Source organism: Streptomyces sp. NPDC058812, from assembly GCF_042744565.1.
Classification (GTDB): Bacteria; Actinomycetota; Actinomycetes; order Streptomycetales; family Streptomycetaceae; genus Streptomyces; species Streptomyces thinghirensis.
The window spans coordinates 1-112,899 of the sequence record NZ_JBHYOB010000007.1 but is presented as its reverse complement, the minus strand read 5'-3'; the positions used below and the strand labels follow the sequence as shown (position 1 = coordinate 112,899).

The window sequence follows — 112,899 nt, the reverse complement described above, 5'->3', positions numbered from 1 at the left end:
GCCGTGCACCCGCACCCGGCCGGCGATGTCCGTCACCGGCAGGTATCCGGCGTCGTGCGGTGCCGCGTCGCAGAACACCACCCGGGCGGCGGGCACGTCCCGGGCCTCGGCGTAGGAGGCGATGGCACCGAGCGCCTTGCCGAGCAGGGTGCGGTCCATCGAGCCGGAGGTGTCCAGGACGACGCCGAAGGTGCAGCGGGCGATCTCCTCGGGCGGGAAGTAGCGGCCCGCGCGCGGGATGTCGGGGGTGGCCGCCTGACGCCGCGAGGGGCGCGCGTACGACCGTACGGGCTCGGGGCGGGGCACGAACTCGTCGAACCAGCGGGCGAGCCGCGCGTCCCAGGGCAGTGGCGGGTGGCTGAGGGCGCGGATCTCCTCGACCAGGCCGCCGGGCAGGAAGCCGCGCTCCTGCCGCTGGTGGAGGTCCAGGCCCTGGGCGAGGCCCCGCCGGTAGAAGCCGTCGAGGTCGACGTAGTCGCGGGGCGAGCCGAGCGGGCCGCCGAGGATGTCACCGGTGCCCTTGCCGCGCAGGGTGGCCAGGCGGCGCATGCGGCGCAGGTCGCCGGCGATGCGGTCGTAGACCTCCTCGGCAGACAGGCCCGCCACCTCCGGGTCGTGCAGCAGTCCTTCGGGCATGGTGCCGACCTGCATCTCGACGAGCCAGCCGTTGATGACGTAGTCGCAGGCGACGTTGAAGAGATAGGGGTCGCGGGTGCCGCAGCGGTCGCCGTGGCGCAGGGCGGCGTGCAGCATCTCGTGGGCCAGGATGAAGCGCCACTCCTCGTCGTCGTACCGGCGCAGCGGGTTGACGTAGATCTCGGCGGCCTCGGCGTCGACGGCGGCGACGGAGATGCCGTGGGCGCGGGCGAGTTCGGCGTCGGCGACGAGGGTGATGCCGGACGCGATGCCGCCGAGCAGCGGGTAGGAGGAGACGAACCAGCTCAGGGCCTGCTCCCAGGGGCGCAGGCGGGGCGCCTCGCCGTCCATGGAGTCGCGGCGGCCGCCCGCCATGTCGAGCGCGGTGGAGACGGTTCGGGTGAGCGCGCTCGCGAACGCCGTCTGCCAGTCGGGGGCCCGCCCGAGCCAGCCGTTCCACGGCACGAGCAGCAGGTCGGCCGTGTTGCCCGCGGTGCCGCAGTGCTCGTACACGGCCGGCACCCCGTCCCGGCGCCAGCGCGCGGCGAGCCGCTCCTCGTCGCCGTCGGGGTAGGAGGCGGGGAGGTCGTCCGGGGCGCGGCCGACGCGGAAGCCGAGCAGGAAGCGGTTGACGACGGCGCAGCGTGCGGCGAGGTCGGCGTCGTCCGGCTGGACGCGTTCGCCGGTGGCGGCGGGGACGTGGCCGAAGCCGAGGTGGAGTGCGGCGTGGGCGATGGCCCAGGCCCAGACGGCGGGCTCGGTGAGCCGGTCCGGGTGGGCGTGCACGACGCCGTCGGAGTCGACGCGCACCAGCCCGCCCCGGGGTGCGACGGCGCACTTCTCCCGGCGACAGACGGTGAATCCCACCGCGCTCAGGGACGGGTCGGCGCGGACCAGCCGCAGTCCCGCCTCGAACGCCTCCGCCGCCAGGTCCCGCTTCTTCTTGCCCTTGGTGGCCCGGGCAGGGCTCATCGCCGTGCCTCCACCAGCCGGGGCATGTCGCGGGCGGCCTCGACGAGGAACCAGGCGGGCAGCACCGGGTTGCCGTCGGCGTCGGAGGCGATGACGCTCTGGGCCACCTCGACGGAGATCTCGGCGAGTTGCACCAGCAGGGACTTGGCGCGGTACGCGGTCTGGCGGCCGTTCGCGGACATGTGCTCCTTGCTCGCGGGCAGTTCCTTGACCAGTCGGCCGCGGAAGGACTCGGCCAGGTAGTAGAGCAGGTCCCGGTCCTGGAGGCGGTGCGGCCAGCGGGCCTCGCCCTTGAGGACGGCCTCGATGCCGAACCGGCTGCGGACGATCTTGACGTAGCCGCAGAAGGCGGTGGCGTGGGCGGGGGTCAGCGTGCCGTGCGCGAGGACTTTCAGGGTCTCCTCGTCGAGGTCGCGGCCGAAGGAGTGCAGGGCGTCGGAGAGCATGTGCCAGGAGCGCGGGGTGGAGAACGGCTCCTCGGTCTTGGGCGGCTTGGACCACAGGTGGTCGGGGCGGTCGGTGAGGTGGTCCGTGATCCAGGGGTGGATGCCGTTCTCGCCGGCCCAGGCGAGCCAGTCCTTGGCGGAGGCGTCCAGGTGGACGTGGGTGAGGCGGTTGACCAGCGCGGAGGCGATGGGGCGGGCGAGGGCGTTGTCGGTGGCGCGGTTGCCGGCGCCGATGACGATGGAGCCCTTGGGCAGCTCGTAGGAGCCGATGCGCCGGTCCAGGATGAGGGAGTAGAACGCCTTCTGCACGTCCGGGCCGGCCGCGTTCAGTTCGTCCAGGAACAGGCAGTACGGCTCGTCGCGGGCGATGGACTCGGGCGGGCAGAACACCGACCGGCCGTCCCGGATCTGCGGTACGCCGATCAGGTCCTCGGGCGCCAGCTGGGTGCCGAGCAGGCTCACGCACTCCAGGCCCAGCGAGTCGGCGAAGTTCCTCACCAGGGAGGACTTGCCGATGCCGGGTGCGCCCCACAGGAAGACCGGCCGCACGGTGGCGAGGCCGAGCAGCAGCTCCGGGAGTCGGGCGGGAGTGACGGTCACGGCGGCCTGCACGCAGGGGCTCCTCGGGCTGCTGTTCGAAGCGGACCCGCACCAGTGTGGGCGGGACGGGGCCCGTGCGCAGCCGAATTACCGCCCGGTGGGCCCCTCCGCGCGCCGCCTGCGGGCCGCCATCACGGCGTAGACCAGTACACCCGCGAACAGGAACAGGACGCCCTGGTACACCGCCGCGTAGCCGGCGCCGGCGACCAGCCAGAGGGAGAAGGCGGCCGCGACCGCGGCGATCACCCCGTCCCTTACCAGCCGTGCCCGGTCGACCTTCTCGCCCTGCCCGGAGACCAGGTGGAAGATCTGCGCCGCGGTCGCCAGCAGGTACGGCACGGTCGCGGTGAAGGTGGTGACGAGCACGAGCACCTCGAAGACCTTCGCCGAGCCCGACGTGTAGTTGTAGACGGTGAGGAGGGAGGCGAGGACGACGGTGACGCCGACGCCGACCGTGGGCACGCCGCGCCGCCTGCGCGCGAACGCGGCCGGGAAGAGACCGTCCTTCGCGGCGGCGTACGGGGTCTGGGCGCTGAGCAGGGTCCAGCCGTTGAGGCAGCCGGTCATCGACACCAGGGCGGCCAGCGCGACGGCCCAGCCGCCCCAGGCGCCGCCGAACATGGCGTTCACGGCGTCGGAGAAGGGCGCGGTCGAGGTCACCAGGCGGTCGTGGGAGACGGTGCCGAAGACGGAGAGCGTGCCCAGCAGGTAGACGAGGGCGGCGCCCGCGGTGCCGATGACCGTGGCCCGGCCGACCGTGCGGCGGGGGTCCTTCACCTCGCCCGCGCTGACGGCGGCGGACTCCACGCCGAGGTAGGAGAAGAGCAGGATGGCGGCGGCGGCGGAGACCGCGCCGATGCCACTGCCGCCGCTCGCGTTGAACGGGCCGAGGTTGTCCGGGTCGAAGAAGAACAGCCCGCCGACCGCTACGAGCAGCAGCGGCGCGAACTTCAGAACCGTGGACACCAGCTGGACGGCGCCCACGTAGCGGGTGCCCGCGAAGTTGGCGAGCGCCGGCAGCCACTGGATGACGAGCGCGGCCAGGCACGCGGTCCAGCGGTGGTCGTTCACCGGGATCAGGACGTCGAGGTAGCCGACGGCGGCGACGGCGAGCGCGGCGTTGGACACCCAGGTGGTGATCCAGTACGCCCAGGCGGCGAGGAAGCCGGCGAAGTCGCCGAACGCCTCGCGGGCGTAGACGTAGGGACCGCCGGTGCGCGGGTCGCGGGCGGCGAGGCGCCCGAAGACCAGGGCGAGCGCGATGGCGCCGACGGTCAGGACGCCGAAGGCGAGCAGGCTGATGGTGCCGAAGGGGGCGACGGAGGCCGGGAGCAGGAAGATGCCGCCGCCGATGATGTTGCCCATGACCAGGGCGGTGGCGACGGGGAGCCCGAAGCGGCGGGCGTGCCTGCCGTTGCCGGGAGCGGGGGCCGCGGGGGTCTCCTGCGACGCCGGAGCCGGTGGGGGGACGGTCCCGGTGACGTGCATGGGGTGGGGCGCCTTCCTTGGAACTGGTGCCCGGGATCGCCGGGGCGGCGCCCATGGTCGGGCACGGTCCGGCACGGCTCCAAATCAGGCGCTTTTGTCCTGCACGACCCCGTCCGGGACCGGAAAAGGTGCGCCCTCGACGGCCCTGGACCGGGAATCCTCCACGGGCACCTGCGGGCCGTTCGACTCGCGCAGCCAGCGGCGCAGGACCCGGTGCACGTGCTCCGCGCCGACAATCTCCGCCCCCTCCGCGACCGGCGCGGACAGGACGACCGGCGACAGCAGGAAGGCCCGCGACTGGGCACCGCCGAGTCCGCCGTGGGAACCGATCTGCTCCTCGAAGGCCAGGACCTCGCCGTCGGCCGGGTCGTGGAAGGAGTTGACCATGATGTCGGCGGTGTGCGGGAAGGAATGCGTGCGGCGGACGGCGTCGGCGGCGCCGGGTCCGAAGGGCGCGAGCGGGCCGGGCTCCTCGTCGAGCCGGTCCAGGGGGATCTCCGCGCCGCGCGCGCCGAGCACGAGACCGCCGTGCTTCTCGCTGTCGACCAGCAGGAAGCCGACGCCGGGATGGTTGGCGAGGGTCGGCAGCAGGGCGGGGTGGCGGGCGTCGATCTCCTCCCGCGTCATCCGGTGGCGCACGTCCGGGAAGGAGACCAGGCCCAGGTTCCCGGAGGCCAGGACGATCGGCTCCGAGCGGCGGCCGGTGGGGGTGTCGGCGGGGCGCTGCTGCTCGGCGCCCTCCTCGACCGGCCGGTGCAGGGCGGCCCGTACGGTGTTGCGCGCCTCGGCGCCGCTGCGGGTGCGCTGCGCCCGGCGCGGCACGGGCAGTCCGCACCCGGCCCGCACCAGGTCGCCGAGGGTGAGGCCGTAGCGGGCGCGGAAGGTCTCGCCGGGGCTCTGGCCGTGGTCGGACAGGACGACGATCCGGTACTTGCGGGGCGCGTGCTCGGCGACCTTCTCGATCAGCGCGAGGGACCGGTCGAGCCGCTGGAGGACCTTCGCGGCGTCCCGGCTGTCCGGCCCGGAGTGGTGCGCCACCTCGTCGTACGCCACCAGGTCGGCGTAGACGGCGGTGCGGCCGGCGAGCATGTCGCCCATCACCGCGGCGACGACGACGTCCCGTTCGACGACGGTCGCGAAGGCGCGGACGAAGGGGTAGAGGCCGCCGCGGGAGACGTGCGGGCGGACCTTGTGCACGCGCGCGCGGGTGGACTGGCCGATCTCGCGGCCCACCTCGGCGACGAAGGACATCGCGGTGCGAACGGCGTTGGCCGGGTCGGAGAAGTAGGCGAAGTAGCCGGACCGGGAGCGTGTCTCCCGGCTGCGGCGGCGGGTGGCGATGGAGAGCACGAGGGCCTGCTCGTCGGCGCCGCCCCCGAAGAGGTTGCCGCGGCTGGCGCCGTCGAAGGTGAGCAGTCCGCCGTCGCCGGTGTGCTTGACGGCGCGGTGCTGGAGTTGGGCGGCGCTGGTCGGGCGGTTGCAGACCACGACCTCGCCGCTGTCCTTCTCGAACCAGCGGAAGGCGGGGACGTCGTGGTTGGAGCCGTGCAGGATGCCGAGCTGGCTGGCGCCGGTCTGGCTGGACCAGTCGGTGCGCCACAGGGCGAGCCGGTGGGTCGCGGGGGTGCCGTCGCGGCCGAGCCAGCGGGCGACGGTGGGCATGGCGCCGCTGTCGGCGGCGGCCAGCAGGACGTCGTGGCCGACGCCGTCCAGTTGCAGGAAGAGGGTGCCGGGGCCGGACGGACAGGGCGGGCCGGATCTGCGGCGGCGGTCGGCGAGCCGGTAGAGCCGGCGCCGGTAGGCGTCGTCGTCGCGCACGACCAGGGCGCCGCCGGTGGCGGAGGCGACGGCGGACATGACGGCGGCCACCACGACCGCCGTCTCGGGGGCGACGCCGCCGCGCCCCGCCGGGTTCACGTCGATCGCGAGGAGCAGCAGCCCGCCGTTGAGGAAGAAGACCAGCAGCCCCAGGACGAGCGCCGGTACCAGGAGCAGCAGCCGGACCATCAGCGGCCACACCAGGGCGGACAGCAGACCGAAGGCGCCGGCGCCGACCGCGGCGGTCATGGCGATGTCGGTCGCGCTGTCGCCGTCGGGCGACTGGAGCCGGAAGTCCGGCAGGATCCCGGCGAGCACGAGCATGGTGAGGGTGGACACGGCCCACACCGCGACACTCCGCCCCATCTGACTGGCGACCCGGCGCCAACGCCCTCCACCCACGCTCCGCACACCTCACGTCCCGGCCCGTCGTCGGCACGGGCCTGCCCCACCCTGTCACAACGGTCCGGAGCACCCGTTTGTCCCCCCGGGTCCGGTTCACACCCCGTGGCCGGGGTCAGCGGCCGTCGTACCCCGCCGTCGGCATCGACAGTCTGCGGTGGACGCACGCCTTCATTCCGGCGTCGTAGGACGGTTCGGCGTGGCCGACCGTCTCGATCCGGACGCCGCGCCGCGCGCACTCCGCGGTGAACTCCTCCACCGACGACAGCGCGCTCTCGAGGACCCGGCGGCTGGGCGCCACGAACAGGTCGTGCCCGGGGCGGACACCGTCCCACAGGGCGTCGTGGTCGGGTCGCAGGCCGCGTACCAGCAGTTCCCTGTCGACTACGTATCCGTTCTCCGCGGCCCAGCGGGCGCACATGGCGTGCTGACTGCGGGAGTCGACCAGGAAGGGATCGTCGTCCAACTGCTCCAGCGGCGTCAGACTCGCGATCGCCGTCACCCGCACCAGCCCCATGGGGTCTCCCTCACCTCCCGTTTTCGCCGCCGACCCTACTCCTGGACGTAGGCTTCGGGGAGTCGCGCGAAGGAGGCGAAGAGGTGCCGGTGGAGCTCACGTGGTGGGGTCACGCCACCTGCACGGTCGAGGATTCGGACATCCGTGTGCTCACCGACCCTCTGTTCGTCCGCAGGCTCGCCCATCTGCGGCGCAGACGGGGCGCGCTGCCCCCGTCGGACGCCTGGCGCGCGGACGTGGCGCTCGTCTCCCACCTGCACGCCGACCACCTGCATGTGCCGTCGCTCGCGCGGCTCGCGCCGGGCACGCGCCTGCTCGTGCCCCGGGGCGCACGACGGGCGGTGCCCGGACTGCGCCGGCTCGGGCACCTGGAGGTGAGCGAGGTGGCTCCCGGCGACGAAGCGACCGTCGGGGACCTGCGGATACGGGCGGTGCCGGCCCGGCACGACGGGCGGCGGCTGCCGGTCGGACGGCAGCGCTCCCCCGCGCTCGGCTATGTCGTCGAGGGCGCGGCACGGACGTACTTCGCCGGGGACACCGGTCTGTTCGACGGCATGGAGAAGGAGGTCGGGCCGGTCGACGCGGCGCTGCTGCCGGTGGGCGGCTGGGGGCCGTACCTGGGCGCGGAGCACCTGGACGCGGGGCGGGCCGCCGAGGCGCTGGCCCGGCTGGCGCCGCGCACGGCGGTGCCGGTGCACTACGGCACGTACTGGCCGATCGGGATGGACGCCGTGCGCCCCCACGAGTTCCACACGCCGGGTGACGAGTTCGTGCGCCTGTCGGCGCTGCGGGCGCCGGGGGTGGCGGTGCACCGGCTGGAGCACGGCGAGAGCGTGCGGGTGGAGGTCTCGCGGTGAACTGGCTGGGCGCCGCCGTGACGAGTGTCCCGGCCGAACCGACCCAGCAGGCGTTCGGTTATCCCTCGCTGTTCCTGCTGGTGCTGATCGGGGCACTGGTGCCGGTGGTACCGACGGGCGCGCTGGTGAGTTCGGCGGCCGTGGTCGCGATGCACCAGACCCTGCCGTTCTCGATGCTGATGGTGTTCGCGACGGCGTCGCTGGCCGCGTTCTGCGGGGACATGGCGCTGTACTGGCTGGGCCGGCGGGGCGTCGGCTCGAAGAACGGCTCGCGCTGGCTGGAGACGATCCGGTCCCGGGCGCCCGAGGACCGGCTGGAGCAGGCCCAGGACAAGCTCGCCGAACACGATGTCGCGGTGCTCGTGCTGTCCCGGCTGGTGCCGGCGGGGCGGATACCGGTGATGCTGGCCTGTCTGCTGGCCGAGTGGCCGCTGCGCCGGTTCGCCCGGGGCAACCTTCCGGCCTGCCTGGCCTGGGCGGTGACGTACCAGCTGATCGGCGTCCTGAGCGGCGCCCTGTTCAGCAAGCCGTGGGAGGGCGTGGCCGCGGCGGTCGCGCTGACGGTACTGGTCAGCGGGGCGCCGAGCGTGTGGCGGCGGTTTCGGGGGCCGGCGAAGGCGTAGGCCCTGCCGGGCGGTTCGGGGCACGTGGGAAGCGGCGGTGCGGCACGAGGGGCCGGGCCAGACCGGGCCGGCCCCGGGGCGTGCCGTCGTTCGCCGGAGGGGCGGCCGCCCGGGGAGCCCGGCAGGGGAGGCACCCGCGGGCTGAAGCCGCGTGTCCGGCCGTGAGACGAGGGAAGCCCCCGGCTCACGGCCGCGCCGGGGCCGCCACGCGCGGCATGGACCTCCTCGCATGACCTCCACGCACGGCATGGACCTCCTCGCGCACGGCCGCGGCGTGCGCGAGCGCGCGGACGGACGCGCGGTGGGCCGGCACCGCCCCCGTCCCCGCGTTCGGCCCCTGCCCGCGGGGCACCGGGCGGCCGGCCTCGGTCACTCCAGCACGCGGGAGCCGCCGACCGGGAGGTCCCACAGGTGCTCCCGGGGCAGGCCCGCCCGCTGCCAGGCGGCGCGTACGCGGGTGAGCGGTTCCAGTACCGGTTCCGCGGACAGGACGAACGTGCCCCAGTGCATCGGCGCCATCCGGCGGGCGCCCACGTCCTGGGCGGCCCGCACCGCCTCCTCCGGATCGCAGTGCACGTCGCTCAGCCACCAGCGGGGGTCGTAGGCGCCGATGGGGAGCAGGGCGAGGTCGATGCCGGGGTAGCGGCGGCCGATGCGGGTGAACCAGTGACCGTACCCGGTGTCACCGGCGAAGTACACGCGCCGGCCGTCGGGGTCGGTGAGGACCCAGCCGCCCCACAGGGTGCGGCAGGTGTCGGTGAGGGTGCGCTTGGACCAGTGGTGGGCCGGTACGAAGTCGAAGCGGACGCCGTCCAGTTGCGCGGCCTCCCACCAGTCCAGTTCGGTGACGCGTGTGAAGCGGCGGCGGTGGAACCAGCGGCCGAGCCCGGCCGGGGCGAAGACGGGGGTGTCGCGCGGGAGCCTGCGCAGGGTCGGGGCGTCCAGGTGGTCGTAGTGGTTGTGGCTGATGACGACCGCGTCCACGCGGGGCAGGGCGCTCCAGGGGACGCCGACGGGGGTGACGCGGGCCGGGGTGCCGAGGATGCGGCGGGACCAGACCGGGTCGGTGAGGACGGTGAGCCCGCCGACGCGCACCACCCAGCTGGCGTGTCCCGCCCAGGTGACGGCGACGGTGCGCGCGTCCACGCGGGGCAGCGGGCCGGGGGCGTAGGGCAGCCGGGGGATGTCGGTGAGCCCCTCGGGGCCGGGTCTCACCGCGCCCTCGCGGGCGAATCTGGCGAAGGCCTTCAGGCCGGGGAGCGGCGCGGTCAGCCGGTCGTGGAAGGTGCGCGGCCACACCCGGTGCTCGGCCATCGGCCGGGGTTCGGCGAGCGGCGGGTACGAGGGGGCCGAGGAGGACGTGGACGGTGACGCGTCGGTGTCCTCGGTGTCCTCGGTGGGCGTAGCCGTGGGCGTAGCCGTGGGCGTAGCCGTGGACGTGGGCGTGCGCGTGGTCGACCGGGGCTGCTGCGTCATCGAGGAGGCTCCCATCGCTGAGCGTCGCGGAGATCGTCGAAGACCGACTTCAGACCGATCAACGCGCGTTGCACGTGTGGCAGTTCCAACGGGTCGGGGGACGTGAGACATTCCGCGCGCTGCTCGTCGGTGCCGCCGTCGAGCAGCGGGCCGGTGGCGAGCCGCACGCGCGGAGCCGCGAGGTCGTCGCCGAAACGGTGGCCGCCCGGGGCGGGCATGCCGAGCCGGGCGGTGAGGAAGTCCTCCAGTTCCTGGGCGTCACCGACGCCCTGGGCGCCGAGCGCGTCGCGCAGCGGACCGAGGTCGGCGTACAGGTGGCGGCCGGCCTGCGGGGGCCGGGCGGTGGCGCCCGCGGCGACGACGGCGGCGTGCACGGCGGCGGCCACGCGCGCGTGCAGGCGTACGGCGGCCGACCGGCGGGCGGTGACCGGCTCGGGTTCGGCGAGCGCGTACCCGGCCGCCGCGGCGACGGGCGCGGCGACGTTGGCGCCGAGCGCGGTGAGCACGTCGAGCACGCGCGCGTGCAGGCCGTCCCCGGCGGCGGACGCGGGGAAACGGGCGACGGCGGCCGGCCAGCCCGGCGGCAGCAGCGCGCCGGCCAGGTCGGTGACGACGGTGACCCGTTCGGGCAGCATCTCGGCGGGGCTGAGCAGCACGGTGGCGTGCGGGTCGTGCAGGGTGTCCCGCCAGGTCTCGTCACTGACCAGGTGCAGTCCCTCGCCGGTGGCGGCCTCGACGGTCTCGTGCAGCAGTTCGGGCGGCGCGACGGTTCCGGTGGGGTCGTCGGCGACGGACAGCACGAGCAGGCGGGGGTCGCCGCCCTCGGCGCGGACCCGGCGGACGGTTTCCAGGAGGGCGTACGGGTCGGGGACGCCGCCGGACTCGGCCGGGGTCGGCACGTGGAAGACGGGTCTGCCCAGCAGCCGCGCGTACGGCGCCCACCAGGCGGCGCAGGGGCGGGGCACCAGGACGTCGCCGCCGAGCGCGGCGGTCAGCGCGAGCAGCAGGGCGTTGGCGCCGGGGGCGGCGGCCACGTGGCCGGGCTCGGTGGGCAGGCCGCGCCGGTCCCAGTAACCGCAGGCGGCGTTCAGGAGGGGCGGGGCGCCGCCCGCCGGTTCGTCGTGGCCGCGGCCCGCGGCGGCGGCGAGTACGGCGGACAGTTCGGGCAGCACGGGCAGTCCGTCGTCGGGGAGGTGCGGGCCGTAGCGGACGGGGCCGTGCTCCACGGGGTCGTGCCCTGCGGAGCCGTGCCCTTCGAAAGCATGCCCTACGGCGCCATGGCCTTCGGAGCCGTGCCCCTCGGAGCCGCGCCCCACGGCGCCATGGCCTTCGGAGTCCGTCCGCCGCATGCGTGCCTCCGCGCAGTCCGTGGTGCCGTGTCCCGTCGCCGCCCGGCCGGGTGCTCTTTCCTCGGTCGTTGCTCCAAGTACCCACCGTGCGGCCCTGCCATGGCTGTGCCCCCGGTCGCGGATCACATGTGGACCGGCGGCGGTGCGGGTCAGCGGTGCTCGGCGTCCCCGCGCAGGCGGAGCCGCAGCCGATGCGCCGCCGCGCCGAACGCGCCCGCGATCAGGACGCCACCGGCGACCAGGGCGGGCATCGAGTCGGTGAAGGACCCGCCCGCGCCGGCCCGCACCCCGTGCTCCACGGTCGCGCCGCCGCAGGACTTGCCCTGTGCGGCGGGCTCGGGGCAGGGCGGCTTCGTCGTGCAGGACGTGCCCCGCGCGGTGGTCTCGCCGTGCGGGGCGGCCGTTTCCGGGCACACCGGCTTCGTCCCGCCGCACCGCTCGCCGTGCTGGGTGGAGTGTGTGGGCTCGGGGCACGGTGGTGCGACGGCTCCGCCCCCCGCCTCCCCCTCCTCCGGCACGGTCATCGTCGTGCTCCAGGGATCGCCCTCGCCGGACTCCTCGGGGCAGGCGTCATCGACGGTCCACGCGTCCTCGGCGCCCTCCGCCTCCGGGTCGGACTCGAAGTCCTCGGCGGCGGCTATGCGCGCGGTGCCCTGGTAGGCGGTTCCGGACGTCGCCTCGTCGTCGCCCGTGGCCGGCGCGGACCCGCCGGTCGAGGCGCAGGAGACGGAGACGGTGCCGCCCGGGGTGACTGCGGCCGGGCTGACCTCCGCGGCGGGCTCACCGGTGCCGACGGGCGGCCGGGGAACACCGGGATCGGCCGAGACGGACCCCGCCGAAACGCCGAGGGCGGCACTGGCCAGGACGGCGGCGGACAGGGCGCGGGCGGTGCGGCGCATGGGGTGGGCTCCTTCGAGCGACGGCTGCGGGGGCACGGCACTCGCGCCCCCTCGGCCATCACAGCCCGCCCACCACGGGTCCGCGCGCCACCGTGCGCCGTTCGCGGGAACGGAACCCCCGAGCGGGTGAGAGCAAGGTTTCGGCGCACCCGCGGCCCGTTGCGGACCTCAGTGGCACGGCCCCCGCCGGGCGTGCCGTCCTTGCCCCCGCCGGAGCTTGGCCGGCCGCGGGCTCAGGCCGCCGGGTCCCGGAGTACCTGTTCCCGCACCCGGTTGCAGCACCGGCTGATCAGACGGGAGACGTGCATCTGGGAGATGCCGAGCTGTTCGGCGATGCGGCTCTGGGTCATGTCGTCGAAGAAGCGCATGTAAAGGATGGCGCGTTCCCGCTCGGGCAGGGCGGCGAGGCGGTCCTTGACGGCCTCGCGGTCGACGACGGTGTCGAGGGCCGGGTCGGTGGCCCCGAGGGCGTCACCGAGTGAGTAGCCGTCCTCGCTGCCGGGGAGCTCGGCGTCCAGGGACAGGGCCGTGAAGCTCTCCAGGGCTTCGAGCCCGACCCGGACGTCCTCCTCGCTCAGATCGGCGTGCTCGGCGATCTCGGTGACGGTGGGCCTGCGCCCCGAGATGGTCTGGGACAGGTCCTGGCCGGCGAAGCGCACGCGGTTGCGCAGGTCCTGGACCCGGCGCGGCACGTGCAGGGTCCACATGTGGTCGCGGAAGTGGCGCTTGATCTCGCCGGTGATCGTCGGCACGGCGTAGCTCTCGAAGGCGTTGCCGCGCTCGGGGTCGTACCGGTCGACGGCCTTGACCAGGCCGAGGGCCGCGACCTGGCGCAGGTCCTCGTAGCTCTCGCCGCGGCTGCGGAACCGTCCCGCGAGCCGTTCGGCCATGGGGAGCCAGGCCTCGACGATCCGGTCGCGGACCGCGTCGCGTTCCGGGCCGTCGGGAAGGGTGGTGAGTCGGCGGAAGGCGTCGGCGGTGTCGGGGGCGTCGTCGTGCGGGTGCTTCACGCTGGCGTGGATCGGCATGGTGCGTCGCAACTCCCTCGGAGCGCGGGGTCCTGTCGTCGCGCCGGGCGATGGCCCGGTCGGCGCGGCCGGGGCGAACGGCGCCAGGGGTTCGTAGAACCTCCGGAGCGCGGAGCGGCCGGCACCGGTACGACGACACGGCCCTTTGGGGTCGGGCGGTCACCGTGGGAGGGCGTCCGGCCCGGACGGACGCATCCGTGGCGGCGTCGCGCCGCTCCCACGGACGTGCCTCCTGTCCGAAGCACTGAATTTGCGCCTGCCCCCTGCCCCCCAGGGCAAACACCCGGATGTTTTCCGCGCGGACCCGGGGTCACCCGTACCGCTGCCGCCGACATCACCCCCATCGGCCCGGGAGGTCCGTTACATGAGCACCAAGGTGTCCGACCACGTCCTGCAGCGGCTGCGCGAATGGGGCGTCGAGCAGGTCTTCGGCTACCCGGGCGACGGGATCAACGGCCTGCTCGCCGCCTGGGGCCGGGCCGACAACCGGCCGCGGTTCGTGCAGTCCCGGCACGAGGAGATGTCCGCGTTCCAGGCGGTCGGGTACGCGAAGTTCAGCGGCCGTCTGGGCGTGTGCGCGGCGACCTCGGGGCCCGGCGCGATCCATCTGCTCAACGGGCTGTACGACGCCAAGCTCGACCACGTTCCGGTGCTGGCGATCGTCGGGCAGACCCACCGGACCGCGATGGGCGGCTCCTACCAGCAGGAAGTGGACCTGCACACGCTGTACAAGGACGTCGCCTCCGAGTTCGTGGAGACGGTGACGGTCCCGGAGCAGCTGCCGAACGTGCTGGACCGGGCGATCCGCACCGCGTACGCGCGTCGCTGTCCGACGGCGGTCATCATCCCCGGCGACGTGCAGGAGCTGGACTACTCGCCGCCCACGCACGAGTTCAAGATGGTGCCCTCCAGCCTGGACCGGGGCTCCTGGACGGCGGTCCCGTCCGACGAGTCCGTGCGGCGGGCGGCCGAGGTGCTCAACTCCGGTGACAAGGTGGCGATCCTGGTCGGTCAGGGCGCGGCCGGGGCCCGGCATCAGGTGGAGACGCTCGCGGAGATGCTCGGCGCGGGCGTGGCCAAGGCGCTGCTCGGCAAGGACGTGGTCAGCGACGAACTGCCGTACGTCACCGGCTCGATCGGTCTGCTCGGCACGCGCCCGTCGTACGAGCTGATGCGGGACTGCGACACCCTGCTGACCGTCGGGTCCTCGTTCCCGTACTCGCAGTTCCTGCCGGAGTTCGGCAAGGCGCGGGGCGTGCAGATCGACATCGACCCGCACATGATCGGGATGCGCTATCCGTACGAGGTGAACCTCGTCGGCGACGCGAAGGCGACCCTGGACCGGCTGATCCCGCTGATCGAGGGCGGCCGGGGGCGCGAGTGGCACGACACGGTGTGCGACAACGTGACGCGCTGGCGCGGGGTCATGGAGCGGCGGGCCGGGCTGGAGGCCGACCCGATCAACCCGGAGTACGTGGCCGCCGCCCTGGACCCGATGCTGCCCGACGACGCGATCGTCACCTCCGACTCCGGTTCGACGGCGAACTGGTACGCCCGGCACCTGACCATGCGGCCCGGCATGCGCGGCTCGCTGTCCGGCACGCTGGCCACCATGGGCTGCGGGGTGCCGTACGCGATCGGCGCGAAGTTCGCCCACCCGGACCGGCCCGTGATCGCCCTGGTCGGGGACGGCGCGATGCAGATGAACGGGCTGGCCGAGATGATCACGGCGGCGAAGTACCGCGACCTGTGGGAGGACCCGCGGCTGATCGTGGCCGTCTGGAACAACCGGGACCTCAATCAGGTCACCTGGGAGATGCGGGCCATGGAGGGCGCGCCGTCCTTCCTGCCCTCGCAGTCGCTCCCGGACGTGCGCTACGCCGACTTCGCCCGCTCGCTGGGCCTGACCGGGATCCGGGTGGAGAAGCCGGACGAGGTGGAGGCGGCCTGGCGGGCGGGCCTCGCGGCGGACGGCCCGGCGGTGCTCGAGTTCCTCACCGACCCCGCCGTGCCCCCGATCCCGCCGCACGCCACCTGGGAGCAGATGGAGGCGACGGCCGCCTCCATCCTCAAGGGCGACGCGGACCGGGGGTCCATGGTCAAGCAGGGGTTCAAGGCGAAGGTGCAGGAGTTTCTGCCGGGGCGGGAGAAGGGGTGACCGCAGTAGCGGCGGTCACGCCTTGCGCGGCTGGTTGAAGCGCAGCATGTTGCCGGAGGGGTCGCGGAAGGCGCAGTCGCGGACGCCGTAAGGCTGGTCGACCGGCTCCTGGAGGACCTCCGCACCCGCGGCCCGGACGCGTTCGAAGGTGGCGTCGACATCCTCGGTGGTGAAGATGACGCCGCGCAGCAGTCCCTTCGCCAGCAGCTCGGCCATGGCCTCCTTGTCGGCGGCGGAGGCGTTGGGGTCGGCGAGCGGGGGTTCGAGGACGATGTCCACGCCGGGCTGGGCCGGGGAGCCGACGGTCACCCAGCGCATGCCCTCGAACCCGACGTCGTTGCGGACCTCCAGTCCGAGTACGTCGCGGTAGAAGGCGAGCGCCTTGTCGTGGTCGTCGACGGCGATGAAGCACTGCGAGAGGTTGATGTCCATGCGTCTCACGCTACGGGCGGGGGCGTGGGCTTCGCTTCTCCGTTCCTGACCGGTCGCGTGTAGATCTTGGCGACGCAGGCCGGGATGTCGGCGCCGTCGGCGTGGTCGCGGGCCCGGTACGCGCTCGGGCTCTCACCGACCAGTTCGGTGAACCGCGAGCTGAACGACCCCAGCGAGGTACAGCCGACCTCGAAGCAGACTTCCGTCACGGACAGGTCGCCGCGCCGCAGCAGTGCCTTGGCCCGCTCGATCCGGCGTGTCATCAGGTAGTTGTACGGCGTCTCCCCGTAGGCGGCGCGGAAGCTGCGGGAGAAGTGGCCCGCCGACATGAGGGCGACGCGCGCCAGCGCCGGCACGTCGAGCGGCTCGGCGTACTCGCGGTCCATCAGGTCGCGGGCCCGGCGCAGCCGGACCAGGTCCTCCAAGGTCGTCACATCACCACGATCCCACGACGCCGGGGCTCCCGGTACCGGCGCCGTGGGAGCGTTCGCGGTCAGGCGCCGACGTACGCCGCGAGGTGCTCGCCGGTGAGGGTGGAGCGGTCGGCGACGAGGTCGGCCGGTGTGCCCTCGAAGACGATCCGGCCGCCGTCGTGGCCGGCTCCCGGACCGAGGTCGATGATCCAGTCGGCGTGTGCCATGACCGCCTGGTGGTGCTCGATGACGATGACCGACTTGCCGGCGTCCACGAGGCGGTCGAGCAGGCCGAGCAGTTGCTCGACGTCGGCGAGGTGCAGGCCGGTGGTGGGCTCGTCGAGTACGTAGACGCCGCCCTTGTCGCCCATGTGGGTGGCCAGCTTGAGCCGCTGCCGCTCCCCGCCGGACAGGGTGGTGAGCGGCTGGCCGAGGGTGAGGTAGCCGAGCCCGACGTCGGCGAGCCGGTCGAGGATCTTGTGCGCGGCCGGGGTGCGGGCCTCGCCGGCGCCGAAGAACTCCTCCGCCTGTGCCACCGACATCGCGAGCACCTCGCTGATGTCGCGGCCGCCGAGGCGGTACTCCAGCACCGAGGGCTGGAACCGCTTGCCCTCGCAGTCCTCGCAGGGCGTGGCGACGCCGGCCATCATCGCCAGGTCGGTGTAGATGACACCGGCGCCGTTGCAGGTGGGGCAGGCGCCCTCGGAGTTGGCGCTGAACAGGGCCGGCTTGACACCGTTGGCCTTGGCGAAGGCCTTGCGGATCGGGTCGAGCAGTCCCGTGTACGTGGCCGGGTTGCTCCGCCGGGAGCCCTTGATGGGGCTCTGGTCGACCGATACGACGTCGGCGCCCGCGCCGGCCGGGACCGAGCCGTGGATCAGGGAGCTCTTGCCGGAGCCCGCCACGCCGGTGACCACGCAGAGCACGCCGAGCGGGACGTCGACGTCGACGCCCTGGAGGTTGTGCGTCGTGGCGTCGCGGATCTCCAGCACCCCGGTGGGCTCGCGGACCGTCTCCTTGAGGGAGGCCCGGTCGTCGAGGTGGCGGCCGGTGACGGTGTCGCCGGCCCGCAGCCCCTCCACGGTGCCCTCGAAGCAGACGGTGCCGCCCGCCGTGCCGGCGCCGGGGCCGAGGTCGACGACGTGGTCGGCGATCGCTATGGTCTCCGGCTTGTGCTCCACGACGAGCACGGTGTTGCCCTTGTCCCGCAGCCGCAGCAGCAGGTCGTTCATGCGCTGGATGTCGTGCGGGTGGAGGCCGATGGTGGGCTCGTCGAAGACGTACGTGGTGTCGGTGAGGGACGAGCCGAGGTGGCGGATCATCTTGACGCGCTGCGCCTCGCCGCCCGACAGAGTGCCCGCCGGACGGTCGAGCGAGAGGTAGCCGAGGCCGATCTCCACGAACGAGTCGAGGGTGTCCCGCAGCGCGGTGAGCAGCGGCGCCACCGACGGGTCGTCGAGTCCGCGGACCCACTCGGCCAGGTCGCGGATCTCCATCGCGCAGGCGTCGGCGATGCTGATCTTCCCGATCCTCGACGACCGGGCACCCTCGCTGAGCCGGGTGCCGTCGCACTCGGGACAGGTGGTGAAGGTGACGGCCCGCTCCACGAACGCCCGGATGTGCGGCTGCATCGCCTCCTTGTCCTTGGACAGGAACGACTTCTGGATCTTCGGGATCAGTCCTTCGTAGGTGAGGTTGACGCCGCTGACCTTCACCTTGACCGGCTCGCCGTAGAGGAAGTCCCGCAGCTCCTTCTCGGTGTACTCGCGGATCGGCTTGTCCGGGTCCACGAAGCCGGACTGGGCGTAGACCTGCACGGTCCACTGGCTGTCCGACTTCCAGCCGGGGATCGTGAAGGCGCCCTCCGCGAGCGACTTGGAGTCGTCGTAGAGCTGGGAGAGGTCGATGTCGGAGACCTTGCCCCGGCCCTCGCAGTTCGTGCACATGCCGCCGGTGCGCTCGTACGTCGCCCTGACCGCCTTCTTGTTGCCGCGCTCGACGGTGATCGCGCCGCTCGCCCGGACGGAGGCGGTGTTGAAGGAGTAGGCGCTGGGCGGTCCGATGTGCGGGTCCCCGAGCCGGCTGAAGAGGATGCGCAGCATCGCGTTGACGTCGGTGGCGGTACCGACCGTGGAGCGGGGGTCGGCGCCCATCCGCTGCTGGTCCACGATGATCGCGGTGGTCAGGCCGTCGAGGACGTCGACCTCGGGTCGTGCCAGCGTCGGCATGAAGCCCTGTACGAAGGCGCTGTAGGTCTCGTTGATCAGCCGCTGCGACTCGGCGGCGATCGTGTTGAACACCAGTGAGCTCTTGCCCGAGCCGGAGACGCCGGTGAACACCGTCAGCCGGCGCTTGGGGATCTCGATGCTGACGTCCTTGAGATTGTTCTCGCGGGCCCCGTGTACCCGGATCAGGTCGTGGCTGTCCGCGACATGCGGCGCGGCCGCCTGCTGGTCCGTTCTCCTGGCGCTGCTCATCGGTGTCTCCATCTGTCGAGCGGGTCAGCAGGGTCACGCTAGACGGAGCACGGTGGGCCTCGCTTCTCGATTACTGATCCGCTCGCGCGGCCGCGTCGGCGTCGTCGGGCGGGGACGCGGTGTCGGGCAGCATCAGTTCCTCGTAGCGGCCGAGGGCCAGCACCACGCCGAGCATGAGGACCGGGATGAACACAGCGAGCAGCACCGCCATGATCCGTCCTTCCCGATGAGGGGTGGGCGTGGGGGGTGGTGGCGAGAGCCGGGTTCCCCGGGCCCGCCGGGCAAACCCGCGGTGCACGCGGAGGCACGCAGCGTGCCCGGGGAAATCGGACCGGACCCGTCCGGATGAATCCGTGTCGGCCCTCGGTGTCCGGGTACGCGGTCGGCACCCCTGAAGGACCTGGAGGGAGACATGCAGCGAGGCAGTGACCGGATGAGCGTCCACCGCGACGACGAGATGAAGCACGAACTGCAGGGTCTGCTCAGGTCCGGGCACCCCACCCGTACCGAGGAGTGGCACGACCCGGAACCTGCTGCCGAGGACGACCCGGACGTCACCTACGGACCGGTGACACCGGGCCGTGGACCGACGTATCTGGAGACCCTCCGGCTCGAACTGGCCCGGAACCTGACCCGGGGCGCCTTCCCCGCGAGCCCGCGGGAACTGACCCGGGCGCTGCGCCGCGGCCACGCCCCCGACGCCCTCGTCGAGGGACTGGAGCGGCTGCCGCACAAGGCGCGCTACGACAACGTCCAGGAACTGGCGGTGGCCCTGACCGAGAACGGCGGGTCCGGATCCACCGGGACGCAGGGCGCCTAGGGCGCCGGAAAGGGCGGGCCTTCAATGGCTCCTATGGCCGAGCACACGGCCGAGTACGTGCGGGACGTCATGACGCCGGGCGTGACCGCCGTCCGTCCGGACTCCTCCCTCGTCGAGGCGGCGCAGCTGATGCGCACGCAGAACATCGGTGACGTGGTGGTCGCGGACGGCCAGGACATCGTGGGCCTGCTCACCGACCGTGACATCGCGGTGCGGGCGGTGGCGGAGGGCCTCGACCCGATGGGGGTGGGCGTCCGTGCGGTCTGTACCCACGACCCGCTGACGGTCTCCCCGGACGACCCGGTCGCGGACGTGGTCGCGCTGATGCGCGAGCACGCCGTACGCCGGCTGCCGGTCGTGGAGGACGGGCTGCCGGTCGGGATGGTGAGCCTCGGCGATCTGGCCGAGACCCGGGACCCCTCGTCGGCGCTCGCCGACATCAGCCGCGCGGAACCGGACGCCCGGGACGGCGGCTGAGACACGCCGCGCCTCCCCCGCGGCCGAACGACTCACGCGCGCCGGGCGGTGCCCCCGGCCGACGCGCCAGGAAAGGAATCCGAATCACATGCGCATCGCGTTTCTGAGCGCGCCCGAGGGCGTGGAGCAGGTGGAGCTGACCGAGCCGTGGCAGGCGGCGAAGGACGCGGGTCACGAGCCCGTGCTCGTCTCCACTCAGCCGGGTGAGGTCCAGGGCTTCAACCACCTCGACAAGGCGGACACGTTCCCGGTGGACGAGGCGGTGGGCGACACGTCGGCCGACTCGTTCGGCGGGCTGGTCCTGCCCGGCGGCGTGGCCAACCCGGACTTCCTGCGGATGGACGAGAAGGCCGTGGCGTTCGTCAGGGACTTCTTCGAGCAGGGCCGGCCGGTGGCCGCCATCTGCCACGCCCCGTGGACACTCGTCGAGGCCGACGTCGTACGCGGCCGGGTCGTGACCTCGTGGCCCAGTCTGCAGACCGACCTGCGCAATGCCGGAGCCACCTGGGTCGACGAACAGGTGAAGGTCTGCGACCACGGCGACAACGTGCTGATCACCAGCCGCAAGCCGGACGACCTCAAGGCGTTCTGCGAGACCTTCCTCGCGGAGTTCGCCAAGGCGGGCGGCTGAGGAACGAGGCGCGGGCCTCTCGCCGGGCCCGGCTCGCCGGTGCGCCCCGATCGCGCCGGAGGGCCGGGCCCCCGCGTGTCCGGGCCCCCGCGTGTCCGGGCGGCGCGGTCAGCCGCCGGGAGTGGTGCCCTCCCCGCAGCCCCGTTCCCGGGCGCCCTCGCGGGTGCGGCCCGCGGCGACCGGGCGCCGGGGGTTGCGGCGCAGCCACTCGCCCTCCAGCTGCGCCATGCGGTCGTTGTGGGCCCGCAGCGCGTCGTTCGACCCGTACAGCAGGGTGTCGTGGCGCGTGCGGTGGATGGTCTCCAGCTCCTTCATGAGCTGTTGGTCGTCCAGGCGGCCCGGGTCCACGCCGCCGGTCGTGGTGTCGTCACGCGTGTCGTGTTCGTTCATGCGGTCCGGGTACCCGCCCCCGGAGCACTACCACCCCCGAGCGGCACCCGGGAGGGAGCCATGGATCTCGCGTTTCTGCACCCCCTCTACGAACATCAGGGGCCCTGGGCCTCCGTGTACGTCGATCTCTCCCGGCACACGGAGGACACCCCTCACGAACGTGAGCTGACGGCCGCCGCGGTGGCCCGGGAGCTGGCGGAACAGGGCGCGGACGACGCGACCTGCCGGGCCGTGAAGGAGGCGGTGGAGGGGTTGCGCCACGCCACCGACCCGCACGGGCGGGCCCTGTTCGCGTGCGCCGGGCGGGTGGTCCTCGATCCGCCGCTGGCCCGGCCCCCGTACGGCGGCACCACCGCCGACTGGGCGCCGCTGCCGCACGTGGCACCACTGCTGGACCTGGCCGGCGAGGACCCGGTGTGCGTGGTGGCGTACGTCGACCGCAAGGGCGCCGACTTCGAGCTGCGCAGCGCGCTGGGCAGCTCGGACGCGGGCGGCGTGACCGGCCGGCAGTGGCCGGTGCACCGCACGAGCAGCATCGACTGGTCGGAGCGCCACTTCCAGCTGCGGGTGGAGAACACCTGGGAGCACAACGCGGCGGAGATCGCGGACGCGCTCGCCGTGTGCCAGGAGGAGACGGGCGCGGACCTGCTGATCCTCGTGGGTGACGACCGGGAACGGCGGTCCGTGCACGAGCGGCTGCCCAAGCGGCTGCAGGACCGGGTCGCCGAGGCCTCGCGCGGCGCCGGCAGCAGGCTGCTGGACGACGAGGTGGAGGGGCTGCGCGACGACCACGTCCGCTCACGCGCGCGTGTGGACCTGGACCGTTTCCTCGCCGCCCGGACACCGGACGGCGAGGGCCGGGCCGGTGCCGCGGAGGGCGTGCCCGCGCTGGTCGAGGCGGCCCGGGAGCACCGCATCGACGAGCTGCTGGTCATCCCGGACGCCCCCGACACCCACCGCGAGGTGTGGATCGGCGAGGACGCCGACCAGCTGGCGGTGCGCCGTACGGAGCTGAAGACGCTCGGCGAGCAGAACTCCTGGTCGGCCCGCGCGGACGACGCCCTGCTGCGCTCGGCGGTGATGACCGGCGCGCCGGCGATCTCGATGGCCCCGGCCCTGCCGTCCGAGGCCGCTCAGAAGGCTCCGGTGGGCGGCCTGGGGGCGCTGCTGCGCTGGAAGTGACCTCCGCGTGGGCGTCAGCGGGCCCGCTCCACCCGCCGTTCGTCCCAGACCGGCTCCGGCGTCTCGCGGACGCGTCCGTCGCTGCCGAAGACGAGGTACCGGTCGAAGGAGCGGGCGAACCAGCGGTCGTGGGTGACCGCGAGGACCGTGCCCTCGAAGCCCTCCAGGCCCTCCTGGAGGGCTTCGGCCGATTCCAGGTCGAGGTTGTCGGTCGGCTCGTCGAGCAGCAGGGCGGTGACGCCCTGGAGTTCCAGCAGGAGGATCTGGAAGCGGGCCTGCTGGCCGCCGGAGAGGCGGTCGAAGGTCTGCTCGGCCTGCTGGGTCAGCTCGTAGCGGCGCAGCCTGGACATGGCGGCGCCCCGGTCCTGGGCGTGTTCGGTCCACAGGATGTCCAGGAGAGTGCGGCCCAGCAGTTCCGGGTGGGCGTGGGTCTGCGCGAAGTGTCCGGGCACCACGCGCGCCCCGAGCTTCCAGTTCCCGGTGTGTGCCACCTCGTCGCCGGCGAGCAGCCGCAGGAAGTGCGACTTGCCGGAGCCGTTGGAGCCGAGGACGGCGACCCGTTCGCCGTAGAAGACCTCCAGGTCGAAGGGTTTCATCAGGCCGGTGAGTTCCAGCTGCTCGCAGGTGACGGCGCGGACGCCGGTGCGGCCGCCCTTCAGGCGCATCCGGATGTCCTGCTCGCGCGGCGGCTCGGGCGGCGGGCCGGCCTCCTCGAACTTGCGCAGCCGGGTCTGGGCGGCGGCGTAACGGGAGGCCATGTCGTGGCTGACCGCGGCGGCCTGACGCAGTGTCAGGACCAGTTTCCTCAGCTGCGCGTGCTTCTCGTCCCAGCGGCGGCGCAGCTCCTCGAAGCGGGCGAAGCGCTCGCGCCGGGCCTCGTGGAAGGTGGCGAAGCCGCCGCCGTGCACCCAGGCGTCGGCGCCCGCGGGGCCGGGCTCCAGGGAGACGATCTTCTGGGCGGCGCGGGCCAGCAGTTCCCGGTCGTGGGAGACGAAGAGCACCGTCTTGCGGGTCTCCTTCAGCCGCTCCTCCAGCCAGCGCTTGCCGGGCACGTCGAGGTAGTTGTCCGGCTCGTCGAGCAGCAGCACCTCGTCGGTGCCGCGCAGCAGCGCCTCCAGCACCAGCCGCTTCTGCTCACCGCCGGACAAGGTGCTCACCCGCCGCCACTGGGCCTTGTCGTACGGCACCCCCAGCGCGGCCGTGGTGCAGATGTCCCACAGGGTCTCGGCCTCGTACCCCTGGGCCTCGGCCCAGTCGGCGAGCGCCTGCGCGTAGCGCATCTGGGCGGCCTCGTCGTCGACCGTCAGGATCCCGTGCTCGGCGGCGTCGACGGCGCGCGCGGCCTCGCGGATGCGGGGCGACGCCACGGACACGAGCAGGTCGCGTACGGTCGTCTCGTCCCGGACGGAGCCCACGAACTGGCGCATCACCCCGAGGCCGCCACCGACGGTGACGGTCCCGCCGTGCGGCTTCAGCTCCCCGGACAGCAGGCGGAGCAAGGTGGTCTTGCCCGCCCCGTTGGGTCCGACGAGGGCCACGACGGCCCCCTCCCCCACCCGGAAGGACGCGTCGCCGAGCAGCGCCCTCCCGTCGGGGAGGTAGTACTCCAGGTGCGCGGCTTCGAGATGACCCATGGGACCGGATTCTGCGGCTCCGGGCACGCCCCGGGCAAACCGTTTTCCCCACCGCGGCCGGGGCTGCGGTAGGTGGGGCGCGCCACCCGCAGGAAACGCGTTCCGCAGGGTAGGCGGGAGGCATGAGCCCCGACGTAGACCTCACCGCCCCGACGCCCGGACCGCATCCGCTCCGCAACGGTTTCCTGCGGCTGGACCAGCGTGTGTTCGAGGCCGTCGCCGCCCGTACCTGGCCCGGCGCCGCCCCCTTGCTGCCCCGCCTCAGCCGCAGCGCCAACCACGGTGTGCTGTGGTTCGCGGCGGGCGCCGCACTCGCCGCGACCCGCACGCCGAGGGCCCGCCGAGCCGCCGCCCGGGGCCTCGCCTCGCTGAGCCTGGCCTCGCTGGCGATCAACACCCTCGGCAAGCGGTCGGTCCGCCGCCCCCGTCCCGTCCTCGACCCGGTGCCGCTGGTGCGGCAGCTGAAGCGGCAGCCGGTCACGACGTCGTTCCCCTCCGGGCACGCCGCGTCGGCCGCCGCGTTCGCGACCGGCGTCGCGCTGGAGTCCCCGGCGTGGGGGGCGGCGGTGGCCCCGGTGGCCGCCGCGGTCGCCCTCTCCCGGGTCTACACCGGCGTCCACTACCCGAGTGACGTGCTGGCAGGGGCAGCCCTCGGGGCGGGGGCCGCGTTCGCCGTACGGGGCATGGTGCCGACGCGCGCGCAGCTCACCCCGCCGGCCCGGCCGCGCGCCGACGTGCCGGCGCTGCCCGGCGGCGAGGGTCTCGTCATGGTGGCCAACATCGGCTCGGGCACCTCGGACCGGGTGCGGGCGCTGTGCGACGCGCTGCCCGACGCGGAGGTGGTGGAGTGCGAGCCGGAGGACGTCCGGGCGGAGCTGGAGAAGGCGGCGGAACACGCCCGGGTGCTCGGTGTGTGCGGCGGCGACGGCACCGTGAACGCCGCAGCCGAGATCGCGGTGCGCCACGGACTGCCGCTCGCGGTGCTGCCCGGCGGCACGCTCAACCACTTCGCCTACGACCTCGGCGTGGAGGACGTACGGGATCTGTGCCGGGCGCTGGAGCGGGGCGAGGGCGTGCGCGTGGACGTGGGCCGGTTCGCCTCCGGCGGGCGGCGTGGCATCTTCCTGAACACCTTCAGCCTCGGCGTGTACCCGGAACTGGTGCGCGAGCGGGAGCGCTGGTCTCCCCGGATCGGCGGCTGGCCGGCGGGGGTGGTGGCGGCCGTGCGGGTGCTGCGCGCCGACCGGCATCCGCTGGAGGCCGAGGTACGGGGTCGCCGGCGCCCGCTGTGGATGCTGTTCGCGGGCAACGGCACGTACCACCGCAGGGGCATCGCCTCCGGCCGCCGCCTCGACCTGGCGGACGGGCAGCTGGACGTGCGGGTGGTGCACGGTGGGCGCCGGCCGGCCCTGCGGCTGCTGTCCGCGGCCCTGGCCGGTCCGCTGACCCGCTCCCCCGCCCACGCGGCGGTGCAGGTGAGCCGGCTGCGCCTGTCCGGGGTCGCGCCGGGCACGCTGATGGCCTTCGACGGCGAACTGACGGAGACGGAGGGCGATCTGACGCTCGAGAAGCTGCCCGAGGCGCTCACGGTGTACCGACCGCTGCCCGGCGAGGGACTCCTTTCCTGACGCCGCTGCCGACTGCCGCTGCCGACTGCCGCTGCCGACTGCCGCTACTGACGCACCATCAGTCCATATAGCAAAACGCGGGTCTCATCATTCGGCCGGTGCGCGTACGGTGATCACATCGTCGGGAGAGGGGACCCACCACCATGCCGAAGCCGCAGGAGACCGCCGTCTACACGCACGGACACCACGAGTCCGTACTGCGCTCGCACACCTGGCGCACCGCCGCCAACTCCGCCGCCTACCTGCTCGGCTCGCTGAAGCCCCACATGCGAGTCCTGGACATCGGCTGCGGTCCGGGCACCATCACCGCGGACCTGGCGGAACTGGTCCCGGACGGACACGTCACCGGCGTGGACCGGGCGCCGGGGATCGTCGAGCGGGCCCGGGCCACGGCAGCCGAACGCGGGCTCGCCAACACCGACTTCGCGGTGGCGGACGCGCACGCGCTGGACTATCCGGACGACACGTTCTGCGTCGTCCACGCCCACCAGGTCCTCCAGCACGTGGGCGACCCGGTGCAGGCCCTGCGCGAGATGAGGCGGGTCGCGCGGCCGAACGGGATCATCGCCGTCCGCGACTCGGACTACGGCGCCATGACCTGGTACCCCGCGTCCCCGGGCATGGACGACTGGCTGGACCTGTACCGCCGGGTGGCCCGCGCCAACGGCGGCGAGCCGGACGCCGGACGCCGTCTGAGGGCCTGGGCGCTCGAGGCGGGGTTCACGGACATCACGGCGACCTCCGCCACCTGGACCTTCGCCACACCCGAGGAGCGCCAGTGGTGGAGCGGCCTGTGGGCGGACCGCACCGTGGCGTCGGCGTACGCCGAGCTTGCCACCGAGGGTGGCCATGCGACGAGGGAGCAGCTGCGGGCCGTCTCGGCCGCCTGGCGGGAGTGGGGCGAGCGGCCGGAGAGCTGGTTCAGCGTCCTGCACGGGGAGATTCTGTGCCGAAAGGAAGCCTGACGGGCGCCTGATCCGTGAAATTCGGGAAACCAGTACGACAGGAGGTTCACATTATGGTTCCACTTCTGATCGTGCTGCTTCTCGCAATCGTTCTTTTCGGCGCCGGATTCGCCGTGAAGATTCTCTGGTGGATTGCCTTGGCAGTCCTGGTCCTGTGGCTGCTGGGCTTCCTGGCCCGCGGGACGAAGGCCGGCGGCGGCAGGAGCCGCTGGTACAGGTGGTGAACCGATGAACTACAGGTGATGAGGCTGCTGCCCCGGGAGGTTCACTCCCGGGGCAGCAGCGGTCCCAGCGGCCCGAGGTCCAGGTTCAGGTCCTCGGGCCGCAGGCCGTAGCGGTCGCGCAGTTCGGTCATACGGTCGTCGAGGAGCATCAGGGTGAGCCCGATCCGCTCCTCCTGCTCCTCGCTCAGGTCGCCCTCGTCGACGCGGCGCAGTGCCTGGCGCTCCATGAGCTGGCGCAGCAGCTCGACGACGGTCAGCACCAGTTTGATCAGATCGCGCTCGACCGTGTCGGGCTCGAGGTCGAGGCGCTTTCGGGGCTCAGGATGTTCACTCACGTCAATCCCCGAACGGCGACGGGACATTGTGGTTGACCGAGCTGATCAGCGCGTTCAGGTCGATGCGGACCAGGTCGACGTCCGCGATGCGCAGCGTGACGTCACCGGTGATGACGACTCCGCCGGCCAGCAGCCGGTCCAGGAGGTCGACCAGGGCGATCTCACGGCGTTCGACGACGGTCATGATCCCTCCCCCGCGCTCTCCCCGCCGGCGGTCCCTTCTTCACCGGCGAAGGAATAGGCCGCCCACGGTCCGGTCAGTTCCACGCGAATTCCGGGGGCGTCGTCCTTCGTCCGGTCCACCATTTCCACGAATTCCTCGGACACGTCGCGCCGTACCAAATAGGCGGCGTTGAGGACGTTCCGTCCGGCGGCACCGGAAAGGCTGGGGTTCTGCGGCGCGTGCAGCCGCGCGTCGTCGGCCCGGGAGGACAGCGTCCCGTGCAGTCGGGTCGCGAACTCCTCGGCCCTGCTCCACAGGTCGTCGTTGGCCCGTGTCTGCTTGCGCCGCTGCCGCAGGTAGTCCCGGCCCGAGGCGGGCTTCGGGGCGGGCTGTGCCGACTCGGCGGCCCGCTCGGGCTCCGCCTCGACGTACACCTTGACGCCCCATTCCACGCGCCCGTCCAGCCGGTCGAGCGTGCGCCGGAAGGCCTCCTCGCGCTCCTCCATCATCACGCGTACGCCGCTGTCGTCCCGGAAGACGGTGGCCAGCCGGAGCGGCAGCGGGGTGGTGACGGCGGTGAGCGCGTCGATGACCTGCTGGTGGGCGCGGGCGGTCCCGGCGAGCCAGTCCAGATCCTCCAGGTGGGCGCGCAGCGCTTCCTCGGAGAAGTCGCCCTCCGGCACGTGGCTGACCACGGCGACCAGGTCGCCGTGGGCCAGCAGCCTGGGCGGGTCGCCCGCGACGCCGGTCAGCTGGGACTGGAGGGCCGCGCCGAAGGGGCGGCATACGGCGTAGACGTACCGCAGTCCGGTCACGGCGCCTCCCTCGGTACGCGGCCCGGATCCAGTTCGCGCAGGCGTTCGCGCAGCTCGGCGTTCTCCCGGGTCAGTTCGTCGCGCCGGGCGCGCGAGGAGAGCGCGGGGTCGCTCTCCCACCAGTCGATGCCCATTTCCTTGGCCTTGTCGACGGACGCGACGACGAGCCGCAGCTTGATGGTGAGCAGCTCTATGTCGAGCAGGTTGATCCGGATGTCGCCCGCGATGACGACTCCCTTGTCGAGCACCCGCTCCAGGATGTCGGCGAGATTGGCGCTCTGTCCCTGGCCATAGGGATCGGGCAGCCGGCTGGGTGTGGTCATCGACGGCTCCCGCTGTCGGCGTCCTCGTACTCGTCACGGGACGCGTACTCGTCCTCGCCGGCTTCCTTGTCCTCCTCGTACTCGCCCTCGGGCTCCTCTTCGTACTGCTCCTCGGGTTCGCCCTCGGGCTCTTCCTCGTACTCGGCGTCCGCTTCGCCCTCCTCCTCGGCGTACGGCGCTTCCTCCTCGCCCTCGTACGCCTCTTCGGCCTCTTCTTCCCCCTCGGGCTCCTGCTCCTGCTCCTGCTCCGCCTCCTGTTCCTCCGCGAGGGCGTCCTCGTGGCTGCGGACGACCTCGCCGTCGCGGATCTCGCCGCGCCAGCCGTCGTCCGCCTCGCCCTTGAGGGTGATGTGGCGGACGTAGTTCTTCAGGTCGAGGCGGGCCCGGCGGCCCTGGGCGCGCCAGATGTTGCCGGTCTTCTCGAAGAGGCCCTTGGGGTAGTACTCGATGACGAGGATCACGCGGGTGAGACTGTCGGCGAGCTTGTGGAAGCTGACGACGCCCTTCGTGGTGCCCTTGGCGCCCTCCGACGTCCAGGTGATCCGGTCGTCGGGCACCTGCTCGGTGGTCTTCGCCTTCCAGCTGCGGTTGGACCAGAAGACCTTCAGCTGCCAGTCGGACGAGGTGTCGTCGGCGCGGTTCGCGCTCTTGACGCCCTTGGCGAAGGTGCTGAAGTCCTGGTACTGGGTCCACTGGTCGTAGGCCGTGCGCAGCGGTACGCCGACGTCGACGTACTCGATGATGACGGTCGGCTTCTGGCCGCCGCCGCCCTTCTTCCTGCCCTTTCCGCCGCCGAGGTCCTTGAACGCGCCGACCACGTTGTCCTTCACCTTGCCGGCCCCGACCTCGAACGCGGTCCGCATGGGGCCCTTGCCCTCGGCGAGCTTGCGTCCGCCGTCGAGCGCGAGCTTGGCGAATCCGGGGCTGTTGCCCTCGGCGATGTCGTTCAGCTTGCCGGTGGTCTCGCCGAGCTTGGTGCCGACGCCGGTCAGCAGCCGCGTGACCTGGGCGGCGAGGTACTCCTGCACCTCCGCCTTGAGGCGGTCGGCCGCCTCGCTCCGGGCCACGTCGGCGATCGGGTTCTTCTTCGCGGCCTTGCCCGCCGTGGACGCCGCGGAACCGAGCGTGTCGGTCATCGCTCACCACCATCCTTCGACTGGCGGCTGCCGGCACCGCGGGCGGCGCTCCTGGCGCCGGCCGTCTTCTTGCCGGCCGTCTTCTTGGCGGGTTGCGCCCGCTTCGCCGCGGCCTTCTTCGCGGGTGCCTTGGCTGCCTTCTGCGCGGGCGCGGGCGCCTTCCTGGCCGCCTTGCGCGGCTCGGACGGTGCCTTCCTGGCCGCCGGCTCGCGCCGCGGTTCGCGCCGCCGCTCGGGCTCTTCCTCGCGCTCCTCGTCGGGCTGCTCGTCCGCCGGCTCGTCCTCGTAGCGGTCGTCGTCGTACTCCGCGCGCTCCTCCGAGTCCTCCGAGGCCTCGGAGTCGCGGGAGTCGTCCGGTTCCTCCGAGGCCTCGGAGGAACCGGAGCCGCCGCCGGGCGCCTGGGACGCCACGCCGGAGAGCTGGTCGCGCACCTGGGCGGTGCGACCGTGCAGCCGGTCGGCGAGCGCGTCGATCTGCCGCTCGACCATGGCGCCCGAGGCCGCCTTGCCCACGCCCTGGAGGTCGGTGCGCAGCTGGTCCCCTATCTCCTTGAACTGCGGGTTGTTCTGCAGCTGGGTGGAGACGAGCTCGGCGATGCCCTTCGGCGTCAGGTTCATCTTCTTGCCGGCCACCATGGTGCCCACGGCGACGGCGAGTTTCAGTTTCTTCGTGCGTCCCAGCAGATATCCGGCCCCTACCGCGAGGCCCAGTCCCACTCGATTCATGGTGCCGTACCGTTGCCCAATCCCGCGCTCGTGCGCGAAGCGATCTCCAGCCGGTCCAGAAGCTCGTCCTCCTGTCGGTCGAACTCCTCCTCGGTGATCTCACCGGCCTCCAACTGCTCCTCCAGACGGGCTAGTTCGGCCCTGACCGTGGCCGGGTCGTAGTAGATCCGCTCGGCCTCGTTCAACACCTGTCTGATGGCCCAGGCACTGCCGCGCACCGGGGCGAACGGCAGCAGCAGAACCTCCGAGACCAGACCCACGTCGTCACCCCGCTCCGGCGTCCGCCCCGCCTGCCGCGGTGCCCGCCGGCTCGGCCGGGCCGGGCTCGACGAAGCTGTACGGCGGCAGGGGACCGTTCACGCGCACCTCCAGGTGCGGCATGTCCCCGCGCGCCCGCTCCACGGCGGCGAGGAACTCCTCGGCCGAGTCCTGCTTCACCAGGAACGAGACGTTGGCCAGCCACCCGGTGGACTCGGGACCCACGCTCACGGCGTCGGCGACCGGTTCCAGGGTCCGCTCCAGCACGACCGCGTCCTCGGCCTCCTTGCCCTGAATCGCGGCCGCGACCATCTCACCGAGCTGGATCTTGCTCTCGTAGCTGCCGCCACCCGACTGCCGGTTGGACTCGGCCAGGGCCCGGATCTCCGGGTTCTCGGCCATCACGTGGTGCAGCACGGCCTCTTCGACGTGGTTGGCCTTGACGTTGTACTCCACCCGGCCGTCCAGCGCCCCGAGGCGTTCCTTGTAGTGCTCGGCCCGCTCGGCGAGCACGCCCGTGACCGCGCTGTCGTCCGGGGCCACGCTGCCGAACCGCATGGGCAGCACACAGCCGCCCGCGCCCGCCTCGCTGAGCACGTTCTGGTGGGCGAGCAGCTCCCTGCGCTTGGGGCGCAGGCCCTCGGGCGCGTCGCTGACGACGGCCGCCAGGTCGCCCGCCCCGATGACGCGCACCTCTCGCGGTGGTTCACCGACGCCGGCCAGTCCCTCGGGGAGCGAGGGGTGGGAGCCGGCGGTGATGCCGTAGACGTACGTACTCACTCCTGCTCCTCCTTCCGGCGCGAGGGCGCGGCCTTGCGGGCGCGCGGACGCGACGCGGTCTCGCGCTCGCGCTCGGAGCCGTCATCGTCACGGGCCTGCTTGAAGGCGTCGGAGATGGTCTCGGCGGCGCCGGACAGCGCCCCCTTGGACTTGCCCTTGGCGCCGGACTCGGTCATCTGCCCGACCAGGTCGGGCAGGCCCGGGTCCTTGCGCGGCCCGGCCTCCAGGTCGAGCCGGTTGCACGCCTCGGCGAAGCGCAGATAGGTGTCGACGCTTGCGACGACGACACGTACGTCGATCTTCAGGATCTCGATGCCGACCAGGGAGACGCGGACGAATGCGTCGATGACGAGCCCCCTGTCCAGAACAAGCTCAAGCACGTCGTAAAGGCCGCTGCTGCCGCCTCCACCGCCGGTCTGTTGTGCCGGTACGACAGTCATGCCAGCTGTTCCTCCATCTTCTTCGTGGGTGTGCGGTCGGGTGTGGGTGCGGTCGGTCCGGTCGGACGGACTAGCGGCCGCCGGAACCGCGTGCGTCGGCCCGGCCGCGCTCGTAGCGCCTGACGCGCCGGTAGCCGCTGAGCTGCCCCTGGGAGTCGAGCGCCACCTGGTAGCTCCCCATCAGGCTCATGGTGTCGGGCACCCGCTCGAGTTCGAGGACCTCGACCTCCAGCGCCCAGCCCTCCTCCGTCTGCTCGAAGGACGACACGGTCTCCGCGGTCATGCCGGTGAGTTCCGCGAGCTGGGCGCGCGCCTGGCGCAGCACCTCCATCGGGCTGGGCCGACGGTCCGCCGCGATGTTGTTGTCTGTCTCTTGCGGTTCTTGTGGCTCCTGAGAGTCTCGTGACTCTTGAGAGCTTCGTGGCTTTTGGGAACGCTGTGATCTCTGTGAACTCTGTTGTGAACTAGGCGAATCGGGCGTTTTCTTCGTGTTCGACATGGCCACCTCCCCCTCCGTGTGGCCGCAAGAGTGTTCGCCAAACCTCCACGGGCGCATGCAAGTGCCACTCGCCGACGCCCCGCCGAAACCCCGGGCCGGGTCAGCCGTCGGGTCAGCCGCGCAGGGCGTTCAGCCGCCGCCGAGCAGGCCCCAGGGCCCGGGCGCGGCTCATGGCCCCGGCCCACGGCTGGGTGCGCGCCTGATCTACGGCGTCCGCGATCGTCCAGCGGCGGGCGTGCAGCGCGGGGTCGTCCAGTTGGTCCCAGGAGACGGGGGTCGCCACGGGCGCGCCGGGCCGGGCGCGGACGGTGAAGGGAGCCACCGCGGTCTGCGCGTAGGCGTTGCGCTGGATGTCGAGGTAGAGCCGCTCGCCGCGGTCCTTCTTGCGGGCGGCGGTGGTGAGCCGGTCGGGATGGGCCGCGGTCAGGACCTCCGCGACCTCTCTCGCGAACTCCCTTACCTCGTCGAAGTCCTGATGGCCGTTCAGCGGCACGACGACGTGCAGTCCCCGCGACCCGGTGGTCATCGGCGCCGAGGGCAGCTTCAACTCGTCGAGCAGCTCGCCCAGCAGCCGGGCCGCCGCCCGGACCGCCTCGAAGTCGTCGCCGGCCGGGTCGAGGTCGAAGACCATGCGGTCCGGCCGGTCGACGCGCCCGACCCGGGACAGCCAGCGGTGCAGGGTGAGGGCGGCCTGATCGGCGAGGAGGACAAGGGTGGCGGAGTCGTCGCAGACGGTGTGGCAGACGGTGCCGCCCTCCTTGCCCACCTCGACGCGGCTGATCCAGTCCGGATAGTGCTCCGGAGTGTTCTTCTGCATGAACCGCGGCCCGTCGACGCCGTCCGGGTGCCGCTCCAGCATCAGTGGGCGACCCCGCAGGTGCGGCAGCATGAACGCGGCGACGGCACGGTGGTAGTCGACGAGATCGCCCTTGGTGTACTCCTGCGCGCCGCCGTCGCCCTTGGGGAACAGCACCTTGTCCGGCCGGTGGACCTCCACCGTGCGCCGGCCGGCCCGGACGGTCCGCACGGCGTCTCCGCTCACGGGACGATCGCCTGCTCCACCAGCATCCGTACGGCCGCCTCGACGGACTCGGCGTCGATCCCCGCGGCGTGCAGCTCCTCGGCCGGGGTCGCGGAACCCGGCATCGTCCCGACGGCGAGCCGGACCAGGCGGGGCACGGGCCGTCCGTCGCTGAACGCGTCGAGGACGGCGTCGCCGATGCCGCCCTCCTGGCGGTGGTCCTCCACGGTCACCAGGCAGCCGGTGTCCTCGGCGGCCTCGCGCAGGGTGGCCCGGTCGACGGGCTTGACCGAGTACAGGTCGATCACCCGGACCGCGATGCCGTCCTCGCCGAGGGCGTCGGCAGCGGCGAGCGCCTCGTGCAGGGTGACGCCGGCCGCGACGACGGTCAGCCGGTCGCGGTCGGAGGAGCGCAGCACCTTGCTGCCGCCGACGGGGAACTCCTCGTCGGGGCTGTAGATCACCTTGCTCTCGCCGCGCGAGGTGCGCAGGTACCGGATGCCCTCCAGGCCGGCCATCTCGGCGACGAGGCGGGCGGTCTGATTGGCGTCGCACGGGTAGAGCACGGTCGAGCCGTGGATGGCCCGCATCATCGCGAGGTCCTCCAGGCCCATCTGACTGGGCCCGTCCTGGCCGATGGCGACGCCCGCGTGGGAGCCGACGAGGTTGATGCCGGAGCCGCTGATGGACGCCATGCGCACGAAGTCGTGGGCGCGGGTCAGGAAGGCGGCGAAGGTGGTGGCGTACGGCACCCAGCCGCGTGCCGCCATGCCCACCGCGGTGGCGACCATCTGCTGCTCGGCGATGTAGCACTCGAAGTAGCGCTCGGGGTGTTCCTTGGCGAAGAACTCGGCGCGCGTGGAGTCGCCGACCTCGCCGTCGAGGGCGACGACGTCGCCGCGGGCGGTGCCGAGTGCGGCGAGCGCCTCTCCGAAGGCGTTGCGGGTGGCGACCTCGTCGCCCTTGTCGTAGCGGGGCAGCTCGGTCTGTCCGGTGCCGGCCGAGTGCAGTGCCCGTGCGGACGGCGGCTCCTGGACCTGGACCGTGAGCTCGCGCGGCCCGCCGAGTTCCGCGATCGCCTCCTCGGCCTCCGGCAGCGGCTTGCCGTGCTGGCCCTCGCGGTCCTCCACGGACTCGACGCCCTTGCCCTTGAGGGTGCGCGCGATGATCGCGGTGGGCTGTCCCTTGGTGGACAGGGCCTCGCCGTAGGCGCGGTCGATGGCGTCGACGTCGTGGCCGTCGATCTCGATCGTGTGCCATTCGAAGGCCCGGAAACGGCGCGCGTACGCGTCGAGGTCGTGACCGTGCCGGGTCTGGCCTCGCTGGCCGAGCCGGTTGACGTCGACGATCACGGTGAGGTTGTCGAGGTGCTCGTACCCGGCGTGCTCGGCGGCCTCCCACACCGACCCCTCGGCCATCTCGCTGTCGCCGCACAGCACCCAGACCCGGTAGTCGGCGTGGTCCAGCCGCTTGCCGGACAACGCGATGCCGACGCCGACGGGCAGTCCCTGGCCCAGCGAACCGGTGGCCGTCTCGACCCACGGCAGCCGCTGCGGGGTCGGGTGCCCCTCCAGGCGGCTGCCCAGCTTGCGGAAGGTCAGCAGCTCCTCGTCGTCGATGGCGCCGGCCGCCTTGTAGGCGGAGTAGAGGAGGGGCGAGGCGTGTCCCTTGGAGAGGACGAAGCGGTCGTTGCCGGGGTGGGCGGGGCGCTCGAAGTCGTAGCGGAGGTGGTTGGCCAGGAGTACGGCCATCAGGTCCGCGGCGGACATCGAGGACGTCGGGTGTCCGGAGCCCGCGGCGGCGGACGTCCGTACGCTGTCGACGCGCAGCTGCTGTCCGAGGTCGACGAGTTCACCGGTGTTCATGAGTCTCCTTCTGCGGCGCGGCCGTCGGAACGCTTGACGGGGCCGGGGGCGATGTCGGGTCCGGGGGGCGGCTGGTCCGCCGGGGGTTCGGGGCCGGGATCACCGGGCGCACCGGCGGACCGGGCGGGCGCCGCACCGGCGGGCCGGGGCTTCCCGGGCGCCCCGCCCGTCCGCCGTGGCTCGGCGGGCGCGTTGGCGGAGGGCGGCTTGGCCGGCGCCGCGGTGGACGGCGGCTTGGCGGGCGCACGGGCGGGGCGGGACTTCGCAGCGGCACCGGCCGGGCCGCCCTTGGCGGGCTCGCCACCGGGCTGGTTCTTGGCGGGCTCCCCACCCGGCTGGTTCTTGGCGGGCTCACCACCCGGCTGGTTCTTCGCAGGCTCACCACCCGGCTGATTCCTCGCCGGCTCACCACCCGGCTGATTCCTCGCCGGCTCACCACCCGGCTGATTCCTCGCCGGCTCACCACCCGGCTGATTCCTCGCCGGCTCGCCGCCCGGCTGGTTCTTGGCGGGTTCGGCACCAGGGCGGCCCTTGCCGGCCTGGTGCTTGGCAGGCTTCCCCCCGCCCTGCCGGTCCGTGCGGGGCTGGTCCTCGGCCGACCGCTTCTTGCCCGGGCGACCCGCGACCGACCGGCCCTCGGCCGACCGGTCCTCGGCCGGCTCTCCGCCGGGCGTGCCCGTCACCGGCTTGCCGTCGGCCGGCTCGGCACTCGACCGGTTGCCCTCCGCGGGCCTGGGGCCGTCTCCGCGTCCCGGGCCGTCTCCGGCCGCCGCGCTCTCCTTGTTCCGTGTCCCCGTGTCGCCCGGCACCCGCGCCACCTCCGGCGACGCCGACTCCAGCGGCACGGACCAGGACCGTACGAGGCCCAACTGGACGGCCTGACGGGGCAGCACCGCGTCGAGCAGCCAGTCCGCGGCGACCCGGACCCGGTTGCCGGGCATCGCCGCGAGGTGGTAGCCCCGGGTGACCGCGCCCGCCGCCGGGCCGGACATCGGCAGGCCGAGCGGGTTGGCGGCGGCCTTCGCGCCACCGAGGTCCACGACGAACCCCATGTCACGGTGGCGGTAGACCCGCCGTTCGCCGATGCCGAGCGAAGCGGCGACGTTCTGGGCGCAGACCTTGCCGTGCCGCCAGGCGTGCTGCGCGGTCATCGGCGTGTACTGGCCGGGCTGGTGCAGGTCGGGCACCGCGGCCACGTCACCGCACGCGAACAGCTCGGGCCGCCCCGGCACCTGGAGGTGCGGGTCGACGAGCAGCCGGCCGCGTTCCATGGGCAGTCCCAGGGACTGCACCAGGGGATCGGGCCGCACGCCCACGCACCACACCAGCGTGCGCGTGTCCACACTCGTACCGTCGGTCAGCAGGACCCCGTCGTGCGTGGCCTCCTTCACGGAGGTCCCCATCCGCACGTCGACGCCCCGCTGCCGCAGTACCCGCTCGGCGGTGCGGGAGAGCCGTTCGTCCATCTCGGGCAGTACCCGGGGCGCCACGTCCAGCAGCATCCAGCGGGGCCGCATGCCGGTGCGCATCGGATGCTTGCGGACCTGCGCGTCGGTGTACATCTGACCGTGCGCGGCGACCTCGGTGCCGGTGTACCCGGCGCCGACCACGACGAAGGTGCACCGCGCGGCGCACTCCTCGCGGTCGTCGGCAGCCGCGGCCAGCTCCACCTGCCGGGTGACGTGATCGCGCAGGTACAGCGCCTCCGGAAGCCCGCGGAAGCCGTGGGCGTGCTCGGCGACGCCGGGAATGGGCAGCAGCTTGTTGACGCTGCCCGCGGCGAGCACCAGCCGGTCGAAGGGCAGGGTGCCCTCGCCGCCCTCCGGGTCGGTGTAGTGCACGGTGTGCCCGTCGAGGTCGATCCCGTCGGCCTCGCCGAGCACCAGCCGGACGCGCGGCAGGGTGCCCGAGAGGGACACGCTGACGCGGCGCGGTTCCAGGATTCCGGCGGCGACCTGGGGCAGCAGGGGCAGGTAGAGGAAGTAGTCGGTCGGGTTGAGCAGGGTGATGTCGGCCTGGTGCCGGGTGAGCCGGGACAGGGTGCGGGCCGTCCGGTACCCGGCGAAGCCGGCACCGACGATCACGATGCGGGGTCGGCTCACGGTTCGCCTCCGGGCTGTCGCGTACCTCGTGAGCCTTCCGCGTCCCCCTGGCCAGGGCACCCAAACGTCCGCGGGGCCCCTGCGACGCCCCAGCGCCGCCGGTTTCCGGCCGGGCGCCCGGGTACCCGGGCCGGGACCCACCCGCCCCATGTCCCGGAGGCAACCCCTCATGCCCGAGTACGGCTACTTCCTCTCGTGCGAGCAGTACGGTCCGGCGGAACTGATCGAACAGGCGCGGATGGCCGAGCAGGCCGGATTCCAGGCACTGTGGATCTCGGACCACTACCACCCCTGGAACGGCGAGCAGGGGCAGAGCCCGTTCGTGTGGTCGGTGATCGGCGCGCTGTCCGACGCGGTGTCCCTGCCCATCGAGACGGCGGTGACCTGCCCGACCGTGCGTATCCACCCGGCGGTGGTGGCGCAGGCCGCCGCGACCAGCGCGGTGATGACGGACGGCCGCTTCCGGCTCGGCGTCGGCACCGGCGAGGCGCTCAACGAGCACATCCTCGGTGACGCCTGGCCGGCCGCGCACGTTCGCCTCGAGATGCTGGAGGAAGCCATCCTGATCATGCGCCGGCTGTTCACCGGCGAGGAGGTCAACCACCACGGCACGCACTACACGGTGGAGAACGCCCGCCTGTACACCGTCCCGGACGAACCCGTCCCGATCGACATCTCCGGTTTCGGCCCGGCGGCGACCAAACTGGCGTCGCGGGTGGGCGACGGCTACATCACGATGATGCCGGACACCTCGATGGTGGAGCAGTACCGCAAGGGCGGGGGCGGCGGGAAGCTGGTCAGCGGGGGCACCAAGGTCTGCTACGACACCGACCGGGACGAGGCGGTACGGACCGTGCACCGGCTGTGGGCCAACGAGCAGCTGCCGGGCGAGCTGGGCCAGGTGCTGCCCTCGCCGAAGCACTTCGAGCAGGCGCAGACCCTGGTCACCGAGGACATGGTCCGGGACAGCCGGGTGTGCGGCGACGACGTGGACGAGCACGTCGCGGAACTGAAGGGGTTCGCCGACGCCGGCTTCGACCGCGTCTACGTCAACCAGATCGGCCCCGACCTGCGCGGCTTCTTCGACTTCTACCGCACGAAGGTGCTTCCGCAGCTCCAGCGGGGCGCCTGACCCGGGCTGCCCCAGCCTGACCCGGGCGGCCCGCCCCGCCCCGCAGCGTGACGCCCCCCGGACGCGTGTCCGGGGGGCGTGGCTCTGGCTGCGGCCGGTCAGCCGCGGCCGTGCGGGGCCTCGGGGTCGATGTCGTCCTGGCGCGGCGCCGCCGGTCCGGTGCCGCCCGGCGCGGGCGTGCCCGCACCCGGGGCGCCGGTCGCGCCGCCGACGCCGCCGGGCGCGACGGGCGGCATCGGCGGGTACGGCATGCCGAGCCCGCTCGGCGGCACACCCGGTGCGTCACCACCGACGGTGTGCTCGTGGCCGGCGCCCGGCCGGGACGCGTGGGGCCGGGCCGCGCCACGCAGCAGGTAGGCCACGACGCCCAGGAGGGCGGCCGTGATCAGCGCGGCGGCCCAGTCCGGCAGGCCGACTGCGAGGGCCAGGCCCACGGTGAGCGCGAGGGCGGCACCCGCGTACAGGGCGGCGGCGCCGGACGCGGCGTACAGCGTGGCCTTGCGGCGCTGCTTCCGCGTCTGTTCCCGCAGCTCGTCGCGCACGGTCTCGCGTGCCACCTGCGCCAGTTCGTCGACCAGATGCTTGTCCAGGTGTTCCAAGTGATCCATGCGGTCCATACGTTGCGGGTACCCGCGGGCGGGACTTCCATGGGCCGGACCGTGAGTGGGACCCCGCCTGTCCCAACTAGGCTCGTCCGCATGGACATTCTGGGAGCCACACTGCGCATCTACGTCGACGACCTGGACAAGGCGATCCCCTTCTACGAAGGTCTGGCCGGCGGTCGGGCCCACCGCTTCGAACGCGGCGGTGTCGAAGTCGCCGCGGTCGGCTGCTTCCTGCTGATGAGCGGACCCGAGTCCCAGCTCGAGGTGTTGCGCAAGGTCGCCGCGACGATCGCCGTGACGGACGTCGAGGAGACCCATCGTGTCCTCACCTCGCTGGGGGCGGACGTCATCGCGGGTCCGGTCCCGACGCCCGTGGGCCGCAACCTGATCGCCCGGCACCCGGACGGGGCGATCTACGAGTACGTGGACCGGCGGGGGTAGCCGGGTCGGCCGGGGCAGCGGCGGCCCGGGCGGGCTCATCCCCCGTCCGGCCGCATCCGGAAGTCGTGGCGGGCCGGGAGCGGTTCGTCACCGAGCCGGGCCCACAGCCGGCCGAGGCTCTCCGCGCCCTCCCGCAGGTCGGCGACCTCGAAGCCCTCGTCGAAGACGGCCCGCGCCGCCTCGCGCCGGCCCTCGGCGGCCAGCAGTTCCGCCTCGGTCAGCCGGAACCGGCCGCGGGCCCGCGTCTCGGGGTGCAGCCGGTCCCACACGGCACGGGCGTCCGCCGTGCGCCCGACCGTCAGCAGCGCCTCGATCGCCTCGCGGCCGAGCGCCGCGGCGACGGCCGTCCGCTCCGCGTCATCGACGCGGGCGTCCGTCTCCTCCCGCCGCTCGCGCAGTCGCTCGCACAGGTCGTCGAAGGCCTCGGCGTACCGGTCGGCGGCCCGCTCGTGGTGGCCGTCCTCCTGGTCGGCGACGGCGAGGCAGCGCAGCAGCGGCCAGCCGGCGGCGGCGGTCTTCAGGCCGCGTTCCCAACTGCGCACCGCCTGGGCCCGGTCGCCGCCGTGCCACTGGGCGACGCCGAGGTGGTACTCGGCGATCGGCGTGGCGGCCGTGGTCTCCAGCATGTCCCGCCAGGGCCGGGCGACCAGCGTGTCCCCGGGCGGTTCGTGGCGCCCCGGTTCGGGCAGGGACCCGGCGCGCAGCAGGTGCAGCCAGGGCCGCTGATCGTCGCCGAGGGTGTTCTCCTCGAAGGGCGTGCCGGGCAGCTTCCAGCCCGCGCGCAGCACTTCGAGCGCGCCCCAGCCCGATCCCGCTGCGAGGATCTCGCCGGGCTCGGCGTCGGCGTACGGCCGCCATGCCTCGTACGCCGCGTCGACGTCGGCGCGCGGCAGTACCGCCTCCAGCCGCTCCTCGGCGCCGCGCAGTGCGGTGTGCCACTCGCCCTCGGGTGCCGCGTCGAGCGGCCCGTAGGCCTCCAGCCACGACTCCTCGCTCTCCGCCTCCAGCTTGACGTGTTCCAACTGGGTGCGGGCGAGCCCGGCCTGGATCTCGCAGTAGCCGCCGGTGCCGGGCTCGGTGAGCCACTCCTGCCAGCGCCGCCCGCCGGGACCCGTGCCCCACACGAACAGCTTGCGACCGCGCAGCACGTCGGTCGACGTCTGCACCAGCCCGTGCCCGTGCTCGTCGAGCGCGGCGATCCAGCGGCGTCGGCCGTCCGGCACCTCGTAGAAGTAGTCGGCGGGGTACGTGCTGTTCAGCGGGTACGTCCGGTCGGCGCCGTCGTACGACGGGACCGGCACCCGGCGCAGTCGCCGCTGGTAGCCGAAGTACCAGGCCGCGTCGGCCGGGGCGAGGACGCGCCGCTCCTCGGGCACGGCGATGTTGGACCACCAGTACGTCGGCACCGGGCGCTCGTGCGGGTTGCGGATCCGTACGCCGACATGGAGGAAGTCCGAGCCCTCCGGCAGCCACAGATCGACCTGGAAGGGCAGGTCGCGCAGCCGTTCCCACTCCCACAGGCGCAGCATCTCGCCGCCGTCGGGGGCGGGCACCCGGGCGGCGTGCACGGGCGAGCAGGACAGGGTGGTGTGGCCGGTGGCTCCGATGTTCCATTCGACGCCGCCGGAGAACCAGGCTCCGTTGAGGGCGAAGTTGGCGGGCTGGAGCACGGGGTTGACGTAGAGCAGCTCGCGGTCGGTCGGCTTGTGGAGGAGAGAGGCGATGCGGCCGCCGAGGCCGGGCAGGACGGTGGCGCGCAGCCGGTCGTTCTCGATGACGAGGGCGTCCAGCTCCCGGGCCTCGCGCTGCCGGTCGTAGCCGTCCCGGAGCCGCACGGGCAGCAGGCTGCGCAGTGGCTCGTAGCCGACCTGGCGGGCCATGTCGCGCGGCAGGCCGGCCCGGTCGCGTTCGTCGATGCGGTGGGCCTCGTCCAGGGGGCGCAGCGGCGGCAGGGGGTTGTCCGGTCCCAGCGGCGCGGCGGGCAGGCTCAGTACCTCACGTCGGATCGTCGTCACGCTTCCCCATGGAAGCCGCTCACCGGTGCTGTGAACAGGGGCACCGGCGGTCACGTTCGCGCGACGTCGCTCACGTTTGATTCGCTGGGTGCCGTGTCCGCGGCGGCGAAGGGGCGCGCGGTCGACGCGTGCGCGACGACACGATGAAGATCAACCGGAAGTCACGGTCTCGGCGGTGATCGCCCAGCGCTGGTGGTCGCGCCAGGCCCCGTCGATGTAGAGCATCCTCGGCGAGAAGCCCTCCAGGTGGAAGCCGCAGGCGCGGGCCAGTGCGATCGAGGCGAAGTTGCCCGGCTGCACGTTGATCTCCAGCCGGTGCAGCCGCATCGGTCCGAACGCGTACCGCACGACGAGGTCCAGCCCTTCGCGCATCAGCCCGCGCCCCGCCGCGTGCGCGAAGGCGCCGTAGCCGAGCGCGCCGCTGAGGAAGCCGCCCTCGACGATGTTGTTGATGTTGACGAACCCGGCGATGGAGCCGCCGTCCGCCCCGCCCGTGTCCTTCTCGCACAGCAGGAACCCGGCCTTCGTCCGGTCCTCGATCAGCCTGGCGGCGTAGGCCTCGTACGCCTGGGCGCTGTCCGGCGGGAAGAGCCACGGGTGGTGCAGGTCCTTGCTCTCCCGGGCCCGGGCGGTGAACTCGGCGCCGTCCTCGTAGGTGAAGTGCCGTATGCCCACGCGAGGGCCTTCGGCGAGGTGGCGGGATGCGTTGTGCGGCATTTCGCCAGCCTACGACGCCTTGTCGCCGCGCGCGGGGCCGGTCGGCACCGTGGTCAGCGCAGTGCCGACCGGTCCAGCGCCAAGGTGCCCGCGTCCGCGTCCAGTTCCGCCGTTACGCCGAACGGGATGGTCAGCGCTCCCTCGCAGTGGCCGAAGCCGAAGTCCTCCACGACCGGCACGCCGAGGCCGCCGAGCCGGTCGGCCAGCATCGGCCGCAGCCGCTCGTAGGGCTCGCACTCGTGCCACGAGCCGAGCAGCACCCCGGCGACCCCGTCGAGCCGGCCGGCGCGCAGGAGCTGGGTGAGGTAGCGGTCCAGCCGGTACGTCTCCTCCCCCACGTCCTCCAGGCACAGCAGGCCGCCGCGCGCGGTGGGACGGGCGTGCGGGGTGCCCAGTTCGGCGGCGAGCAGGCACAGGCAGCCGCCGAGGGTGACGCCGCGTGCCCGGCCGGGGACCATGGGCGTGCCGCCGGAGGCGATCACGCGGACCGTCTCCGGCGCGAACAGGGTGGCCCTCAGATGCTCCTGCGCCCGCGCGTTCTTCAGGAAGTCGATCCCCGCGGCCATCGGCCCGTGCAGTGTGACCAGGCCCAGCCGGGTGGCGAACGCCTCGTGCAGCGCGGTGATGTCGCTGAAGCCGACGAACACCTTCGGCCCGGCCGCGCGCATCGCCTCCCAGTCGAGCAGGTCGGTCACGCGCTGCACGCCGTACCCGCCGCGGGCGCACAGCACCGCGTCCACGGACGGGTCGCACCAGGCGGCCTGAAGGTCGGCGGCCCGGTCGGCGTCGGTGCCCGCGAGGTAGTCGAAGGTGCCGTGCCGGTCCAGGACGTGCGGGCCCACGACCGGGTCGAGGTCCCAGCCGCGCAGCACGTCCAGGCCCGCCTGCAGCCGCTCCTCGGGGACGGGCCCGCTGGGCGCGACGACGGCCACCCGGGCGCCGGGGGCGAGCCGGGCCGGGCGGGTCAGTTCTGTCACCTTCGTCACCGGTTCAGCGCCAGGGTCGAAATGCCGCGCGGGTCCAGAGCGAACACCTGGGAGTAGAGGGAGAGTTCGGCCTCCAGGGCGCGCACCATGGTCTCCGCCCGGCGGAATCCGTGCCCCTCGCCCTCGAAGGTGAGGTACGCGTGCGGCACTCCCCGGCCCGCCATGCGGGAGAGGAACCGCTCGCACTGCACGGGCGGGCAGATCACGTCGTCCAGCCCTTGGAGCAGCAGGAACGGCGCGGTGACCCGGTCGGCGTGCTCGGCGGGCGACCGCTCGACGTACCGGTCGGGCACCTCGGCGTACGGGCCGATGAGGCTCTCCAGGTACTGCGACTCGAAGTCGTGGGTCTCCCCCGTGCCCCAGCCGGTCAGGTCGAGGATCGGGTAGATGACCGTGCCGCAGGCGTAGACGTCGGTCGTGGCCAGCGAGGCGGCGGCCGTCCAGCCACCCGCGCTGCCGCCACGCACGGCGAGCCGCTCCCGGTCGGCGGTGCCTTCGCCGGCCAGGGCGAGGGCGACGGCGGCGCAGTCCTCGACGTCGACCACGCCCCACTGCTCGCGCAGCCGGTTGCGGTACTCCCGGCCGTGCCCCGTGGAGCCGCCGTAGTTGACCTCCGCGACGCCGATGCCGCGCGAGGTGAAGTAGGCGATCTCCAGGTCCAGTACGAGGGGGGACCGGCTGGTGGGACCGCCGTGCGCCCAGACCACGTACGGCGGCAGCTCACCGTCCGGTGCGAGGCAGCCTGGGTTGTGCGGCGGATGGATGTGGGCGTGGATCTCGCGCCCGGCGGGTCCGGTGAAGGTGCGGAGCTGCGGCTCGGGGTAGTACGCCGGGTCCACCGCGTCGTCGTGCGGGGCGCCGATCACCCGGGTCCGGCCGGTACGGGGGTCCAGCTCGACCACCTCGTAGGCGCTGCGCGGGCTCGCACCGACCGCCACCACTCTCCCCCACCCTCCGGGCGGGGCGACACCCGTCTCGCTTCGCTCGCCGTGCGCGGCGAGGGTCGCCGCGAACTCGGTCCAGGGACCCGCGGCGTCGACGACCTCGCCGGTCTCGGGGTCGAGTATGCCGAGGGCGGTGGCGCCACGGCCGTGCACGACGGCGATCAGGCCGCTGTCCAGCGGGGCGAACCAGCGCTGCCCGAGCTTCCACAGCGGTCCGCCGAACTCCTCCTCGCGGGCGCAGAGCGGCCGACCGTCGCGGTAGAGGTTCCACCAGCCGGTGCGGTCGGAGGCGTGGAGCAGAGCGCCGTCGGACGCCCATTCCACCTGGGCGATGGACTCCTCGGGCCCACCGGCGACCGTCCGGGCGTCCCGGAACGTACCTTCCGGGCCGATCTCGGCGACGACCAGCTCGGTGCCGTCCCAGGGCATGCGCGGGTGGTCCCAGGCGAGCCAGGCGGCGCGCCGCCCGTCGGGCGAGACGCGGGGGCCGGTGACGAAGCGGTGCCGGGCGCCGGTGAGTTCGCGGACCGCGTCCCGCCGGCCGGCCGCCGAGCCGTCCAGCGGTACCGCCGCCAGGACCCGGCGCACGTCGCTGGGCCCGTCACCGGTGAACTCCTCCAGGACGCACCACACCTCGCCGCGCTCGCCACGCACGTCCGGCTCGGCCCAGCGCAGCCCGCCGCCCACCGGGGAGACGGGCGTCAGCGGACGCGGCTCACCACCACCCGGCTGGTAGGCGTACAGCCGCTGGTCGGCGAAGTGCACGAAGACCACCAGCGGCCCGGTGTCGGTCATGTGCGCGCCCCAGGGCCGGCCGCCGTACTCGATGACGCGGCTGCGGACGTTCCAGGGCGCGGGCAGCACCGGCTCCTCGGTACCGTCGGGATGCCGCCGCACCAGCGTGCGCCGACCGCCCTCGGTGGGCCGGGGGGCCGTCCACCACACCTCGTCGCCGACGAAGCCCACATCGTCGGGGCGCCCGTCGTGCGCGGCGGCGAGGGCCGCGTCGATGGGCGAGGGCCACGATCCGTACGGCAGAGTCTGCACCGACTCCCCCACTTTCTCCTCCAGATACTCGTCGGTCGGGCCCCTGAAGGCCTGGCTGCTACGCCGTGCGCAGGAATCGGTCGAGAACGCGGACGCCGAAGTGCAGCGCCTCGACGGGGACACGCTCGTCGACGCCGTGGAAGAGGGCCTGGTAGTCGAAGCCCTCGGGCAGCTTCAGCGGCGCGAATCCGTAGCCGGTGATGCCGAGCCGCGAGAACTGCTTGGCGTCCGTGCCGCCGGACATGCAGTACGGCACCACGTGCCCCTCGGGGGCGAACTCCTCGACGGCGGCACGCATCCTCGCGTACGTCGGTGAGTCCACCGGCGCCTGGAGGGCGACCTCGCGGTGGGCGAACTCCCAGTCCACGTCCGGCCCGGTGAGCCGGTCGAGGGTACTGCGGAACTCGTCCTCGCAGCCGTGCAGGAAGCGCCCGTCGACGTAGGCGACGGCCTCCCCGGGGATGACGTTGACCTTGTAACCGGCGTCCAGCATGGTCGGGTTGCTGCTGTTGCGGACGGTGGCCTCGACCAGCCCCGCGGCGGGACCGAGCTTGTCCAGCAGCGCGTCGACGTCGCGCAGGTCGGTCTCGATGCCGTAGACGGCGGCGAGTTCGGTCAGCGCGGCGCGCACGGTCGGGGTCAGGCGCAGCGGCCACTCGTGGTCGCCGATGCGGGTGATCGCCGCGGCGAGCAGGGTGACCGCGTTCTCCCGGTTCACCTTGGAACCGTGTCCCGCTCGCCCCCGCGCGGTGAGCTTGAGCCAGCCCGTGCCGCGCTCACCGGCGGCGATCGGGTAGAACTGGCGGCCGGCACCGTCGTGGAAGGTGAACGCCCCGGACTCGCTGACGCCCTCGGTGCAGCCCTCGAACAGCGCGGCGTGCCGGTCGGCGAGGAAGCCGGAGCCGTCCTCGGCGCTGGCCTCCTCGTCCGCGGTGAACGCGATGACGACGTCCCGCCGGGGCCGTACCCCCTGCCGGGCCCAGTCGCGCACGACGGCCAGGATCATCGCGTCCATGTTCTTCATGTCGACGGCGCCGCGACCCCAGACGACGCCGTCGCGGATCTCGCCGGAGAACGGGTGCACGCTCCAGTCGGCGGCCTCGGCGGGCACCACGTCCAGATGACCGTGCACGAGCAGCGCGCCGGCCGACGGGTCGGTGCCCTCGATCCGGGCGACGACGTTGGTACGGCCCTCGGTCCGCTCCAGCAGTGTGGGCTCGATCCCGGCCTCGGCGAGCCGCGCGGCGGCGTACTCGGCGGCCGGGCGTTCCCGGCAGTCGCCGCCGCCCCGGTTGGTCGTGTCGATGCGGATCAGCTCCGAGGTGAACCGGACGACCTCGTCCAGCGCCTGCGCGTCGGTGTGCTGGGGCTGCTCAGCCATACTGCTCCTCCACGGCGGCCGAGGCGATCGTGGTGACCGCCTTGAAGGCACGGATCGCCTCGAACATGGTGTCGTGGGTGTACGCCACCTTCCGCTCCGCGATGCGGGCCACCCCCGGCACGACGGTCGAGGCCGCCGCCAGGTGCTCGGCGTCGAACTCCACGGCGACGGTGAACGGCCCACCGCTCACCGGCTCGTGCCGCACCGCGAGCGCCGCCGCCTCCTTGGCCGCCGCCCGGATGTCGGAGGCGGTCCTCGCCGGCGTACGGCACACGGCCGCGTACCGCGACACATGGTCCTTGACCGCGACCTTCAGCGCCTCGGGCGCGTACCCGAGCGCGTCCTCGCAGGCCACGTCGTCCCCGGTGACCAGCACGACCGGCACCCCGTACTCGGCGACGACGTGTGCGTTGAGCAGACCCTCACTGGCCCGCACGTCGTTCAGCCACACGCCGGTGATCTGGTTGGCGAGGTAGGTGTGCGCGAGGACGCCCTCCATGCCGGCGCCCGCGTGGTACCCGATGAACGCGATGCCGTCCACGTCCCCGTGCTGGACGCCCTCCACCATGGACAGCGCCTTGTGCCGCCCGGTGAGCATCTGCGTACGCTCGTCGAGCCGTTCCAGGAGCAGGTTGCGCATGGTCCAGTGCGCCTCGTTGACGAGCACCTCGTCGGCACCGCCGTCGAGGAAGCCCAGCACGGCGGCGTTCACGTCCGAGGTGAACATCGACCGGCACCGCTCCCACTGCGGCGTCCCCGGCAGCACGTCGGCCGGCCAGGTGACACCGGTGGCGCCTTCCATGTCGGCGCTGATGAGGATCTTCATGCCTCGAAACCGTACGCGCTGCCCGGCCGCCCCGGCCAGAGCTGTGGACAACTACCGGTGGTAGGGACCACTGAACTCGCCCCGTACGGCCTACGACCAGCCCTTCTACGGATTCGGCCGATCATAGGACCAGGCGCACAGCCCGCCCTTCCTCCTCCCGACGGCGTACACCCGGTCGTCCCGACCGCCGGAGCGAGGAAGAGTGGCACTGTGCACGCCGTCAGCGAGAACGTCCACGCCGGTACGGCCATGAACCGCCGCGCCGCGTCCATGTACGGCGGCGCGCCATGACCCATCCGGGCACGCTCGTCCTGATCATGGCCGCGGCCGTCCTGGCGCCGCTCCTCGTGCACGCCACGGGACGTCGACTCCGCGTTCCGCTGGTCGTCTTCGAGGTCGTCCTCGGCATCCTCATCGGCCCGCAGGTCCTGGGCTGGGCGCACCCCGACAAGCTCGTCGACACGCTCGCCGATCTCGGTCTGTCGATGCTGATCTTCCTGGCGGGCTACGAGATCGAGTTCGCCGCCGTCCGCGGCGACACCCTGCGCCGTTCCCTCCGGGCCTGGCCGGTCTCGCTCGTCCTCGGGATCGGCCTGGGCTTCCTCTTCAGCGGCGGTGAGGTTTTCGAGGCGTTCGTCGTCGGCACCGCCCTGACCAGCACAGCGCTGGGCACGGTGCTGCCGATGCTGCGGGACCGCGGTGAGCTGCGGGGCCGCTTCGGGACGGTGGTGTCGGCCTTCGGCGCGGTCGGCGAGTTCGGCCCCGTCGTCGCCATGGCGCTGCTCCTCAGCGGACGCCGGCCCGCCGAGTCCGCGGCCCTGCTGGCCGCGTTCGGGGCGATCACCGCCGCGGCCGTCTTCTGGGCGCTGCGCCCGCGCCCGCCGTGGTTCGGCGAGCTGACCGAGCGGACCCTGCGCAGCAGCGGCCAGTTCGCGGTCCGGTTCGTCATGCTGCTGCTGGCCTGCATGCTGGGCCTCGCCGAGGTCTTCGGCCTCGACGTGCTGCTGGGCGCCTTCGCCGCCGGCGTGCTGACCCGCCTCGTGCTGCACCGGGCCGCGCCCGCGAGCAGCGAGGAGGTCGTCGGCAAGGTGGAGGCCCTGGGCTTCGGCTTCCTCGTGCCGTTGTTCTATGTCGTCACCGGTATCGAGTTCGACCTGGAGGCGTTGCTGGACGATCCGGTCGCGCTCCTGCTGGTGCCGGCCTTTCTGCTGCTGTTCCTGCTGGTGCGCGGCGGACCGGTGTACCTGCTCGCCCCGAAGGACCTGAGCCGTACGGACCGGTCGGCCCTCGCGTTGTTCGCCTCCACCTGTCTGCCGCTGGTCGTCGCGATCACGACCATCGGCGTCGACCAGGACCTCCTCGGCACGGACCGGGCCGCCGCGCTGGTCGGCGCCGCGATGATCTCCGTACTCGTGCTGCCTTCGCTCGCGACGCGGCTGCGCTCGGCAACCGGCGGGACGGCGAAGCCGGCGGCCGCCCAGGAGGGGGCGAAGGACACGGAGGCGTGGTGACGCCCAGGGGGCCGCACGTCGGCACCGTGCCAGCGCGTCCCCATGCCACCGCCCCGGGCGCCCGTCACTCGAGCCGCCCCGCCACCACCCACGTCGACGGCAGCTCGATCCGGGTGCCGTCCGGTGTGTACTCCGTGGTGATCAGCGGCAGTTCACCGCTTGCCAGGACGGTGAGTCCGGCCGCGCGGAGGTACTCGGGCACCGCCTCGTCGGGAACCGATCCCGGGGTCAGGCCGTGCCGGAGGACGGGCGCGAGCTTGGCAGGCGGCCCCTCGGGCCCCTGGGCCAGCGCCATCAGCACGGTCTTGGCCGCCTGGGAGGGCTCCACCAGGAAGGCGCGGCCGCGTTCCCCGACGAGGGCGGCGAGGGCGTCGGCCAGCGGTTGCCGGTCGTCGGGCTGGCACTGGTGCAGGACGCCCCGCACATAGACGTTGGCGTCTCCCAGCTCCGCGTGCAGCGTCTCCGCCTCGGCCTTGTCGGCGGCGTCCAGCTGCCGGTACGCCGCCTGTCCGGCGGGGTCGGCGTGCCGGGCGTGGTCGAGGGCGGCGGCGCTCAGGTCGGCGCCGACGACATGCGGGAAGCGGTCGGCGAAGTAGCGGGTCTGGGTGCCGTTGCCGCAGCCGAGGTCGATCATCGGCAAACCGGGATCGGTCAGGTGCGGCTCGAAGTGGGCCAGGTGGCGGCCGGCGGTCAGCATCGGCTCCGCGTCCCAGAACACCGCCCCTTGGCCCTCGGGTGCCTCGTTCCAGAAGCTCTCCCAGGCGTCCCGGTACCGACTCGTCACGCTCATGCCCGACTCCCCAGGTGCGACGACGTACAGCCCGTCGGAGGTGACGGGCCCGTACGGTGTACCGCGCCCGGCGCACGGCCACAAGCGCCCGGCGCATTCCTTCACCGGACGTGCGAACGGAGCGCGCCCCCCTGACTGCGCGCGGCGGCTCATCGGCGGGGCAGCGTCAGCTCGAACCAGACGGTCTTGCCCGCCTTCGTGCGGCTCGCGCCCCATTCGCGGGCGAGGGTGCTGACGACGCGCAGCCCGCGCCCGTTCTCGTCGTCGGGGCCGGCGCTGCGCAGCGCCGGCAGTTCGTGGTCGTCGTCGTCCACCTCGCACAGCAGCGTGTCGGCGCGGACCAGACGCAGCTCGACCGGCCGGGAGCGGGCGTGCCGTACGGCGTTGGTGACGAGTTCGCTGACCATCAGCTCGGCGGGGTCGGCCAGTTTCGGCAGACCCCAGTCGTGGACCTGCTCGCGGACCGCCGCGCGGGCGCGGCCGACCTCGGCCGGGTCGCGGGCGAGGCGCCATTCGGCCACGGCGTCGGGCTCGATGCCGCCCAGCCGTACCATCAGCAGGGCCACGTCGTCCTTGCGGCCCCCACGTGTGCCCAGCGCGCGGATGATGGTGTCGCAGGCGTCGTCCATGGACGCGGCCGGGTGGGCGGCGGACTCGCAGAGGGTGGCGAGGCCGACGCCGATGTCCTCGCCGCGCACCTCCACCAGGCCGTCGGTGCACATCACCAGCCGGTCGCCGGGCGCCACCGGCACGCGTACCGCCTCGAAGGGCACCCCGCCGACGCCGATCGGCGCTCCCGTGGGCAGGTCGATCAGCTCGCTGGCACCGTCCTCGGCCCGGACCAGTACGGGCGGGATGTGACCGGCGTTGGCGAGGCGCAGTTCACCGGCGATGGGGTCGTAGACGGCGTACAGGCAGGTCGCCAGGTGGGTGTCGCCGAGCCGCTGGGCGAGGTCGTCGAGGTTGCGCAGGAGTTGGGCGGGCGGCAGGTCGAGCCCCGCCATGGTCTGCACGGCGGTGCGCAACTGGCCCATCATGGCGGCCGAGTTGAGGCCGTGCCCCATGACGTCGCCGACCACGAGGGCGGTGCGGGCGCCGGGCAGCTTGACCGAGTCGAACCAGTCGCCGCCGACCCGGCCGAGGAGGGTGCCGGGCAGATAGCGGGTGGCGATGTCGCAGCCGGCCATGCGCGCGGGGATGTGCGGCAGCATGCTGTCCTGGAGCGTCTCGGCGACGTTCTCCTGGTACGTGTACATGCGGGCGTTGTCGAGGACGAGACCCGCGCGGGCGGCGAGTTCGGCGCCGGTGACCCGGTCCATGTCGTTGAAGACGGGCCGCTCCGGGTGCCGGAGGAGGATCATGAAGCCCAGGACGACGTTGCGCGCCTTCAGCGGCACCAGCAACATCGAGCGGCCCGTGATGAGCGGCCGGATGTCCCGCTTCTCGAACTGGGAGGCGATGGCGTGGCCCATCTCCTCGGTGATGCGGGGCACCAGGACCGGCTCGCCGCTGGTCATGCACTGGAAGAAGGGGGTGTGCGCCGGGAACGGCATGGCCTCGCCGACCGGTACGACGTCGTCCCAGCGGCCGGGTTCGTCGGTGTGCTCCAGGGCGACCCGGTGCCACATCGTCGTCGTGTCCGGCACGCCGTCGGGGAACCCCTCGCCGGCGACGACCTGTTCGCGCAGGTAGGTGCCGGCGACGTCGGTGAAGCGCGGGACGACCGCCTTGCTGACCTCGACGATGGTCCGGGAGAGGTCGAGCGAGGTGCCGATCCGTCCGCTGACCTCGTTGAGGAACTCCAGGCGTTCGCGGACGGCGGCGTACTCCAGGTCCTCGGCCTCGTCCCGCAGGTCGTCCGGCACCGGCTCGCCCGCCGCCAGCGCCCGGGCCGCCCGCTCGCGACGCGCCCTGCGCTCGGCGCGCCGGGGCACGCCCCAGTCGGGGGTGACGGGCACCCGGTCGTTCTGGCTGAACTCCAGGATCGGATAGCCCAGTTCGAGGACCTGCGCGACGATGCGGGCGCTCTCGCCGACGCTCATGCTGGGCAGGATCTCGGGGAGGCGGCGGGCGAGTTCCTCGGCACCGGGGAAGTCGGTGTGCAGCGCGAAGCCGGGCGCGATCCGCTCGACGGTCGTCTCCCGCCCGCCGCCGTCGGCGTAGTCCCGGCGCAGGCCCTCCGCGTCGGCGGCCAGCACCAGCAGCCGCTCTCGACCGGGTCCCACCAGCGGGTACGCCCACCACAGCACGTCGACGCGGTCGTTGCCCGGCACGGTCAGGCGGGCGCGGCCCGCCGCCGGGTAGGACAAGCGCCCGTCGAGGGAGGACTCCAGCCCAGGCCCGAGGCCGTCGTAGGCCGCGTACGAGCCGTACCCGGTGACGTCCCCGTCCTCGGGGAGCACGCCCGAGACGGGCAGCAGGTCGGGGGCGGGCCGGCCGATCGCCTCTTCCTTGGGCAGGGCGAACAGCCGCCGTGCGCCCCGGCTCCAGTGGGAGACCAGCCCGTCGCGGTCCACCACGACGACGGCCAGCGGGACCCGGCCCGCCACGGGGTCCGTCGGCACGGCGCCGGGTCCGGCACGGCGGCCTGGAGGTGCGTCCCGCTGGGTGCCATGGTCCATGGCGTCAGGCCCTCTCTCCCCACGGCTCCGCAAGATCTGTGTCGCCGTCACCACGGTACGGCGGTGGTCGGTGACCATGTGCGGCAACGGGGGAATTGGTGGCGCGCAAACGCACCGGCGCACACCCGCGCGCGGCGCCCGCCCTCAGTCCTCGTGCCCGAGCTGGAGGTCGCGCTCCGTGCGGCCGCCGCCGGCCACCTGGAGCACGGTGGCCACGGGCGGGTAGCCGGCGGCGATGACGGTGTACTCGCCGGACGACAGGTCGACGAACCGGAAGGTGCCGTCGGGCCCGGTGGTCAGCGTGTCCACCACGTTGCCCGCCGCGTCGAGCAGTGTCACGCGCGCGTCCTCCACGGCCCGTCCGCCACTGGCGCGCACGGTGCCGCGCAGCACGGCGCCGCCGGCCAGCTCGACGTCCTGGCGGGTCTCCCGGGCGGCCTGGACGCTGACGGGCAGCGCGGCCGGGCGGAAGGCGGGGGCGCTGCCGGCCAGGGTGTACTCGCCGGCCACCAGCTCGGTGATGACGTAGCCGCCCTCCCGGCCGCTGCGGGTGGTGGCGACGACCTCGCCGTGGACGTTGGTGAGCGTGACGGTCGCGTCGCGTACGGGGCTGCCGTCCGCGGTGAGCACACTGCCGGCGAGGCGGCCGGCACCGCCGAGGACCACGTCCAGTTCCACCGGGCGTTCGCCGACGGTCACGGAGACCGCCTGCGGCTGGTGACCGCCGGCCGCGGCGATCAGGACGTACGACCCCGAGCCGGGCGTGGCCAGCGCGTACCGTCCGTCGTCGCCGCTGGCGCCCCGGCCGATCTGCCGGCCGCTGACGTCGATGAGGGTGAGCGCCGCGCGGGGCACGACGGTGCCGTCGGGGTGCTGCACCGTGCCGCAGACGGCGATGCCGGCGGCGTACGGCGACCGGGCCTGCGGGACGGGGGCGACGGACTGCGCGGTCTGGGCGGTTTCCTGCTCGGTGACGGGGGCGTTGTGGGACACCAGGGGTTTCTCCTTGAGGAAGAAGGCGATGAGCAGCCCGAGGACGAGCACCGGCACCAGGTAGAGGAAGATCCGCGGCATGGCGTCGGCGTACGCCCCGATGTAGGCGTCGCGCAGCGCCGGGGGCAGGGAGTGGACGAGCTGTGGGGTGATGGCCTCGGCGTCGGGCAGCCCGGCGCCCGCCTCGGCGGGGATCCGGTCGGCCAGGGCGTCGGTGAGCCGGTCGGCGAAGAGGGTGCCGAAGACGGCCGCGCCGACGCTGCCGCCGATCTGCCGGAAGTAGTTGTTGGCGCTGGTGGCGGTGCCGAGGTCGGCGGGGCGCACGGAGTTCTGCACGGCGAGGACCAGCACGGGCATCACCATGCCGATGCCGGCGCCGAGGACGGCCATCCAGATGCTGTAATGCAGCCGGGGTGTGTCGGCGTCGAGCCCGGACAGCAGCCACATGCCGGCGACGGACAGGGCGCTGCCGAGGATCGGGTGGGACCGGTAGCGTCCGGTACGGCTGATCATCTGACCGGAGATGATCGAGGTGCCGACGATGCCGCCCATCATCGGCAGCATCAGGAGGCCGGACTCGGTGGCGGTGGCGCCGTCGACCATCTGCAGGAAGGTCGGCAGGTAGCTGGCGGCACCGAACAGGGCGACGCCGATGACGAGGCCGCACAGGCCGGTGACGTTGAAGACGGAGTCCCGGAACAGCCGCAGCGGGATCAGCGGTTCGGGCGCGAAGTGCTCGGCGACCAGGAAGAGGACGGTGGCCGCGACCGCTCCGGCGGCGAGGCCGAGGATGACCTCCGAGCCCCACTCGTATTCGGTGCCGCCCCAACTGGTCAGCAGCACCAGGCAGGTGGAGGCGGCGGCGAGCAGCAGTGCGCCGAGGACGTCGAGGCGGGGCTTGGCCTGCGGCTTGGGCAGTTTCAGGACGACGGCGACGACGGCCATGGTGACCAGGCCGAAGGGCACGTTGATGTAGAAGCACCAGCGCCAGGAGAGGTGGTCGGTGAAGTAGCCGCCCAGCAGGGGGCCCGCGACCGAGGCGAGCCCGAAGGCGGCGCCGATCAGGCCCATGAAGCGGCCGCGCTCGCGGGGCGGCACGATGTCCGCGATGATCGCCTGCACGCCGATCATGAGGCCGCCCGCGCCGACGCCCTGCACGGCCCGGAAGGCGATCAGCTGGTCCATGGTCTGCGCCCGGCCGGCGAGCGCCGAGCCGACGATGAACACCAGGATGGCGAACTGGAAGACGCCCTTGCGCCCGAAGAGGTCACCGAGCTTGCCGTAGATCGGCAGGCCGACGGTGGAGGTGAGCAGGTAGGCGGTGATCGCCCAGGACATCTTCTCCAGCCCGTGCAGCTCGCCGACGATCTTCGGCAGCGCCGTGGCCACGATCATCTGCTCCAGCGCGGCGAGCAGCAGCGCCAGCATCAGTCCGCCGAAGACCAGCCGCACCCGGCGCGGGCTCAGCCCGGCACCCGGCTCCGGCTCGGGTGCGGGGGGCTCGGGAGGCGTCGGGGGTGCGGTGGCCGGTTCGTCCTGCACCAGAGTGATCCCGCCCATGTACCGCTCCCCTCGTCACACCTGCTCACAATTGCCGCCTGGGGCGACAACTGCGAACAAGTGCGAAGAGTTACGGCATACGGCGGTGAGTCGCGTACATCACTCGAACCGGTGAGGCGGCCAACGGCCGCCCCGTACTTGCCCTTTGGCTACTTCTCGACCTCGGTGGCGAGCTTGGCGAGCATCGCGTCGTAGATCCGGGCGAGCCCCTTGGGCGCGAAGGTCTTCTCGAAGAATCCGCCGACGCCGCCGGCGCCCTGCCAGGTGGTGACGACGACCACGCGGGACTTGCCCTCCCCGGCCGGCGTGACCCGCCAGGTGGTGACCATGGAGGAGTTGCGGTCCTTCTCGACCAGCTCGCCGTCGGTCGGCTCGGTGACCTCCAGCAGGCAGTCACGGACGCGCTTGCTGGTGGCCTGGAGCTTCCAGTGCACGAGGGTGCCCTCGCCGTCGCCGCCCTCCCGGACCTCGTACTCACTGAAGTGCTCGGGCAGCAGCTTCTCGCGGCTGCCGCTGTAGTCGGCGAGGGTGTCGAACACCGTCTCCGCGTCCGCTGCGACGATCCGCTCCGTAGTCGCCTCGACCTGCGCCATCGGGTTCCTCCAGGGCCTGGTTCTCGGGGTCCGGGCAAGCCAACCACCCCGCCGCCCGGCCACCAAATCGGGGGGCGCGAAGCGGCCCCGCGCGACTCATCCGCACGATCACGGGAACAAGTGTTCTATTGTGTGGGCAGTGCTACCGAGGAGGCGTCAATGCGCTGGGAGAACCTCACGGACTCCGACCACGCCCGGGCGGCCGACCCCGCGCTGTTCGACGCGGACGCGGTCACCACCCGCACGTTCGACACGCCCGAGTTCCGCGGCATCACCTTCCACGAGGTGCGGGCCCGCTCGATCCTCAACCGGGTGCCGGGCGCCTCGCGCATGCCGTTCGAATGGACGGTCAATCCGTATCGGGGCTGCACACACGCGTGCGTGTACTGCTTCGCGAGGAAGACGCACAGCTACCTGGACCTCGACACGGGGCTGGGCTTCGACTCACAGATCGTCGTCAAGGTGAACGCGCCCGAGCTGCTCCGCCGCCAGCTGGCCTCGCGCCGCTGGCAGGGCGAGCACGTCGCGATGGGCACCAACGTCGACTGCTACCAGCGCGCCGAAGGCCGCTACCGGCTGATGCCGGGCATCATCGCGGCCCTCACCGAGCGGGCCAACCCCTTCTCGATCCTGACCAAGGGCACGCTGATCCTGCGCGACCTGGACCTGCTGACGCGGGCGGCCCGGGTGACGGACGTGGGGATCTCGGTCTCGGTCGGCTTCACCGACCCGGAGCTGTGGCGCACCGTGGAGCCGGGGACGCCCGCGCCGGAGCGCCGCCTGGAGGTCGTACGGATCCTGGGTGAGCACGGCATCGGCTGCGGCGTGCTGATGGCACCGGTCATCCCGTTCCTCGGCGACGAACCGGCCCAACTGCGAGCCACCGTACGGGCGGTCGCCGCCGCCGGCGCCACGTCGGTGACGCCCCTGGTGCTGCATCTGCGGCCGGGCGCCCGGGAGTGGTTCATGGCCTGGCTCGGGCGGCATCACCCCCACCTGGTGCGCCGGTACGAGCGGCTGTACGCGGAGGGCGCCTACGCCCCGAAGTGGTACCAGCGCCGGATCACGCGCCAGGTGCACGACTTGGCGGAGGAGTACGGCATCGGGCCCACGCGCGCGGGGATGGCGCGGCGGATCGCGGAGCCGGCACCACCGGAGCCGGATCGGCTCGCAGCGACCGAGCCGGTCCAGCTCTCGCTTCTCTGAGCACTGCCTTCCCGCCTCGGGATCTTTCGTCAGGCCTCCCAGTAGAGGCCGCGTACGTACGCCGCCGTGATCGTGATCGGCTCCTGGTCGGCGCTGTCGGCCGGGTAGTACATGAACTCGAACCGCAGCCGCTCGTCGGCGACGATGGACCCGCTGTTGTGGAAGTCGGCGAAGCTGCTGCCGTCGGTGCCCGTCCGTTCGGTGATCGGGCCGTTCCAGCGGGAGCCGCCTGGACGCAGGTGGTAGAAGCGGCCCTGGAGGGTGGAGCCCGGCGGGACTTCCGCCCGGATCTGGGCCATGGCCTGGTAGTGGGACGCGCGGGTGAGCAGGTCCAACCCGTCGACGTTGAGCGTGGTCCACTTGCGGGGTGTGATCTCCTGGTCGTCGCTGTCGTAGCGGCCGATCGCTCGCGGCATGTCGTCCTCCTCGGGATCGCCGGGGGTCCAGCCGGCGGGGTGGGTGAGGCGTTCTTCGATCCGGGCGCGCATCGACCCCATGGTGAAGCCGCGCGGGTCGACCTTTCCGGGCTGCCATTCGAGGTGGCCGATCACGGAGCGCTCGTTCCAGCCGTGGTGGCGGCAGACGGCTGCTGCGGCGCGTTCGATGGCGTCCAGTTGGACGGCGGGCCAAGGGTCGACGCCGTCCCCGAGGTTCTCGCACTCGAAGCCGTAGAAGTGCCGGTTTCCGTCGGTGTTCGACTCGTTGTCCGCCGGCGGTCGCGCTTCTTCGATGACGGCACGCAGGACGTCGTCGTCTCCCAGGCCCGCGTGGTTGGCCCGCCCGTAGCCGACCAGGTGGACCCTGCCGTCCTTGGTGATGACGCCGTGGCACAGCGGCCCTGGCAGTCCCGCGTAGCCCTTGCGGCAGATCTCCACCGTGCGGGCGCTGCCCCGGGTCACGGTGTGGTGGATCATCACCCCGTGCACGGGCCCCCAGGGGCCCTTGTGGTTGCGGTTGTGTCGCTCCCATTCGCCGACCTCGACGACGACCAGGCCCTCTTCCCGGAGGGCTCGCAGGAAGCTCCGCGCTCCCATCGGCGCGGCCATCACACACGCTCCGGACACGACCAGGTGGTCGCCGACATGACGATGCCGCTCGGGCTGGGTGGTTGGGGCATGTCAGCCTCCGGTCGTAGGGGCGGGGCTCGTCGGAGCACGGTGATCGTGTCGGCCTTGCGGTGGGGGTTCTCGCCGGGCCGTGTGCCAAGGTCCGCGGTCCGCGCGGGGACCTGTCTCGGGTAGATACCCGGTGTGAGCACCAGGTCCGCGCCGACGGCCGGACCGATGTGGGCCACCGCATGGATCAGGCCATCCATCAGGCCATCCGGTCGAGGGCATCTGCCGACGCAATTGGGTCAAGTACGCGCAGATCGCGTTCCTCCGGGGGCGCTCCCCGGGACGATGCGGCGAGGACCGCGACCCGCGCGGACCGCAGCCTCTCCGTCCGGGAGGACGCCATGAGACAACGCGCAGCCGTGCTGTGCGGCGCAGCCGTCATCGCCGCCGGGACCGTCACGGCCGTCCCCGCCGAGGCGAGCGCACCACACCCCGCGAGCACCCCGCGGGCCGCGAAGCCCAGCTGGGAGAAGTGCGGCACGGCCGACTACCCGACCCTCCAGTGCGCGTCCCTCTCGGTCCCGCTCGACCACGCGCGTCCGGACGGGAAGCAGATCACGCTGGCGCTGTCCCGCGTCCCGCACACCGCCGAGAAGTACCAGGGACCGTTGCTGGTCAACCCCGGCGGCCCCGGTGGCAGCGGGCTGACGCTCGCCGGGTTCGTGGCGTCCTCGCTGCCCGCGGAGGTGGCCGCCCAGTACGACGTCATCGGCTTCGACCCGCGCGGCGTGGGGAAGAGCAAGCCCGCCCTGAACTGCCGGCCGGGCCACTTCGACCCGGTACGCCCCGACTCCCTGCCCGTCGCCCCGGCCGTCGAGAAGGCCAACCTCGCGCGCGCGAAGTCGTTCGCCGAGGCCTGCGGCGAGAAGCACGCGGACGTGCTGCCGTACATCGACACGGTCAGCGCCGCACGGGACATGGACGCGATCCGCCGGGCGCTCGGCGAGAAGAGCATCAACTACTTCGGCTACTCGTACGGCACCTACCTGGGCGCCGTCTACGCCAAGCTCCACCCGGACCGGGTGCGGCGCCTGGTCCTGGACTCCGTCGTCGACCCGACCGACGTCTGGCACGAGGCCAATCTCCATCAGGACCTCGCCTTCAACGACCGTCACCGGGCCTTCCTCGCCTGGATCGCCGAGCACGACGCGACGTACGGGCTGGGCACCGACCCCGATCGGATCGAGGCCGCCTGGTACGCCATGCGGACGGCACTGGCGAAGAAGCCCGCGGGCGGGAAGGTCGGGGCCTCGGAGCTGGAGGACACCTTCGTCCCCGGCGGCTACTACAACGGCTACTGGCCCTATCTGGCGGAGTCGTTCGCCGCGTACGTGAACGACGGGAACACCGGCCCGCTCGTCGAGGCGTACGAGAACTTCGGGGCCGTGGACGCGTCCGGCGACAACGGTTACAGCGTCTACACCGCGGTGGAGTGCCGCGACGCCGGCTGGCCGCGCGACTGGGACGACTGGCGCGACGACAACTGGGACGTGTACGAGAAGGCTCCCTTCATGACCTGGAACAACGCCTGGTACAACGCACCGTGCGCGTTCTGGCCCACGGACTCGCGGCAGCCCGTGGACGTCACCAACCACGAACTGCCGCCGGCGCTGCTGTTCCAGGCGACCGGCGACGCGGCCACCCCGTACGAGGGCGGCGTCACCGCGCACCGGCGGCTGCGCGGCTCCAGCCTGGTGGTCGAGGAGGGCGGCGGGAACCACGGCATCACGCTGAGCGGGAACGGCTGCCTGGACAAGCATCTGGCCGCGTACCTGGCCGACGGCACCGTGCCGCGGGGCGCCGGCGAGGCGGACGCGGTGTGCCCGGCGCTGCCCGCGCCGAAGCCGCTGGAGTCCAAGGCGGCGTCGACGTCCTCACGCGGTTCGACACTCCACGGGCTGCTCGGCTTCCGGGGTTAGGGGGTGCCGTTTGACGGCCCGTCGAGGGCGCTGTCAGTCCCGTGGTCCACCATGGACGCATGAGTGAGCTGACCAGGATTCCCGCCCCCGACGGCGTCGCCCCCGCCGCCCAGTACACGCATGTGGTCCTCGGCACCGGGCGGTTCGTGGCCGTCTCCGGGCAGCTCGCCCTGGACGAGGACGGCAGGCTGGTCGGCGAGGGCGACCCGGCGGCCCAGGCCCGCCAGGTGTTCGAGAACCTGCGCCGGTGTCTGGCGGCGGCCGGCGCGTCCTTCGACGACGTGGTGAAACTGACCTTCTTCGTCACGGACATGGCGCACATGAACGCCATCCGGGCCGCCCGCGCCGAGCACATACCCGACGACCGGCTGCCGGCCGCGTCGGCGGTACAGGTCGCCGCGCTGGTCCGGCCGGAGTTCCTCATGGAGATCGAGGCGTTCGCGGTCGTGTCCCCGTGAGTCCCGGCCCGGTGAGCGGTCCGCGGGTACGGGTGCGGGAGATGACGCTCGCCGACTGCGACCGCGTGTCCGCGATCCGCGTCCGGGGGTGGCGGACGGCGTACCGGGGCCTCATGCCGCAGCCGTACCTGGACCGGCTCGACGTGAGCGAGGACGCCGCACGGCGCCGCGACCTCTTCACCCGCGCTCCGGACGACGTGGTGAACCTGGTCGCCGAGGACGACGGCGGCGAGGTCGTCGGCTGGGCCTGCCACGGCCCGTACCGCGACGGTGAACGGCTCACCGCCGACGCCGAGTTGTACGCCCTCTATGTGGACGCCGGGCATTTCGGCACCGGCGTCGGGCAGGCCCTGCTCCGGGAGTCGGTGCGCCGGTGCGCGGCCGCCGGGCGCACGCGCATGCTCCTGTGGGTGCTCGAGGGCAACGCCCGCGCCCGGCGCTTCTACGAACGGGCGGGGTTCCGCGCCGACGGGGCCGAGGAACCGTTCGAGGTGGACGGGGTGGCGGTGCCCGAGGTGAGGTACGCCGGACGCCTCGGCGGCTGACGGCTCACCGCTGCCCCGGGATCCGCGCCAGCGCCCGCACCGCCGCCTCCGCCAGGGCGGGGTGGGCCAGGGCGTCGTTCAGGACGGGAGCGGCACGGTCGTCGCCCAGCGTGCCCAGCCCGTCCACGCAGGCGAGCGCCACACGCCGGTACGGGTCGTGCGGGCGCAGCCGCCGCTCCAGCGTGGTGATCAGGGCGGGCACGGCCTCGGGAGCCCTCAGTTCGACCAGCAGCCGCACCGGGTGCAGGGCGTAGGCGACCCGCAGTTCGTTGGTGGCGAGGGCGGCCGCGGCGCGGGCGGTGCGGGGGTCGCCGAGCCGGGCGAGGGCGTGGGCGGCGGAGGCGCAGCGCGGCGGGTCGCGGTGGTTCAGCAGCAGCACGAGGGACTCGAAGGCCCGCCGGTCCCCCGCCACGCCGAGCCGGAACGCGGCCAGTTCCCGGGCCCAGAGCGGGTGCCCGGGCTCGGTGAGCACCGCGGCCAGCTCGTCCGGGTCCCCGGTCGCCACGAGACGGTCGTACGCCGCCGAGGCCTCCGGCGTGCCCGACGCCGCCGACTCGGACCGTAAGCGCTCCGTGAGCGTTCGCAACTCTTCGTCCATGACACCGAGGTTAGGCGCGTCACAGGACGGGTGGGACGTACATCACGAACACCGGGGGCTGGCGCGCTCGTTACCCGCGAGTTAATCTCAGACGAGCGAGTTACCCACTCGCGGTACTCCTCACGGCGGTCTGGTGACGCGGCCGTCGTGAGCGCAGAGAGCAGTCGGTTCGGTACCGGTTTCAGGTACCGCAGTACGACTCGGCCTCGGGACAGGGCCGGTCGGAGACCGCCGCCGTGCGGGCGTGTGCACGCCCCGAGCGACGGCACCGGGCGTGTGCGCCAGTCAGCCCGGCAACACCCGCACTCCATTCCTCACGCACCCGGTGCGCCGCCAGGCGCATCCGGGCGCGTTCCCGTCGTCACCCTCATTCCTGGAGTCCCGCGATGGCCACTCCCCTGTCCGACACCCCTCTGTCCCCGCTCCGGACCATCGCCGTCGTCGGCCTCGGCACCATGGGCACCGGCATCGCCGAGGTCCTGGCCAGGGCCGGCCGCGACGTCGTCGGCATCGACATCAGCGAGGCGCAGGCGGCGACGGCCGTCGCCGCACTGGAGTCCTCCACCGCCCGCGCCGTCGAGCGCGGGCGGCTCACGGAGCAGGAGCGCGCCGACGCCCTCGCCCGCATCCGCACCTCCACCGACCTGCGGACGGCGGCCGACGCCGACCTGGTGATCGAGGTGGCCCCGGAGTCGTACGAGATCAAGCAGCAGGTCTTCCGGGAGCTGGACGGGATCGTGCGCCCCGAGACGATCCTGGCGACCGGCACCAACGCCCTGTCGGTCACGCGGCTGGCCGCCGAATCGTCCCGCCCGGAGCGGGTGCTCGGCCTGCACTTCTTCAATCCGGCTCCGGCGATGAAGCTGGTGGAGGTGGTCTCCTCCGTGTTGACCGCGCCGGGCGCGGTCACGGCCGTCACCAACCTCGCGCTCGACCTCGGCAAGGAGCCCGTCGCGGTCGGCGACCGGCCCGGGTTCGTCGCCGACGGCCTGCTGTTCGGCTACCTCAACCAGGCCGCGGCGATGTACGAGGCGAACTACGCCTCCCGCGAGGACATCGACGCCGCGATGCGGCTCGGCTGCGGCCTGCCGATGGGCCCGCTGACCCTGCTGGACCTGATCGGCGTGGACACCGCGCGCACGGTCCTGGAGGCCATGTACGCCGCCTCCCACGACCGGCTGCACGCCCCGGCGCCGATTCTGAAACAGCTCAGCGAGGCGGGCCTGACGGGCCGCAAGGCCGGGCGCGGCTTCTACACCTACGAGGCGCCGGGCAGCGCGGTCGTCGTGCCGGACGCGCTGACCCCGAGCGCGGGTGACAGCGCGGTGGCCGGCCGTGCCGTCCGCGCGGTGGGCGTCGCCGGGTCGGGCACCATGGCGTCCGGCATCGCCGAGGTGTTCGCCAAGGCCGGGTACGAGGTCGTGCTCGCCGCCCGCAGCGCGGAGAAGGCGCAGACGGCCAAGGCCCGGATCGGCAAGTCCCTGGCGCGCGGCGTCGACAAGGGCAGGCTGACCGCCGAGGCCGCCGCGCAGACGCTGGAGCGGATCACGCCGACGGGTACGTACGACGACTTCTCCGACGTCGATCTGGCGGTGGAGGCGGTCGCCGAGGACCTGGAGGTCAAGCGGCAGCTGTTCGCCACGCTGGACAAGGTCTGCAAGCCGGGCGCGGTGCTGGCCACCACCACCTCCTCCCTGCCCGTCGTCGCCTGCGCCCGCGCCACCTCGCGCCCGCAGAACGTGATCGGCATGCACTTCTTCAACCCGGCGCCGGCCATGAAGCTGGTCGAGGTGGTGCGCACGGTGCTGACGGCGGACGACGTGCACGCCACCGTCCGCGAGGTCTGCGCCAAGGTCAGGAAGCACGCGGTGGACTGCGGCGACCGGGCCGGGTTCATCGTGAACGCGCTGCTGTTCCCGTACCTCAACAACGCCGTGAAGATGGTGCAGGAGCACTACGCGACGCTCGACGACATCGACGCGGCCATGAAGCTGGGCGGCGGCTACCCGATGGGGCCCTTCGAGCTGCTGGACGTGGTCGGTCTCGACGTCTCGCTCGCCATCGAGAAGGTCCTGCACCGCGAGTTCCGCGACCCGGGCCTGGCCCCGGCGCCGCTTCTGGAACACCTGGTCGCCGCGGGCTGCCTCGGCCGCAAGACGGGCCGCGGTTTCCGCGAATATGCCCGCCGCTGAGCCCGGTCCCGGCGACTGGTTCCGGTCCGAGGAGGACTGGGGCGGACTGCTCGATCCCGCCGGGTCTCCCCCGCCCTCCGCGGGCGGGGGAATCCCCGGTCACGCGCATGATTGCGCGCACATGCAGTACGTTCGGGGCATGTCCCAGCCCGCCAAGTCCTCACGTACACCAGCTACGCCCGACGCGCCGGAGAGCGCGGCCGGCGGCCGAGCCGCCGCGCAGCGGCTCAAAATGCGCCGGGAGCTGGCGGCAGCCGCGATGGAGCTGTTCGCGACCAAGGGGTACGAGGCGACCACCGTCGACGAGATCGCGGCCCGCGCCGGGGTCGCCCGCCGGACCTTCTTCCGGCACTTCCGCTCCAAGGAAGAGGCGATCTTCCCGGACCACGACGACACCCTGGTGCGCGCCGAGGCGGTGCTCAACGCGGCGCCGGCGCACGAGCATCCGCTCGACACCGTGTGCCGGGGCATCAAGGAAGTCATGAAGATGTACGCGGCCCGGCCGGAGATCTCGGTCGCCCGCTACAAGCTGACGCGCGAGGTGCCCACCCTGCGCGAGGCGGAGATCGCGTCGGTGGCCCGCTACGAGCGCCTCTTCACCCGCTACCTGCTCGGCCACTTCGACGAGCACGCGCACGCCGACGACGCCAACGACGACCCGCTGCTGGCGGAGGTCGCCGCGTCCGCCGTGGTCACCGCCCACAACCACGTGCTGCGGCGCTGGCTGCGGGCGGGCGGGCAGGGGGACGTGGAGACCCAGCTCGACCACGCCTTCGCGATCGTACGGAAGACGTTCGGCACGGGCATCGGCGCCGGGCGCGACACGGCGTCCTCCGCGCGGACCGGCGCCTCCTCGGCCTCCGTGCAGGGCGAGGTGCTGGTGACGGTCGCGCGTACCGACGCGCCGCTGCACGAGGTCATGCGCACCATCGAGCAGGCGCTCAAGGAGCGCTGACCCGCCCTGTCCCAGCTGTGACGACGGCCACCCTCCGGGTGGCCGTTTTCGCATGTCAATGCCCCTTTTCGTGGCCCTCGCGAACCCCGTTCGATCGATCATCGCTCATCTGTCGGGTAAAGATTTCATTTGAGAGCAGGTTCTGGCACTCAGTGCCTTGCGGGGTGACACGCGGTGTCATACGTTGAAGGTGTCCGGGCTGTCCCCGCAAGCGATCGCCTGCGTGCCCGGCGCCTGCGTCACAGGCACCCTCCCGCGCCACAAAGCGCTGCCGAACAGCACCACCGCCGAACCGACGGCACCCCCCTCACCCGATCCTCAGCAGCACCGACGTAACCCTCAGCGCCCCTCCCTCGCGGGCGCTCGACGCCGGAGGCAACACCGTGACCATGAAGGACATCCTGGCCGCGATCCAGGCGACCGACTCCACGCCGGCCGACATCGCCGCCCTGCCGCTCCCCGAGTCGTACCGCGCGATCACCGTGCACAAGGACGAGACCGAGATGTTCGCGGGCCTCGAAACCCGCGACAAGGACCCGCGCAAGTCGATCCACCTGGACGAGGTGCCGCTGCCCGAGCTGGGCCCCGGCGAGGCCCTGGTCGCCGTCATGGCGTCCTCGGTCAACTACAACTCCGTGTGGACCTCGATCTTCGAGCCGATGTCGACGTTCGGCTTCCTGGAGCGCTACGGCAGGGTCAGCGAACTCGCCAAGCGCCACGACCTGCCGTACCACGTCATCGGTTCCGACCTGGCCGGCGTCGTCCTGCGCACCGGCCCGGGCGTCAACGCCTGGCAGACCGGCGACGAGGTCGTCGCGCACTGCCTCTCCGTCGAGCTGGAGTCGTCGGACGGCCACAACGACACGATGCTCGACCCGGAGCAGCGCATCTGGGGCTTCGAGACCAACTTCGGCGGCCTGGCGGAGATCGCCCTCGTCAAGTCCAACCAGCTGATGCCCAAGCCGGACCACCTCAGCTGGGAGGAGGCCGCCGCCCCGGGCCTGGTCAACTCCACCGCGTACCGCCAGCTGGTCTCCCGCAACGGCGCCGGCATGAAGCAGGGTGACAACGTGCTCATCTGGGGCGCGAGCGGCGGGCTCGGCTCGTACGCCACCCAGTTCGCGCTGGCCGGCGGCGCCAACCCGATCTGTGTCGTCTCCAGCGAACAGAAGGCGGACATCTGCCGCTCGATGGGCGCCGACGCGATCATCGACCGCAACGCCGAGGGCTACAGGTTCTGGAAGGACGAGCACACCCAGGACCCGAAGGAGTGGAAGCGCTTCGGCAAGCGCATCCGCGAACTCACCGGCGGCGAGGACATCGACATCGTCTTCGAGCACCCCGGCCGCGAGACCTTCGGCGCGAGCGTCTACGTCACCCGCAAGGGCGGCACCATCACCACCTGCGCCTCGACCTCGGGCTACATGCACGAGTACGACAACCGCTACCTGTGGATGTCCCTGAAGCGCATCATCGGCTCCCACTTCGCCAACTACCGCGAGGCCTGGGAGGCCAACCGCCTCATCGCCAAGGGCAAGATCCACCCGACCCTCTCCAAGGTGTACGCCCTGGAGGACACCGGCCAGGCCGCCCACGACGTCCACCGCAACGCCCACCAGGGCAAGGTCGGCGTGCTGTGCCTGGCGCCCGAGGAGGGCCTGGGCGTGCGCGACCAGGAGAAGCGCGCCAAGCACCTCGACGCCATCAACCGCTTCCGGAACATCTGAGGGCGGCGGAGGCCACACATGACTGAGCGTCAGAAGGACCGGCCGTGGCTCATGCGCACCTACGCCGGTCACTCCACGGCCGAGGCGTCCAACGAGCTGTACCGGCGCAACCTCGCCAAGGGCCAGACGGGTCTGTCGGTCGCGTTCGACCTGCCGACGCAGACCGGCTACGACTCCGACCACATCCTCGCCCGCGGCGAGGTGGGCCGGGTCGGGGTGCCGGTCGCGCACGTCGGTGACATGCGCCGGCTGTTCCAGGACATCCCCCTGGAGCAGATGAACACCTCGATGACCATCAACGCCACGGCCATGTGGCTGCTGGCGCTCTACCAGGTCGTCGCCGAGGAGCAGGGTGCGGACATCACCCAGCTCCAGGGCACGACCCAGAACGACATCGTCAAGGAGTACCTGTCCCGGGGGACGCACGTCTTCCCGCCAGGGCCGTCGCTCCGTCTGACGACGGACATGATCGCGTACACGGTCTCCCACATCCCGAAGTGGAACCCGATCAACATCTGCAGCTACCACCTGCAGGAGGCGGGCGCCACGCCGGTGCAGGAGATCGCGTACGCGATGTCCACCGCCGTCGCCGTGCTGGACGCCGTGCGCGACTCCGGCCAGGTGCCGCAGGAGCGCATGGGCGACGTCGTCGGCCGCATCTCCTTCTTCGTCAACGCGGGCGTCCGCTTCGTCGAGGAGATGTGCAAGATGCGGGCCTTCGGCCGCATCTGGGACCGCGTCACCCGCGAGCGGTACGGCATCGAGAACCCCAAGCACCGCCGCTTCCGCTACGGCGTCCAGGTCAACTCCCTCGGCCTGACCGAGGCCCAGCCCGAGAACAACGTCCAGCGGATCGTGCTGGAGATGCTGGCGGTCACCCTCTCCAAGGACGCACGCGCGCGTGCCGTGCAGCTGCCGGCCTGGAACGAGGCGCTGGGCCTGCCCCGGCCCTGGGACCAGCAGTGGTCGCTGCGCATCCAGCAGGTGCTGGCGTACGAGAGCGACCTGCTGGAGTACGGCGACCTCTTCGAGGGCTCGAAGGTGGTCGAGGCGAAGGTCGACGAGCTGGTCGAGGAGTCGCTCGCCGAGATCGAGCGCATCCAGGAGATGGGCGGTGCGATGGCGGCCGTCGAGTCCGGCTACCTCAAGTCGCAGCTGGTCGCCTCGCACGCCGAGCGCCGGGCCCGGATCGAGTCCGGCCAGGAGAAGATCATCGGTGTCAACGCCTTCGAGGGCACCGAGCCGAACCCGCTGACCGCCGACCTGGACACCGCGATCCAGACGGTCGACCCGGCGGTGGAGGCCCGCGTCATCGCCTCGCTCCGGAACTGGCGCGACACCCGCTACCAGCCGCCCTTCAACCACCCGCGCCCCTGCAAGGCGCTGGAGAAGCTGAAGGAGGCCGCCAAGGGCACCGACAACCTCATGGAGGCCACCCTGGAGTGCGCCCGCGCCGGCGTCACGACCGGCGAGTGGGCCGGGGCGCTGCGCGAGGTGTTCGGTGAGTTCCGGGCGCCGACCGGTGTCTCGTCGGCGCCGGTCGCGATCCCCGCCGAGGAGGGCTCGGCACTGTCCCAGGTGCGCCGCAAGGTGGACCTGACCGCCAAGGACCTGGGCGTCGGCAAGCTGCGCTTCCTGGTCGGCAAGCCCGGTCTGGACGGCCACTCCAACGGCGCCGAGCAGATCGCCGTACGGGCCCGCGACGCCGGGTTCGAGGTGGTCTACCAGGGCATCCGGCTCACCCCGGAGCAGATCGTGGACGCCGCCCTGGCCGAGGACGTGCACGCCGTGGGCCTGTCCATCCTCTCCGGCTCGCACGCCCAGCTGGTGCCGGACGTGCTGGAACGGCTGCATGTGGCCGGTGCCACAGATATTCCGGTGATCGCCGGTGGCATCATCCCGAACGGAGACGCCGAACAGCTGCGAGCCGCCGGAGTGGCCGCGGTCTTCACCCCGAAGGACTTCGACATCACCGGAATCATCGGCCGCATCGTCGACGAGATCCGCACAGCGAACAAGCTCGACCCCCTGGAGGTCCCCGCATGACCAGCCCCGCTCCCCAGGTCAACCGCCTGCGCCCACGGCGTTCCTGCCTGGCGGTGCCCGGCTCGAACCCGCGCTTCCTGGAGAAGGCCCAGGGCCTCCCGGCCGACCAGGTCTTCCTCGACCTGGAGGACGCGTGCGCGCCGCTCGCCAAGCCGGAGGCGCGGCACACCATCGTCAAGTTCCTCAACGAGGGCGACTGGACCGGCAAGACCCGCGTGGTGCGCGTCAACGACTGGACGACCGAGTGGACGTACCGCGACGTCGTGACCGTCGTCGAGGGCGCCGGCCCGAACCTGGACTGCATCATGCTGCCGAAGGTCCAGGACGCCCAGCAGGTGGTGGCCCTCGACCTCCTGCTCACCCAGATCGAGAAGACGATGGGCTTCGAGGTCGGCCGCATCGGCATCGAGGCGCAGATCGAGAACGCGCAGGGCCTGAACAACGTCAACGAGATCGCGCAGGCCTCCCCGCGCGTCGAGACCATCATCTTCGGTCCGGCCGACTTCATGGCGTCCATCAACATGAAGTCGCTGGTCGTGGGCGAGCAGCCGCCCGGTTACCCGGCGGACGCCTACCACTACATCCTGATGAAGATCCTGATGGCCGCCCGCGCCAACAACCTCCAGGCGATCGACGGTCCCTACCTCCAGATCCGCAACGTGGACGGCTACCGCGAGGTCGCACAGCGCGCCGCCGCCCTCGGTTTCGACGGCAAGTGGGTGCTGCACCCAGGTCAGGTCGAGGCGTCCAACGAGATCTTCTCGCCGTCCCAGGAGGACTACGACCACGCCGAGCTGATCCTCGACGCGTACGAGTACTGCACGTCCGAGGCGGGCGGCAAGAAGGGCTCCGCGATGCTCGGCGACGAGATGATCGACGAGGCCAGCCGCAAGATGGCCCTGGTCGTGGCGGGCAAGGGACGCGCCGCCGGTATGCGGCGCACCAGCAAGTTCGAGATCCCGGAGGCGTGACGGCCATGCAGTTCGGACGCACCTACGAGGAGTTCGAGGTCGGGGCGACGTACAAGCACTGGCCGGGCAAGACGGTCACGGAGTACGACGACCACCTGTTCTGCCTCCTCACCATGAACCACCACCCGCTCCACATGGACACCAACTACGCCGAGAAGACGACGGACTTCGGCAAGAACGTGGTGGTCGGGAACTACGTCTACTCCCTCCTGCTGGGCATGTCGGTACCGGACATCTCGGGCAAGGCGATCGCCAACCTGGAGATCGAGTCGCTCAAGCACGTGGCGCCGACCTTCCACGGCGACACCGTCTACGGCCAGACGACCGTGCTCGACAAGTGGCCGTCCAAGTCGAAGAGCGACCGCGGCATCGTCCACGTCGAGACCAAGGGCTACAAGCAGGACGGCACGCTGGTCTGCGTCTTCCGCCGCAAGGTGATGGTGCCCACCGAGACGTACATCAAGGAGCGCGGCGGCGAGCAGCCGGGCCGCCCCGAGCTGAAGGAACAGGGGAAGTAGATGAGCCGCCTCGCCCAGACCCACGGCCTCACGGACGTCCAGCGGGAGATCCTCTCCACCGTCCGGGACTTCGTGGACAAGGAGATCATCCCGGTCGCGACCGAGCTGGAGCACCGTGACGAGTACCCGCAGGACATCGTCGACGGGCTGAGGGAACTGGGCCTGTTCGGCCTGATGATCCCGGAGGAGTACGGCGGCCTGGGCGAGTCGCTCCTCACCTACGCGCTCTGCGTGGAGGAGATCGCCCGCGGCTGGATGTCGGTGTCCGGCATCATCAACACGCACTTCATCGTGGCGTACATGCTCAAGCAGCACGGCACGCAGGAGCAGAAGGACCACTTCCTGCCCCGCATGGCCGCGGGGGACATCCGGGGCGCCTTCTCGATGTCGGAGCCGGCGCTGGGCTCGGACGTCTCGGCGATCACGTCGAAGGCGGTGAGGGACGGTGACGAGTACGTCCTGAACGGTCAGAAGATGTGGCTGACGAACGGCGGCACGTCGTCGCTGGTGGCCGTTCTGGTGAAGAGTGACGAGGGTCACCCGGACGGCACGGCGCCGCACAAGTCGATGACGACCTTCCTGGTGGAGAAGGAGCCCGGTTTCGGCGAGGTCCGCCCCGGCCTGACCATCCCCGGCAAGATCGACAAGATGGGGTACAAGGGCGTCGACACCACCGAGCTCATCATGGACGGCCTGCGCGTTCCCGCCGACCGGGTGCTCGGCGGGGTCACCGGCCGAGGTTTTTACCAAATGATGGACGGCGTCGAGGTCGGCCGCGTCAACGTCGCGGCCCGTGGCTGCGGTGTCGCCCAGCGTGCCTTCGAGCTGGGTGTCCAGTACGCCCAGCAGCGTCACACTTTCGGCAAGCAGATCGCCCAGCACCAGGCCATTCAGTTCAAGCTGGCGGAGATGGCTACCAAGGTGGAGGCGGCGCATGCGATGATGGTGAACGCTGCACGCAAAAAGGACTCGGGCGAACGAAACGACCTGGAAGCGGGGATGGCCAAGTACCTCGCCTCCGAGTACTGCAAAGAGGTCGTGGAGGACGCCTTCCGGATCCACGGCGGTTACGGCTTCTCCAAGGAGTACGAGATCGAGCGCCTCTACCGAGAGGCCCCGATGCTCCTGATCGGTGAAGGCACCGCTGAGATCCAGAAAATGATCATCGGCCGCCGACTGCTCGAAGAGTATCGATTCCAGGGTTAGATGTCCGGATACGGGGTGTTTTCTTGGAGAAGAAGGTCACACCCCGTAGGCAGTCTTCGGCCGCCGACTCGGCTTCCTGGCTTACCCAGTTGCGGCGGAGAGCCGCTACGATCGCCGGAAAGCCGCCGTCCCCCGTCAGTGTGCGGCATCATCCGCTACGAAGGTCATCCATGCCCCACAGCCAAACCTCTGCATCTCGCGACAGCCTGGCCGGCGTACGCCTCGCGCGCGGAGCATCGCCGTGGCTTCTGCCGACCGTCGCCACCGCAGCCGTCAGCCTCCTCCGTGCCCGCCGCTCCGGCGCCGCCAAGGCCGTCGCCGTCCCCGCCACCGCGCTCGCGGCGGGGATGCTGTGGTTCTTCCGCGACCCCGAGCGCGAGATCACCCAGGGCCGGGTCATCTCGCCCGCCGACGGTGTGGTGCAGAGCATCATGCCGTGGAAGGACGGCCGTACCCGCGTCGCGATCTTCATGAGCCCGCTCAACGTCCACGTCAACCGTGCGCCCCTGTCGGGCACGGTGACGTCCGTCGAGCACGTCCCCGGTGGCTTCGTTCCCGCCTTCAACAAGGAGAGCGAGAACAACGAGCGAGTGGTGTGGCACTTCGACACCGAGCTGGGCGACATCGAGATGATCCAGATCGCCGGCGCGGTGGCCCGCCGCATCGTCCCCTACGTGCCGCAGGGCACGAAGGTGGAGCAGGGCGACCGGGTCGGTCTGATCCGCTTCGGCTCGCGCGTCGACCTGTACCTGCCGGAGGGTGTGGAGGTCGCGGTCGAGGTGGGTCAGAAGACGGTGGCTGGGGTGACTCGAATTGACCGTGATTGATCCACAGACCCAGGCCGGATGGGTGCCCGAGGCCGACGAGGTGGACGACGAGGAGGAGATGCCCCTCTCGCTCCGCCTGTCGATAGCGGACACGCTCACGCTCGGCAACGCCACGTGCGGGTTCATGGCGGTGTACTTCACCACCACCGGCATCCTGATCCCGCACCTCATGGGCAGCGACGAGTCGGGCATGGCCCGGCACAGCGCGGCCACCGCGGTCATCCTGATGCTGTGCGCGGCGATCTTCGACCTCTGCGACGGCCTGGTGGCCCGCAAGCTCCGCTCGTCCCCCATGGGCGCCGAGCTGGACAACCTCTCCGACCTGATCAGCTTCGGGCTGGCGCCGGCCTACTTCGTCCTCGTCTACGGCATGGTCGCGCACGACGCCTACCAGCGGGTCGCGGCGGTGGGGGCGATCGTGGTGCTGCTGGCGGTGGTGCTGCGGCTCGCGCGGTTCTCGTGCGTCACCGTCAAGGACGGCACGTTCCAGGGCATGCCGTCGCCGTTCGGGGCGCTGACGGTGGTGTCGATCGTGCTGCTGGAGCTGCCCTTCGTGGCGACGCTGCTGGCGATCATCGGCACGGCATGGCTGATGGTGAGCCGGGTCGAGTACCCGAAGCCGCGAGGGCGCCTCGCGGTGGCGATGCTCGCGTGGATCGTCCTGTCGATGGGCCTGCTGGCCGGCTGGGCCTTCGACGCGCCGAGCGGACAGCTGCTGTTGCAGACGGGGTGTGCGCTTCAGCTGGTGATGGGCGCGGTGATCCCCCTGTTCGCCACCGCTCGCAGGGTGAACAACTTCAGGGACAACCGGCGGGAGGCGCGGGCGGCGCAGTTGCCGTGACGGCGTCTTCGAGGGCCCCGGACCTGGTTGGGTTCGGGGCCCTTCTGTTTGTGCCTGCCCGGCCGCCGCGCCCGCGCAGGCGCTCGCGGATCGCGCGGGAGAAGTACGCCAAGGGCATGCCCCGCCCCGATCGACAATCAGGCGATCGGAGAGCGGCTCAGCTTCCGGCGGCGATATGGGCTGCGAGCCGGTCAGCGGCGGTGCGGGGTCCACGGCCGAGGAGTTCGGCCAGCAGAGGGCCGGCTTCGGCGAAGTAGCCCGCGCGGGCTGCCTGGTACCAGGTGAGCATGGGTCGGGCCATCTGCTCCGGCACACCGATCGCGATCTGGTCGGCGATCCACTGTTCGTCGTCCAGGACGACGCGCTTGATGGTGCGACCGGTGAGGTCAGAAGCGATCCTGGTGAAATCGTCGAAGGTGACGGCGGTCGGCGCGGTGAGGGTGACGGGGCCGTCGAAGGAGCGGTCACCGGCGAGGACGACCGCGGTGGCCTCGGCTATGTCGGCACGGTCGGTATACGGGACGGGGCCGTCTTCCGGCTGGGCGATCACGCCGGTCCGCTGCCACGGGCCGAGAACCTGATCGAGCGGACCGTAGGCGCCGTTGCGCAGTGCGGTCCAGTCGACTCCGGAGTCGCCGAGGATCGCCTCGGTGGCGCTGTGGATGTCCGACGGCCGGTACGGGTTGCCGGGGACGGCGCCCTGCTGGCTCGTGTAGACGATCCGCCGGGCGCCGGCCGCGACCGCGGCTTCGATGGCATGGCGATGCAGGCTGACCATGTCGGCGGCCGGGTCGTTGCCGGACACCAGAAGGACCTGCTCGGCACCGGCGAATGAGTCACGCAGCGCGGCCGGGTCCTCGTAGGAGCCCTGCCGCACGCGCACGCCGCGGTCGGCGAAGTGCTGCGCCTTGGCGGTGTCGCGGACACTGACACCGACCTGGTCGGCGGGGACGCGCTTGAGGAGGTGCTCGACGGTGGCACCGCCGAGCCCACCGGTGGCGCCGGTGACAACGATCATGTTCTTGACCTTCCTGAGCGCCCACGGTGTCCGAGGTGGTGGTGGGCGGAAGCGTAAGTTGACCAAGCGGGTCAGGTTCGCTTGTGTCCCCGACCGTAGGTAAGCTGACCCGGCGAGTCAAGTTACGTCGGTGGGCGGCCGGCAGGAAGAGACGGTGAGGGCCATGGCCAGTGCGGTGCCTTCGGAATCCCGGCTGCGCGCCGACGCCCGGCGCAATTCCGAGCAGATCCGCTCTGCCGCGATCGGCGCCTTCCAGGGGCAGGGCCTGACGGTGCCACTGGAGGAGGTCGCCAAGGCAGCGGGGGTCAGCAAGGCCACGATCTTCAACCGGTTCGGCGGGCGGATCGGCCTCATCGAAGCCGTCATCGAAGAGGTCGTCGCGAGCGAGCTGTTCGCCGTCATCGACCACACGCGGACCATCGACGACGTCGGCGAGCGGATCGCGTACTACCTCACCGCGATCCGCGACCTCCAGTACCGCCAGCCCGCCTTCAACGACGTCCTGTTGCAGACATATCCGCACTCGCAGCAGCTCATGGAGATCTGCCGGGTCGGAAGCGAGGCCAACGAAGAGTTCATCGCGGCGGCGCGGGCCTCCGGTGCGCTGCGGCCGGAGTTCACGGCGGACGATCTCCACGCACTCGTCGTCGACAGCGCCCTCGCCCTCAAGCACGGCAAGCGGCCCCCTCGGGACGACTACGACCGCCGCACCACGTACCTCCTGGACGGAATCCGCGGGCGCTCGTCCGCTTGTGGCGGACGATGACAGCTCCTTGCCCCGGTGTCCCGCGTCGCCCTGTGGGCTCGCCTCGCTCCGGCGCGGCGCGATCAGCCACCGCCGGCGGCGAGGCCGCGACTGGGGCAGTGGCGCGGCCTGGCCACACGAACCGACAAGCTCGCCATCGCTTACCAGGCCGCACCGCTCCTCACGGGCATCCTCGTCCGCGCCCGACGCTGACCGAAGAGGCAGAACCTAGGCCAGGAAGTCCCGCGCGATGCGCTCCGCGACCCGCTCCAGGATCGGCCCCGCGTCCGCGATGCACTTCGCCACGTCCGGCTCCACATCCGTCAGCGGGTACGCCCGCCGGATCCCGGCCCGCCCCAGCGCCTCCGCCGGCAGCGCCAGCCGCCCGCACACCGCGACGACCTCCTTGCCCGCGGCCCGCGCCGCCGCGGCGACACCGGCCGGGGCCTTCCCATGCAGGGTCTGCTCGTCCAGCGAGCCCTCCCCCGTGATCACCAGGTCCGCCCGCTCCAGCGCCGGCGCGAAGCCGAGTACGTCCAGCATCACCTCGATGCCGGGCCGGAACCGCGCCCCGAGGAGCATCGCCCCGAAGCCGATCCCGCCGGCCGCGCCGGCCCCCGGCGAGGCCGCGTACTCGGCGGCCAGGGCGCCCACGGTCTCCGTCTCCTCCAGCACCTTCGCGAAGTGCGCGAGGGCCGCGTCCAGGGCCTCCACGTCCTCCGGAGAGGCCCCCTTCTGCGGGCCGTAGACCGCCGGGGCACCCTTCGGCCCGGTCAGCGGATTGTCGACGTCGCTCGCGAGCACCAGCTCGACGGCGGAGAGCCGCGGGTCCAGCCCGGACAGGTCGGCCGAGGCCAGGCCGGCGAGGCCGCCCCCGCCCGGCGCGACCGGCTCCCCGTCACCGCCCACGAACCGCGCGCCCAGCGCCGCCAGCATCCCGGCGCCGCCGTCGGTGGTCGCGCTGCCGCCGACTCCGAACACGATCGTCCGCGCCCCCGCGTCCAGCGCGGCCCGCAGCAGCTCACCCGAGCCGTGCGTGGACGCGGTCAGCGGCGCGAGGACGCCGGCCGGCAGTTGCTGGAGGCCACTGGCCTCGGCCATCTCCACCACCGCGGTGTCGCCGCGCAGCGCGAACGCGGCCGTCACCTCGTCGCCGAGGGGCCCGGCGACCCGTACCTCCCGGCGCTCGAACCCGGCCGCGACCGCCGCGGCCACGGTGCCGTCGCCGCCGTCGGCCACGGGCAGCGCCTCGACGCCGAGGTCCGGCACGACACGGCGCAGTCCGGCCGTCACCCGCTCGGCCACCTCGACGGCCGTCAGCGACCCCTTGAACTTGTCCGCGGCGACGAGCACCCGGCGGGTCCCGTCCACTGCAGCGTCAGCCACCTTGCTCTCCCCTTGCTCTTCGAGCCTTGCGCACGTCAAGGCAGTCGCGCCGCTGCGACCTTAACCGGAGGACGGCCACGCCGTCATGCCCTGCCCGCACCCTGGAACGGCCGGGGCCGGGCGGGGCCGGGTCTCGTTACGCTTTCGGGATGACCACTCCTGACTACGCCGCCTACATCGCCGGGCTCCCCCGCGTCCTCGCCGGTGCCGCCGCTCTCTTCCGCGACGCCGAGGGGCGGGTGCTGCTCGTCGAGCCCAACTACCGCGAGGGCTGGGTGCTGCCCGGCGGGACCATCGAGTCGGAGGACGGGGAGACCCCGCGGCAGGGCGCGTGGCGGGAGACCGTCGAGGAGATCGGGCTGGACGTGCGGCTCGGCCGGCTGCTCGCGGTGGACTGGGTGAGCGGGCCGGGCCGTCCGCCGATCGTGGCGTACCTGTACGACGGCGGGACCCTGACCGAGGACGATCTCAAGGCGATCCGGTTGCAGGAGGAGGAGCTGCTGTCCTGGCGGCTGGTGCCGCGCGAGGAACTGGGCGATCACCTGCTCGGCGCCCTGCGCGGCCGGGTGCTGGCCGCACTGGACGTGCTGGCGGACGGATCCGGAGCGGCCGAGCTGGAGAACGGCCTCCGGGTCGACCGATAACCGTTCGCCGGGCGCACCCCGGCGTCCTACCCTCGACCGCATGACCAGCAAGCCCCTCGTCGCCATCCTGAGCGGCGCCGGCATCTCGACGGACTCCGGCATCCCGGACTACCGCGGGCCGAACGGGCTGTGGCGGCGCGATCCGGAGGCCGAGAAACTCGTCACGTACGAGTACTACATGGGCGATCCGGAGATCCGGCGCCGCTCCTGGCAGACGCGGCGCGGGACCGGGGCGCTGCGGGCCCGGCCGAACGCGGCGCACCGGGCGGTGGCGGAGCTGGAGCGGACCGGGGTGCCGGTCCGGGTGATCACGCAGAACGTGGACGGTCTGCACCAGCTCGCCGGGCTCAGTGCCCGCAAGGTCCTCGAACTGCACGGCACCGCGCGGAGCTGCGTGTGCACCGGCTGTCACGCCCGGGGGCCGATGGAGGACGCGCTCGCCCGGGTCGAGGCCGGCGAGGACGACCCGCCGTGCCTGGAGTGCGGCGGCATCCTGAAGCCGGCGACCGTGATGTTCGGCGAGCGGCTCGACCCGGTGGTGCTCGGCGAAGCGACCGGCATCAGCAAGGCGTGCCAGGTGTTCGTCGCCGTCGGCAGCAGCCTCCAGGTGCAGCCCGCGGCCGGACTGGCCGGCGTGGCCGCCGACCACGGCGCCCGCCTGGTCATCGTCAACGCCGAACCGACCCCGTACGACGAGCTCGCCGACGAGGTCGTCCGGGAACCGATCGGGGCCGCCCTGCCCGAGCTGCTGCGCGGGCTGGGCTCCGGGAGGGACGGAGAGGGTGACTGAGCGCGTGGACGAGGAGGTCATTCCGATCCTGCGCGTGCGTGGCCGACGCCGCGGCGGCCGTGCGGTGGTACGCGCGGCTGGGGTTCGCCGAACGGTGGGAGCACCGCTTCGAGCCGGGTCTGCCGGCGTTCGTGGAGGTCGCGCGCGGGCGGGTGCGGCTGTTCCTGTCGGAGCACACCGGGGACGCCCGGCCGGGCACCCTGGTGTATCTGCGGGTCGCCGACGTCGACGCGGTCGCCGCCGAGTTCGGCGTGCGGGTCGAGGAGGCGCCCTGGGCGCGCGAGGTCGAGCTGCGCGACCCGGACGGCAACCGCCTCCGGGTGGGCACACCGAGTGAGTGACGTGGCCGGTCCGTGGCAGCACAGCTCTCGCCCCGTCTCGCCGAGATCGTGGACGCGCTGCCCCTGACGCCCGGGGCGCGGGTCCTGGAGATCGGCTGCGGGCCGGGTGCCGCCGCGCGGGCCGTGGCGGCACGGCTGGTGTCCGGGCACGTTCTCGCCGTCGACCGTTCGGCGCGGGCGATCGCGTCGGCGGAGGCCGGCTCCGCCCGGGAGATCGCCTCGGGTCGTATGAGCGTGCGGTGCGTCGCGGCGGAGGACTTCGTCCGGGAGCCCGGTGAGGGGCCCTTCGACCTGGTCTTCGCGGTACGCGTCGGCGCACTCGACGGCCGCCACCCGGAGGCGGGGCGGCGCGCGCTGGAGCGCGTCGCCGCCGCGCTGGCGCCGGGCGGCCGGCTGTTCGTGGACGGCGGCCGGCCGCTGCGGGAGATCCCCCTCCGAGCCCCCTCTCCCCCGGCGATCCGCGGTGACTAGAAGAGCGCCGAGCCCCGTTCGAAGTCCAGCAGGCGCTGCTTGCGTTCCAGGCCGCCGCCGTAGCCGGTGAGGCCGCCGCTCGCGCCGATGACGCGGTGGCAGGGGACGATGATGCCGATCGGGTTGCGGCCGTTGGCGAGGCCGACGGCGCGGGAGGCGGCCGGGTTGCCGAGGGCGTCGGCGAGTTCGCCGTAGGTGCGGGTCTCGCCGTACGGGATCTCGCGCAGCTGGTCCCAGACCGTGCGTTGGAACGGGGTTCCGTTCAGGCGCAGGTCGAGGGTGAAGTCCTTCAGTTCGCCGGCGAAGTACGCCGACAGTTGCTCCTCCGTCTCGGCGAACGGCCCGTCGTCGGCCGCTCCGAAGGTCTCTTCCGCCGGGCGGTGGCGCTGGTCGGTCATGTAGAGGCCGCACAGGACGCCGTCCTCGGCGACGAGGGTGAGAAGTCCGTACGGGCTGTCGATGACGGTGTGCTGTTTCCGGGTTCCCACGGCATTTTCCTCACACGGGCAGGAAGTTGATCGGGTGGTTGTCGGTGGCCCACAGGTACTGGACGGCGTAGGCCCGCCAGGGCCGCCAGGCCGCCGCGCGGGCGGTGAGCGCCGCCGGTGTCGAGGGCAGACCCAGCTCCCCGGCGGCCCGGCGGATGCCGAGGTCGGTGGGGAGGAAGGCGTCGGGGTCGCCGAGGGCCCGCATCGCGATGACGTCGGCGGTCCAGGGGCCGAAGCCGGGGAGGGCGAGGAGCCGGGCGCGGGTCTCGGCCCAGTCGCACTCGACGCCGAGGTTGAGCGAGCCGTCGGCCAGGTGGGACACGAGGGTGGTGAAGGTCGTGCGGCGGGTGCGGGGCATCGCCAGGGTCTCGGGGTCCACCGCCGCCAGCGCCGCAGCCGACGGGAAGAGGTGGGTGAGGCCGCCCTCGGGGTCGTCGACCGCGTCGCCGTGTGCCGTGACCAGGCGGGCGGCGTGGGTGCGGGCGGCGGCGGTGGAGACCTGCTGGCCGAGCACGGCCCGTACGGCGAACTCCGCCTCGTCGACCGTGCGCGGGACGCGCCGGCCGGGTGCCTTGTCGACCAGCGGCGCGAGCAGCGCGTCGGCGCGCAGCTGGTCGTCGATGGCCGCCGGGTCGGCGTCCAGGTCGAGCAGGCGCCGGCAGCGGCTGATGGCGACGGTCAGGTCGCGCAGGTCGCTGAGGGTGAGGCGGCAGGCGACGTGGCCGGGGCCCGGAGTGAGGGCCACGATGCCGTGCCCGTACGGAAGGCGCAGGGTGCGCCGGTACGCGCCGTCCCGCCACTCCTCCACGCCGGGTACGGCGGTGGCGGCGAGGTGCCCGAAGAGGTTGTCGGGGTTGAGCGGGGTGCGGAACGGGAGGCGGAGGGAGAGGGCGCCGGGGGTGGTGCCGGCGAGGCGGTGCTTCGGGGCTCGGGTGCGCAGCTCGCTCGGGGAGAGCGCGTAGACCTCACGGACCGTGTCGTTGAAGGTGCGGATGGAGGAGAAGCCGGCCGCGAAGGCGACCTCCGCCATCGGCAGCGGGGTCGTCTCGATGAGCAGCCGGGCGGTCTGGGCGCGCTGAGCGCGGGCGAGCGCGAGCGGACCGGCGCCCAGCTCGGCGAGGAGCTGGCGTTCGACCTGCCGGGTGCTGTAGCCGAGCCGGGCGGCGAGACCGGGCACGCCCTCGCGGTCCACGACGCCGTCGGCGATCAGCCGCATGGCGCGGGCCGTGAGGTCGGCGCGCTGGTTCCACTCCGGTGAGCCGGGGCTGGTGTCCGGGCGGCAGCGTTTGCACGCCCGGAACCCGGCCTGCTGGCACGCCGCCGCGCTCGGGAGGAAGGTCATGTTCTCGGGCTTGGGCGGCACCACCGGGCAGCTGGGCCGGCAGTAGATGCGGGTCGTCAGGACGGCCGTGAAGAACCAGCCGTCGAAGCGCGCGTCCTTCGACCGGACGGCGCGCACGCAGCGCTCGGTGTCGGTGTGCATTCCCGTCTGCATACGTCCAGGATGGTCCACCGGCCGGGCCGGGGCTGGCGGAAATCCGACATGGACGTCGCGCTTCCTGGGCTCCGCCGGATCGCTTTCGTCGCCCCGGTCGCCCTGGCCGCCCCGGTCGCCCTGGTCGCCCCGGTCGCCCCGGTCACCCGGATCGCCATGCCGACTCGCGCAGCAGCCGCAGGCCGTTGAGGCCGACCAGCACGGTCGAGCCCTCGTGCCCGGCGACGCCGAGCGGCAGCGGCAGGTGTCCGATCAGGTCCCACAGGACGAGGACCGTGATGAACGTACCGGCGATGGCCAGGTTCTGCATTACCAGCCGGCGCGCGCGCCGGGACAGCCGTACGACGGCGGGCACGGCCGCCAGCTCGTCGCGCACCACGATCGCGTCGGCCGTCTCCAGGGCCAGGTCGGAGCCGGCGCGGCCCATGGCGACACCGGCGTGGGCGGCGGCGAGGGCGGGGGCGTCGTTGACGCCGTCGCCGACGAAGAGCACCTTGCGGCCGGCCCGCTCCAGTTCCCGTACGGCCTCGACCTTGCCCTCCGGCAGCAGGTCCGCGCGGACGTCGGTGATGCCGGTCGCGGTGGCCACGCGGGCCGCGGCGGGCGCGTTGTCGCCGGTGAGCAGGGTGGCGGCGGTGCCGGTGAGGGCGGTGAGCGCGGCGGCGGCCGGGGCGGCGTCGGCGCGGAGGCGGTCGGTGAGGGCGAGAGTGCCGACAGGGTTGCCGTCGCGGGTGACCTGGACGGTGGTCTCGGCACCCTCGGGCTGCTGAGCGCGGCCGACGTGCACCTCGTGACCGTCGACGACCGCGGTGACGCCGAGCCCCGGAGCCGCGGTGAAGTCCTGTGCGGACGCGATGCGCAGGCCGCGTCCGCGGGCGGCGGCCACGATCGCGCGGGCCAGCGGGTGCTCGCTGGGATGCTCGGCCGCGGCGGCGAGCGCGAGGAGGGCGTCCTCGTCGAGCCCGGAGCCGGGCAGCGGGCGTACGGCGGTCACCTCGGGGGTGCCCTCGGTGAGGGTGCCGGTCTTGTCGAGGGCGGCGGCGTCGATCTCGCCGAGGCGTTCCATCGCGACCGCCGACTTCACGAGGACGCCGTGCCGTCCGGCGTTGGCGATGGCGGACAGCAGGGGTGGCATGGTCGCGAGGACGACCGCGCAGGGGGAGGCGACGATCATGAAGGTCATGGCGCGCAGCAGGGCGTCCGTGAGGTCGGCGCCGAAGGCGAGCGGGATACCGAAGACCGCGAGGGTGGCGGCCACCACGCCGACCGCGTAGCGCTGCTCGATCTTCTCGATGAACAGCTGCGTCGGCGCCTTGGTGCGGGACGCCTCCTCGACGAGGGTGACGATCCGGGCGATGACCGAGTCGGCGGGGTCGCGTTCGACGCGGACGCGCAGGGCGCCGGTGCCGTTGAGGGTGCCGGCGAAGACGTCGTCGCCGGGGCGCTTGAGGACGGGCAGGGACTCGCCGGTGATGGTGGCCTGGTCGACCTCGCCGGCGCCGTCGACGACCGAGCCGTCGGCACCGATCCGCTCCCCCGGCCGGACCAGGAGCAGGTCACCGACGGCGAGGTCGGCGGTCGGGACGGTCTCCTCGCGGTCCCCTCGCACGCGGGTCGCGGTGGTGGGCGCCAGGTCGAGCAGGCCGCGCACGGAGTCGGCGGTGCGGGCGGTGGCCAGGGCCTCCAGGGCGCCGGAGGTGGCGAAGATGACGATCAGCAGCGCGCCGTCGAGGACCTGCCCGATGGAGGCCGCGCCGAGTGCCGCGACGATCATCAGCAGGTCGACGTCGAGGGTCTTCTCGCGCAGCGCCCGCAGGCCCTCCAGCGCGGGCTCCCAGCCCCCGGTGGCGTAGGCGACCGCGTAGAGCGGGCCGTACGTCCAGGCGGGGGCGCCGCCGAGGTCGAGGGGGAGCGCCAGCAGGAACGCGACGAGGGACGCCAGCGCCCAGCGGGCCTCGGGCAGGGCGAGGACGCGGGTGCGGCTGCGGGGCGCCCGGTGGACGGGCGCGGGGACCGGGGTGTGGGCAAGCGTGGTGGACACGCGGCACACCATACAGGAACAGATGAAGACTCATTCATGCATTCATGTGTGGTGAGTAGGATGAACCGCATGGGTCACGGAGCCGCCACCACCGCGCAGGACGCCGCCGCACGCGTGCGTCTGGACGCGGACAACGTCGCCAAGGTCGCCACCACGCTCCAGGCCCTGTCCACACCCTCCCGGCTGCTGATCCTGGCCCGGCTGCGCGAGGGCCCGCTGCCCGCGACCGAGTTGGCGGCGGAGGTCGGGATGGAGCAGTCCGCCTGCTCCCACCAGCTGCGACTGCTGCGCAATCTGGGCCTCGTGGTGGGTGAGCGGCGCGGCCGGTCGGTGGTGTACGCGCTGCACGACGACCATGTGGCCGGGCTGCTCGACCAGGCCGTGTACCACGTGGAGCACCTGCGGCTGGGGATCAGCGACGCGGCGGAGTGAGCAGCCCGCGCATGGTCTCGGCCGCGCGTACGGCGGCGTCCGCGCAGCAGTTGTTGAACAGCACGTGCAGCTCGTTCGTCCGCCGGGCGGCGCGCCGCAACCGGGGCACCCAGGCGGCGAGTTCGGCCACGTCGTAGTCGTACCGGAAGCGGTCCTCCTTGCTGCCCCTCCCCCAGGCCGTGCTGCGGCCGTGGAACCGTACGACGGCGAGGCCGGGACGGGTCACCGGGGCGATGGGCGGCAGTGACGCGGGCACGCCCTGGGCCATGTCCGTACCGACGGCCGACGCGCCCAGGCCGGACAGCAACGCGTGGGTGCCCTCCGCCCGTTCCGGCTCCCACCACCCCGGGTGGCGGAACTCCACGGCGAGCGGCCAGCCCTCCGTGCGCAGGGCGCACGCTTCGAGCGCCGCCTCGGCCGGGGCACCCGGGGCGAACCACGGCGGGAACTGGAACAGCACGGTGCCGAGCCGCCCGGCCTCGCGCAGCGGCTCGACCGCCTCGGCGAAGCGCCCCCACACCTCGTCCAGCAGGCCCTCACTCGCCCGCCCGCGCCTCAGCGGGCCCGGGTCGGCTCCGCGCAGGTCCGCGGGCAGGGCCTCCGCGCGCGTGGGGTGGCCGGTCAGCAGGGAGAATGCCTTGACGTCGAATCGGAAGCCCTCCGGCGTACGCTCCACCCACAGCTCGCTGTTGCGCCGGCTCGGCAACGCGTAGTACCCGGCGTCCACCTCGACGACGGGCAGCCGCGAGGCGTAGTGCCGCAGCCGCCCCTCGGCGTCCCGTCGCCCGCGCGGATACCAGCCGCTCCCGAGCAGTTGGCGGTCCGTCCAGGAACATGCTCCGACCAGTACGTCACCCATGGGAGCCCGGGTTGCCCCGGACTCCCCGTTCATCCCCCGGTCCCCCCGGTCACCCGGTCGCCGTGGGCCTGCGCGAGGCCGCCATCGCCTCCTTCACGTCCGTCAAGGGGCGCAGCCGGTAGGTGTACGCGTAGTCCCGGTCGGCGAACAGCTTGAACTCGTCGTGCGTGTGCGCGCCCCAGCTGTTGTCGCCGCCGACGCCCATCTGACGGTGGTTCAGCCGCAGGACGACGGCGTCCCTCGGCGTGAGCTGGTAGTCGTGCCGCACCCCGGCCGACAGGTCCTCCGGCGTGAAGTGGGAGGCGTTGGCCTCCAGCAGGGGCTCGCCCGAGGCGAGCAGGCCCACCCCGTCGCCGTCGGTGAGGGCGATCCAGCGGACGTCGGTCCTGTTGCCGTTCTCCTGCGGCCGGATGTACGGCGTCCACTGCTCGGCGACGGTCCCGGAGTACAGGCCGACGTCGGTGCCGGTGTTGCGGTCCCAGTGGTTCTCCTCGGGGCCGCGGCCGTAGTAGTGCAGGCGGTCCAGGCGGCGCGGCAGGAACAGCATCGTGCCGACCTCGGGGATGTACGGCAGGTTGGCGGCGCCCGGGTGCAGGGTGTTGTCGACCTTGATCTCGCCGCTGCCGAACACGGTGTACGTGGTGGTGTACGCCGACTCCACGGTGGTGGGCAGGGTGCCGCTGACCTTGATCTCGACGGCCCGGTCGCCCAGCTCCCGCACGGCGACCTCCGTGACCTTCCGCCGGGCGCCCGCGTCGCGCCAGGTCTGGTTGCGGATGTGCTGGCCGTTGCCGTGGTCGTTGTCGGTGGGCGCGCGCCAGAAGTTGGGCACGGGCCCGGAGGTGATCAGCCGCCTGCCCTTCGCCTCGTACGAGGTGATGGTGCCGGCGCGCTTGTCGACGGTGACCGAGAAGCCCCGGCCGTCGACCGTGACCTCGTCGGCGCCGTCCCGGTGGCGCAGGGACGGCACCCGGTCCAGGGGCACGGGGGCCACCGCGCGGACGTCCGCGTCGAGGGCGAGCTGCGCCCGGGCGACTTCGAAGCCCGCCTTCGCCCAGGGGGTGGCCTCCTTGGTGGTGAAGGACAGCTGGAGGAAGTACTCCGTGCCCGGTGCCGGGTCGCTCGGCAGCCGTACGGGCACGGTGATGTCCTTCCTGGACAGCGGCTCCACGTCCAACTGGTGGCGGTCGAGCCGTCCGCGCCGCAGCGCCTTGCCGTCGGCGACGAGTGCCCAGTGGCCGTCGAACTCGCGGAGGTTGGTGAACAGGTACTCGTTGACGAGCGTGACCGCGCCCGCGCCGCCGGACCGCTGCTCGACGCCGACCGCCTGGTAGACCCGCTTGACCTCGGCGGCCTTGCCGGTGTGGCCGCGGTCGGCGAGGACGATGCCGTCTGCGACGAAGCAGCCGTCGTTGGGGTTGTCGCCCCAGTCGCCGCCGTACGCGAAGAAGGTCTTCTCCTTCGGCCGCTCCCTGTCGACCTCGACGGTCTCCGCGTCGAACCAGAAGCGCACGCCGTCGTCGCCGGGTCCGCGGTCGCCCCCGGCCAGTTCGGTGGCGGTGAGGGCGCGGGCGTAGACGCGGGCGCGGCGGATGGTGCCGCTGAACTCGCGGGTCTGGTTGTCGGCGTCGGTGGCCAGGGCCAGGGAGGCCGTGTTGTTGGTGGGCCGCCGGTCGGTGGTGCGGGTCGCCCGGCGCTCGCCGTCGACGTACAGGGCGAGGGTGCCGGCCTCCGCGTCGAAGACGCCCGCGATGTGGTGCTCGCGGCCGGTCCAGTCCTCCGGCACCGTCCAGGTGGCGGTGATCCACTGACCGCCGGAGTGGATGAAGAACTCCAGCGTGCGGTTGTTCTGCTTCAGCGCGTACTGGGTGTCGCCCTTGGCGAGGATCGGCTGGTGGTAGCCGGTCACGTCCGGGGTGACCCAGGCCTCCAGGGTCAGCGAGCCGGTGAGGTCGAGGCCCTCGTCGCGGGCGAAGACCGTGCCGCCGGACAGGCCCTTGCCGCGCTCGAAGGTGCCGGAGGGGGCGAGGATCTCACCGCGCAGACCGGCGGGCCCCGCCTCGGTCAGCAGCGTGCGCCGCGGCACCGGCCAGGTCAGCGACTGGTCGACGAAGTCCCAGATCCAGCCGCCCTGGAGCACGTCGTGGGCGCGCACGACGTCCCAGTACTTCTTGAGGTTGCCGTTCGAGTTCCCCATCGCGTGGGCGTACTCGATCATGACGTACGGCCGGGTGTCGGAGGTGTCCTTCGCCCGCTGCTCGACGCGCTGCGGGCTGTCGTACATCTCGGAGCGGATGTCGCTGATCCCGGGGCGGTCGTCGCCCTCGTACTGGATGACGCGGGTGGCGTCGTAGGAGCGGATCCAGTCGTGCATGGCGGTGAAGGTGCTGCCGCCGCCCGCCTCGTTGCCCAGCGACCAGATGACGACCGAGGCGTGGTTCTTGTCGCGGTGGACCATGTTCTGGGCGCGGGCCACGCAGGCCTCGGTCCAGTCGGGGTGGTCGCCGGGGTACTCCTCGCGGATGCCGTGGGTCTCCAGGTTGGTCTCGTCGACGAGGTAGAGGCCGTACTCGTCGGCGAGTTCGTACCACAGCGGGTTGTTCGGGTAGTGCGAGGTGCGGACGCTGTTCATGTTCATCCGCTTGATGATCTCGATGTCCTCGACCAGGTCGTCGCGGGTGAGGGCGGTGCCGCGGTCCGGGTGCATCTCGTGGCGGTTGGTGCCCCGGAAGGAGACGGGCTTGCCGTTGATGCGCATCAGCCCGTCCGTGAGCGCGAACTCCCGGAAGCCGACCCGGTGGGACAGGGTCTCGACGACCTTGCCCGCCGGGTCCCGCAGGCGCAGTACGGCCGTGTAGAGGTGCGGGTGCTCGGCCGACCACAGCCTGGGCTTCGGTACGGCCTTCGTGGCCCGTACGGTGACGTCCTGGCCGGCGCCGACCGTGCCGAGGTCGGCGGACTGGTTCAGCGGGCGGGACCAGACGGCGTGGCCGCGCGCGTCGTACAGCTGGGTCTCGACGGTGTACTTGCCCGCGTCGCCGCCGCCGTCGCCGTACGCCCGCACGCTCGCGGTGACCGCCAGCTCGGCGTCCGTGTACGTGTCGTTCAGCGGGGTGTCCAGCTTGAAGTCGCGCAGGTGCACGGCCGGCGTGGAGTACAGGTAGACCGAGCGGAAGATGCCGCTCAGCCGGATCATGTCCTGGTCCTCCAGCCAGTCTCCGTCGGAGTAGCGGTACACCTCCACGGCGATCTGGTTGGTGCCGGGCTTCAGGTGGTCGGTGATGTCGTACTCGGACGGGGTGAAGGAGTCCTCGTCGTAGCCGACCAGTTCGCCGTTGATCCACACGTAGTGCGCGGACTTGACGCCCTCGAAGTGCAGGAAGGTGCGGCGGCCCGTCCAGTCGCGCGGGACGGTGAAGGTGCGCCGGTACTGGCCGACCGGGTTGTAGCGGGTCGGCGCGGCGGGCGGCTGCGGGTCCTCGCCGCGGCCGTTGGGGCCCCAGTACGGATAGGTGATGTTCAGGTAGATCGGGTAGTCGTGGCCGTGCATCTGCCACACGGACGGCACCGGGATGGTCTCCCAGTCGCCGTCGTCGGTGTCGGTGCGGTGGAAGTCGGCGTCCCGGTCCTCGGGGCGGTCGGCGTAGGCGAACTTCCAGGTGCCGTCGAGACCGAGCCGGTAGGGCGAGCGGGTGCGGTCGCCGGCGAGGGCCGCTCTCACGTCCGCGTACGGCATGAGCGTGGTGTGCGGTGGCTCGGTGCCGAGCCGGAAGACACCGAAGTCGTTCCACTCCGGGGGCTCGTCGGCCGCCGCCCGCCGGCCTGCCGCGTGCGCCGCGACGGGCGACGCGGACAGGGCGAGCGCGCCGAGAACGGCGGCACTGCCCTCCAGGAGGCGGCGGCGACTGACGACCGGGCGGGACGGGCGGGCCGGGGATCCGGCGGGTGACACGGGCGAGTGCGGCATGACCGTGGCCTTCCGTGGGCTTCGGGGGCGGCTCAACGCACGGTGCTGTGAGAGCAGTTGATGTGGAGGTGATTCACAACTGCCGGTGACGCGGCGACTACTGAGTCAGCCACACCCTAGGACCCGAACACAACCGAATCAATTACCCCGTCGGACTTTGTTGGTTCCTGGTGGAGGTGTCAGGCGTCCTGGACTCCCGGCACGCCCGCCTCGATCACGAACGACTTGTCGGTGCGGACCGGAGCGCCGGGCCGGGTGACGTAGTCGACCACGCGGTAGTCGGCGGTGTACTGGTCCCTGGACACCGAGCAGCGGACGTAGCCCCGACGGCTGCTGTAGTACTTGGTGTGCGGATTCTCGTCCCAGTAGACCTGGCCGGGGTCGTGGGTGGCCGAACCGTCGCCGCCCGAGGTGATCGACGTGGTGACGAACTCGCTGCCCAGCAGCCGAGTCTCGGGGCGCTCGAAGTCGCGGCGCAGGTCGTTGGTCCAGTTGTTGTGCACATCGCCGGTGAGCACCACGAAGTTGTCGACACGGCGCTGTTCGACGTAACCGAGCACCCGGTCGCGGGAGACGCGGTAGCCGTCCCAGCCGTCGTTGTAGCCGCCGTCGTCCGGGCCGGCGACGGCGTCCCAGTTGGCGAAGTAGATCTGCTGCGGGAGTACGTTCCAGGTGGAGCGCGAGCGGGAGAGGCTGCGCTCCAGCCAGGCGTGCTGCTCGTCGCCCAGGATGGTGGCCTTCGGGTCCCACTGCTCCGGGCCGGAGACCTGCCACTTGTCGCCGTAGGGCTGGTCGGTGCGGTACTGGCGGGTGTCCAGGACGCTGAAGGTCGCGGTGGCGCCGAACTCCAGGCGCCGGTACAGCGGCAGTGCCGTGTCCACCGGCTTGCGGAGGCGGCGCAGCGGCATGTGCTCCCAGTACGCCTGGTAGGCGGCCCGGCGGCGGGCGGCGAAGCGGGCGGTGGTGTCGTTGCCCTGGCCGGCGTCGTTGTTCTCGGGGCTCAGGTCGGCGTAGTTGTTGTCGGTCTCGTGGTCGTCCCAGGTGACGACGAACGGCGCCGTGGCGTGCAGCAGCCGCAGGTCGGGGTCGGTCTTGTACTGGGCGTGCCGGGCGCGGTACTCGGCGAGGGTGTTCATCTCGTCGCCGTGGTGCGTGCGCACGTCGCCGTTGACGCCGGCGGCGTACTCGTAGAGGTAGTCGCCGAGGTGGAAGACGACGTCCGGCCGGTCGGCCGCCATGTGCCGGTACGCGGTGAAGTGGCCCTGCTCCCAGTTCGCGCAGGAGGCGAACGCGAAGTCGACGGTGGGGGCGGTGCCGGGGGCCGGGGCGGTACGGGTGCGGCCGACCGGCGAGATCGCGTCGCCGGCCCGGAAGCGGTAGTAGTACTCGTGGTGGGGCCGCAGGCCGCGTACGTCGGCGTGGACGGTGTGCGCCTCCGCGGGCACGGCGTGCTCCACGCCGCGCTTGACGACCTTCCGGAACCGCTCGTCGAGGGCGATCTCCCACCGCACGGCGACAGGACGCCGGGGCATGCCGCCGCCGTCGTCGAGCGGCTTCGGCGCCAGGCGGGTCCAGAGCACGACGCCGTCGGGAAGCGGGTCGCCGGATGCGACACCGAGCTGGAAGGGGTCGCCGGGGACGCGTCCCGGCGCGGCGGACGCGACGGGTGCGGCGCCGGTGCCGAGCAGCACCGCACCGGCGCCGGCGGCGCCCGCGATACCGAGGAAACCCCTTCTCTTCAGGGAGTTCGGGGAGCTGGTGCGCGGCGGGGTCATCGAACCTCCAGAGGACGGATGGCCGGACGACAACCAGGCAAACGGCACGCGGTGAACCCCGACTGCTGCGCTCGTGGACCGCGCTTGACCGATACATGTCGGCGAAGGGGCTCGGCGGGACCGGGGACGAGGGCGCGGTCAAGGGCGCGGTCGGAAGCGGTCAGGAGCGCGTCAGAGTGGCCCATTCGACGGTGCGGTCGCACCAGCGGTCGAGCAGGACGCGGTCATGGCCGACGGCCAGCAACCCCGCGCCGGTGGCGGCCCGGTACTCCTCCACCACGCGGACCAGGGCGGCGGTGGTCGAGGCGTCCAGCATCGCCGTCATCTCGTCGCACACCAGCCAGCGCGGGCGCAGCACGAGGGCGCGGGCGAGGCAGGCGCGCTGCAACTGGCCGTCACTGACCTCGTGCGGGCGCCTGCTCAGCAGGTCGGTGGTCAACCCCACGGTGGCGGCCAGTTCGGCGACCCGGTCGGCGATGCCCTCGCGCCGGCCGGTGGCGCGCAGTGGTTCGGCGATCAGGTCGGTGAGCGCCAGTCGGGGGTCCGCGGAGAGCCGGGCCTGCTGGAAGACGACGCCGAAGGCGGTGCGCTGCTCCCGCGGGGCACGGTGGCGCCAGCGCCGTACGGGCGTGCCGTCGACCACCAGGGTGCCGGCGTCGGGGTGGTGCAGCAGGGCCGCGACGCGCGCGAGGGTGGACTTGCCGCAGCCGCTCGGGCCGAGCAGCCCGACGGCCTCGCCCGGCGTGACCGACAGGGATACGTCCCGGATCACGGGCGCGTTCCGGGCGTATCCGGCGGTGATGTCGCTCAGTTCAAGCACGGTCGGCGGCCTCCGTGAGCGCTGCGTGCGGGTGGTGGCAGGCGACCGTGGCGGCCAGCGGCGGCAGCGTGGCGCAGGCGTCGGTCGCCCGCTCGCAGCGGGCGGCGAAGGCGCAGCCGCCAGGGAGGGCGCCGAGTTCGGGCGGCAGGCCGGGGATGGGAGTGAAGGCGCGGTCGGGCAGGGCGTCGAGCAGGCCCCGGCTGTAAGGATGGCGGGGGCCGGGAATGCCGAAGAACTCACGGGCGTCGGCGAGTTCGACGATGCGGCCGGCGTACATCACGGCGATCCGGTCGGCGATGCGCTCGGCGGCGGCCAGGTCGTGGGTGATCATCAGCAGGGCCCGGTTCTCGTCACCCGCCCTGTTGTCGACATGTCGCCTCAGCTCGTCGACGGTGCGGTCCACCAGATCCCGGTCGAGTCCGGTGGTCGGCTCGTCGGCGAGCAGCAGCGGGGCGTCACCGACCAGGGCGAGGGCGGTGGCGGCGCGCTGGGCGAGACCGCCGGAGAGCTCGTGCGCGTGGTGGTCGAGGTGGTCCACCGGGAACGCGGCGCGCTCGGCGGCGGCTTCGGCGGCCTCGCGCAGGGCCGCACGGCCGCGGACCGCGGTGTGTTCCGCGACCGTCTCCTCCAACTGGGAGCGGACGGTACGGACCGGGGTGAGGTGGGCGGCCGGGCTCTGCGGGACGAGGCCGATCAGCCTGCCGCGCACGGTGCGGGCGAAGGTCCGCTCGTCGGCGGCGAGCAGGTCCAGCTCGCCGAGCAGCGCGCTGCCCGCGGTCCGCGCGTTGCCGGGCAGCAGCCCGAGCAGGGCGGAGGCGAGGACGGACTTGCCGCAGCCGCTCTCGCCGATCAGGGCCAGGCACTCGCCGGCCGCCACGTCGAAGTGGGCGTCGGTGACGGCGGCGACGCGGCGCCCGCCCGGCATCAGGAAGCGCACCGACAGACCGCGTACCGACAGCACGGGGGCTCGCTCGGTCACAGCATCAGCTCCGATCGGCGGCGGGGGTTGATCCGCTCCCGCCAGGCACCCGCGAGACCGGCGACGGCGAGGGTGGGGACGATGAGGAACAGGCCGGGGAAGAGGGTCGGCCACCACTGCCCGGCGAGCAGCGATCCCCGCGCTTCCTGGATCAGGTTGCCGAGGCTCGCGGTGTGGGTGGGCAGCCCGAGCCCGAGGAAGGACAGCGCCGACTCGTGCCACATGGCGTGCGGCACCATCAGTACGGCGGCCAGCGCGGCCTGGGGCAGCACGCCCGGCAGCAGATGCCGTACGGCCACCCGCCACCGGGACGCGCCGCCGGAGACGGCCGCGTCGATGTAGGGGCGCGAGCGCAGCGACAGCACCTCGGCGCGGACGATGCGCGCGGTGGACAGCCAGTGGGTGAGCGCGACGGAGATCACCACCGGCCAGACGCCCGGCCGGAACATCGCGACGATGAAGATGCCCAGCAGCAGGTGGGGGACGGAGGCGATGGTGTCGACGACCCGCATGACGGCCCGGTCGACCCAGCCGCCCAGCGCTCCGGCGGTGGCGCCCACGGCGGTGCCGACCACGGTGGCCGTCAGCGCCGCCGCCACCCCGACGAGCAGGGAGACGCGCAGGCCGTACACGCAGCGCAGCAGCAGGTCCCGGCCGACGTCGTCGGTGCCGAACGGGTGCTCCCAGCTGGGCGGTCGCAGCTTGGCGGCCAGGTCGACGGCCTGCTGGTCGAGCTGGACCAGCGGCGGCACGAGCAGCACGGCGAGGACGGTCACGGTCAGCAGCACCGCGGAGGTGCGCAGGCGCAGGGTGCGGGTGGAGCGGCGGTCCATGCCGTGGGACCGCCACACGGTGGGCCGTTCCGCCTTGTCGGCTGTGATCTCAGCCATGGGACTCACATTTCACTGAGTTTCACCCTCGGGTCGAACAGTCCGTAGAGCAGGTCGGCGAGCAGGTTGCCGGCGAGTACGGCGGCGGTGGCGAGGGTGGTCAGGGCGGCCAGCAGCGGGAAGTCGACGGCGGTGGCCGCCTCGACGGTGGCCGCGGCGATGCCCGGCCAGCTGAAGACGCTCTCCACGAGCAGGGCGCCGGTGATGAGTTCGGGAACACGGGAGCCGATCAGTGTGAGCACCGGCAGCAGCCCCGAACGCAGGGCGTGCCCGAACAGGACGGTGCCCTCCCCGATGCCGCGGGCCCGCGCGCCGCGCACCGGGTCCTCGGCCAGGGCGTCGCCGACGCCCTGGCGCACGTAGAGGGTGAACCAGGGCAGCTGGGAGACGGCGAGCACGCCGGCGGGCAGCACGATGTGGCTCGCGACCTGTCCGAGGGTGACCTGTTCGCTGGCGGTGTCCGTCAGGCCGCCGGCCGGCAGGACGTCCCACTGGAGGGCGAACAGCCACACCGCGAGCAGCGCGATCCAGAAGACCGGCGCCGCCTCCAGGGTGTAGGCGAGCGAGGTGACGGCCCGGTCGAGCATCGATCCGGGGCGGCGGGCGGCCAGCACACCGAGGAGCGTGCCGACCAGCACGGCCACGGCGAAGGCGACGGCGCACAGCAGCGCGGACCACACGAGGCGTTCGCCGATGACCTGCGCCACCGGCTGGCGCATCACCCCGGACTGGCCGAGGTCGCCGGTGAGCGCCGAGGTCAGCCAGTTCCACCAGCGGACGACGAAGGACTGGTCCACGCCGAGGTTGTCCCTCAGCCGGTCCAGGGTCTCCTGGTCGGCGCCGAGCGCGGCGGTGCCGGCGTAGGCCTTGACGGGGTCGAACGGGGAGGCGGCGGCGATGGCGAACACGCCGAACGTGACGACGAGGACGACGGGGACGGCGAACAGCGCCCGCCGTCCCGCCAGGCGTGCCATCGCTCCCCAGGGCAGCCGCCCGGGAGATCGGGTCATTTCTTCGGCTGCCAGTCCTCGATGTTCCACCAGGGCCCGCTGGCGAAGCCGTGCTCGTGCGGCTCCAGCTGGGTGGTCAGCCCGTCCCAGCGGTCGGCGAGGACGTAGAGGTGGTCGATGTGGGTGAGGAAGGTGTAGCCGGGGTTCTCGACCAGGGCCCGCTGGATCTCGTCGTAGGCGGCCTCGCGCTTCTTCGGGTCCTGGCCGCGACGGCCGGCGTCGAGTGCCTCGTCGACCGCCTTGTTGTCGTAGCCGGCCATGTTGTTGAAGCCGTCGCCCGCGAGGGAGGAGTGCAGCAGGGTGTAGAGGCCGAAGTCCGGGTCGCCGACGCTGCCGAAGCCCGCCAGGACCGCGTCGTGCTTCATCCGCGGCTCGATGACCTCCCAGGTGGCGCCCTCCACCTTCACCTCGATGCCGGCCTTCTTGGCGTCGGAGGCGTAGGCGAGCGCGTGGTCCTGGCGGACCTTGTCGCCCGAGGGGTAGTACAGGGTGAACGAGGCCCGCTGTCCGTCCTTGGCACGGACGCCGCCGGACCCCGCCTTCCAGCCCGCCTCGTCCAGGATGCGCTTGGCCTTGGCGAGGTCGTGCGGGCGCTCGATGCCGCGCGCGTACCAGGGGTCGTCGGCGGGCAGCGGCCCGTACGCCGGCCGGCCCGCGCCGTCGAGGATCTTGTCGACCATGGCCTGGCGGTCCACGGCGGCGTCCAGCGCCTGCCGGACGGCGCGGTCGCCGGTGACCTTGCCCGTGGTGGGCAGGGTGACGGCCCGGAAGTCGTAGGACCGGGCCTGGTACGTGCGCCTGCCGTCGTCCTTCTTGAAGGTGGCGGCGAGGTTGGGCGGCAGGACGGCGCCGTCGAGGTCGCCGGAGCGCAGGCGGGTGGCGCGGACGTTGTCGTCGGCGATGATCGCCATGGTGAACGACTTCACCGCGGGCTCGCCGCCCCAGTAGTGCGGGTTGGCCTTGAAGGTGAGCTTCTCGCCCTTGCTCCAGTCGGCGAGGACGTACGGGCCGGTGCCGACGGGCTCGGTGTTGAACGCGCCGGTGTTGGGGTCCTGCTCGCCCGCGACGTGCTCGGGGACGATGGGCAGCACCGTGCGGGCGGCGAAGGCCGCGTACGGGTACTTGAGGGTGAAGACGACGGTGTCGTCGCCGCTCGCGCGGACGTCCTTGACGGCGTCCAGTTCACTGCGGGCGGTGTTGTTGGTCTTCGCGTCGAGGACGGTGCGGTACGTGTAGACCACGTCCTGGGCCGTCAGCGGTTCGCCGTCGCTGAACTTCACGCCGTCGCGCAGGGTGTACGTGTACGTCCGGCCGCCGTCGGCGACCTTCGGCAGCGCGGTCGCCAGCGCGGGCTTCAGCTTCAGGTCGGTGTCGCGGGCGAGCAGCCCGTCGAAGATCTTGGAGTTTCCGTCCTTGCCGTAGCCGAGCAGCGGGCTCAGGGTGTCCGGCTCGGAGGCCACGCCGATCACGACGGACTCGGCGGCCTTGGCGTCGCCGCCGTCCGTTCCGTCCCCGGGTGCGGAGCAGGCGGTGACGCCGGCGGCGAACGCCGCCGCGGCGGCGGCGCTTCGTATCGGACGGATCCGACGGGTTGTCATGTCTCCCCCACGCTTGTCATTGATGCGTGGTTATTGCACATCAGTCGCAATAGAAGCGTCAAGCCAGGTGATCGAGGCGCGCCCGCCCACCGGCTCACCACTGGCGGTCGGGGCCGACACGACCGGCCGGTGCTGGACGGAGGGTGTGATCAGCAGCACACTGCCTTATCACCTGAGTCCCAGCACGAGTGGGCACCGACCAGGAGGAAACGGCCGTGTCGACCGCAGGAGACGAAAGCGCCGGAGCCGAGCCGGAAGGGCCGTCGGCGGACACCGGACCGACGGGTACGGGCACGCTCAAACGCGCGGTCTTCTTCGGATCGGCCGCGCTGATCCTGGCGATCTCGATCTGGGCGATCGTCACGCCCTCCGGTGCCGAATCCGCCATCGGGGTGGCGGTCGACAGGATCTCGTCCTGGTTCGGCTGGTACTACTTCCTCGCCGCGACCGTCTACCTGGGGTTCGTCGTCTTCATCGGCGTGTCCAAGTACGGCACGATCAAGCTGGGCCCCAAGCACTACAAGCCCGACTACGGGCTCTTCGCGTGGGCGGCGATGCTGTTCGCGGCGGGCATCGGTATCGATCTGATGTTCTTCTCCGTCTCCGGTCCCGTCAGCCACTACCTCGCGCCGCCGGAGGGCGACCCGGAGACGGTGGAGGCGGCCCGGCAGGCCGTGGTGTGGACACTCTTCCACTACGGCATCACCGGCTGGGCCATGTACGCGCTGATGGGCATGGCACTCGGCTTCTTCGCCTTCCGGTACCGGCTGCCGCTCGCGATCCGTTCCGCGCTCTACCCGATCATCGGGCGCCGGATCCACGGGCGGATCGGTGACGCCGTCGACCTGGCGGCCATCATCGGCACCGTGTTCGGCATCTCCGTGTCGCTCGGCATCGGTGTCGTGCAGCTGAACTACGGACTGAGGGTGCTCTTCGACGTACCGGAAGGGCTCCCCGCCCAGATCGGCCTGATCGCCGTGGCGGTGGTGATGGCCACGGTGTCCGCGGTGGCCGGTGTGGACAAGGGCATCCGCCGGCTGTCCCAGCTCAACGTCCTGCTCGCCGTGCTGCTGATGCTCTTCATCCTGGTCGTGGGCGAACCGTTCCGGCTGCTCAACTCCCTCGTCCAGAACGTCGGCGACTACGTCAGCCGCTTCCCCTCGATGACTCTGAACACCTTCGCCTACGACCAGCCCACCGAGTGGCTGGACGCGTGGACGCTGTTCTTCTGGGCCTGGTGGATCGCCTGGGCGCCGTTCGTCGGGCTGTTCCTGGCCCGGATCTCCCGCGGCCGCACCCTGCGCCAGTTCGTCGCGGCGACGCTGATCATCCCGTTCATCTTCACCGGTCTCTTCCTGGCCGTCTTCGGCAACAGTGCGCTGTTCGTGGTCCGCGACGGCAACTCCGAGTTCGGCCAGACCGCGATGAACGTCCCCGAGCAGGGCTTCTACGGCCTGCTGGAGCAGTACCCGGGCGCACTGTTCAGCGCCGGACTCGCCACGTTCGTCGGGCTCCTGCTCTACGTCACCTCGGCCGACTCCGGAGCCCTGGTCATGGGCAACCTCAGCTCCCATCTGCCCACCCCGGTGACCGACGCGGCCCCGTGGATGCGCATCTTCTGGGCCCTGACGACAGGGCTGCTCACGCTCGCCATGCTCATCGTGGGCGGCGTGCAGGCACTCACCGACGCCACCATCATCATGGGCCTGCCCTTCTCCTTCGTGATGTTCCTGATCATGGTGGGGCTCTATCTGGCGCTGCGTACCGAGTACATGCGGGAGGAAGCGCTGGCCACCACGCTGCCGGCGTCGCTGTCCGGACGTACGACGCAGCAGGGCCCCACGGGAGCACGGAACTGGCGACAGCGGCTGGCGCGGGCGATGGCGTTCCCGGGCAGGCGGGCCGCCGCCAGGTTCGTCGAGGACGTGTGCCGCCCCGCCTTCCAGGAGGTCGGCCAGGCCCTGCGGGAACAGGGAACGGAGGCGGAACTCCTGGAAGGGGTCAACGAGGAGAACGGACTCGCGCACGTCGGTCTCAGGGTGCCGATCGGTCCGAGCGACACGTTCGTGTACGAGGTCTGGCCCGTCGAGAAGCCGACCCCGGGCTTCGCGACCAGGTCGGTCACCACCCACGACACCTACGTGCGCTTCGAGGTCCGGCTCGCCGAGGGCAACCAGGGCTACGACGTGATGGGGTACACCAAGGAACAGCTCATCGGCGACAGCCTCGACCAGTACGAGCGGCATCTGGAGTTCCTGCGCATGCACCGCGAGGCGGCCGACCGGTCCGCTCTGCCCGACCACCGCCCGGACGCGCCGGAGGCACACCTGCCGGAGTAGGCACCCGACGGTCAGCCGAGCTGCGCGGCGAACGCCGCGTGGGCCCGGTCGTCGAAGAGCACGAACCTGACCTCCTCGACTTCGGTGTCCGCCTCCCGTACGGCCGTCACGGCGATACGGGCCGCGTCGTCCATCGGCCAGCGGTAGACACCGGTGGAGATCGCCGGGAAGGCGACCGTGCGGGCGCCCAGCTCTTCGGCGACCCGGAGTGACTCGCGGTAGCAGGAGGCGAGGAGTTCGGAGCGGTCCTCGGTCGTGCTGTGCACCGGGCCCACCGTGTGGATCACCCAGCGCGCCTCCAGGGCGCCGGCGGTGGTGGCGACGGCCAGGCCGGTGGCCAGGCCCTTGCCGAGGTGCCCCGCGCGGAGTTCGCGGCACTCCTCCAGGATCGCGGGGCCGCCGCGCCGGTGGATGGCGCCGTCGACGCCGCCTCCCCCGAGCAGGGAGGAGTTGGCCGCGTTGACGATCGCGTCGGCGCTCTCGCGGGTGATGTCGCCCCGGACGAGGGTGATGGTGGTCATGGGAGTTCCCCGATCATCGCCGTTTCGTCGTCATGTCTGCTTCCCGGTCACGTCTGCCGCAGCCTGCGCCAGACGGCCTTCGCCGCGTTGTGTCCCGACATGCCGTGCACTCCGGGGCCCGGCGGGGTGGCCGACGAGCAGATGAAGACGGCCGGGTGCGGGGTGGCGTACGGGAACAGGGACAGCTTGGGACGCAGCATGACCTGGAGGCCGGAGACCGCGCCGGAGGCGATGTCGCCGCCGACGTAGTTGGCGTTGCCGGCGGCGAGTTCGGGCGGGCCGGCGGTGGCACGGGCGAGGACGCGGTCGCGGAAGCCGGGGGCGAAGCGCTCCAGTTGACGTTCGATGGCGTCGGTGAGGTCGCCGGTCCAGCCGTTGGGGACGTGTCCGTAAGCCCAGAAGACGTGCTTGCCCTCGGGGGCGCGGGTGGGGTCGGCGACGCTGGGCTGCGTGGTGATGAGGAACGGCGCGTCGGGTGCCCGGCCCTCGCGGGAGGCGGCGTTCAACGCGGCGCCGATCTCCGCGCTGCCGGCGCCGATCTGCACGGTGCCCGCGGTGCGGGGCTCCTCGGCGGTCCACGGGACGGGCCCGTCCAGCGCGTAGTCGATCTTGAAGACGCCGGGGCCGTACCGGTAGCCGGCGTAGTGGTTCCCGAGGCCGGCGATACGCGCCAGGGCCGTGGGCGAGGTGTCGAACACGTAGGCGCGGGCGGGCGGCAGGTCATCGAGGCGCTTCACCTCGTAGTCGGTGTGGACGGTGCCGCCGAGATCCTCGAGGTAGGCGGCGAGGGCGTCCGAGACGGCCTGCGAACCGCCGCGGGCCACGGGCCAGCCGCGGGCGTGCGCGGCGAGGGCGAAGACCAGGCCTATGGCGCCGGTGGCGAAGCCGCCGAGCGGGGCCATGACGTGCGCGACGAGCCCCGCGAAGAGGGTCTTGGCCTTGTCGTCCCGGAAGCGGCGCATCAGCCACGTCGACGGGGGCAGACCGACCAGGCCGAACCGGGCGAGGGTGACCGGGTCGCGGGGCAGCGCGGTCAGCGGCAGGGACATGAAGTCGCGGGCCAGGGTGTCCCACCGGGGCAGGAAGCGCTCGACCAGCCTGCGGTAGGCGCCCGCGTCGCGCGCTCCGAAGGAGGCGGCCGTCTCGCCGACCGACCGGGACAGCACGGCGGCCGAGCCGTCCGGGAACGGATGCGCCATGGGCAGCCCCGCGTGCAGCCACTCCAGCCCGTACCGCTCCAGCGGGAGGGCGCGGAACGCCGGCGAGTTGATTCCGAGCGGGTGCGCGGCGGAGCACGGGTCGTGCCGGAAGCCCGGCAGGGTCAGCTCCTCCGTGCGGGCCCCGCCGCCCACGGTGTCCCGCGCCTCGAACACGGCGACCGAGAAGCCGCGGCGGGCCAGTTCCACGGCAGCGGTCAGTCCGTTCGGCCCCGCACCCACTACGACCGCATCGAGCATCGACGGCACCTTCGGACCCCTTCGTCAGCCGATGGCCACTGGGGATCAGGATATGCCCGGGCACCGACAGCCCGTGGTCGCGGGTTGGGCGGATAAGATCCCGGGATGACGCACTGGGCCCGCTTCCCCGGCCCCCGGGAGGGCCTCCGGCTCTGGTACGAGCTGGCCGGGGACGGGCGGGCACTGCGGCAGGCGACGTTCGACCGGTCGCTGCCGGTCCCGCCCGCCGGTGGCTTGACCCAATCCGACGGGGCCGCCGACGGAGGCGCGTCGGTGGCGGCCTCGCGCGACGAGCTCAGCTCCGTCCGCGAACGGTTCGGACCGGACGGCGCGCGGTTCTACGAGACCGTGTACGGCGTGCTGGCGGACGGCCCGGTCCGGGTGCCGTCCGGCGCCGAGGACGTCACGGAAGAGGATTTCCGCCTGGCCTTGGACACGGCGCGGCGACACCGGCGGTTCATGCGCCACCGCACCGGACCGCTGCCGGAGGGGTCGCTGGTCACCGGAACGGTCACCGCCCTGCCGTGGGGCCCCGGCGTCACGGGGCTGGTGGTGGACATCGGCGGGCCGGGGCGGGGTTTCGTGGACTTCGGACAGTTGCCGCGCCGCGGTGAGGACTGGCCGCCCGTCGGGACCGTGACCGATTTCCAGGTCGTCCAGATCCGCTTCGACGTGCAGCCGGAGCGCCCCGACCTGGAGATCAGGCTTCGCCCGACAGCAGTGCCACCACCTGGCGGGCCGTGGCCGCGTCGCGGGCCGCGGTGAACGGCAGGTCGTTGTCGCCCGTGATGCGGAAGGGTTCGCCCGTGCGGGTCAGGTGGGTGCCGCCCGCCTCCTCCACCAGGAGGAGCCCCGCGGCGTGGTCCCAGGCGGCCTCCCAGGAGAAGGCTGTGGCGTCGGACTCGCCCTGGGCGACGGCGAGGTACTCCAGTCCGGCCGAGCCGCAGGCGCGGGGTGCCACGCCCGGGGTGCGCAGGCCGAGCAGGGCGTGCTTCTGCTCGTCGGTGGTGTAGTCCGGGTGGGAGGTGGCGACCCGCAGGTCGCGGCCGGGCTCGGGCGGACCGGCGTACAGCCGCTCACCGTCCAGGAAGGCGCCCCGGCCGCGTACGGCCGTGGCGAGCCGGTCGTCGGCGGGGGCGTAGGTCCAGGAGGCGTGCACGACTCCGTGGTGGGCGAGCGCGACCAGCGTGCAGAAGCCCGGGTCGCCGTGGACGAACTGGCGCGTCCCGTCGACGGGGTCGACGATCCAGACCGGCGCGTCGCCGCGTATCGCCTCGTACGACGCGGGGTTGGCGTGCACCGCCTCCTCGCCGACCACGACCGAGCCGGGCAGCAGGGCGGCCAGGACGTCGGTGAGGTACAGCTCGGCCTTGCGGTCGGCGTCCGTCACCAGGTCGTGCGGGCCGGCCTTCTCGTCGACCTCGTGTGCCGCGAGCCGGCGCCAGCGCGGCATGATCTCCTGGGCTGCCGCCTTGCGGACGGCCTCCTCCACCTCGTCGGCGTGCCGGGCGAGAAACTCGTCGATGGTTTCGTTGTTCTCGATCATGCCTCCATGAGAGCACGCCCCACTGACAACCCCCACCCGGGTGGTGTACTCCGGGTGGAATCGGCACGAACATGAGGTGCGGGGGCCCACGGCCGGGAGGCGCCGGGGGCACGAGCGGGAGGGGCCGGAGCCCACGACCACGCGGTGCCGGGCCCGCGAGCGGGAGGTCCGGAGGTCAGCGGCCGACCGCGTAGCCCTGCATTCCGCGCGGGTTCGCCGCCGCCGACAGCACGCCCGTCTCCGGGTTTCGCGCGACGGCGCACAGCCGCCCCTCCGACCAGGCTTCGCCGACGGTCACCTCGTGCCCGCGGCGCCGCAGCTCCTCGACGACCTCCGCCGGCATCCGGGATTCCACGGTGACGCTCCCGGCCCGCATGCCGCGCGGGAAGAACGACCCGGGGAAGCTGTCGTTGTGCCAGTTCGGCGCGTCGATCGCGCCCTGGAGGTCGAGGCCGCCGCGCACCGGGGCGCGCAGCGCGACCGCCAGCAGGAAGTGCAGCTGCCACTGGTCCTGCTGGTCGCCGCCGGGCGTCCCGAACGCCATGACGGGCACCCCGTCCCGCAGGGCGATGGAGGGCGTGAGCGTGGTGCGCGGCCGGCGGCCCGGGGTGAGCGAGTTGGGCAGGCCCTCCTCCAGCCAGGTCATCTGGAGCCGGGTGCCGAGCGGGAAGCCCAGTTCGGGCACGACGGGGTTGGACTGGAGCCAGCCGCCGCTGGGCGTGGCCGAGACCATGTTGCCCCAGCGGTCCACGATGTCGAGGTGGCAGGTGTCGCCGCGGGTGCCCCCGTCGGCGGTGACGTCCGGTTCACCCGGCACCGGTGACGTCGGGCTCTTGGCGACCGTCGGCTCGCCGACCCCCAGGGCGTCGAAGCCCTCACCCTCCACGGCCGCCACGCGCGCGTGGGCGCTGAGCCGCGGGGCACGTCCGCCCGGGCTGCCGGGCCGCAGCTCGAAGGACGCCTTGTCACCGACGAGCGCCCGCCGTGCCGCGTTGTACTCCGGCGACAGCAGGTCGTCGAGCGGTACCCGGGCCGCGCCGTCCGCGTCCCCGTACCAGGCCTCCCGGTCGGCCATGGCGAGCTTGCAGCCCTCCACCAGCAGGTGGACGTAGTCGGCGGAGCCGTAGCGGGGCAGCTCGGGCGGGAGCAGCGCGAGTTGCTGGAGCAGGACGGGGCCCTGACTCCAGGGGCCGGCCTTGCACACGGTCCAGCCGTTCCAGTCGTACGCCGCGGGAGCCTCGTAGGACGCGGACCAGCCGGCGAGGTCGGCGGCGGTGAGGGTGCCGGTGCGGCGCTCGCCGCTGGTGTCCATGGTGGGCCGCCCGGCCTGCCGTACGAGGGCCTCGGCGACGAACCCGGTGCGCCAGACCTCCCGCGCCGCGTCGATCTCCGCCTCCCGGTCCCCCGCTCCGGCGGCCTCGGCGAGCAGCCGTTTCCAGGTGGCGGCGAGGGCGGGGTTGCGGAACAACTCGCCGGGGCGCGGCGGGTGTCCGTCCGGCAGATAGACCTCGGCCGAGGACGTCCACTCGGTCTCGAACAGCTCCCGCACGGTCTCGACGGTCTCCGTGAAGCGCTCCACGGGCGCGTGTCCGTGCTCGGCGTAGCCGATGGCGTACTTCAGCACGTCGGCCAGCGGTTTGGTGCCGTGGTCGCGCAGCAGGAGCAGCCAGGCGTCGAAGGCCCCGGGCACGGCGGCGGCGAGTGGTCCGGTGCCGGGGACGAGGTCCAGACCGAGCGCCTTGTAGTGCGCGACCGTCGCCCCGGCCGGTGCCACTCCCTGTCCGCACAGCACCCGCACCTCGCCGCCCGCCGGCGCGAGCAGGATCGGCACCTCTCCGGCGGGCCCGTTGAGGTGCGGCTCGACGACGTGCAGCACGAAGGCACCGGCCACGGCGGCGTCGTAGGCGTTGCCCCCGTCCTCCAGCACCGCCATGGCCGACTGCGAGGCCAGCCAGTGGGTGGAGGACACCATGCCGAAGGTGCCCTGGAGGGTGGGGCGGGTCGTGAAGTGCATACCTGACCTCGGTGCTTCTGTACGTCGACGGACCTGTGCGGCAGCGCATCGGGTCGCGTGGAGAATCCGCACAGAACGAGCGCGAGACCTTCTCCGCACGCAGGGTAGACCCGCGCCACCGACCGGCACCATCCCCCGTCACCAGGTCGGATTCGTCCCCCCGGGCATGCGGCGGAACCCCGTGACGCACGGGGCGTCTCCAGGCTACTGAAGGGCGGAGCGGGCGCCATCCGGTCAGAAGTCGCCGCTCTTCATCCGGTCGAAGGATGCGAGGAACTCCGGTGGCCCGTAGGCCAGTTCGGTGAAGACGCCGAGGTCACCGACCGTGTCGGCGTAGGAGAACCGGGCATCTCCCGACCGGCCCGACATCGCTACGGAGTGACCGCGGGCCGCCATCCCGGCCACCGCCTCCTCGAACTGCTCGAGGCCGCTCAGCAGGAAGCAGACGTGGTGCAGCCCCGGGCCTCTGCTGTCGAGCCAGTCCTTGAATATGCTCTCGCCGGAGTCATGCCGGATCAGCTCGATCATCATGTCGCCGGAGTAACCGAATGCGCAGGAGAACTGGAAATCTGCCGACCGGCCCCGATATGTCTTCTCGGTCACCTCCGCGGCCAGGTTCTCCCACACAAAGAAGCGCTTTATCCCGAACATCGCGGAGAACTTCTCGACCGTTTCGTCGAGGTCCTCCACGACATATCCGAGCTGCTGGATCCGGCCTTCCGGAAAGGGAGGCATGAGGGAGGTCACCGCACTCCCACCAGCTGTTCTGTGACGCTCTTCAGGCGCAGCGCGTCCTCAGTGTCAAAAGCCTTCTTCCCGAGGTCGACCGGCTTCTTCTTCCAGCGCGCGACGAAAGGTTCGGCGGGCGGATTGTCGAGGAGCTCCACCATGGGCTTGATCGCCTTGTCCACGGGGGTCGCCGCGACAGCGAAGGTGGCCTTGGTCATCAGCCTGAGGGGCAGCGGCAGGGAGTCCGGCATGCCGGTGGAGACCACCCCAGGGTTGTATCCGATATACGTCACCGGGCCGCTGCCGTGCGTCGCCGCGAAGCCGACGCCCAGCAGGTCGTTGGCGCGGAAGGACTGCAGCGTCGCCTTGTTGCCGCTGTAGCCGCGCTCGAGCTGGAGGTTGTCCCAGTGGACCGCGCCGAGGCCGACGCCCGGCGTGCCCACGTTCATGATCACGGGCTGTTTCGTGCACTGGAGCGCGTCCAGCAGGCCGTAGGTGAGAACGAACCGGCTGAGATAGGCGAGCGCGAAGCTGTGCTCGAATCCTTCCGGTGTCACCGAGCGCTTTCCGAAGAGTTTGTAGCGCTGGGCACAGAGGACGAGTTTGTCCACGGACGCATAGGTGTTCTCGATTTCCTCGATCAGCCGCCGGGTGGCCGCGACAGAGGTCAGATCGACGGAGAGGAAGTGCGCCCGGTCGGCGGCGGAGATCTTGCGCGCCTCCTCGATTAACGCTTCACCCTTGGCGCGCGTGCTACCGATGGCCAGGACCCTGGCACCCGCTTTCAGGTAATGCAGGGAGATCCCCCTCCCCAGGCCATCCGTTCCACCCGTGACGACAACCGTCTGCATGGATTTTCTTCCTTCCGTGACAGGAGCCCGAACCGTAAGTCATCTGATGGTGACAAGGTCAGCGTAGAGGCTCTTGGGATACGATGTCAACGTTTGATGACCTGAAGGAGTACCGCTATGGCAGTCGCCCCACAAACACACAAACGCGATCGCGCCGCGACCCGCGCGGCCCTGCTCGACGCGGCGCGCGTGCGCTTCGCCCGGCTGGGCTACGGCGGGACGACCATGCGCGACGTCGCCCAGGACGCCCATGTGGATCCCGCGCTCGTCTTTCGCTACTTCGGCTCGAAGCGCGCCCTGTTCGAGGAGGCGTGCGTGGATCACCAGGTCCTCGGGGAGATCATGTCGGGGCCGCTGGACGCCTTGCCCGCGGGCATGCTGAAGTCCGTCGTCTTCCAGGAGTGGGAGCAGTTCGCCGGCGAGCACCCCCTGGTGATGCTGCTGCGCTCGCCCTCGCACGCCCCCGCACGGACCCGTCTGGAGCAGGAGGCGCAGGCGGCCCACATCGAGGAGCTCATCAAGCAGGTCAAGGGCGAGGACGCGGCGCTGCGCGCGGAGATGCTGGTCGCCTGCCTGCTGGGCATGGGCATCATGCGCAGCGCCCTGTGCTCCCCCGCGCTCAGCTCGGCGACCCTGGAGGACGTCCTGCCGTACTTCGAGGGCGTCACCCGCGTCCTGATCGAGAACGCCGGTGACGCCCCGGCCGAGGGCGGCCGGGGCGACGGGCCCGGGACGTCCTGACCGCGCTGCGGCCGACCGCGCCCCGAGCCGGCCGCCGGGCGGCCGGTGGGCTCAGACGATCGCCTGGGCGAAGCGGAAGAAGCCCTGATGGTCGTACGCGCGCTTGACGGCCGCGAGCCGCTCGTAGTTCTCCGCGTAGTACGACCGCTTCCAGTCCCGCAGGGCGGGGTCGATGTAGTTCTGGTAGGTCTCCCCCAGGGAGTAGGGGTTCGCCGCGGCGAACCCGCCGTCGATCCAGGCCCGCACGGCGTTGCGCTCGTCCCGGTTCGGGTCGGCCGCCTGGGTGCCCACCGTCCAGTTCAGTGTGAACTGCGCGTCCCGGTGGACGTAGGCCGTCGCGGTGCGGTCCAGCGTGTTGGCCCGGCCACCCAGGGCGAGGGCCTGCACGAACCGGAGCTGGCCCGCGCGCGGTGAGGCGGTGAAGGCGGAGAGCACCTCGCTGATCCCGGCCCTCGGCAGGCCCGTCCCGAAGAGCCTGCTGCGGTCCAGGATGTACCCGCCGCGCGGCATCACCGCCTCCGGCGAGTAGCCGACCGTGTGGCACTGGGCGACCGTCTTGTCGGTGCACCCGAACCAGTCCAGCATCCCGTTCAGGAAGGTGAACCGGTTGCTGGTACGGCTGTCGGGGGCGCGCCCCACCCCGGCGGCGAGCGCGTCCAGCAGGGGCGTGAGTTCCTCGGGCGAACCGAGGAAGGAACCGTCGACCCAGACGGCCGGCTCGGCGCCGCCGGGGGCCGTGTCGAGCTGGCTGACGATCCAGCGGGACCCCAGCTTCCAGGGTGTCGTCGGCATCCACTGCTGCCAGGCCGTGATCACCCGCTCCACGTCGCTCCAGGCCCACGACATCCGGAAGTTCACCATGTCCGTGGCGGCCGCGGCGCGACGCTCGTAGCGGGTGACGATGCCGAAGTTGCCACCGCCACCGCCACGCAACGCCCAGAACAGGTCGGGGTGTTCGGTCGTGGAGCAGGTCACCGACCGGCCGTCGGCGAGCACCACGTCGGCGGAGACCAGGGCGTCGCAGGCCACCCCGAAGGAACGGGTCTGCCAGCCGATGCCGCCACCGTGGAGGAAGCCGCCCGCCGCCACGGAGCCGTGCAGCCCGCTCGCCAGGGCCTGTCCGTAGGGGGCGAGCGCGGCGAGTGCGTCGACGGTCTGCACTCCCGGGCCGAGCGCCGTGGTGTCGGCTCCCGGCACGATGGAGCGCAGTCTCGACACGTCGATGACCAGGCCCGGGGTGGTGGAGAAGCCGCCGAAGCTGTGGCCGCCGCTGCGCGGGACCGCCGGGACGTCGTGCTGCTGGGCGAAGGCCAGACAGAGCCGGATGTCGGCGACGCTCTCGCAGTAGGCGACGGCGGCCGGGGCCGAGGCGTCGTACATGCTGAAGTACACCTGCTTGGCCTGCGCGTACCCGCTGTGGGACGGCAGGAACAGGTCGCCGTCGAGCCGGCCGCGCAGTCCGCTCCAGTCGGCGCGCGACGCGGCGGCCGCGGAGGAACCGGCCGGTCCCGGCAGGGTTGCGGATGCGGCCAGGGCGAGGCCGACGGCCCCGCCGCGCAGGACCTGCCTTCGTGTTGCCATGACTGTGACTCTCCCGTCGTCGGATACGGCGGCGGCTCTCCCGCCGACACCGTCCGAACCTCCCACCGCCCGGTAAGTCCTTTCTAAAACAGGCCGGTCGGGCATCCGGCCCCCCGGCACGGAGCGGTAGAGGCGCGCTTTAGGGCCCGCACGGAGGCTGGGGCGAGTGGAAGCGCGAGGGCGCCGCGACGCGCCCGACGACGCGGCCGGGACCGACCCCGGCGCGAGGAGGAGGGACATCGGATGGGACGAGAAGCCGGCCGGACGGCCCACGACATCGAGGAGCTCAAGCAGTTCGTCGTGGTCCACTCCCGGACCCAGCGGCTGCCTCCGGACCTCTGTGAGGAGGTACTGGCCCGCATCGGGCACGACGGCGAGGGGCCCGGCTCCTGGACCGGGGAGTGGGCCGCCGCGGCGCGCGAGCTGGCGGCGCGGGACCTGCTGCTGGAGGCCTGCCAGTGCTGGAACACCGCGCGGTTCCCCTACGTCGACGGTCCCTCGCGCGCGCAGGCGCAGGCGGCCTGCTCCGAGACCTTCACGCGGTGGAGCGGCACCCAGGAGACCTCCGTCGAGCGCATCGAGATCAGCGTGCCCGACGGTGACGGCGACGGCGGCACGCGGTCCTTCGTGGCCCTGGCGTCCGGGCTCTCCGCCGCTCTGCCGCGCCCGCTGCTCGTGGTGACGGGCGGCATCGTCAGCGTCAAGGAGCAGTGGGCGCCCGCGCTGCTCCTGGCCGACCAGCTCGGCCTGGCCATGGTCGCCACCGAGATGCCCGGTGTCGGCGAGAACCGGCTGGTGTACGGCAAGGACGGCTGGCGCATGTTCTCGGCGCTGCTCGACACGCTCGCGGACCGGGCCGACGTGGGCCGCGCCTACGCGTCGGCCATGAGTTTCAGCGGTCACATGGCGCTGCGCGGTGCCCTGCACGACCCGCGCATCCGCGGGGTGGTCACGGCGGGCGCGCCGGTCAGCGGCTTCTTCACCGACCGCGACTGGTACGACCGCAGCGTGCCGCGCATCACCAAGGACACGCTCTCCCATCTGACGGGCATCGCCCGCACGGAGCTGTTCGACGCGCTCCGGGACTGGGAGCTGCGGCCCGGTGAACTCTCGGCGCTGACCATCCCGGTGGGGTACGTGGTCAGCCTCCGCGACGAGATCATCCCCGCGTCGGATCCGCAGGCCCTGAAGCGGTACGTCCCCGACCTCACCCTCGCCGAGCACGACGACGTGCACGGTTCGCCCGCACATGTGGAGGAGACCCGGACCTGGACGGTGCAGACGGTGCTGCAGATGCTGCGGACCGCCGCGAGCCCGCGGGCCTGACGCCGGGAGAACGGCCCGGGCTCCGGCACATTTCGTGCCGGAGCCCGGGCCGTTCGTCGTTCAGGCGACCGGTTCGTCCGCCAGCCGCTGCCGGAGGTGGCCCACCAGCGCGGCGGGGGTGGGGTGGTCGTAGACCGTCGCGACCGGCAGGGGCAGCCCGGTGGCCCGGTGGAGGCCGTTGCACAGTTCCAGGGCGGTGAACGAGGAGAACCCGATCTCCAGGAAGGTGCGGGAGTCGTCGAGGTGCTCCGAGGCGTCGAGGCCGAGCGCCTGCCCCACGTGCGCCCGCACCAGTTCCGCGAGCCGCCGTTCCTGCTCCTCGCCCTCCAGCTCCGCCAGCCCGGCGCGCAGTTCCGCCTGGTCGGCGAGGGCTTCCGAGCCGTCCGCCGCCCGCGGCCCGGCCAGTCGGCCGCGAGCCTCGGGCAGGTCGCGGTACTGGACGCCCGTACCCAACCGCGTGGCGTGCGCGAGGTGGTCGTCCCAGTCGATGTCGGCGACACCGATGACCGGGCCGCGGGCGGCACCGGCAGGGCCGAGGAGGTTCGGCAGACAGGCCAGCGCGCGTGCGGGATCGAGGCCCCGCAGCCCGCCCCGCGCCGCCGTGCCCCGCGCGTCGGACTCCCGCGGCCCCCAGGCCAGGAGCGTGGCCGGCAGCCGTCGCGCGTGCCGGTGCCGGATCAGGGTCTCGGCGTACGCGGCGTCGACGGCGGCGTGCCAGGAGCGCGGGTCGCTGCCGGTGAGCGCCGCGAAGTCGGCGAGGACGAAGAACCCCGTCAGCGGCAGGTCCAGGGTGCACTCGTGGAGACGGCGCAGTGCGGCCCCTCCCCCGGTGTGCACGACGACGCTCACGGCCGGCCCGTCGCCGGTCTCCGTGAGGACCGAGGCGAGCGCGGCGCGGTCGGACGGGTCGGCCACGTCGAGCCGCACGCGCGCCCCGCGCGTCTCGAGTTCCGCGCGCAGCGCCTCCCCCGCGCCGGTCTCGGACGCGAGGAGCCGGAAGTGACGGTGGCCCGCGTCGGCGAAGGCGAGGGCGGCGGCCTGTCCCGCGGTGGTGTCGGGCTCGGTGACCAGAACCGTCCCGTCGGTTTCGGCCGTGTCCCGCTCCGCCGCCGCGGGCCAGGGCACCCGCGCCAGGCGACGGACGTGGCGCCCCGAGGGCCGTACGGCGACCTCGTCCTCACCGTCGGCCGCCGCGAGGACGCGCTTGAGCTGGGCGAGGGTGACGGGGTCCAGGACGGCCGGGAGGTCGATCGTGCCTCCCCCGCCCTCGGCCGGCCGCAGGCCGGGGAGGCGGCCGAGCCCCCACAGGTGTCCCTGCGCGGGGTCGGACGACGGGTCGCCCGGCCCGGTGGAGACGGCTCCGCGGGTGAGGGTCCACAGCGCGAGGTCCGCCCCGAGGGCCGCCAGCGCCTCCATGATCCGGCTGGTCAGGGCGACTGCCGCGGGGATCGCGGGGTGCTCGGGGTGCGGGCCCTTGGCGGCGGCCGGCGCGCACAGCACGCCCGCCACCTCGCCGTCCCGGCCGAGCCGCTCCAGCGCCTCGCCCAGCCGCTCGGTGACCGAGGCGGGCTCCTCGTCGGCGTCCGCGGCGAACGGCGCCACCCGTACTCCGGCCTCCGCCAGCGCCCGGTACAGGTCCGAGTGCTGGTCGTCGTCCTCCTGCCCGGGCTCGACCAGCAGCCAGCAGGAGTCACCGGCCGGGGCGCCCGCCTGCAGTCCGGTGCTGGTCTCCGGCAGCCGCTTCCACTGCCACGCGTACGTCCATTCCCGCTGGCGGCGCCATCCGGCCAGGGTGGTCTGGAGCCGCGCCAGCAGTTGCCGCTCCTCGTCGCGGGCGCCGAACGTACGGGCCAGGAGGGCCGGATCGCCGTGTTCCACGGCCGACCAGAACGCCTGGTCGTCCGAGGAAGTCCACCCGTCGTCGCCCGGTCCTGATGCCTGCCGGGGCTCGGCCTCCAGCCAGTACGGGCGGTGCTGGAAGGCGTACGGCGGCAGCCGCAGCCGACCGGCCGGGGCGTCCTGGCCGGTCGCCGCTCCGGGCAGCAGTGGCCCCCAGTGCACGTCCGTGCCGTGTGCCCAGGTCTCCCCGAGGGCGAGCAGCAGGGTGTCGGGTTCGGCGCGGTCGCGGCGCAGGGTGGGGACGAGCGTGAGCGGTTCGGCGTCCAGGCAGTCACGGGCCATCGCGCTCAGGACGGCGTCGGGGCCGATCTCGACGAACAGGCGCACCCCCTTCTCCTCCAGGGTCCGCACCCCGTCGTAGAAGCGGACGGCGTGCCGGACGTGTCGGGCCCAGTACTCGGGACTCATCAGCTCTTCGGCGCCCGCCACCCGGCCGGTCACATTGGAGACGACGTCGATGTCCGGCGTCGCGTACGTCAACCGGGCGGCGGCTGCGCGCAGTTCGGACGCGGCGGACTCCATGTGCGGCGAGTGGAAGGCATGGCTGACGCGCAGCCTCTTGGTGCGCCTGCCCTTGCCGCGCCAGACCTTGACCAGTTCGGCGACGGCGTCGGCGTCGCCCGAGACCACGGTGGCGGACGGCCCGTTGACCGCGGCGACGACCACCCTGCCGTCGTACGGGGCCAGTGTCTCCAGCACCTCGCTCTCCGGCGCCTCCACGGCGGCCATCGCCCCGCCCGCGTCCGCCGCCTGCATGGCCCGTCCCCGCGCGGCGACGAGCTCGCACGCGTTGTCCAGGTCGAAGACACCGGCGACATGCGCGGCGGCCAGCTCGCCGATGGAGTGGCCCATGACGAAGTCGGGCCGCAGGCCGGTGCTCTCCAGCAGCCGGTACAGCGCGACCTCCACGGCGAACAGGGCGCACTGGGTGTAGAGCGTCTGGTCGAGCAGTCCTGCCTCGGGCGAGCGGGGCGCGGCGAACACGATGTCGCGCAACGGGTGGTCGAGGTGCCGGTCGAAGCGGGCGCACAGGTCGGCGAACAGCTCGCGGAAGCCGGGCACGGCGTCGCTCAGTTCCCGCCCCATGCCCAGCCGTTGGCTGCCCTGGCCGGTGAAGAGGAAGCCGAGCCGGGCGTCCTTGTCCGCGTCGCCCGTCGCCGTGGTGGGGCCGCTCTCGCCGCGGGCCACGGCCGCGACGGCGCGCAGCAGCCCCTCCTGGTCGCGTCCGACGACGACCGCGCGGTGGTCGAAGGCGGTCCGTGCGGCGAGGGCACGGGCCACCTCGCCGGGCTGCGGCTCCGCCCCGTCGTCGGCCCGGCCGCGCAGGTGGTCGTGCAGTCGCCGCGCCTGGGCCCGCAGGGCGGTGGCGTCCCGGGCGGACAGCATCCACGGCACGGTGGTCGCGGGTCCGGCCGGCGCGGCGGTGGTGGGCGTCTCGACGCCGGTGGTGGCCGTGGCTCCCGTGGCGGCGGGCTCCGCGGTCTTCGGGGCCTTGGGGGCCTGTTCTAGGACGACGTGGGCGTTGGTGCCGCTGATGCCGAAGGAGGAGACGGCGGACCGCCGGGGCCGGTCGCGGTCGGGCCAGGGCCGCGCCTCGGTCAGCAGCCGCACCTGCCCGGCCTCCCAGTCGACGTGCGGCGTCGGCTCGTCCACGTGCAGCGTCCGCGGCAGCATGCCGTGCCGCATGGCCTGCACCATCTTGATGACTCCGGCGACACCGGCCGCGGCCTGGGTGTGCCCGATGTTCGACTTCACCGACCCCAGCCACAGGGGCTGTTCGGCCTCCCGCTCCTGGCCGTAGGTGGCGAGCAGCGCCTGCGCCTCGATCGGGTCACCGAGCGTGGTGCCGGTACCGTGCGCCTCCAGGGCGTCCACGTCGGCGGCCGTCAGACCGGCGTCGTCCAGGGCCTGCCGGATCACCCGCTCCTGCGAGGGGCCGTTGGGGGCGGTGAGGCCGTTGCTGGCGCCGTCCTGGTTGACGGCGGTGCCGCGGACGACGGCCAGGACCTCGTGTCCGTTGCGCCGCGCGTCGGACAGCCGCTCCAGCAGCAGGACACCGACGCCCTCGCCGAAGCCGGTGCCGTCCGCGGCCGCGGCGAACGCCTTGCAGCGACCGTCCGCGGCGAGCCCGCGCTGCCGGCTGAACTCGATGAACACGCCCGGCGTGGACAGCACCGTGGAACCCCCCGCGAGCGCCAGCCCGCACTCTCCCCCGCGCAGTGCCCGCACCGCGAGGTGGAGGGCGACGAGCGACGACGAGCACGCGGTGTCGACGGACACGGCGGGGCCGCGCAGCCCCAGGACGTACGACACCCGGCCCGACGCGACGCTGGCCGCGCTGCCGTTGCCGAGGAACGGCTCGTACTCCGGCGGCACCGTGTGCAGCCGGGCGCCGTAGTCGCCGTACATGATCCCGGCGAAGACGCCCGCGTCGCTGCCGCGCAGGTCCGTCGGGTCGAGTCCGGCGTCCTCCAGCGCCTCCCACGACGCCTCCAGCAGCAGCCGGTGCTGCGGGTCCATCGCGGTCGCCTCGCGCGGGCTGATGCCGAAGAACGGGGCGTCGAAATGGTGGGCGTCGTGCAGGAAGCCTCCGTGCCGGGCGTAGAACGTGCCGCTGCGGTCGGGATCCTCGTCGTACAGGTGGGCGAGGTTCCAGCCGCGGTCGACGGGGAAGTCGCCGATGCCGTCCGCACCGGAGCGGACCAGGGACCACAGGTCGTCGGGGGTGCGCACGCCGCCGGGGTAGCGGCAGCTCATTCCGATGATCGCGATCGGCTCGGTCGCGGCGGCCTCGACCTCCGCGAGGCGCTTGCGGGTCTTGTGGAGGTCCGCCGTCACCCACTTCAGGTAGTCGGTGAGCTTCTCTTCGTTCGTCGGCACGTCGTCATCTCTCCGTTCAGGTCGCTCGCCGCGCTGGAGGTCCGCGAGGTGGGGCACGGGTGGGGGCGGTCAGTGGACGTTGCGGCCCAGTTCCTTGTCGATGAAGTCGAAGATCTCGGAGGCCGTGCCCGCCTCGATGCGCTCGGCGGCGTCCGCGTCACCGGCCTCCTCGGGGCTGGTCCGCTCCTCCCACACGGAGAGCAGCCGGCGCAGTCGCGCGGCCACGACGGTACGGTCGCCGGACTCGGCCGCTCCGTCGTCTTCGGCCGCCTCGCCCAACAGGGATTCCAGGCGGTCCAGTTCCGACAGAAGCGACACGGAAGGCGTGTCGTGCGTCCGCGAGGCGATACGGGACCACAGGTGGTCGGAGAGTTCCGCCGGCGAGGGGTGGTCGAAGACGAGCGTGGCCGGCAGCCGTAGCCCGGTCGCCGCGTTGAGCCGGTTGCGCAGCTCGACGCCCGTCAGCGAGTCGAAGCCGAGATCCTTGAAGGACTGATCGTCACCGAGGCCGCCGGACGAGTCGTGCCCGAGGACCGCCGCCACCGTGTCGCGCACCAACTCCAGCACGAGATTGCGCTGTTCGTCCTCGGACCGGCCCGTGAGCCGCTCGGTGAACGACCCCGCGCCCGCCGCGGCAGCGGACTCCGCCCGCCGCTCCACCGTGCGGACCAGTCCCCGCAGCATCGGGGAGAGCACCCCGGCCCGTGCCTGCGCCCGGAGCCCCGCGGGGTCCGTACGCAGCGCCACCAGGACGGGCGGGTTCTGCGCGGCACCGGCGATGGCCTGGTCGAAGAGGGCGAGCCCCTCCTCCTCGGACATCGGGACCAGACCGCTCCGGCCGAGTCGCGCGATCGCGTCCTCGTCGAGGTGCTGGGTCATGTCGCTGGTGGTGTGCCAGAGGCCCCAGGCGAGGCTGGTGGCGGGTTGGTGGTGGGTGTGGCGGTGGGTGGCGAGGGCGTCGAGGAAGGTGTTGGCG

Annotated in this window: 96 protein-coding genes and 4 pseudogenes (1 of these 100 only partly in view); 37 read left to right on the top strand and 63 right to left on the bottom strand. The window is 72.6% G+C overall.

Features of this window, described 5'->3' with window-relative positions; all coding sequences use genetic code 11:
• From ACFW48_RS16315 to ACFW48_RS16295, 5 genes are all read right to left on the bottom strand, one after another.
• On the bottom strand, nucleotides 1-1,608 hold the 5' portion of the coding sequence (locus tag ACFW48_RS16315; RefSeq protein WP_386315142.1) for a hypothetical protein. Its footprint begins 195 nt before the window's first position; 1,608 of the gene's 1,803 nt are visible here — the first part of the coding sequence; the start codon lies at nucleotides 1,606-1,608; the stop codon falls past the left edge of the window.
• Nucleotides 1,605-2,666, bottom strand: coding sequence for an ATP-binding protein (locus tag ACFW48_RS16310; RefSeq protein WP_386315140.1), 1,062 nt, complete (start codon nucleotides 2,664-2,666; stop codon nucleotides 1,605-1,607). Before ACFW48_RS16310 ends, ACFW48_RS16315 begins: the two co-directional genes overlap by 4 nt.
• 75 nt (nucleotides 2,667-2,741) lie before the next feature.
• Complete coding sequence (locus ACFW48_RS16305; protein ID WP_386315138.1) at nucleotides 2,742-4,142, bottom strand: amino acid permease; 1,401 nt, start codon at nucleotides 4,140-4,142, stop codon at nucleotides 2,742-2,744.
• An 84-nt stretch (nucleotides 4,143-4,226) separates the two neighbouring features.
• Nucleotides 4,227-6,326, bottom strand: coding sequence for a phage holin family protein (locus ACFW48_RS16300; RefSeq protein ID WP_386315676.1), 2,100 nt, complete (start codon nucleotides 6,324-6,326; stop codon nucleotides 4,227-4,229).
• A gap of 151 nt (nucleotides 6,327-6,477) precedes the next feature.
• Nucleotides 6,478-6,879, bottom strand: coding sequence for a hypothetical protein (locus ACFW48_RS16295; protein WP_386315136.1), 402 nt, complete (start codon nucleotides 6,877-6,879; stop codon nucleotides 6,478-6,480).
• Between the two features lie 83 nt (nucleotides 6,880-6,962).
• Between ACFW48_RS16295 and ACFW48_RS16290 the strand changes: the two genes are divergently transcribed.
• Together ACFW48_RS16290 and ACFW48_RS16285 are read left to right on the top strand one after the other, a co-directional pair.
• Nucleotides 6,963-7,736 carry an MBL fold metallo-hydrolase gene (locus ACFW48_RS16290; RefSeq protein ID WP_386315134.1) on the top strand — a complete coding sequence of 258 codons (774 nt, stop codon included), beginning with the start codon at nucleotides 6,963-6,965 and terminating at the stop codon, nucleotides 7,734-7,736.
• Nucleotides 7,733-8,359, top strand: coding sequence for a DedA family protein (locus ACFW48_RS16285; RefSeq protein WP_386315132.1), 627 nt, complete (start codon nucleotides 7,733-7,735; stop codon nucleotides 8,357-8,359). The genes ACFW48_RS16290 and ACFW48_RS16285 overlap by 4 nt, the downstream gene beginning before the upstream one ends.
• Nucleotides 8,360-8,728: 369 nt before the next feature.
• Here the strand turns inward: ACFW48_RS16285 and ACFW48_RS16280 are convergent, their stop codons facing one another.
• The 4 genes from ACFW48_RS16280 to ACFW48_RS16265 form a co-directional block, all read right to left on the bottom strand.
• Nucleotides 8,729-9,835 (bottom strand): MBL fold metallo-hydrolase, encoded by a 1,107-nt coding sequence (locus ACFW48_RS16280; protein ID WP_386315130.1) that lies wholly within the window; start codon nucleotides 9,833-9,835, stop codon nucleotides 8,729-8,731.
• Entirely contained in the window at nucleotides 9,832-11,184 is a 1,353-nt protein-coding gene (locus ACFW48_RS16275) for an aminotransferase class I/II-fold pyridoxal phosphate-dependent enzyme (protein WP_386315128.1), read from the bottom strand. The genes ACFW48_RS16280 and ACFW48_RS16275 overlap by 4 nt, the downstream gene beginning before the upstream one ends.
• A gap of 149 nt (nucleotides 11,185-11,333) precedes the next feature.
• On the bottom strand, nucleotides 11,334-12,083 hold the full coding sequence (locus ACFW48_RS16270) for a hypothetical protein (protein WP_386315126.1): 750 nt from the start codon (nucleotides 12,081-12,083) through the stop codon (nucleotides 11,334-11,336).
• 233 nt (nucleotides 12,084-12,316) lie between these two features.
• Complete coding sequence (locus tag ACFW48_RS16265; protein WP_386315124.1) at nucleotides 12,317-13,111, bottom strand: RNA polymerase sigma factor SigF; 795 nt, start codon at nucleotides 13,109-13,111, stop codon at nucleotides 12,317-12,319.
• Between the two features lie 364 nt (nucleotides 13,112-13,475).
• Between ACFW48_RS16265 and ACFW48_RS16260 the strand changes: the two genes are divergently transcribed.
• Entirely contained in the window at nucleotides 13,476-15,269 is a 1,794-nt protein-coding gene (locus ACFW48_RS16260; RefSeq protein ID WP_386315122.1) for a thiamine pyrophosphate-requiring protein, read from the top strand.
• A 15-nt stretch (nucleotides 15,270-15,284) separates the two neighbouring features.
• Here the strand turns inward: ACFW48_RS16260 and ACFW48_RS16255 are convergent, their stop codons facing one another.
• The 4 genes from ACFW48_RS16255 to ACFW48_RS16240 form a co-directional block, all read right to left on the bottom strand.
• Nucleotides 15,285-15,701, bottom strand: a complete 417-nt coding sequence (locus ACFW48_RS16255; RefSeq protein ID WP_386315119.1) for a VOC family protein — start codon at nucleotides 15,699-15,701, stop codon at nucleotides 15,285-15,287.
• 5 nt (nucleotides 15,702-15,706) lie between these two features.
• The gene (locus tag ACFW48_RS16250) at nucleotides 15,707-16,135 is read right to left on the bottom strand and encodes a helix-turn-helix transcriptional regulator (RefSeq protein ID WP_310870112.1); all 429 of its coding nucleotides are present in this window, start codon (nucleotides 16,133-16,135) and stop codon (nucleotides 15,707-15,709) included.
• A 59-nt stretch (nucleotides 16,136-16,194) separates the two neighbouring features.
• Entirely contained in the window at nucleotides 16,195-18,591 is a 2,397-nt protein-coding gene (locus ACFW48_RS16245; protein ID WP_386315115.1) for an ATP-binding cassette domain-containing protein, read from the bottom strand.
• Nucleotides 18,592-18,661: 70 nt separating this feature from the next.
• A complete protein-coding gene (locus ACFW48_RS16240; protein WP_386315112.1) occupies nucleotides 18,662-18,802 on the bottom strand; it encodes a hypothetical protein in 141 nt (46 codons plus the stop codon).
• Nucleotides 18,803-19,003: 201 nt separating this feature from the next.
• Here ACFW48_RS16240 and ACFW48_RS16235 point away from each other — a divergent pair, with 201 nt between their 5' ends.
• From ACFW48_RS16235 to ACFW48_RS16225, 3 genes are all read left to right on the top strand, one after another.
• The gene (locus ACFW48_RS16235) at nucleotides 19,004-19,411 is read left to right on the top strand and encodes a DUF2795 domain-containing protein (protein ID WP_386315109.1); all 408 of its coding nucleotides are present in this window, start codon (nucleotides 19,004-19,006) and stop codon (nucleotides 19,409-19,411) included.
• Between the two features lie 33 nt (nucleotides 19,412-19,444).
• Complete coding sequence (locus ACFW48_RS16230) at nucleotides 19,445-19,888, top strand: CBS domain-containing protein (RefSeq protein ID WP_386315107.1); 444 nt, start codon at nucleotides 19,445-19,447, stop codon at nucleotides 19,886-19,888.
• A gap of 88 nt (nucleotides 19,889-19,976) precedes the next feature.
• Entirely contained in the window at nucleotides 19,977-20,519 is a 543-nt protein-coding gene (locus tag ACFW48_RS16225) for a type 1 glutamine amidotransferase domain-containing protein (protein ID WP_386315104.1), read from the top strand.
• A 108-nt stretch (nucleotides 20,520-20,627) separates the two neighbouring features.
• Here the strand turns inward: ACFW48_RS16225 and ACFW48_RS16220 are convergent, their stop codons facing one another.
• Nucleotides 20,628-20,909 (bottom strand): DUF6158 family protein, encoded by a 282-nt coding sequence (locus ACFW48_RS16220; protein ID WP_310870115.1) that lies wholly within the window; start codon nucleotides 20,907-20,909, stop codon nucleotides 20,628-20,630.
• A 60-nt stretch (nucleotides 20,910-20,969) separates the two neighbouring features.
• On the opposite strand from ACFW48_RS16220, the gene ACFW48_RS16215 reads away from it, so the two are divergent.
• A complete protein-coding gene (locus tag ACFW48_RS16215) occupies nucleotides 20,970-22,091 on the top strand; it encodes a Vms1/Ankzf1 family peptidyl-tRNA hydrolase (RefSeq protein ID WP_386315101.1) in 1,122 nt (373 codons plus the stop codon).
• 14 nt (nucleotides 22,092-22,105) lie between these two features.
• On the opposite strand, the gene ACFW48_RS16210 is transcribed toward ACFW48_RS16215, so the two are convergent.
• On the bottom strand, nucleotides 22,106-23,725 hold the full coding sequence (locus tag ACFW48_RS16210; RefSeq protein ID WP_386315098.1) for an ATP-binding cassette domain-containing protein: 1,620 nt from the start codon (nucleotides 23,723-23,725) through the stop codon (nucleotides 22,106-22,108).
• A gap of 122 nt (nucleotides 23,726-23,847) precedes the next feature.
• Here ACFW48_RS16210 and ACFW48_RS16205 point away from each other — a divergent pair, with 122 nt between their 5' ends.
• The 3 genes from ACFW48_RS16205 (at nucleotide 23,848) to ACFW48_RS16195 (ending at nucleotide 26,542) form a co-directional block, all read left to right on the top strand.
• Nucleotides 23,848-25,353, top strand: a complete 1,506-nt coding sequence (locus tag ACFW48_RS16205) for a bifunctional phosphatase PAP2/diacylglycerol kinase family protein (protein WP_386315095.1) — start codon at nucleotides 23,848-23,850, stop codon at nucleotides 25,351-25,353.
• Between the two features lie 143 nt (nucleotides 25,354-25,496).
• Nucleotides 25,497-26,318 (top strand): class I SAM-dependent methyltransferase, encoded by an 822-nt coding sequence (locus ACFW48_RS16200; protein WP_386315093.1) that lies wholly within the window; start codon nucleotides 25,497-25,499, stop codon nucleotides 26,316-26,318.
• Nucleotides 26,319-26,371: 53 nt separating this feature from the next.
• Nucleotides 26,372-26,542 (top strand): hydrophobic protein, encoded by a 171-nt coding sequence (locus tag ACFW48_RS16195; protein WP_386315090.1) that lies wholly within the window; start codon nucleotides 26,372-26,374, stop codon nucleotides 26,540-26,542.
• Nucleotides 26,543-26,583: 41 nt separating this feature from the next.
• Here ACFW48_RS16195 and ACFW48_RS16190 read toward each other — a convergent pair whose 3' ends face one another.
• The 13 genes from ACFW48_RS16190 to ACFW48_RS16130 all read right to left on the bottom strand — a co-directional run bounded on the left by ACFW48_RS16190 (nucleotide 26,584) and on the right by ACFW48_RS16130 (nucleotide 37,004).
• A complete protein-coding gene (locus ACFW48_RS16190) occupies nucleotides 26,584-26,904 on the bottom strand; it encodes a gas vesicle protein K (protein ID WP_386315088.1) in 321 nt (106 codons plus the stop codon).
• Nucleotides 26,879-27,061 (bottom strand): gas vesicle protein, encoded by a 183-nt coding sequence (locus ACFW48_RS16185; RefSeq protein ID WP_121750043.1) that lies wholly within the window; start codon nucleotides 27,059-27,061, stop codon nucleotides 26,879-26,881. Before ACFW48_RS16185 ends, ACFW48_RS16190 begins: the two co-directional genes overlap by 26 nt.
• Nucleotides 27,058-27,855, bottom strand: a complete 798-nt coding sequence (locus ACFW48_RS16180) for a GvpL/GvpF family gas vesicle protein (RefSeq protein ID WP_386315084.1) — start codon at nucleotides 27,853-27,855, stop codon at nucleotides 27,058-27,060. Before ACFW48_RS16180 ends, ACFW48_RS16185 begins: the two co-directional genes overlap by 4 nt.
• On the bottom strand, nucleotides 27,852-28,178 hold the full coding sequence (locus tag ACFW48_RS16175) for a gas vesicle protein (protein WP_055419336.1): 327 nt from the start codon (nucleotides 28,176-28,178) through the stop codon (nucleotides 27,852-27,854). Before ACFW48_RS16175 ends, ACFW48_RS16180 begins: the two co-directional genes overlap by 4 nt.
• Nucleotides 28,175-29,314 carry an SRPBCC family protein gene (locus ACFW48_RS16170; protein WP_386315081.1) on the bottom strand — a complete coding sequence of 380 codons (1,140 nt, stop codon included), beginning with the start codon at nucleotides 29,312-29,314 and terminating at the stop codon, nucleotides 28,175-28,177. Before ACFW48_RS16170 ends, ACFW48_RS16175 begins: the two co-directional genes overlap by 4 nt.
• Nucleotides 29,311-30,039 (bottom strand): DNA primase, encoded by a 729-nt coding sequence (locus ACFW48_RS16165; RefSeq protein ID WP_386315078.1) that lies wholly within the window; start codon nucleotides 30,037-30,039, stop codon nucleotides 29,311-29,313. The genes ACFW48_RS16170 and ACFW48_RS16165 overlap by 4 nt, the downstream gene beginning before the upstream one ends.
• Nucleotides 30,036-30,299: a gas vesicle protein GvpG gene (locus ACFW48_RS16160; protein ID WP_386315076.1), complete on the bottom strand. Its 264-nt coding sequence runs from the start codon at nucleotides 30,297-30,299 to the stop codon at nucleotides 30,036-30,038. Before ACFW48_RS16160 ends, ACFW48_RS16165 begins: the two co-directional genes overlap by 4 nt.
• Nucleotides 30,300-30,303: 4 nt before the next feature.
• Entirely contained in the window at nucleotides 30,304-31,077 is a 774-nt protein-coding gene (locus tag ACFW48_RS16155) for a GvpL/GvpF family gas vesicle protein (RefSeq protein WP_386315073.1), read from the bottom strand.
• On the bottom strand, nucleotides 31,074-31,517 hold the full coding sequence (locus ACFW48_RS16150; RefSeq protein WP_386315070.1) for a gas vesicle structural protein GvpA: 444 nt from the start codon (nucleotides 31,515-31,517) through the stop codon (nucleotides 31,074-31,076). The genes ACFW48_RS16155 and ACFW48_RS16150 overlap by 4 nt, the downstream gene beginning before the upstream one ends.
• A 70-nt stretch (nucleotides 31,518-31,587) precedes the next feature.
• Complete coding sequence (locus tag ACFW48_RS16145; RefSeq protein WP_386315068.1) at nucleotides 31,588-32,016, bottom strand: gas vesicle protein; 429 nt, start codon at nucleotides 32,014-32,016, stop codon at nucleotides 31,588-31,590.
• Nucleotides 32,017-32,128: 112 nt separating this feature from the next.
• Nucleotides 32,129-33,058 carry a non-homologous end-joining DNA ligase gene (gene ligD / locus ACFW48_RS16140; protein ID WP_386315065.1) on the bottom strand — a complete coding sequence of 310 codons (930 nt, stop codon included), beginning with the start codon at nucleotides 33,056-33,058 and terminating at the stop codon, nucleotides 32,129-32,131.
• Nucleotides 33,055-34,902 (bottom strand): transketolase, encoded by a 1,848-nt coding sequence (locus tag ACFW48_RS16135; RefSeq protein ID WP_386315063.1) that lies wholly within the window; start codon nucleotides 34,900-34,902, stop codon nucleotides 33,055-33,057. The genes ligD and ACFW48_RS16135 overlap by 4 nt, the downstream gene beginning before the upstream one ends.
• On the bottom strand, nucleotides 34,899-37,004 hold the full coding sequence (locus tag ACFW48_RS16130) for an FAD-dependent oxidoreductase (protein ID WP_386315060.1): 2,106 nt from the start codon (nucleotides 37,002-37,004) through the stop codon (nucleotides 34,899-34,901). Before ACFW48_RS16130 ends, ACFW48_RS16135 begins: the two co-directional genes overlap by 4 nt.
• A gap of 169 nt (nucleotides 37,005-37,173) precedes the next feature.
• Here ACFW48_RS16130 and ACFW48_RS16125 point away from each other — a divergent pair, with 169 nt between their 5' ends.
• Nucleotides 37,174-38,136 (top strand): LLM class F420-dependent oxidoreductase, encoded by a 963-nt coding sequence (locus tag ACFW48_RS16125; RefSeq protein ID WP_386315058.1) that lies wholly within the window; start codon nucleotides 37,174-37,176, stop codon nucleotides 38,134-38,136.
• 98 nt (nucleotides 38,137-38,234) lie between these two features.
• On the opposite strand, the gene ACFW48_RS16120 is transcribed toward ACFW48_RS16125, so the two are convergent.
• Nucleotides 38,235-38,753 carry a phage holin family protein gene (locus tag ACFW48_RS16120; protein ID WP_386315056.1) on the bottom strand — a complete coding sequence of 173 codons (519 nt, stop codon included), beginning with the start codon at nucleotides 38,751-38,753 and terminating at the stop codon, nucleotides 38,235-38,237.
• An 81-nt stretch (nucleotides 38,754-38,834) separates the two neighbouring features.
• Here ACFW48_RS16120 and ACFW48_RS16115 point away from each other — a divergent pair, with 81 nt between their 5' ends.
• Nucleotides 38,835-39,182: a VOC family protein gene (locus ACFW48_RS16115; RefSeq protein ID WP_121750033.1), complete on the top strand. Its 348-nt coding sequence runs from the start codon at nucleotides 38,835-38,837 to the stop codon at nucleotides 39,180-39,182.
• Nucleotides 39,183-39,217: 35 nt separating this feature from the next.
• On the opposite strand, the gene ACFW48_RS16110 is transcribed toward ACFW48_RS16115, so the two are convergent.
• The 6 genes from ACFW48_RS16110 to ACFW48_RS16085 form a co-directional block, all read right to left on the bottom strand.
• Entirely contained in the window at nucleotides 39,218-41,197 is a 1,980-nt protein-coding gene (locus ACFW48_RS16110; protein WP_386315052.1) for a DUF5107 domain-containing protein, read from the bottom strand.
• A 150-nt stretch (nucleotides 41,198-41,347) separates the two neighbouring features.
• A complete protein-coding gene (locus tag ACFW48_RS16105; RefSeq protein ID WP_386315050.1) occupies nucleotides 41,348-41,914 on the bottom strand; it encodes a GNAT family N-acetyltransferase in 567 nt (188 codons plus the stop codon).
• Between the two features lie 53 nt (nucleotides 41,915-41,967).
• Entirely contained in the window at nucleotides 41,968-42,891 is a 924-nt protein-coding gene (locus tag ACFW48_RS16100; RefSeq protein ID WP_386315674.1) for an LD-carboxypeptidase, read from the bottom strand.
• A 5-nt stretch (nucleotides 42,892-42,896) separates the two neighbouring features.
• Nucleotides 42,897-44,891 carry a prolyl oligopeptidase family serine peptidase gene (locus ACFW48_RS16095; RefSeq protein WP_386315047.1) on the bottom strand — a complete coding sequence of 665 codons (1,995 nt, stop codon included), beginning with the start codon at nucleotides 44,889-44,891 and terminating at the stop codon, nucleotides 42,897-42,899.
• Between the two features lie 58 nt (nucleotides 44,892-44,949).
• Entirely contained in the window at nucleotides 44,950-46,272 is a 1,323-nt protein-coding gene (locus ACFW48_RS16090) for a M20/M25/M40 family metallo-hydrolase (protein WP_386315044.1), read from the bottom strand.
• Nucleotides 46,265-47,098: a M55 family metallopeptidase gene (locus ACFW48_RS16085; protein ID WP_386315041.1), complete on the bottom strand. Its 834-nt coding sequence runs from the start codon at nucleotides 47,096-47,098 to the stop codon at nucleotides 46,265-46,267. The genes ACFW48_RS16090 and ACFW48_RS16085 overlap by 8 nt, the downstream gene beginning before the upstream one ends.
• A gap of 287 nt (nucleotides 47,099-47,385) precedes the next feature.
• Here ACFW48_RS16085 and ACFW48_RS16080 point away from each other — a divergent pair, with 287 nt between their 5' ends.
• Nucleotides 47,386-48,609 (top strand): cation:proton antiporter, encoded by a 1,224-nt coding sequence (locus tag ACFW48_RS16080; RefSeq protein WP_386315038.1) that lies wholly within the window; start codon nucleotides 47,386-47,388, stop codon nucleotides 48,607-48,609.
• Between the two features lie 64 nt (nucleotides 48,610-48,673).
• Here the strand turns inward: ACFW48_RS16080 and ACFW48_RS16075 are convergent, their stop codons facing one another.
• The 4 genes from ACFW48_RS16075 to ACFW48_RS16060 form a co-directional block, all read right to left on the bottom strand.
• Nucleotides 48,674-49,399 carry a class I SAM-dependent methyltransferase gene (locus ACFW48_RS16075; RefSeq protein WP_386315036.1) on the bottom strand — a complete coding sequence of 242 codons (726 nt, stop codon included), beginning with the start codon at nucleotides 49,397-49,399 and terminating at the stop codon, nucleotides 48,674-48,676.
• A gap of 149 nt (nucleotides 49,400-49,548) precedes the next feature.
• On the bottom strand, nucleotides 49,549-52,020 hold the full coding sequence (locus tag ACFW48_RS16070; protein ID WP_386315034.1) for a SpoIIE family protein phosphatase: 2,472 nt from the start codon (nucleotides 52,018-52,020) through the stop codon (nucleotides 49,549-49,551).
• A gap of 144 nt (nucleotides 52,021-52,164) precedes the next feature.
• Nucleotides 52,165-54,573 carry an MFS transporter gene (locus ACFW48_RS16065; protein WP_386315031.1) on the bottom strand — a complete coding sequence of 803 codons (2,409 nt, stop codon included), beginning with the start codon at nucleotides 54,571-54,573 and terminating at the stop codon, nucleotides 52,165-52,167.
• Nucleotides 54,574-54,722: 149 nt separating this feature from the next.
• Nucleotides 54,723-55,166: an SRPBCC family protein gene (locus ACFW48_RS16060; RefSeq protein WP_310870141.1), complete on the bottom strand. Its 444-nt coding sequence runs from the start codon at nucleotides 55,164-55,166 to the stop codon at nucleotides 54,723-54,725.
• Between the two features lie 159 nt (nucleotides 55,167-55,325).
• Between ACFW48_RS16060 and ACFW48_RS16055 the strand changes: the two genes are divergently transcribed.
• Nucleotides 55,326-56,372, top strand: a complete 1,047-nt coding sequence (locus ACFW48_RS16055) for an Rv2578c family radical SAM protein (RefSeq protein ID WP_386315028.1) — start codon at nucleotides 55,326-55,328, stop codon at nucleotides 56,370-56,372.
• Nucleotides 56,373-56,833: 461 nt separating this feature from the next.
• Here the strand turns inward: ACFW48_RS16055 and ACFW48_RS16050 are convergent.
• A pseudogene (locus ACFW48_RS16050) lies at nucleotides 56,834-57,406 on the bottom strand (N-acetylmuramoyl-L-alanine amidase); the annotation flags it as partial.
• Nucleotides 57,407-57,828: 422 nt separating this feature from the next.
• Between ACFW48_RS16050 and ACFW48_RS16045 the strand changes: the two are divergent.
• Genes ACFW48_RS16045 through ACFW48_RS16035 form a run of 3 tightly spaced genes read left to right on the top strand, consistent with a single transcriptional unit; the run spans nucleotide 57,829 to nucleotide 60,409 of the window.
• Entirely contained in the window at nucleotides 57,829-59,406 is a 1,578-nt protein-coding gene (locus ACFW48_RS16045) for an alpha/beta hydrolase (protein WP_386315025.1), read from the top strand.
• A 59-nt stretch (nucleotides 59,407-59,465) separates the two neighbouring features.
• On the top strand, nucleotides 59,466-59,864 hold the full coding sequence (locus ACFW48_RS16040) for a RidA family protein (RefSeq protein ID WP_386315023.1): 399 nt from the start codon (nucleotides 59,466-59,468) through the stop codon (nucleotides 59,862-59,864).
• 11 nt (nucleotides 59,865-59,875) lie between these two features.
• Entirely contained in the window at nucleotides 59,876-60,409 is a 534-nt protein-coding gene (locus ACFW48_RS16035; protein WP_386315022.1) for a GNAT family N-acetyltransferase, read from the top strand.
• A gap of 4 nt (nucleotides 60,410-60,413) precedes the next feature.
• On the opposite strand, the gene ACFW48_RS16030 is transcribed toward ACFW48_RS16035, so the two are convergent.
• The gene (locus ACFW48_RS16030; protein WP_386315020.1) at nucleotides 60,414-61,007 is read right to left on the bottom strand and encodes an adenylosuccinate lyase; all 594 of its coding nucleotides are present in this window, start codon (nucleotides 61,005-61,007) and stop codon (nucleotides 60,414-60,416) included.
• 386 nt (nucleotides 61,008-61,393) lie between these two features.
• On the opposite strand from ACFW48_RS16030, the gene ACFW48_RS16025 reads away from it, so the two are divergent.
• The 9 genes from ACFW48_RS16025 (at nucleotide 61,394) to pssA (ending at nucleotide 72,290) form a co-directional block, all read left to right on the top strand.
• The gene (locus tag ACFW48_RS16025; protein WP_386315017.1) at nucleotides 61,394-63,199 is read left to right on the top strand and encodes a 3-hydroxyacyl-CoA dehydrogenase family protein; all 1,806 of its coding nucleotides are present in this window, start codon (nucleotides 61,394-61,396) and stop codon (nucleotides 63,197-63,199) included.
• 139 nt (nucleotides 63,200-63,338) lie between these two features.
• Nucleotides 63,339-64,154, top strand: coding sequence for a TetR/AcrR family transcriptional regulator (locus ACFW48_RS16020; protein ID WP_386315014.1), 816 nt, complete (start codon nucleotides 63,339-63,341; stop codon nucleotides 64,152-64,154).
• A 389-nt stretch (nucleotides 64,155-64,543) separates the two neighbouring features.
• Nucleotides 64,544-65,881 carry a crotonyl-CoA carboxylase/reductase gene (gene ccrA / locus ACFW48_RS16015; RefSeq protein ID WP_386315672.1) on the top strand — a complete coding sequence of 446 codons (1,338 nt, stop codon included), beginning with the start codon at nucleotides 64,544-64,546 and terminating at the stop codon, nucleotides 65,879-65,881.
• A gap of 18 nt (nucleotides 65,882-65,899) precedes the next feature.
• Nucleotides 65,900-67,927: a protein meaA gene (locus tag ACFW48_RS16010; protein WP_386315011.1), complete on the top strand. Its 2,028-nt coding sequence runs from the start codon at nucleotides 65,900-65,902 to the stop codon at nucleotides 67,925-67,927.
• A complete protein-coding gene (locus tag ACFW48_RS16005) occupies nucleotides 67,924-68,898 on the top strand; it encodes a CoA ester lyase (protein WP_121750015.1) in 975 nt (324 codons plus the stop codon). The genes ACFW48_RS16010 and ACFW48_RS16005 overlap by 4 nt, the downstream gene beginning before the upstream one ends.
• A 5-nt stretch (nucleotides 68,899-68,903) precedes the next feature.
• Nucleotides 68,904-69,416, top strand: a complete 513-nt coding sequence (locus ACFW48_RS16000) for a MaoC family dehydratase (RefSeq protein ID WP_386315670.1) — start codon at nucleotides 68,904-68,906, stop codon at nucleotides 69,414-69,416.
• Entirely contained in the window at nucleotides 69,417-70,622 is a 1,206-nt protein-coding gene (locus tag ACFW48_RS15995) for an acyl-CoA dehydrogenase family protein (protein WP_386315008.1), read from the top strand.
• Nucleotides 70,623-70,792: 170 nt separating this feature from the next.
• On the top strand, nucleotides 70,793-71,449 hold the full coding sequence (locus tag ACFW48_RS15990; protein WP_386315006.1) for a phosphatidylserine decarboxylase: 657 nt from the start codon (nucleotides 70,793-70,795) through the stop codon (nucleotides 71,447-71,449).
• A 22-nt stretch (nucleotides 71,450-71,471) separates the two neighbouring features.
• Nucleotides 71,472-72,290, top strand: a complete 819-nt coding sequence (gene pssA, locus ACFW48_RS15985) for a CDP-diacylglycerol--serine O-phosphatidyltransferase (RefSeq protein WP_055419371.1) — start codon at nucleotides 71,472-71,474, stop codon at nucleotides 72,288-72,290.
• A 157-nt stretch (nucleotides 72,291-72,447) separates the two neighbouring features.
• On the opposite strand, the gene ACFW48_RS15980 is transcribed toward pssA, so the two are convergent.
• A complete protein-coding gene (locus tag ACFW48_RS15980) occupies nucleotides 72,448-73,308 on the bottom strand; it encodes an NAD(P)H-binding protein (RefSeq protein ID WP_386315003.1) in 861 nt (286 codons plus the stop codon).
• A 163-nt stretch (nucleotides 73,309-73,471) separates the two neighbouring features.
• Here ACFW48_RS15980 and ACFW48_RS15975 point away from each other — a divergent pair, with 163 nt between their 5' ends.
• Both ACFW48_RS15975 and ACFW48_RS15970 read left to right on the top strand, forming a co-directional pair.
• A complete protein-coding gene (locus ACFW48_RS15975; protein WP_386315000.1) occupies nucleotides 73,472-74,074 on the top strand; it encodes a TetR/AcrR family transcriptional regulator in 603 nt (200 codons plus the stop codon).
• An 87-nt stretch (nucleotides 74,075-74,161) separates the two neighbouring features.
• Nucleotides 74,162-74,266: pseudogene (locus ACFW48_RS15970) on the top strand (IS5/IS1182 family transposase); the annotation flags it as partial.
• 15 nt (nucleotides 74,267-74,281) lie between these two features.
• Here ACFW48_RS15970 and ACFW48_RS15965 read toward each other — a convergent pair.
• The gene (locus ACFW48_RS15965; RefSeq protein ID WP_386314997.1) at nucleotides 74,282-75,439 is read right to left on the bottom strand and encodes a glycerate kinase; all 1,158 of its coding nucleotides are present in this window, start codon (nucleotides 75,437-75,439) and stop codon (nucleotides 74,282-74,284) included.
• A gap of 149 nt (nucleotides 75,440-75,588) precedes the next feature.
• On the opposite strand from ACFW48_RS15965, the gene ACFW48_RS15960 reads away from it, so the two are divergent.
• From ACFW48_RS15960 to ACFW48_RS15945, 4 genes and pseudogenes are all read left to right on the top strand, one after another.
• A complete protein-coding gene (locus tag ACFW48_RS15960) occupies nucleotides 75,589-76,083 on the top strand; it encodes an NUDIX domain-containing protein (protein ID WP_386314994.1) in 495 nt (164 codons plus the stop codon).
• 40 nt (nucleotides 76,084-76,123) lie between these two features.
• Nucleotides 76,124-76,873, top strand: a complete 750-nt coding sequence (locus tag ACFW48_RS15955; protein ID WP_386314991.1) for an NAD-dependent deacetylase — start codon at nucleotides 76,124-76,126, stop codon at nucleotides 76,871-76,873.
• 4 nt (nucleotides 76,874-76,877) lie between these two features.
• Nucleotides 76,878-77,214 (top strand): annotated as a pseudogene (locus ACFW48_RS15950) (glyoxalase superfamily protein).
• A 12-nt stretch (nucleotides 77,215-77,226) separates the two neighbouring features.
• A complete protein-coding gene (locus tag ACFW48_RS15945) occupies nucleotides 77,227-77,685 on the top strand; it encodes an SAM-dependent methyltransferase (RefSeq protein WP_386314988.1) in 459 nt (152 codons plus the stop codon).
• On the opposite strand, the gene ACFW48_RS15940 is transcribed toward ACFW48_RS15945, so the two are convergent.
• From ACFW48_RS15940 to ACFW48_RS15930, 3 genes are all read right to left on the bottom strand, one after another.
• The gene (locus tag ACFW48_RS15940) at nucleotides 77,682-78,173 is read right to left on the bottom strand and encodes a methylated-DNA--[protein]-cysteine S-methyltransferase (RefSeq protein WP_386314984.1); all 492 of its coding nucleotides are present in this window, start codon (nucleotides 78,171-78,173) and stop codon (nucleotides 77,682-77,684) included. The two genes, ACFW48_RS15945 and ACFW48_RS15940, sit on opposite strands and share 4 nt — an antisense overlap.
• A gap of 10 nt (nucleotides 78,174-78,183) precedes the next feature.
• Nucleotides 78,184-79,668 carry an AlkA N-terminal domain-containing protein gene (locus tag ACFW48_RS15935; RefSeq protein ID WP_386314981.1) on the bottom strand — a complete coding sequence of 495 codons (1,485 nt, stop codon included), beginning with the start codon at nucleotides 79,666-79,668 and terminating at the stop codon, nucleotides 78,184-78,186.
• Between the two features lie 142 nt (nucleotides 79,669-79,810).
• Nucleotides 79,811-81,721: a heavy metal translocating P-type ATPase gene (locus ACFW48_RS15930; RefSeq protein WP_386314978.1), complete on the bottom strand. Its 1,911-nt coding sequence runs from the start codon at nucleotides 81,719-81,721 to the stop codon at nucleotides 79,811-79,813.
• Between the two features lie 57 nt (nucleotides 81,722-81,778).
• Here ACFW48_RS15930 and ACFW48_RS15925 point away from each other — a divergent pair, with 57 nt between their 5' ends.
• The gene (locus ACFW48_RS15925) at nucleotides 81,779-82,141 is read left to right on the top strand and encodes a metalloregulator ArsR/SmtB family transcription factor (protein WP_019328613.1); all 363 of its coding nucleotides are present in this window, start codon (nucleotides 81,779-81,781) and stop codon (nucleotides 82,139-82,141) included.
• Here the strand turns inward: ACFW48_RS15925 and ACFW48_RS15920 are convergent.
• From ACFW48_RS15920 to ACFW48_RS15885, 8 genes are all read right to left on the bottom strand, one after another.
• Nucleotides 82,122-83,000: a DUF72 domain-containing protein gene (locus ACFW48_RS15920; protein WP_386314976.1), complete on the bottom strand. Its 879-nt coding sequence runs from the start codon at nucleotides 82,998-83,000 to the stop codon at nucleotides 82,122-82,124. The genes ACFW48_RS15925 and ACFW48_RS15920 overlap by 20 nt on opposite strands.
• A gap of 49 nt (nucleotides 83,001-83,049) precedes the next feature.
• The gene (locus tag ACFW48_RS15915) at nucleotides 83,050-86,967 is read right to left on the bottom strand and encodes a glycoside hydrolase family 2 TIM barrel-domain containing protein (RefSeq protein ID WP_386314973.1); all 3,918 of its coding nucleotides are present in this window, start codon (nucleotides 86,965-86,967) and stop codon (nucleotides 83,050-83,052) included.
• A gap of 179 nt (nucleotides 86,968-87,146) precedes the next feature.
• On the bottom strand, nucleotides 87,147-88,742 hold the full coding sequence (locus ACFW48_RS15910) for an alkaline phosphatase D family protein (protein ID WP_386314970.1): 1,596 nt from the start codon (nucleotides 88,740-88,742) through the stop codon (nucleotides 87,147-87,149).
• A 160-nt stretch (nucleotides 88,743-88,902) separates the two neighbouring features.
• Nucleotides 88,903-89,562: an ABC transporter ATP-binding protein gene (locus ACFW48_RS15905; RefSeq protein WP_386314967.1), complete on the bottom strand. Its 660-nt coding sequence runs from the start codon at nucleotides 89,560-89,562 to the stop codon at nucleotides 88,903-88,905.
• Nucleotides 89,555-90,541, bottom strand: a complete 987-nt coding sequence (locus tag ACFW48_RS15900; RefSeq protein ID WP_386314965.1) for an ABC transporter ATP-binding protein — start codon at nucleotides 90,539-90,541, stop codon at nucleotides 89,555-89,557. The genes ACFW48_RS15905 and ACFW48_RS15900 overlap by 8 nt, the downstream gene beginning before the upstream one ends.
• Complete coding sequence (locus ACFW48_RS15895; RefSeq protein ID WP_386314962.1) at nucleotides 90,538-91,431, bottom strand: ABC transporter permease; 894 nt, start codon at nucleotides 91,429-91,431, stop codon at nucleotides 90,538-90,540. The genes ACFW48_RS15900 and ACFW48_RS15895 overlap by 4 nt, the downstream gene beginning before the upstream one ends.
• Before the next feature lie 5 nt (nucleotides 91,432-91,436).
• Nucleotides 91,437-92,405 (bottom strand): ABC transporter permease, encoded by a 969-nt coding sequence (locus ACFW48_RS15890; protein ID WP_386314959.1) that lies wholly within the window; start codon nucleotides 92,403-92,405, stop codon nucleotides 91,437-91,439.
• Between the two features lie 32 nt (nucleotides 92,406-92,437).
• Entirely contained in the window at nucleotides 92,438-94,039 is a 1,602-nt protein-coding gene (locus ACFW48_RS15885; RefSeq protein ID WP_386314958.1) for an ABC transporter substrate-binding protein, read from the bottom strand.
• A gap of 215 nt (nucleotides 94,040-94,254) precedes the next feature.
• Between ACFW48_RS15885 and betT the strand changes: the two genes are divergently transcribed.
• Entirely contained in the window at nucleotides 94,255-96,378 is a 2,124-nt protein-coding gene (gene betT, locus ACFW48_RS15880; RefSeq protein ID WP_386314956.1) for a choline BCCT transporter BetT, read from the top strand.
• An 11-nt stretch (nucleotides 96,379-96,389) separates the two neighbouring features.
• Here betT and ACFW48_RS15875 read toward each other — a convergent pair whose 3' ends face one another.
• Both ACFW48_RS15875 and ACFW48_RS15870 read right to left on the bottom strand, forming a co-directional pair.
• Entirely contained in the window at nucleotides 96,390-96,899 is a 510-nt protein-coding gene (locus tag ACFW48_RS15875; RefSeq protein ID WP_386314954.1) for an O-acetyl-ADP-ribose deacetylase, read from the bottom strand.
• 47 nt (nucleotides 96,900-96,946) lie between these two features.
• The gene (locus ACFW48_RS15870; RefSeq protein WP_386314952.1) at nucleotides 96,947-98,356 is read right to left on the bottom strand and encodes a phytoene desaturase family protein; all 1,410 of its coding nucleotides are present in this window, start codon (nucleotides 98,354-98,356) and stop codon (nucleotides 96,947-96,949) included.
• A 105-nt stretch (nucleotides 98,357-98,461) separates the two neighbouring features.
• On the opposite strand from ACFW48_RS15870, the gene ACFW48_RS15865 reads away from it, so the two are divergent.
• Entirely contained in the window at nucleotides 98,462-99,121 is a 660-nt protein-coding gene (locus ACFW48_RS15865; RefSeq protein WP_386314951.1) for a hypothetical protein, read from the top strand.
• Here the strand turns inward: ACFW48_RS15865 and ACFW48_RS15860 are convergent.
• The 4 genes from ACFW48_RS15860 to ACFW48_RS15845 form a co-directional block, all read right to left on the bottom strand.
• Complete coding sequence (locus ACFW48_RS15860; protein WP_386314949.1) at nucleotides 99,057-99,902, bottom strand: inositol monophosphatase family protein; 846 nt, start codon at nucleotides 99,900-99,902, stop codon at nucleotides 99,057-99,059. The genes ACFW48_RS15865 and ACFW48_RS15860 overlap by 65 nt on opposite strands.
• A 175-nt stretch (nucleotides 99,903-100,077) precedes the next feature.
• Nucleotides 100,078-101,916, bottom strand: coding sequence for a gamma-glutamyltransferase family protein (locus ACFW48_RS15855; RefSeq protein ID WP_386314946.1), 1,839 nt, complete (start codon nucleotides 101,914-101,916; stop codon nucleotides 100,078-100,080).
• Between the two features lie 234 nt (nucleotides 101,917-102,150).
• Nucleotides 102,151-102,663, bottom strand: coding sequence for a VOC family protein (locus ACFW48_RS15850; protein ID WP_386314944.1), 513 nt, complete (start codon nucleotides 102,661-102,663; stop codon nucleotides 102,151-102,153).
• Nucleotides 102,660-103,496 (bottom strand): SDR family NAD(P)-dependent oxidoreductase, encoded by an 837-nt coding sequence (locus ACFW48_RS15845; RefSeq protein WP_386314941.1) that lies wholly within the window; start codon nucleotides 103,494-103,496, stop codon nucleotides 102,660-102,662. Before ACFW48_RS15845 ends, ACFW48_RS15850 begins: the two co-directional genes overlap by 4 nt.
• A gap of 117 nt (nucleotides 103,497-103,613) precedes the next feature.
• On the opposite strand from ACFW48_RS15845, the gene ACFW48_RS15840 reads away from it, so the two are divergent.
• Nucleotides 103,614-104,237, top strand: a complete 624-nt coding sequence (locus ACFW48_RS15840; RefSeq protein WP_386314939.1) for a TetR/AcrR family transcriptional regulator — start codon at nucleotides 103,614-103,616, stop codon at nucleotides 104,235-104,237.
• 51 nt (nucleotides 104,238-104,288) lie between these two features.
• On the opposite strand, the gene ACFW48_RS15835 is transcribed toward ACFW48_RS15840, so the two are convergent.
• On the bottom strand, nucleotides 104,289-105,818 hold the full coding sequence (locus ACFW48_RS15835; RefSeq protein WP_386314937.1) for an FAD-binding oxidoreductase: 1,530 nt from the start codon (nucleotides 105,816-105,818) through the stop codon (nucleotides 104,289-104,291).
• Nucleotides 105,819-106,061: 243 nt separating this feature from the next.
• Here ACFW48_RS15835 and ACFW48_RS15830 point away from each other — a divergent pair, with 243 nt between their 5' ends.
• Nucleotides 106,062-107,144 (top strand): alpha/beta hydrolase, encoded by a 1,083-nt coding sequence (locus ACFW48_RS15830; RefSeq protein ID WP_386314934.1) that lies wholly within the window; start codon nucleotides 106,062-106,064, stop codon nucleotides 107,142-107,144.
• A gap of 60 nt (nucleotides 107,145-107,204) precedes the next feature.
• Here ACFW48_RS15830 and ACFW48_RS15825 read toward each other — a convergent pair.
• Both ACFW48_RS15825 and ACFW48_RS15820 read right to left on the bottom strand, forming a co-directional pair.
• A pseudogene (locus ACFW48_RS15825) lies at nucleotides 107,205-111,878 on the bottom strand (type I polyketide synthase); the annotation flags it as partial.
• 114 nt (nucleotides 111,879-111,992) lie between these two features.
• Nucleotides 111,993-112,899: phosphopantetheine-binding protein (locus ACFW48_RS15820; protein WP_386314932.1), on the bottom strand; the 907-nt coding region annotated here is incomplete at its 5' end.

Coding starts and splice junctions, on each gene's coding strand:
- ACFW48_RS16305 (WP_386315138.1), bottom strand. CDS start 4,142: ATGCACGTCACCGGGACCGTCCCCCCACCGGCTCCGGCGTCGCAGGAG.
- ACFW48_RS16300 (WP_386315676.1), bottom strand. CDS start 6,326: ATGGGGCGGAGTGTCGCGGTGTGGGCCGTGTCCACCCTCACCATGCTC.
- ACFW48_RS16295 (WP_386315136.1), bottom strand. CDS start 6,879: ATGGGGCTGGTGCGGGTGACGGCGATCGCGAGTCTGACGCCGCTGGAG.
- ACFW48_RS16280 (WP_386315130.1), bottom strand. CDS start 9,835: ATGACGCAGCAGCCCCGGTCGACCACGCGCACGCCCACGTCCACGGCT.
- ACFW48_RS16275 (WP_386315128.1), bottom strand. CDS start 11,184: ATGCGGCGGACGGACTCCGAAGGCCATGGCGCCGTGGGGCGCGGCTCC.
- ACFW48_RS16270 (WP_386315126.1), bottom strand. CDS start 12,083: ATGCGCCGCACCGCCCGCGCCCTGTCCGCCGCCGTCCTGGCCAGTGCC.
- ACFW48_RS16265 (WP_386315124.1), bottom strand. CDS start 13,111: ATGCCGATCCACGCCAGCGTGAAGCACCCGCACGACGACGCCCCCGAC.
- ACFW48_RS16260 (WP_386315122.1), top strand. CDS start 13,476: ATGAGCACCAAGGTGTCCGACCACGTCCTGCAGCGGCTGCGCGAATGG.
- ACFW48_RS16255 (WP_386315119.1), bottom strand. CDS start 15,701: ATGGACATCAACCTCTCGCAGTGCTTCATCGCCGTCGACGACCACGAC.
- ACFW48_RS16245 (WP_386315115.1), bottom strand. CDS start 18,591: ATGAGCAGCGCCAGGAGAACGGACCAGCAGGCGGCCGCGCCGCATGTC.
- ACFW48_RS16240 (WP_386315112.1), bottom strand. CDS start 18,802: ATGGCGGTGCTGCTCGCTGTGTTCATCCCGGTCCTCATGCTCGGCGTG.
- ACFW48_RS16235 (WP_386315109.1), top strand. CDS start 19,004: ATGCAGCGAGGCAGTGACCGGATGAGCGTCCACCGCGACGACGAGATG.
- ACFW48_RS16230 (WP_386315107.1), top strand. CDS start 19,445: ATGGCCGAGCACACGGCCGAGTACGTGCGGGACGTCATGACGCCGGGC.
- ACFW48_RS16225 (WP_386315104.1), top strand. CDS start 19,977: ATGCGCATCGCGTTTCTGAGCGCGCCCGAGGGCGTGGAGCAGGTGGAG.
- ACFW48_RS16220 (WP_310870115.1), bottom strand. CDS start 20,909: ATGAACGAACACGACACGCGTGACGACACCACGACCGGCGGCGTGGAC.
- ACFW48_RS16215 (WP_386315101.1), top strand. CDS start 20,970: ATGGATCTCGCGTTTCTGCACCCCCTCTACGAACATCAGGGGCCCTGG.
- ACFW48_RS16210 (WP_386315098.1), bottom strand. CDS start 23,725: ATGGGTCATCTCGAAGCCGCGCACCTGGAGTACTACCTCCCCGACGGG.
- ACFW48_RS16205 (WP_386315095.1), top strand. CDS start 23,848: ATGAGCCCCGACGTAGACCTCACCGCCCCGACGCCCGGACCGCATCCG.
- ACFW48_RS16200 (WP_386315093.1), top strand. CDS start 25,497: ATGCCGAAGCCGCAGGAGACCGCCGTCTACACGCACGGACACCACGAG.
- ACFW48_RS16195 (WP_386315090.1), top strand. CDS start 26,372: ATGGTTCCACTTCTGATCGTGCTGCTTCTCGCAATCGTTCTTTTCGGC.
- ACFW48_RS16190 (WP_386315088.1), bottom strand. CDS start 26,904: ATGTCCCGTCGCCGTTCGGGGATTGACGTGAGTGAACATCCTGAGCCC.
- ACFW48_RS16185 (WP_121750043.1), bottom strand. CDS start 27,061: ATGACCGTCGTCGAACGCCGTGAGATCGCCCTGGTCGACCTCCTGGAC.
- ACFW48_RS16175 (WP_055419336.1), bottom strand. CDS start 28,178: ATGACCACACCCAGCCGGCTGCCCGATCCCTATGGCCAGGGACAGAGC.
- ACFW48_RS16170 (WP_386315081.1), bottom strand. CDS start 29,314: ATGACCGACACGCTCGGTTCCGCGGCGTCCACGGCGGGCAAGGCCGCG.
- ACFW48_RS16165 (WP_386315078.1), bottom strand. CDS start 30,039: ATGAATCGAGTGGGACTGGGCCTCGCGGTAGGGGCCGGATATCTGCTG.
- ACFW48_RS16150 (WP_386315070.1), bottom strand. CDS start 31,517: ATGACTGTCGTACCGGCACAACAGACCGGCGGTGGAGGCGGCAGCAGC.
- ACFW48_RS16145 (WP_386315068.1), bottom strand. CDS start 32,016: ATGTCGAACACGAAGAAAACGCCCGATTCGCCTAGTTCACAACAGAGT.
- ACFW48_RS16135 (WP_386315063.1), bottom strand. CDS start 34,902: ATGAACACCGGTGAACTCGTCGACCTCGGACAGCAGCTGCGCGTCGAC.
- ACFW48_RS16125 (WP_386315058.1), top strand. CDS start 37,174: ATGCCCGAGTACGGCTACTTCCTCTCGTGCGAGCAGTACGGTCCGGCG.
- ACFW48_RS16120 (WP_386315056.1), bottom strand. CDS start 38,753: ATGGACCGCATGGATCACTTGGAACACCTGGACAAGCATCTGGTCGAC.
- ACFW48_RS16115 (WP_121750033.1), top strand. CDS start 38,835: ATGGACATTCTGGGAGCCACACTGCGCATCTACGTCGACGACCTGGAC.
- ACFW48_RS16105 (WP_386315050.1), bottom strand. CDS start 41,914: ATGCCGCACAACGCATCCCGCCACCTCGCCGAAGGCCCTCGCGTGGGC.
- ACFW48_RS16090 (WP_386315044.1), bottom strand. CDS start 46,272: ATGGCTGAGCAGCCCCAGCACACCGACGCGCAGGCGCTGGACGAGGTC.
- ACFW48_RS16085 (WP_386315041.1), bottom strand. CDS start 47,098: ATGAAGATCCTCATCAGCGCCGACATGGAAGGCGCCACCGGTGTCACC.
- ACFW48_RS16080 (WP_386315038.1), top strand. CDS start 47,386: ATGACCCATCCGGGCACGCTCGTCCTGATCATGGCCGCGGCCGTCCTG.
- ACFW48_RS16075 (WP_386315036.1), bottom strand. CDS start 49,399: ATGAGCGTGACGAGTCGGTACCGGGACGCCTGGGAGAGCTTCTGGAAC.
- ACFW48_RS16070 (WP_386315034.1), bottom strand. CDS start 52,020: ATGGACCATGGCACCCAGCGGGACGCACCTCCAGGCCGCCGTGCCGGA.
- ACFW48_RS16065 (WP_386315031.1), bottom strand. CDS start 54,573: ATGGGCGGGATCACTCTGGTGCAGGACGAACCGGCCACCGCACCCCCG.
- ACFW48_RS16060 (WP_310870141.1), bottom strand. CDS start 55,166: ATGGCGCAGGTCGAGGCGACTACGGAGCGGATCGTCGCAGCGGACGCG.
- ACFW48_RS16055 (WP_386315028.1), top strand. CDS start 55,326: ATGCGCTGGGAGAACCTCACGGACTCCGACCACGCCCGGGCGGCCGAC.
- ACFW48_RS16045 (WP_386315025.1), top strand. CDS start 57,829: ATGAGACAACGCGCAGCCGTGCTGTGCGGCGCAGCCGTCATCGCCGCC.
- ACFW48_RS16040 (WP_386315023.1), top strand. CDS start 59,466: ATGAGTGAGCTGACCAGGATTCCCGCCCCCGACGGCGTCGCCCCCGCC.
- ACFW48_RS16030 (WP_386315020.1), bottom strand. CDS start 61,007: ATGGACGAAGAGTTGCGAACGCTCACGGAGCGCTTACGGTCCGAGTCG.
- ACFW48_RS16025 (WP_386315017.1), top strand. CDS start 61,394: ATGGCCACTCCCCTGTCCGACACCCCTCTGTCCCCGCTCCGGACCATC.
- ACFW48_RS16020 (WP_386315014.1), top strand. CDS start 63,339: ATGTCCCAGCCCGCCAAGTCCTCACGTACACCAGCTACGCCCGACGCG.
- ccrA (WP_386315672.1), top strand. CDS start 64,544: ATGAAGGACATCCTGGCCGCGATCCAGGCGACCGACTCCACGCCGGCC.
- ACFW48_RS16010 (WP_386315011.1), top strand. CDS start 65,900: ATGACTGAGCGTCAGAAGGACCGGCCGTGGCTCATGCGCACCTACGCC.
- ACFW48_RS16005 (WP_121750015.1), top strand. CDS start 67,924: ATGACCAGCCCCGCTCCCCAGGTCAACCGCCTGCGCCCACGGCGTTCC.
- ACFW48_RS16000 (WP_386315670.1), top strand. CDS start 68,904: ATGCAGTTCGGACGCACCTACGAGGAGTTCGAGGTCGGGGCGACGTAC.
- ACFW48_RS15995 (WP_386315008.1), top strand. CDS start 69,417: ATGAGCCGCCTCGCCCAGACCCACGGCCTCACGGACGTCCAGCGGGAG.
- ACFW48_RS15990 (WP_386315006.1), top strand. CDS start 70,793: ATGCCCCACAGCCAAACCTCTGCATCTCGCGACAGCCTGGCCGGCGTA.
- ACFW48_RS15980 (WP_386315003.1), bottom strand. CDS start 73,308: ATGATCGTTGTCACCGGCGCCACCGGTGGGCTCGGCGGTGCCACCGTC.
- ACFW48_RS15975 (WP_386315000.1), top strand. CDS start 73,472: ATGGCCAGTGCGGTGCCTTCGGAATCCCGGCTGCGCGCCGACGCCCGG.
- ACFW48_RS15960 (WP_386314994.1), top strand. CDS start 75,589: ATGACCACTCCTGACTACGCCGCCTACATCGCCGGGCTCCCCCGCGTC.
- ACFW48_RS15955 (WP_386314991.1), top strand. CDS start 76,124: ATGACCAGCAAGCCCCTCGTCGCCATCCTGAGCGGCGCCGGCATCTCG.
- ACFW48_RS15935 (WP_386314981.1), bottom strand. CDS start 79,668: ATGCAGACGGGAATGCACACCGACACCGAGCGCTGCGTGCGCGCCGTC.
- ACFW48_RS15930 (WP_386314978.1), bottom strand. CDS start 81,721: ATGGTGTGCCGCGTGTCCACCACGCTTGCCCACACCCCGGTCCCCGCG.
- ACFW48_RS15925 (WP_019328613.1), top strand. CDS start 81,779: ATGGGTCACGGAGCCGCCACCACCGCGCAGGACGCCGCCGCACGCGTG.
- ACFW48_RS15920 (WP_386314976.1), bottom strand. CDS start 83,000: ATGGGTGACGTACTGGTCGGAGCATGTTCCTGGACGGACCGCCAACTG.
- ACFW48_RS15915 (WP_386314973.1), bottom strand. CDS start 86,967: ATGCCGCACTCGCCCGTGTCACCCGCCGGATCCCCGGCCCGCCCGTCC.
- ACFW48_RS15910 (WP_386314970.1), bottom strand. CDS start 88,742: ATGACCCCGCCGCGCACCAGCTCCCCGAACTCCCTGAAGAGAAGGGGT.
- ACFW48_RS15895 (WP_386314962.1), bottom strand. CDS start 91,431: ATGGCTGAGATCACAGCCGACAAGGCGGAACGGCCCACCGTGTGGCGG.
- ACFW48_RS15890 (WP_386314959.1), bottom strand. CDS start 92,405: ATGGCACGCCTGGCGGGACGGCGGGCGCTGTTCGCCGTCCCCGTCGTC.
- ACFW48_RS15885 (WP_386314958.1), bottom strand. CDS start 94,039: ATGACAACCCGTCGGATCCGTCCGATACGAAGCGCCGCCGCCGCGGCG.
- ACFW48_RS15875 (WP_386314954.1), bottom strand. CDS start 96,899: ATGACCACCATCACCCTCGTCCGGGGCGACATCACCCGCGAGAGCGCC.
- ACFW48_RS15870 (WP_386314952.1), bottom strand. CDS start 98,356: ATGCTCGATGCGGTCGTAGTGGGTGCGGGGCCGAACGGACTGACCGCT.
- ACFW48_RS15865 (WP_386314951.1), top strand. CDS start 98,462: ATGACGCACTGGGCCCGCTTCCCCGGCCCCCGGGAGGGCCTCCGGCTC.
- ACFW48_RS15860 (WP_386314949.1), bottom strand. CDS start 99,902: ATGATCGAGAACAACGAAACCATCGACGAGTTTCTCGCCCGGCACGCC.
- ACFW48_RS15855 (WP_386314946.1), bottom strand. CDS start 101,916: ATGCACTTCACGACCCGCCCCACCCTCCAGGGCACCTTCGGCATGGTG.
- ACFW48_RS15845 (WP_386314941.1), bottom strand. CDS start 103,496: ATGCAGACGGTTGTCGTCACGGGTGGAACGGATGGCCTGGGGAGGGGG.
- ACFW48_RS15840 (WP_386314939.1), top strand. CDS start 103,614: ATGGCAGTCGCCCCACAAACACACAAACGCGATCGCGCCGCGACCCGC.
- ACFW48_RS15835 (WP_386314937.1), bottom strand. CDS start 105,818: ATGGCAACACGAAGGCAGGTCCTGCGCGGCGGGGCCGTCGGCCTCGCC.
- ACFW48_RS15830 (WP_386314934.1), top strand. CDS start 106,062: ATGGGACGAGAAGCCGGCCGGACGGCCCACGACATCGAGGAGCTCAAG.